Source organism: Kitasatospora sp. NPDC086791 (genome assembly GCF_040685975.1).
In the GTDB taxonomy this organism is placed as follows: Bacteria; Actinomycetota; Actinomycetes; order Streptomycetales; family Streptomycetaceae; genus Kitasatospora.
The window spans coordinates 56,342-137,848 of the sequence record NZ_JBFBOC010000017.1; the positions used below are offsets into that span (position 1 = coordinate 56,342).

Below are 81,507 nucleotides of genomic sequence, written 5' to 3' on the forward strand. Positions count from 1 at the left end.
CACGGGCGGCCACGGGGAGCAACGTGCGGCAATGTGCGGCAACAGCCGGAAACGGCCCGCAACACGGGGACGCGGGTGCGGGGCCATCGCCCGGGCGGCGGCCCCGCACCCGCGAGGGCCGGTCAGCAGCTGCGCAGCTCCGGGCTCTGGTTGCGGATCTGGTTGTGCAGCGAGGTGAACTCGCGGTACGCCTCGCTGTCCTCGGCGCCGGGCCGGAAGGCGCCCACGCGGTGGCAGTTGACGAAGGCGAGCTTCACGCCGAAGTGGTCCTCCAGGCTCCCCCGGATGGCGTTGCTGGCGAGCGCGCGCAGCAGCTGGGCCCGCTCCTCGTCGCTGGGGGTGGTGTTGTCGGTGGTGAACTCGTCCTCGCCGGCCGCGAGTTCGGTGCTGAGGCCGGCGACGACCTGGTAGGCGTAGGGGAGCGAGGCGCGGACGGTGTCGAGGAAGGCGGCCTCGTCGACCCGGCCCTCCTGGGCCTGGGCGAGCAGGGCGGGCGAGACGTCGAGCGACATGGGTGTCCTCTTTCGGGGGATCAAGGGATCAGGGGAGCAGGGGCGCCAACGGGCAGGACCCATCCGCACTGGTTATCGAAGATGAAAACCGTTGCGGATAAGACTCTCCCGCTCTTCCCGACGCCCTGTCAAGCACCGCCCCCCGAAGGACTGACGCCGGTCGCCGCGGGCAGTCGGCGGACCTTGATGACGAGCGTCGCGATGACGACCGCCATGGCGGCGAAGACCAGGCCCATCTGGAACGCGCTGGCGATGCCGTGCACCAGCACCTGCGAGGAATAGGGCTGCGGCAGCTGCCCGGTGGCCTTGAAGCGCAGCGCCTCCTGTGGGGTGGCCTGCCGGAGGAACGCCCCGACCTGCTGCTGCGCCTCGTTGCGGCTCGCGGTGCCGAAGACCGTGATCAGGATCGACAGGCCCAGCGAACCGCCGACCTGCTGGGTGGTGTTGAGCATGCCGGTGGCGGCGCCGGTCTCGTGCGGGGCGACGTGGGAGACGGCGGTGAGTATCGCCGGGACGAAGATGGAGCCCATGCCGAAGCCGAACAGCAGGGTCGGACCGAGGATGCCGCCGACGTAGGTGGTGTCGAGGTCGATCTGAGTGGCCCAGGCGACTCCGGCCAGCACCAGCACCGAGCCGGTGACCAGGAACGGCTTGGGGCCCCACCGCAGTTGGTTGCGGGCGGCGATCTGGGCGGCGGCGATGATGGCGACGCTGATCGGCAGGAAGGCGAAGCCGGCCCGCAGCGGGCTGAAACCGAGGATCTCCTGCACGAACAGGGTGATGAAGAAGAAGATGCTGAACATCGCCGCGGCCACGCAGAGCATCAGCCCGTACGCGCCGGAGCGGTTGCGGTCGCGGAACAGGTGCAGTGGCGTGATCGGCTGCGGCACGTGCCGCTCGTTGAGCAGGAAGGCGGTCAGCAGGACGACGGCGAGGCTGAACGCGGCCAGCGTCACCGGGTCCGTCCAGCCGTGCTCGGAGGCGCGGATGAAGCCGTACACCAGCGAGACCATGCCCACGGTGGAGGTGAAGGCGCCGGTGAGGTCGAAGCGGCCGGGGTGGCGCGCGGACTCGTTGATGTAGAGCGGCGCCAGCAGCGCGATCGCGATGCCGATCGGCACGTTGACGAAGAACACCCAGCGCCAGGAGAGCCAGGACGTCAGCATGCCGCCGAGCAGCAGCCCGATCGCGCCGCCCGCGCCCGCGACGGCGGAGAACACGCCGAAGGCCCGGTTGCGTTCCGGGCCCTCCTTGAAGTTGGTGGCGATCAGCGCGAGCGCGGTCGGCGAGGCGATGGCGGCGCCGAGGCCCTGCAGGGCGCGCGAGGCCAGCAGCCAGGCGGAGGAGGTGGCCAGCCCGCCGAGCAGCGAGGCCGTGCTGAACACCAGGACGCCCACCATGAACACCCGCCGGCGGCCGAGGATGTCGCCCGCCCGGCCGCCGAGCAGCAGCAGTCCGCCGAAGGTCAGCGTGTAGGCGTTGATGACCCAGGACAGGTCGGTGGTGTTGAACTTCAGCGCCTGCTGGATGTGCGGCAGCGCGATGTTCACGATCGTGATGTCCAGGACGACCATCAGCTGGGTGGCCGCGATGACGGTGAGGGCTATCCCTGGGTGCTGGCCCCGACGTGCGGTCGCGGGCGGAGCCGTGGCCAGGGCACGCGAGGTGGCCATGGCAGGTTCCCCAATGGCTCGGGAGCGAACGATGGGAGGGGAGCGGAATCGTCCACCTCCACCGACACTAGCTCCGGGAGATAGGGAACACAACCGTTCATTACGGACAAGCAGCGATTTCCGGACAATCCGCGATCAGGGGGTGTGCGGGGTCGACGCCGCGCGCCTGCGCCGCTCGGTGGCCCCCAGCCACGCCACCGCTGCGACGATGATCACGGCGAGGACCAGGCTGACCGGTCCGGTGCCGAGGTCCAGGCCGCCGCGGTCGCGGCTGACGCCGGCCCAGTCGGCGAAGCAGGCGCCGAGCGGGCGGGTGAGGACGTAGGCCCACCAGAAGGTGAGCACCGGCCCGAGGCCGACCAGACGGTGGGCCAGCGCGGGCAGCGTGATCAGGGCGGCGAACAGCAGGCCCGAGGGCAGGTAGCCCCAGCCCAGGGTGGCCGCGGTCAGGTCGCCGACGGCCGTGCCGAGCGCGAACGAGGCCATGACCGCGCACCAGTAGAAGACCTCGCGCTTGCCGCCCGCGACCGTCTCCACGGCGAGCGTCCCCGCCGACAGCCGCCAGAGCGCGAACACCAGGGCGAGGACCACGGCGAACGCGCCCGCCGAGGCGGCGTACGGCACCCCGAGGGCGACGTGCGCGACGTCGGCGGCCATGGTCCCGAACACGCTCACCATGACCACCGCCGCCCAGTACACCGCCGGGACGTAGCGCCGGGTCCGGGCCTGCGCGAACAGGGCGGCGGCGAGCAGCAGCCCGGCCGAGCCGACCGCCGGGACCGGCCCCAGGACCCGGGCGAGGTAGTCGGAGGTGGTCTCGCCCATGCCGGTGGTGAGGATCTTGACGACCCAGAACACCGCCGTCACCTGCGGGACCTTGCTCAGGACGGCCCGCGCGGGGACGGCACGGTCGCGGCTGCCCGCGTGGGGGGTTGTCATGGCGCCCACGTCGACGGGGCTCCCTTCTGTACGGCTCTGTACGGCTCTGTTCGGCCTTGTACGGCGCGGCCCGGCCGCGCCCGGTCGGTGGTCGGTGATCGGCTGCCGCGGTCAGCCGGTGTGGACGGAGCTCCCGCCGACGACGGTGTTGCCGGTGACCGTGCCGGTGGCCCCGTCCACGGTCACCGCGTGCCGCACCCCGTCCGGGCCGACCACCACGGCCCGCCAGGCCCGGCCGCCGCCCTGCTCGGCGACGGTCGCCAGCGACTCCACCCGGCCGCCGGCGACCGCCGAGGAGGCCTTGGCCACGGCGTCGGCGGCCTCGGTCGACGGCAGCGGCGCCGGCGCCCCCTGCCCGTTCGGCCCGCCGTCCTCGCCGTCGGCGCGGACCCCGTGCCCCCGGTGGCCGTCCCGGCTGTCGCGCTGCTGCGGGCCCTCGTGCCGCTGCCGGCCGTCGTGCCGGCTCTTGGCGTCGTACTGCTCCCGGTCGCCGGCCGCGGACGTCCGGCCGTCGCCGTGGCCCTCGTGCTCGTGGTGCACCGCCACCGCGGCCACGCCGCCGCCGAGCGCCACCGCCGCCGCACCGACCACGACCCAGCGCGCCGACCGGCCGCGCACCCAGCGCGCGGCGATCCCCAGGCCGGTGCGCGTCCGCCCCGGACGACCCGCGCCCGGCCGCTTCTGCGACCCCTGCGGCTCCTGCGACCCCTGCAGCTCCTCGGCCCCGAAAGCTCCGCTCACCACACACACCCCGATCCTGCGACGCCCCGGGCCGTCCCCGGGTGACTGCGCAAGGATGTCCGGGCGTAGCTGAAGATCGGCTGAAGACCTGAAGACCCCTTCAGTCGGCCGCTCCGGCGACCTGCGACCCTGGTGGGCATGCGCGTACTGGTGGTGGAGGACGAACGGCGGCTGGCGCTGGCCCTGCAGCACGGGCTGACCGCGGAGGGGTTCCGGGTCGACGTGGCCCACGACGGCCCGTCCGGCCTCGCCCGGGCCATGGACCACGCCTACGACGTCGTCCTGCTCGACATCATGCTTCCCGGCCTCAACGGCTACCGGGTGTGCTCGCGGCTACGGGCCTCCGGCAGCGACGTCGGGATCCTGATACTCACCGCCAAGGACGGCGAATGGGACGAGGCCGAGGCGCTGGACACCGGTGCCGACGACTACCTCTCCAAGCCGTTCTCGTTCGTGGTGCTGGTCGCCCGGCTCCGGGCCCTGGCCCGGCGCATCGGCAGCCGCGCGCCCCGGCGCACCGTCCTCGGCGACCTCGTGGTGGACTCCGCCGCCCGCACCTGCACCCGGGCCGGCGCCACCGTCCCGCTCACCCCGCGCGAGTTCGCCGTCCTCGACCACCTCGCCCGCCGGGCCGGCGAGGCCGTGTCCAAGCGGGAGATCCTCGACGCGGTCTGGGACAGCGGCCCCGACAGCGACCCGAACACCGTCGAGGTCCACGTCAGCGCCCTGCGGCGCAAGATCGACACCCCGTACGGGCGATCCGCGGTGCAGACCGTGCGGGGCACCGGGTACCGCCTGGCGGCCGACGGTGGCTGACCCGACCCCGACCCCGACACCGGCCCGCCGCCCGACCGGCGGGGCCCTACGCCGACGCCTCGCCCGCCCGTTCCGCCTCGCCCGCCCGTTCCGCCCCGCCCGCAACCCCCGGCTCGCCGCCTTGCTCGACCGCCTGACCCCGCGCTCGGTCCGGGCCCGCACCACCCTCGCCGCCTGCCTGAGCGTCGCCGTCGTGCTCGCCGTCGCCTCGGCCGCCGTCGTCCTGCTGCTGCGCGCCAACCTGGAACGCACCGTCGAGGCCGGCGCCCGCGAGCAGGCCGCGGCCGTCGCCCGCCTCGCCGAGGACGGGCGGCTGCCCGGTCAGCTCCCGCTCGACCACGGCACCGACTTCATCCAGGTCGTCGACGCGCACGGCACGGTGGTCGCCGCCAGCCAGAACCTGACCGGTCACCCGGCGGTCGCCCCCACCGGCCATCCGGACGGCCACAGCACCTTCAACCTCCGTGCCCTGGGCGACGAACACCACCAGCGCGTCACCACGGTCACCGCCACCACCCCGACCGGTCCCGTCACCGTCCACGTCGGCGCGGCGCTGCGCACGGTCGACGCCGCCGAGGACCTCACCTCGGCGGCGCTCGCCGGGCTGAGTACGGTCCTGCTGCTCACCGTCGGCGCCCTCACCTGGCGGGCCACCGGACGGGCCCTGCGCCCGGTCGAGGCGATCCGCGCCGAGGTCTCCGCCATCGGCGACCGCGACCTGGACCGCCGGGTGCCCGAACCCGGCAGCGAGGACGAGATCGCCCGGCTGGCCGGCACCATGAACGCCATGCTCGAACGGCTCGAAGCCGCGGGCGTCCGGCAGCGCCGCTTCATCGCCGACGCCTCCCACGAACTGCGCAGCCCGCTGACCGTCCTGCGCACCCAGCTCGAAGTCGCGCTCGCCCACCCCGATCCCGACGTGCGCACCGACCTGGTGGCCGGCGCGCTGGAGGACACCGAACGCCTCCAGTCCCTCGCCGCCGACCTCCTGCTGCTCGCCCGCCTGGACACCACCGACCACGGCTGGCCCGACGAACCGGTCGACCTGGCGGAGCTGGTGCACAGCACGGTCACGGCCCGCGGCCCCGGGCCAGTCCCGGTCACCGTGCACGCCCGGGTGCCGGTCACCGCCCCGGGCAACGTCCTGTGGCTGGGCCGCCTGCTGACCAACCTGCTCGACAACGCCCAGCGCCACGCCCGGCACCGGGTCACCGTCCGGCTCACCGCGGACCGGGCCTCCGGTGAGGCGGTCCTCGACGTGGCCAACGACGGACCCCCGATCGACTCCGCCGACCGCGAGAAGATCTTCGAACGCTTCGCCCGGCTCGACGACGCCCGCAGCCGGGACGACGGCGGCGCCGGCCTCGGCCTGCCGATCGCCCGCGACATCGCCGCCATCCACGGCGGCACCCTCACCGTCCACGACGCGCCCGGCGTGACCACCTTCCGCGCCCGCCTGCCCGTCACGGCCGCTCCGCCCACCCGCCGAACCCCGGGCTGACGGCCCCCGGCTGACGGCCCCCCCCGCCCGGCCCGGCGCCGCGTCCGGCGGCAGCGGCCGCACGCACGGCCGCCCCGGAAGTCGCCTTCCGGGGCGGCACGGTACGCGCGGGCCTCAGCCCGTGACGGGCCGCAGCGCGGCGGCCACCGTCGTGGCCATCCCGCCCGATCCGTTGTAGGAGCCGACGGTGGCGTCGTTGAGGGCGTTGACGATGTCGTCCCCGGCGACCTGGTTGTCGTCGCCGACGATCACGGTCCCGTCGTTGCCGCCGGTGGCCTGGGCGGCCGCCATGGCGGAGGAGGCCACCCCGGTCGTCCCAGTCGTCCCGCCCGATCCGTTGAAGGAGCCGACGGTGGCGTCGTGGCCCGCGTTGACGATGTCGTAGCCGGCGACCTGGTTGTCGTCGCCGACGATGACCGTCCCGTGGTTGCCGCCGGAGACGACCTCGGCGCTCGCGACGGTCGGCACGGCGGCGAGGCCGGCGGCGGCGAGCAGGACCAGCGTCCCGGTGATGCGACGGTTCATGGGGGGAATTCTCCGTTTCTGTCAGCTGATGTCCCTGTTCGGGCGAAGGCGACAGTAGGCGCCGCCCACCGGCGTGCCGGGCGATGGTCCACCGCCCGTGGCGTGTCGGCCCGGGTCGCCGGGGGCCGGTCGGATCAACACCAGGGGCAGCGGGGGCGGCGCGGCGGGTTCGCCCGTCCGGCTGGCCGACGGCGCGGCACGCCCGGGCCCGCCGGGGCCCGCGGGCTAGGGTCGGCGGGGCCGGTCCGCCCCACCACGGGAGAACGATGCCGAGGGTCCCCAGTCTCCGCACCCGATGGGCGAGCGCCGCCGCCGGGCTGGCCGTCGTCGCGTCCGCCCTGACGGGTTGCGGGAGCAGCGGGCAGAGCGGCCCGGTCACGCTCGACTGGTACAACTTCCCGGACGACTCGGGCGCCCTCCAGCAAGCCGCCGACCGCTGCGGGCAGCAGTCCGGCGGGCGCTACACGATCCGCTACGACAAACTGCCCCGGGGCGCGGACGGCCAGCGCCAGCAACTGGTGCGCCGGATGGCCGCGCACGACACCGCGGTGGACATCCTGGGCCTGGACGTCACCTGGCCCGCCGAGTTCGCCGAGGCCGGCTGGATCCGCGAGTGGACCGGGGCGATGCGCGAACAGGGCACCGCCGACACGCTCGACGCGGCCGTGCGCACCGCGACCTGGCACGGCCGACTGTACGCCGTGCCGTACAACTCCAACACCCAACTGCTCTGGTACCGCGACGACTTGGTCCAGACCCCGCCCAAGACCTGGGCCGCGATGCTGGCCGCGGCCCAGGAGCTGGCCCGGGCCGGCAAACCGCACTACGTGGAGATCCAGGGCGCCCAGTACGAGGGGCTCACGGTCTGGTTCAACACCCTGATCACCAGCGCGGGCGGCTCGATCCTCACCCCCGACGCGCAGGCGCCCTCGCTCGGCGCGCCCGCCGTCGCGGCCACCACGGTGATGCACGACCTGGCCACCTCCCCGGCCGCCGACCCCTCGCTGCCGAACCAGATGGAGGACCAGAACCGGCTCGCCATGGAGTCCGGCACCGCCGCCTTCGAACTCAACTACCCCTTCGTCTACCCCTCGATGAAGGCCAACCGGCCCGGGCTGTTCCCGCACTTCCGCTGGGCCCCGTACCCCGCGGTCCTCCCCGACCGCCCCGCGACCGTCACCATCGGCGGGATCGACCTCGCGGTGGGCGCCTACAGCCGGCACGCCGACCTCGCCTTCGAAGCCACCCTGTGCCTGCGCGACCGGGAGAACCAGCTCACCAACGCGCTGAAGGGCGGCCTCCCACCCTCCCTGCGCAGCCTCTACCAGGCGGCGGAACTCACCAGCAGCTACCCCTTCGCCGCCGACGTGCTCGCCGCCCTCGACACGGCGAGCATCCGGCCACAGACCCCCGCCTACCAGAACGTCTCGATCGCCATCTCGCACACCCTCTCCCCGCCCGCCGACATCCGCCCGGAGCAGGACGTGGCCGACCTGCACAGGCAGATCCAGGACGCCCTCGGTTCGAAGGGGCTGATCCCGTGACACCGCCCACCGCCTCCCGCACCACCGCCTCCCGCACCCCGGCAGGCCGCGCCCCGGCCGGGCCCTCCCGCGGCTCCCGCCAGGAACGCCGGCTGGGCCTGCTGCTCTGCGCCCCCGCGGTCGTCGTGATGCTCGCCGTCACCGCCTACCCGATCGGCTACGCCGTTTACCTCTCGCTGCAGCGCTACGACCTGCGCTTCCCCGAACAGGCGCACTGGGTCGGGCTCGCCAACTACGGCGCCGTGCTCAGCTCGCCGTACTGGTGGCAGGCACTCGGCGTCACCGTGCTGATCACCGTCGTCTCGGTCGCCGTCGAGCTGGTCCTCGGCCTCGCCCTCGCCCTGGTGATGCACCGTACGGTCTTCGGCCGCGGCACCGTCCGCACCGCGGTCCTGGTGCCGTACGGGATCGTGACCGTGGTCGCCGCCTACTCCTGGCAGTACGCCTGGACACCCGGCATCGGCTACCTGGCCGCCCTGCTGCCCGAGGGCAGCGCCCCGCTGACCGAACAGTGGCCCGCCATCGGCCTGATCATCCTCGCCGAGGTGTGGAAGACCACCCCGTTCATGGCCCTGCTGCTGCTCGCGGGCCTGGCCCTGGTGCCCGACGAGACCGTCCGGGCGGCGATGGTCGACGGCGCGAGCTTCGGGCAGCGGCTGCGCTTGGTCATCCTGCCGCTGATGAAGCCGGCCATCCTGGTCGCCCTGCTGTTCCGCACCCTGGACGCCTTCCGGATCTTCGACAACATCTACGTGCTGACCGGCGGCTCCAACGGGACCGCCTCGGTCTCGATCCTCGGCTACGACAACCTGTTCACCGCGCTCAACCTGGGCATCGGCTCGGCGATCTCGGTCCTGATCTTCGTCTGCGTCGCGCTCATCGCGCTGGTCTTCGTCAAGCTCTTCGGCGCGGCCGCCCCGGGCGCCGAACCGGAGCGCCGATGAGCACCCGTCGCGCCCGCACGCGCACCGGCTGGGGCATCGCCAACCTGGTCGTCGTGCTCTACGCGCTCTTCCCGGTCTGGTGGATCGTGGCGCTCTCCTTCAAGGCCCCGGCCACCCTCTCCGACGGCGACTTCGTGCCGCGCAGCTGGACCTGGGCCAACTACCGCGGCATCTTCCAGACCTCGGAGTTCACCCGGGCCCTGGTGAACTCGATCGGGATCGCGGTGATCGCCACCACCATCGCCGTCGTCCTCGGCACCATGGCCGCCTACGCGGTGGCCCGGCTGCGCTTCCCCGGCAAGCGGCTGCTGATCGGGATCTCCCTGCTGATCGCGATGTTCCCGCCGATCTCGCTGGTCTCGCCGCTGTTCGACATCGAGCGGGCGCTCGGCCTCTTCGACACCTGGGCCGGGCTGATCATCCCGTACATGACCTTCTCGCTGCCGCTGGCGATCTACACGCTGTCGGCGTTCTTCCGGGAGATCCCCTGGGACCTGGAGAAGGCCGCCAAGGTCGACGGCGCCACGCCCTGGCAGGCGTTCCGGCTGGTCATCGCCCCGCTGGCGGCGCCCGGTGTGTTCACCACCGGCATCCTGGTCTTCATCTTCTGCTGGAACGACTTCCTGTTCGCGATCTCGCTGACCTCCACCACCTCGGCCCGGACCGTACCGGCCGCCATCGCCTTCTTCACCGGAAGCTCCCAGTTCGAGCAGCCGACCGGCTCGATCGCGGCCGCCGCCGTGGTCATCACGATCCCGATCGTGGTCTTCGTGCTGCTCTTCCAACGCCGTATCGTCGCCGGGCTCACCGCCGGCGCAGTCAAAGGTTGAGACCGCCCCACCCGGCGGACCAGGAAGGCGGACCGTGGCCGAGATCGTCCTCGACGGCATCACCAAGCGCTACCCCGACGGCTCCCTCGCCGTCCACGACGTCAACCTCACCATCGCCGACGGCGAGTTCGTGATCCTGGTGGGCCCGTCCGGCTGCGGCAAGTCCACCACGCTCAACATGATCGCCGGGCTGGAGGACATCACCGAAGGCACCCTGAGCATCGCCGGACAGGTCGTCAACGACCGCGCGCCCAAGGACCGCGACATCGCGATGGTCTTCCAGAGCTACGCCCTCTACCCGCACATGAGCGTGCGCGACAACATGGGCTTCGCGCTGCGCCTGGCCAAGGTCGACCGGGCCACCATCACCGCCAAGGTCGAGGAGGCCGCCCGCATTCTCGACCTGACCGCGCACCTGGACCGCAAACCCGCCAACCTCTCCGGCGGGCAGCGCCAGCGGGTCGCGATGGGGCGGGCGATCGTCCGCGACCCCAAGGCCTTCCTGATGGACGAGCCGCTGTCCAACCTGGACGCCAAGCTCAGGGTCCAGATGCGCACCCAGATCGCCGCGCTCCAGCGCCGCCTGGGCACCACCACCGTCTACGTCACCCACGACCAGGTGGAGGCGATGACCCTCGGCGACCGGGTGGTCGTCCTGCGGGCCGGCGTCGTCCAGCAGGTCGGCTCGCCGCAACAGCTGTACGACGAGCCGGTCAACCTCTTCGTCGCCGGATTCATCGGCTCGCCCGGGATGAACTTCCTCGGCGCCGTGCTGGAGGAGAACGCGCTGCGCACCTCGCTGGGCGCGCTGCCGCTGGACGACCGCACCCGGCGTGCCCTGGAGCGCGCGGACGCGCCGCGCGAGCTGATCGTCGGCATCCGGCCCGAGGACTTCGAGGACGCCGCCCTGGCCGGGCACGTCGGCGGGGTCACCTGCACCGTCACCGTCGAGGTCCGCGAGTCCGTGGGATCGGACGTGTACGTCCACTTCGCGGAGGAGGGCGGGCCGGCGCCGACCGAGGAACTCGCCGAGCTCGCCGCGGACTCGGGCCGGGCCGACACCGGCATGCGGGAGCACCGGGTCGTCGCACGGCTGAGCACGGCGACCCGCGCCGTCGAGGGCGGCCCGCTGGAGCTGTGGGTCGACACCGCGCGGATCCACGTCTTCGACCCCCGCGGCGGAGCCACCCTGACCCACCCGGAACGCCTGGCGGGGTAGCCCGCGGCCCCGGGAGGGCCGGCCTACGGCGTACCGCCCTCCTGGCGGCCCATCCACTCCGCGATGGCCTGCTCGGTGCGGGCGAGGGCGTCGGTCGGGCTGAACTGCAGCAGCTCCGTCCCGGCGTCGACGTACGGCCGGTGCCCCGGCGGCTGGTAGAACGCGTCGCCGGCCTCGTACACCTCCTCGTGGTCCGCGAAGACGTAGCGCATGCGTCCGGCGATGACGTAGCCCCAGTGCGGACACTGGCAGAACCCGTCGGGCAGGGACTGCAGCGGCCCGTCGAGGTCGGCGTCGGCGCCGAAGGAGACGAACTCGACCGTGGAGCCGTTCATCTCCGCACGGCGGTCGGTCACCGGTCCGAACTCCTGGATCTGCGTCGCCGATTGCTTGGACACCTTCGGCATCGGTGGCTCCTCTCCGTGACGGCCCCGGGGACTTCCCCTCGTTCCGAGTCGACCACCGCGCGGGGCGGGGCGCATCCGGGGTGGAGGCCGGAGCGTGCGTCGCCGGAGCGCGCCCCGCCGGGCCGGGGGAGGTCCGGACCGGCGGCGCGCGCGGTGGGTGGGCGGTGTCGGGCCGCGGCCGGGGTGTCAGGCCCGGTGCAGGAGCGGGCGGAGCCCTCCGGTGCGCAGGCGGCCGACCGCCGGGGCGGCGAGGCGACGGGCCGTGGCGGTCGCCGCGAGCGAGACGAGGGCGCCGGTGACCAGGGCGACCGCGACGTCGTGCGGGTAGTGGGCGCCCACGTAGACGCGGGAGGCGGCCATCAGCAGCGCGGCGAGCGCGGCGACGGCGGCCAGCCGCCGGTCGACCAGCACGAGGGCGGCCGCGACGGCGGCGGCGACCGTGGTGTGGTTGGAGGGGAAGGCCCAGTCGTCCGGCGCGGGGCAGGCTTCGAGGAGGAAGTCGTGCGGCAGGGCCCGGCACGGGCGGGGCTCGGTGAACACGCTCTTGATGCCGTCGTTGACCAGGTAGGCGAGGACGGCGGCGACCGGAGCGGCGAGCGCGGCGGCCATCGTGGCATCGCTCCCGCGGCGGGCGGTCCACCAGCCGGCCAGCATGAACAGCGCGAACAGGCCGATGCCGTAGCTGGTGTAGGCGGTCACCGGGCCGTTCAGCCACGGGGTGTGGCGGGCGAAGTCGGTGACCGCGGTGTAGAGGCTGCCGTCGATGCCCGCGCCGTCGAGGGCGGCGAGCTGGGCGGGAGTGGTCATGGGTGCGCTGTTCTCCGAGGGTGCGGGCGGCCGGCGGGCCGCCGTGGTGAACGAGTGGGTCCCTGGACCAGTCGTCCGGATGACGGACGGATGTCCGGGACATGAACGTCTACAGCGGCGTAGACGCGCGAGGGGTGGGTGTGGTTGCCGGTCGGTCAGGGCTCTTCTCCGCCCCTACGAGGGGAACCGGCCGAGGTGCGCGGCGGCGGTTGCCGGAGTTCTCTGCCGTCAGCGGGGGGTTCGGGCCGCCGCGCGAACCGGCGGCGAGGGCCGGCGGCTCGCGTGACGGCCCCGGCGGGAACCCGCACGAGAGCAAGGGAGCGGTGACATGGCTGTGGTGATGTCGATGCGGTTGCCCGGGGTCACCCCCGGGCAGTACGACACCGTGCGGGACGCGGTCCGCTGGGAGGAACTCGCGCCCGCCGGGGCACACCTGCACGTCGCCTGGTTCGACGCGCAGGCCCTGTGCGTGACCGACGTGTGGGAGTCCCAGCAGGCCTTCGAGACCTTCTTCGCCGAACGGCTGGCAGCCGAGGTCCAGAAGGCCGGCATCGCCGGCGAGCCGGAGGTGGTGTTCAGCCCGCTGCACCGGCGCTGCGTCGCCCCGGGCGTCAGCGGCGCCGCGTAACCGGGCACAGCGGGACCGGACACCGCGTGACCGGACACCGGGGGAGCCGGGTACGGGTCGCCCGGGGTGGTCACGGCCGGGCCTCCAGCAGGAGGTTGGCCGGTGCGCTGTCCCGGGCGACGCGCCGGACGCGGGTGAGCCCGCCCGCCGTGAGGACCTCGCGCAGCCGGGCCTCGCCGGCCATCGCGCCGAGCGCGGCTCCGCCGGCCTGGGCGAGGGAGGACGGGGCGCACACAGGGTGGAGATCGCGTAGCCGATGCGGGCGAACGGGTTGGCGAAGCGGTCGGCGGCGAGCGGTTCCGCGACCAGGGCGGCGCCGTCCTCGGCGAGGGCGGCCCGGGCGTGCGCGGCGGCGGCGACCGGGTCGCCCATGTCGTGCAGCGAGTCGGTGAAGGTGATCAGGTCGTAGCCGTCGCCGGGGTAGCCGACGGCGTCCGCGACCTCGAACCGGGCCGGCCGTCCGAAACCCGGCCTCGGCGGCGGCCGCGTCGTCGCGCCCCCGTCGAGCGGCGGCAGCAGGACGTCCGGCACGCGCGGGTCGGGCCGGGTGGCGTGGACGGCCTCCAGCCCCCTCCGGGCCGTCCAGGCCGTCGGCGGTGGCCGTGGTGACCGGGCAGCCGTGGCGTTCCGGTGTCGTCGGGGTGGCCTTGCGGATCACCTCGTCGCGGAGCGCTGCGCCCGGGTCACTGCGCGTGGACGATGACCACCGGGCAACTGGCGTGCTGCGCGCAGCGGGTGCTGACCGAGCCGAGCAGGGCCCGGGTGAAGCCGCCGTGGCCGTGGCTGCCGACCACCAGGACCTCGGCGCCGCGGGACGCGTCCAGCAGGACGTCCGAGGCGTCGCCCATCACCAGCGACGGCCGGACCTCCACCGGGTGGTCGGTGCCGAGCACCGTCTGGAGCTCGTCGGTGAACCGCCGTTCGGCCACCTCCCGGTCCAGGGCCATGTCGACCACCGGTGCCGACCAGCCGAAGTGGCTCGGCGGCTCCCACGCGCCGACCGCTTCCACGACCCCGCCGAGCAGCGCGGCGTGCCGGATCGCCCAGCGCATCGCGGCGTGCGACGACGGAGAGCCGTCGACACCGACCACGACGCGGGGAACGGCGTCGTCGTTCGCGTCCATGAGTAACCGTCCTGTCGGTCGTCGCCCCCGCCACCACGGTGCGGGCCGCCCGGCGCCGCCGCCAGTACGGTCCGGCAGCCGGGTGACGGCGGCGGCACCCGGGCGGGCCGCTCAGCCGGCCAGGCCCGGCAGCACCTCGGCGCCCGGCAGCCGGGCCAGGGCCCAGCCGGGGAGGATCAGCTTGCCCCGGCGCCGGCCGCTGCCGACCAGGACGTACGGGGCCGCCGCCACCGCCTCGTCGATGAGCAGCGGCCAGTCGCCGGGCAGGCCGACCGGGGTGATGCCGCCGTACTCCATGCCGGTCAGCTCGACCGCGGTGTCCATCGGGGCGAAGGACGCCTTCCGCGCCCCCAGGTGGGTGCGGACCGTCCGGTTCACGTCCACCCGGGTCGTGGCCAGGGCCAGGCACCCGGCGTGGGTGGTCTCGCCGGCGCGCTTGGCGGCGACCACCACGCAGTTCGCGGAGAGCTCGGGCGGCGTGTCGTAGGCCGCGCAGAACACCGCGGTGTCCGCCTTCTCGGGGTCGGTGTCCACGTAGAGCACGGCGGCCGCCGCGTCCCGGGCGTCCCAGTTCTTCAGGGCGTCGGCCACGGGGGCGGCCAGGTCGTCGCAGACCTCCAGGGCCGGGAAGGCCGTCGGGAAGGTTCCGAAGGGAGGGGGTACGAGCTCGCTCATGCGAGGGACTGTAGCGCGGTCCCGCCGTCTCGCCGTCCCGCCGTCCCCTGGTCCCGCCGTTCCCCGGGCCTGCGGTCCGCCGCCGGGCCCGGCTAGCCCCAGTACCCGGCGTGCACCGCGGCGGCCTCCTCGAAGAGGTGCGGGCCCGACACATCCACGGGTTCGCCGCCGGCCTCGAAGACCCGGCGGCACGGCAGGTCGAGCACCGGCTCGTCCGGGTCGGCGCCCGCGATGGCGATCAGCTCGGTCGCGGAGAGCGCGTAGACGACCCGCCGGATGCCGCCCCAGTAGATCGCCCCGGCGCACATCGCGCACGGCTCGGTGCTGCTGTACAGGGTGGCCCCGGTCAGCTGCGCCGGGTCGAGGGTGCGCGAGGCCTGCCGGACCAGGTTGGTCTCCGCGTGGGCGGTGGCGTCGCGGTCGGTCAGCACGGTGTTCTCGGCGGTGAGCAGGACGTTCCCGGCGGGGTCGGTCAGCAGCGCGCCGAAGGGGTGGTTGCCGTGCGCGCGGGCGCGGTCCGCGAGTTCGAGGGCGGCGAGCAGGTGGGCGCGGGTGGGGTCGGCCATGGCGGGCTCCTCAGGGTGGACCGGGTGCTGTGGTCAAACCTATGCCGCCGGGCTTTCGACGGAAGCCCCCGGCAGCCGACGCGTGGGTGACAGGATGCCCGGGTGAAAGAGATCACGCGCGCCGCCGAGCGTCTGCTGTCCACCCGGCTGTCCGACCCCGTCGACCTGGGCGGGAGCGCCCGCAGCAGCGTGCTGCGCTACCGGACGGCGGACGGGCGGAGCGTCGTCGTCAAGGCCTACACCGGCGGGCCGGACGCCCTGCGCGGCTTCACGGCGGAGGCCGCCGGGCTGTCGCTCGGCCTGGCCGGTCCGGCGGTGCTCGGGGTGGACCGGGAGGTGCCGCTGCTGGTCCTGGAGGACCTCGGGGGCGCGCCGACGCTCGCCGACGTGCTGCTCGGCGACGACCCGAAGGCCGCCGAGGAGGGCCTGCTCGCCTGGGCGGGCGGGCTCGGCCGGCTGGCGGCCCGGTCGGTGGACCGGCGCGCCGAGCTCACCGGGCTGTGGGAGCGGTACGACCGGGGCCTGCCGACCTGGGCGGAGGACCCCTGGATCGAGCGGAACGCGGCGAACCTGCCCGGTGCGCTGGAGGCGGCCGGTGTCGCCGTACCGGCCGGGCTCCGCGAGGAACTCGCCCGGATCGGGACGGCGGGCGGGGAGGAGTACCCGGCGTTCACCCCGGGGGACACCTGCCCGGACAACAACCTGCTCACCCCGCAGGGGCTCCGGCTGCTGGACTTCGAGGCCGCCGACTACCGCTCGGTGTTCCTGACCGCGGCGTACTGCCGGATGCCGTTCGCCACCTGCTGGTGCGTCTTCGCCCTGCCGGACGGGCTCGCCCGGCGCATCGAGGCCGCGTACCGGGCCGAGGTCGTCCCGGTCTACCCGGCGCTGGTCGAGGACGCGGTGTGGGAGGACGGGATGCAGCGCGCCCTGGCGGTGTGGACGGCGCACCTGACCCTGCGCCTGCTGCCGCGCACGGCCGAGGACGCCCCGACGCACCGCACCCGGCGGCCGGTTCCCACCTGGCGCCAGGTGCTCCGGCACCGCTGGGAGACCGCGGCGGGGCTCGACCGGTTCCCCGCGTTCGCGGCGGCGATGCGGGGCCTGCTGCGGGAGGTCGCCGACGGATGGCGGGTGGACCCGCTGCCGGGGTACCCGTGCTTCGCGGGGCGCGGCGCCGGCCATGACGGCTGAAGCGCCCGGAAGCGTCGAGGAAGCGCCCGGAAGCGCCCCGGTCAGTCGTACGGGACGACGGCGACCGGGCAGTGGACGTGGTGGATCGCGGCGTGCGCGACCGGGCCGAGGTGGTGGTGCAGGCGCGGCATCCGGTGGCTGCGGCGCCCGACGACGAGCAGCCGGGCCGTCGCCGCCGCCTCGACGAGTTCGACGGCGGGCTTGCCCCGGACCAGGTCGGCGGTCACGGCCACCTCGGGGTGCCGGGCCCGCCAGGACTCCAGGGCCTCGGCGAGATCGGCCCGCTCACCGGCGGACACCTCGCCCTCCAGCCCGCCGATGGCGCCGTAGGACATGTGCTCGCTGCCGGGCGGCGTGGCCCAGACGTGGACGACGCGCAGCGGCGCCGAGCGGAGCTCGGCAGCCTCGAAGGCGAAGGCCAGCACGGGCTCGGCCGGGCGCGCCAGGTCGAGGCCGACCGTCACCGGGCCGTCGGTCTCCTCCCTGCCCGCCCGGACCAGCACCACCGGGCGGGCGGCCCGGCGCAGCACTTCCTGGCTGACCGAGCCGACCAGGAAGCCACGGACGGTGCTCAGCCCGCGCGAGCCGAGCACGAGCACGGCGGCGTTCCGCGCGGCGGCCTCCAGCGCCTCGGCGGGCTCGGTGGACACGGACGAGGAGGAGACCGTCACCCCGGGCACCAGCTCGCGCAACGCGGCCTGGCGGTCGGTGAGTTGCGACCGGAGGCGCTGGTAGCTCTGGTCGCTGCCGACGACGTCCCGCTTCGGCCAGGGCCAGGCCTGGAGGAGTTCGAGCGGCAGGCCTCGGCGCCGCGCCTCCCGGGCGGCCCACTCGCTGGCGGTCAGGCTCTCGGGCGAGCCGTCGAAGCCGACGACCACGGATCCGCTCATGGCGTCCTCCTCGGTTCCGCGCCGGATCGGGGCGGCCCGGCCGCCTGGGCGCGGTGAGCGGCGGCCCCGGGTGCGGTGGCCCGGCGGCCCCGGGCGCGGCCCCAGTATCGGCAGTGGGGGCGGTCGGCGCCTCCCGGGGCGCGGCCGACGGGCCCGGTCCCGCGCCCGCCGACCGCCCACCGACCGCCCGCTGACCACGGGAAACGCCCCGCCCGGAACTGGATATCCTGATCACATGAGCGACAACCTTCCCCCGTGCCCGCAGTGCGCCAGTGAGTACACCTATGAGATGGACGCCCTCATGGTCTGCCCGGAGTGCGGCCACGAGTGGGCGCCCGCCGACGCCCAGGCCGGCGAGCGGGTGATCAAGGACTCGGTCGGCAACGTGCTGAGCGACGGCGACACCGTGACCGTCATCAAGGCCCTCAAGGTCAAGGGCAGCGCCTCCGGCATCAAGGCGGGCACCAAGGTCCGCAACATCCGCCTGGTCGACGGCGTCGACGGGCACGACATCGACTGCCGCATCGAGGGCTTCGGAGCGATGCAGCTGAAGTCCAGCGTGGTCAAGAAGGCCTGACCCGCCGCCCCGGCCCGTGTAGCCCCCGGCCCGCCGCCCCCGGCCGTCCGCAGTCCTGCGGGAGGACGGCCGGGGGCGGACCTCAGACGCGGGTCCGGCGGAACACGACCAGCAGGATCACGGCGGTGAGCGCCAGCAGGATGCCGGCCTCGACGAGCTGGATCGGGACGAAGTGACCGGCCGGGTGGTACCGGAGCCAGTCGGCGGTGGCCCCGTCGCACCGGGAGAGCCGGCACGCGTCGTCGCCGACCCGGGTGCCGTCGGCCAGGACGGCGCCGCGGTCGACCAGCCAGGCGTTGGTGGGCTGCGCGATGAAGAACTGCCCGGTCTTCAGCGGTACCACCTCGTCCACGATCGGGTGGAAGTAGGGGCGGGCCAGGCGGAACAGGCCGTGGGCGCCCGCGACCAGCGCGCCGGTGACGAACATCGCGGGCAGCGTCCGGCGCAGCAGCCGGCCGACGAGGACGCCCAGCGCCAGCGCGAACAGCGACCAGGCGACCGGCGCGATCCCGATGGCCGGGTAGGTGAAGAACTGGAACGGCGGGTCGAAGGCGACCGGCCCGTGCACGATGTCCGTCCACCACACCCAGGTCATCAGCGAGGCGATCGCGCCGCTGAAGGCCAGCACGGCGAGGCCGGGCACCGCGAGCCGGACGGCCAGCCAGCGCACCGGGCTGACGGACTGCGCGCGGATCAGCCGGATCGTGCCGCGCTCGTACTCCTGGGCCAGCAGCGGCGCGCCGACGAAGACGCCGATCAGCAGCGGGGCGGCGGTGACCGCGGGCTGGAGGACGGAGACGTACCACCAGGTCGGCCGGTTGATCGGCGCGAGCAGGGTCCAGCACCGGGTGTCGGACCACGTCTCGGGGCTGTAGCAGTCGGTGCGCCGCAGGACGCCCACGGTGTGGCGGCAGACGAGGTGGATCCAGCCGAGGTCGGCCGCGGCCAGGACCAGCACCGCGGCCAGTGTCCAGAGCAGCGCGCGATTCTGACGGGCCGTCAGCCAGAGCATCCCGCGCAGCCGGGGGGAGGCGGGGCGCCGGGTCGCGGGGGCGGCGGCGCGGTCGGGCAGGACGTTCGTGCTCATGCGGCGGCCTCGTCGTTCGGGTGCTCGTCGTTCGCGGGGGCGGAGCCCGGCCGCGGTTCGGCCGGGTGGTCCGGGTGGTCCGGGCGGACCTGGCGGACCGGACCGGCCGGATCGCCCGGTGCGCGGAGGTAGCCGAGCAGCAGGTCCTCCAGGCTCGGCCGCTCGCTCTCCCACGGGCCGTCCAGCGGTTCCCCGGTGCGCACCAGTGCGGTGGTCCGGCGCCCGCTGACGCGCTGCTCGACCACCAGGCCGGCCGGGAGCGTGGCGGCCCCGGCGGGACCGGTGAGCAACCGGTGCCCGTCCAGGACCTCGTCCAGCTCGCCGGCCAGCCGGATCCCCCCGCGCTGGACGAGCAGCAGGTGGTCGATCACGCCGTCGAGCTCGGGGAGGATGTGCGAGGAGACCACGATGGTGGTGCCGCGTTCGGCGGCGGCCGACATCAGGGTGCCCATGAGCTGGTGCCGGGCGAGCGGGTCGAGGTCGGCCATCGGCTCGTCGAGCAGCAGCAGGTCGGGGAGCTTGCCGAGGGCGAGCGCCAGCGAGACCCGGGTGCGCTGGCCGCCGGAGAGCGAGCCGATCCGCGCCCTGGGCCGCAACTCGCCCTGGTCGATGACGCGCTGGGCCGTCTCCTGGTCCCAGGCCGGATTGAGCTCGCGGCCCATCCGGAGGGTCTCGGCGACGGTGAGGCCCGGGTACAGCGGCTTGTCCTGGGCGACGTAGGCGACCCGGGCGCGCTGCTCCGGGGTCCCGGTCGGTTCACCGAACACCCGCAACTCGCCCTCGGTGGGCGAGAGTTGGCGGGCGGCAAGGGAGAGCAGGGTGCTCTTGCCCGCGCCGTTGGGGCCCGCCACGCCGCAGATCCGCCCGGCCGGGACGGTGAACCCGCAGTCGCGCAGGGCCCAGCCGCCCCGGTACCGCCTGCCGAGGCCGGTGGCCTCCAGCGCAGGCGTCATGGTCGTCGGGTCGTCCACCCGGTCCCCCCACTGTTCTCAGTCTGTTCTCAGTTCGGTGTCGCCGGGGAGACCCCGGTGTCGAAACGCTGCTCCAGGACGGAGGCCATCAGCGCGGCGATGTCCTCGCGCTCCAGTCCGGCCTCCCGGGCCCGGTCCACCCAGCCGACCAGCTCCGCGCGCAGCGGACCGTCGGCCGCCGCCTCCGGCCGGGCGAGCGAACGCCGGACGAAGGTGCCGAGCCCCGGGCGGGGCTCGACCAGACCCTCGCGTTCGAGTTCGCGGTAGGCCTTGAGCACGGTGTTGGGGTTGATGGCGGTCAGCTCCACCACCTCGCGAGCGGTCGGCAGCTTGTCCCCGGGCTGCAGCAGTCCGAGCCGCAGGGCCTGCTTGGTCTGCTGCACGATCTGCTGGTAGGTGGAGACGCCGCTGCGCCGCTCGATGCGGTACTCGATCACCGGCGTTCCGACCTTTCACTAGTTCAATAGTGGAATGGTGGCGCACTGCGGCGCGGGGGTCAAGCCGGACGGGGGAGGGGCGGGCGTGGGAGGGCCGGCGGACCGCGTCCGGTCAGGGGCGCTTGAGCAGGAGCAGGCCGTCCCGGTCGACCAGCCGCCGGTAGCCGAGGCCCTGGTAGAGCGTCAGCACGCGGGCGGTGTCGGCGACGGCGCACGGGGCCTGCACGCTCGGATCGCGCAGGTCGACGACCACCCACTCCGGGCCCGGCCGGGCGGGCTCCCGGCACGCCAGGGTGACCTCCGCCCGGTCGGTGAGCTGGGCCGCCAGCCGGTTGGAGGCGGCCACCGTGGCGTCGTCCGGTATCAGGCGGAGCACCGCCCGGGTCTCGGTGAGCCGGGGCGAGGTGCTCCAGGCCTCGGGCATCACCACCTCGTGCAGCGGGTAGAGCGGCAGCGTCACGGCCGTCACCAGGGCGCTGACGGCGAGCGCCCGCCGGGCCCGGCGGGGGAGCGGGGCGCGGGCGGCGGAATCGTGGGGGGATCCGGAGGCCTGCGGAGACCGGGAGGCGTCCGGGAGTCCGGAGCCGTGCGGGAGCCGGGAGCCGTGCGGGGATCCGGGCGTGCCGCCGGAGCGGCGCAGGGCGTCGACCAGGGCGGCGAACGCGATCGGCATCAGCACCGCGCTGTAGTGGTAACTCACGCCCCAGTAGTGCGGGTTGGCCGAGAGCAGCCGCCAGGCCAGGGTGGGTGCGCAGAGCAGGACGAGCGGCGAGCGCAGGCCGAGGAAGCCGGTCGTGGCGGCGAGCAGGAACAGCAGCAGCCACTTGACCGGCGGCCAGCCGAGCCGCAGCGGCAGGGCCCAGGGTGAGGGCTGCCCGCCGCCGTCGAGCTGCTGCCAGTAGTCGAAGCCCCCGCTCGGGTTGAACGCGGGCAGCACCACGAGCACGGTCAGCGCGGTCGCGGCGACGCCGAGGCCGGCGAGGGCCAGCCCGGGCACCGGGGCGCGCCGGTCCTGCCGGGCCTGCCAGGCGATCAGCAGGCCGACGGCGGCCACCGTCAGCCCCAGGTCCTCCTTGACCAGCAACAGCGGCAGCGACCAGAGCGCGGCGGCCAGCGGCCGGCGCCGGCCGAGCGCGGTGGCGGCGAAGGCGAGCAACGGGACGGCGAACGCGATCTCGTGGAAGTCGTCGGCCGCGGCCCGGACGATCCCCCAGGAGGCCCCGGTGGCGCAGCCGACCAGCAGCGCCACCCGTGGCCCGGCCACCTCGTGGGCCCAGCGGGTGAGCGGGACGACGGCCAGGGCCATCAGCAGCGCCTGGGCGACCACCAGGGTGAGCGGGCTCGGGAAGGCCCGGTAGGCGGGGGCGAGGGTGGCGATCAGCGGGTGGAAGTGGTCCCCGAGCAGGTGGTAGCCGGGGCCCTTGAGCGGCACGATCGGCGCGCGCAGGTGCGCGTACGCCCGGATGGCCTGTTCGAAGATGCCCAGGTCGTAGGCCTTGGTGAGGCCGCGTCGGTGCCGGTTGGCGGCGACGCAGACGTAGAGCGCGGCGAAGCCCGCCGCCAGGGCCCAGGCCAGGGCGGCGGGGTGGCGGGGGCGCCGGACGGCGCGTCGGGTGGCGCGTCGGGTGGCGCGTCGGGGCGGGGCCGAGGGCGGCAGGGAGCGGGGCGGCCGCACGGGAGTGGGCACAGGGGCGGGCGCGGGGGCGGGTGCGGGTGTCGGCATGGGCAAAGTACCCTTTCACTATTCGATTAGTGGAAGGGTGGTGGAAGCCCGAGCGAGCGTCAAGTCCCGATCCGGCTCCCGCCCTGAGCGTCCGACGGGTGTCCCGCCGCCCGGCCGCCCGTCCGGGGCACCGCGCCCCGTCGGGGCCACCGCCTCATGTGCCCGGGACACCGGGTGCAGCACACTGCAGGCATCCGGTGGGTCGTCGGGTCGTCGGAGAGGAAGGGTGCTCATGGCCGTGGAGAGCGCGCGGAGAGCCTGGTGGCGGCCCCGGCCCGGCCCGGCGGAGCGACAACTGGCCATGGCGGGGCTGTGCGCCGTCGTCTGCCTGGTGGCCGGCGGCCTGTGGATCGGCTACGTCCTGAGCCACCAGGGCGCCGCGGGGGTCTCCCCGCCCGCCCACCACCTGGCGGTGCTGGGCTACGGCCTCGCCGCCGTCGCGGGCGGGGTGCTGCTGCACGCCCACCGCCCGGGCAACCAGCTCGGCTGGGTGCTGCTCGCCTACGGGACGGCGCTGATCCTCCCACTCGCCGCCCAGGCCCCGGTCTGGGTCGAGGTCGGCGACCCGCGGATCGTCGGGGCCGTCGTGGTCCTGGTGTCGGCCGGCTACACCGTCAGCGGCACCCTCTGGCACGCGCTGCCGCTGTGGCTGCCGGACGGGACCCTGCCCAGCCGCCGGTGGTGGTACGCGATCGGCGCCGTCGCGCTGTGGATGCTGCCCCAGGCCTGCTACTACGTCTACCAGCCCACGGTGTTCGGCCGGCCCAACCCGTTCGCCGGCAGCGCCGTCGCCGACTGGCTGCGGACCTTCAACGAGCGTCTGCACGTCGTTCAGCTCGTCGTGTTCGTGGTGCTGACCGTCCTGGTGGTCCTGGTCCCGCTCGCCCGGATCCGCCGGGCGTCCCGGCAGCGCCGGCGGAACGTGCTGATCGCCCTCGGCGTCTACCTGCTGTGGGGCGGCGCCGAACTCGGCTACTACTTCGACGGCCAGAGCACCCCTTCGTACCTCGCCTTCGCCGTCACCTCCGCGCTCTGGACCCTCACCCTGGCCGCCGTCGTGGTCCGCGACGGCTCCTGGCGGCTCGACCGGGCGGCCCGGCGGGTGCTGGTCGGCCTGCTGGTCGCCACCGGACTGGTCGTGGTGTTCGTGCTGGTGGCCTGCGTGCTCTCCACCATGCTGATGCCCGGGCGGCGCGGCGCGGGGGCGCTGCTGCTGGTGGCCCTCGTCTTCCTGCTCGCGGCCGGCCTGCCCCGGGGCGTGCGCCGGGCCTCCGGGGTCGTCGACCGTTGGTACTACGGCGCGCGCGCCCAGCCGTACCAGGTGCTGCGCAGCCTGGCCGGACGGGTCAGCCAGACCGTCGACCCGCAGGACGTACCGGCCGTGCTGTGCGCCACGGTCAGTGACGAACTCCGGCTCTCCGGCGTGGCGTTGACCGTCTCCACCCGGGGTGGCGAACGCCCGCTGGCCGCCGTCGGGGAGCGCTCCGGCTGCGGCGAGGGCTTCGCCCTGGTGCACCGCGGCGACGAGATCGGACGGCTCACCGTCACCCCGCGCCCCGGCCAGCGGACCCTGGACGACAGCGACCGCGACATCCTGCGCTCGCTCGCCGACCAGGCCGCGCCCGCCGTCGCCTCGCTGCAACTGATGGAGGACCTGCGGGCCAGCCGCGAGCAGATCGTCGCGGCCCGCGAGGAGGAACGCCGCCAGCTGCGCCGCGACATCCACGACGGGCTCGGCCCGATGCTGGCGGGCCTGCGGCTGCGGCTGCAGGGAGCGGCCGCGGTGGACGACCCGGAGCTGTTCTCCGGCGTGCTGGAGCGGGTCGCGGACGACCTCGCCACGGCGGTCCGGGAGGTGCGGCGGATCACCGACCGGCTCGGGCCGACCGCGCTGGGCGACTGCGGACTGTCCCGGGCGCTGAGCCGGCTCGCCGAGACCTTCAGCGGCGACGACCTCGCCGTCACGGCCAGGCTGGTGCCGGACCCGCTGCCGGAGCTGCCCGCGGCCGTGGAGGTCGCCGTCTACCGGATCACCGCGGAGGCGCTCAACAACGTGCTGCAGCACGCCCGGGCGAGCAGTGCCACGGTGTCCGTGCGGGTGGACGCCGGGGCGCTGGAACTCGTGGTCGAGGACGACGGGCGGGGGCCGGGCCGCGGCGGCCCGGAGCACCCGGGGGTGGGGTTGCGGTCGATGTCCGAGCGGGCCGCCGAGATCGGGGGCAGCTGCACCGTCGACGCCCTCAACCGCGGCACCCGGGTGCACGCACTGCTCCCGCGCCGGCCCACGGGCGACTGACCCCGGCGCCGCTGGCAGGGCCGCTGGGGAGGACCGGCCTGGTGCCGGCGGGTCGGCAGCGGAATCGAGCGGTGGCGGTACCGGGTGGCGGCGGTGTCAGGTGCAGTTCGGCGGGTTCGGGCAGTGGGAATGGGGTCCGCCGTGGCCCGGGCCGTGGTGGTGGTGCCGGTGCAGGTGCCGGCGCAGGTGCTTCGCGTGCGGATCGCCCTCGCCGCCGCCCTCGATCCGGCACCGGCAGGCCCGGCCCGCGGCAGCGACGCTCACGGCGGCGAACACCGCTGCGGCACCGGCCGCCAGCAGCGCGGTGGCGGCTGTTCGTTCGGTCATGGTGACCTCCACGCTGGGTTCCGCAGGCCGGCCGCTCCGGCCTGCTCCTCCGTGCCACCGCCGCTCGCGCCGCGTCCGCGGGGCGCGAAGGCCCCGTCCCGGTCCCGCTGGGCGAGAGCGCGGTCACGGTGCGTGAGGCGGGGTGGGCGGTGGCTGGTCTGCATCGGGGTGCGGGGTGGGAAGTGGGGAGTGAGCGGGGGTGCGCTGGGGGGCGAGTCGGCGGACGGCCGCGCCCGGGCACCGGAGAGCCTCTGTTCGAAGCGTATCGAGGCAGAAGTCGCACGCAACTCGGCCATTCGGCCGTACCGCGGCGTCCGGACGGCCCTAGGAGGGAACGGGTTCGTTCACTAACATCGACAGTAGCCCCGCGATACTGGTACACACATGCGCCCTGCGCGGCCGGCCGGGCCCCTGCACGGATCGGCGGGCCGGAGAACCACGGCGCGGGCGGAAGCGTGTAGCGATGGGATCGAGGAAGGGTGACCGGAGAGGGTGCGCAGTCATGACCGCTGAAACGGATACCGCGCGGGGACCGGTGACGGGCGCCCCGCTGCGGCGGCGCGGCGAGGCGCTGGAGAGCGCCATCTACGAGGCGGTCCTCCAGCAGCTCACCACCGACGGCTACGCCCGGCTGACCATGGAGGGCGTGGCCGCCGCGGCGCAGACCGGGAAGGCCGCGCTCTACCGCCGCTGGTCCTCCAAGGAGGAGCTGGTCATGGACGCGCTGCGGGCCAGCCTGCCGCCCGGCGGGGCGGCCCCCGACACCGGCAGCCTGCGCGGGGACCTGCTGGAAGTGGTGGCCAGGCTGCGCGCCGCGATGTTCAGCGAGCTCGGCGCCGCCGTGCGGGCGATCATGAGCGAGCTCGACCACCAGCGGGCGCACGCCTTCGTGGAGATCGTGTTCGAGCGGGTGGTCGAGCCGACGACCGCGCTGATCGCCGAGGTGCTGGCCCGCGGCACCGCGCGCGGCGAGGTCCGCCCGGGCGCGGTCACGCCGCTGGTGACCGACGTGGTGCCGGCGCTGATGCTGTACCGGATCAAGATGTGCGGCGGGGACGCGGTGCAGCTCGACCCGGCGGAGATCGTGGACGAGGTGCTGCTGCCGATCGTCCGCCCGTGACGGGCGCGGTGTGCCGGGCGCGGTGTGACGATCGGCGGCGGTGCGGCGATCGGCGGCGGGCCCCGCGGCGGAACCGCGCCCCTTCCGGCCGCTGTCCGTCCGGAAGGGGCCCGGGCCCCCTCACGCCCCGCTGTGGCGGAGCATCTCCTCGCGCTCGACGACCTTGACCCGCTCGCGGCCCTCGGCCTCGCCGAGCGCCCGCTCGTGGGCGTCGAGCAGCTGCCAGCCCTCCCAGGTGGTGTACCGGACGCCCTGGCCGCGCAGGTGCTCCTCGACCGCCGCCGGGTCCGGCTCGGCGGCGCCGGGCAGCCGGCCGGCCGCGTGGTCGTCCAGCAGGCAGGCGACGGTCTCGTTGGCGTCGCCCTTGGTGTGGCCGATCAGGCCGACCGGGCCGCGCTTGATCCAGCCGGTGACGTAGGTCGCGGTGCGGTGCGAGCCGTCGCCGTCCTCGACCCGCCCGGCGGTGTGCGGGACGGTGCCCGAGACCGGGTCGAAGGGCAGCTTGGGCAGTTCGTCGGAGTAGTAGCCGACGGCCCGGTAGACCGCCTGGACGTCCCAGTCGGTGAAGCGGCCGGTGCCGCGCACGTTGCCGGTGCCGTCCAGCTCGGTGCGCTCGGTGCGCAGCCCGACCACCCGGCCGTCCTCGCCGAGGACCTCGGTCGGGGACTCGAAGAAGTGCAGGTGGACCCGGTGCGGGCGGTCCCCGACGTCGCGGATCGCCCAGTTCTCCAGCGTCGCCGCGACCAGGTCGACGTGCTTGACCGCGCGGCGCTCGGCGATCGAGCCGGCGTCGTACTCGATGTCCTCGGGGTCGACGATCACCTCGATGGTGGGGGAGTGGTCCAGTTCGCGCAGCTCCATCGGGCTGAACTTGGCCTGGGCCGGGCCGCGGCGGCCGAAGACGTGCACCTCGCGGGCCCGGTTGCGCGTCAGGCCCGCGTGGACGTTCCCGGGGATCTCGGTCGGCAGCAGTTCGTCGGCGGTCTTGGCGAGGACCCGGGCGACGTCCAGCGCGACGTTGCCGACGCCGAGTACCGCGATCTTCTCGGCCTCCAGCGGCCAGTCGCGCGGCACGTCGGGGTGGCCGTCGTACCAGGAGACGAAGTCGGCGGCGCCGTAGGAGCCGTCCAGCTCGATGCCGGGCAGGTCCAGCGGGCGGTCGGCCGTCGCGCCGGTGGCGAAGACCACGGCGTCGTAGAACCGGTGCAGGTCGTCCAGGGCGAGGTCGGTGGGGTAGTCGACGTTGCCGAACAGGCGGACCTGCGGCTTGTCGAGCACCTGGTGCAGGGCCGTCACGATGCCCTTGATCCGCGGGTGGTCGGGGGCGACGCCGTAGCGGATCAGGCCGAACGGGGCGGGCATCCGCTCGAACAGGTCGATCGAGACGCCGGGCGCCCGGGCGGCGTCGGACTTCAGCAGGGCGTCGGCGGCGTAGATGCCGGCGGGGCCGGCTCCGACGATCGCGACTCTGATCGGGCGGGGCATGGAAGGGTCCTCCGGTCGGGCGCAGCGGGAGGTGGTCTGGACCCTTGCAGCCAACCCCGAGGTGGGGCGGTGGTGTAGTCGGTTCCGGTCTATGACGTCATAGAGACAAGCTATGGGCGGGCGGTCCGGTAGGCCGGTCCTGGCGGGTGCCCCGGACCGGCCGCCCGGCGCCGGTCAGCTCCCGTCGGCCGGGGGCTGCGCCGGGACGACGGGCCGGGCCGCCGCGCCGGTGGCGTCCGCCCCGTCGGCGATCCGGGCGGCGGAGGCCTCGAAGAAGCGCAGCAGCTCCACCGGGAACGGCAGCACCAGCGTCGAGTTCTTCTCCGCCGCGACCTCGACCACCGTCTGCAGCAGCCGCAGCTGCATCGCCGCCGGGGTCCGCGCCATCGTGGCGGCCGCCTCGGCGAGCTTGGCCGCGGCCTGGAACTCGCCGTCGGCGGTGATGATCCGGGCCCGGCGCTCGCGGTCGGCCTCGGCCTGGCGGGCCATCGAGCGCTTCATCGAGTCGGGCAGGCTGACGTCCTTGATCTCCACCCGGTCGATGTGCACGCCCCAGCCGGTGGCCGGGCTCTCCAGCATGATCTCCAGCCCCTGGTGCAGGTTCTCCCGGCCGGAGAGCAGGTCGTCCAGCTCGCTCTTGCCGATGACGGAGCGCAGCGAGGTCTGGGCGACCTGCAGCATGGCGAAGGCGTAGTTCTGCACGTCCACGGTGGCCTTGATCGGGTCGATCACGCGGAAGTACAGCACCGCGTCGACGCTGACCGAGACGTTGTCCTTGGTGATGCCCTCCTGCGCGGGCACCGGCATGGTGACGACCTGGACGTTGACCTTGCGCATCCGGTCCACCACCGGCATCAGCAGGGTGACGCCCGGCTCGCGGACCTGACCGCGCACCCGCCCGAGCCGGAACACCACCCCGCGCTCGTACTGCTGCACCACCCGCACGCCGGTCACCAGCCAGAGCAGGAGCACCACGGCGACGATCACGACGACTGCCACGATTCCGACCTCCCCCGTCGCGGCGCAGCCGGGCAGGGACCGGGTGTCCCTGTCGCACGGTGCGCGCCGCGCAGGACAGTATGCGCCCGCCGTGCCGGGCGGGACAGCCGTGTGCGCGGCGGTCCTGACGGAACGTCGGCGGGCGGCCCCCCGCGAAGGGGTTCCGGGCGGCTCCGGGGCGGTCGGTGGTGCGCAACGACACGCACGGGCCGGGCCGTTGCTCGACTTGCCGCAGGCCGGGCGCTTGGATGGATCCGCCCCGGCCCGACCGGACGGACCCGCACCGGTTCAGGCCCGCACGCGGCCCGGGCGAGGCCCCAACACCCCGGCAAGCCGAGGAGTCACCACCGTGCACGACACCCCCGACCCCGTCGCCGTGGCCCGCCGGATCGCCGAACGGAGCGGGCGACTGGGGATCAGCGAGGTGGAACTGGCCCGCCGGGCGGCGATGGCCCCCCGCTACCTCCGGCACCTCCTCGAAGCCGGACCCGGCTTCGACCCGGGGGGCTTCGTCCGGATCGCGGCCGCCCTCGACAGCAGCCGCGACGAGCTGGTGTCCGGCCGCGCCGACGCCCCGCCCGGGCACGGCGGCCCCGGGCCGCACCCCCGGCTGCAGAACCTCACCGAGGCCCAGTGCTGGGAGCTGGTCGGCACCCACGGCATCGGCCGGATCGGCCTGCCGGTCGAGCCGGGACCGGTGGTGCTGCCCGTCAACTACGTGGTCGACCGGGCCTCCTTCGCCTTCCGCACCGCGGAGCACAGCACCGCCGCCCCGGCCGACGGCGCCGCGGTCTCCTTCCAGGTCGACCACATCGACGAGTACCTGGGGCGTGGCTGGAGCGTGCTCGCCCTCGGCCCGGCCCACCAGGTGACCGACCCGGTCGAGCTGGAACGCCTGGCGGGCCTGCCCGGTGCCTCGCCGTGGGCGGGCGGCGACCGGCCGCGCTGGGTCCGGATCCGCCCGGAGGAGATCAGCGGCCGCCGGCTGATCGCCGGCTGATCGCCGGCTGATAACGGGGCGGGCCCGCGGACGCACCCCCGGTGGAGGCGGCGGCGACCCGCCGCCGCACCGTCGTGCGGCCCGACGTCGAACCGTCCGGACCGTCCGCCGTCATGGGGGCGGCGGTCGAGGCCGGCCACGCCTGCGGGGAGTGGGCCGACGCGAGGCCGTTCGCCGCCCGGCGCTCATGGGCGGTACTGCCGCCAGTCGTCGAACCAGCGGCCGGAGATCGGGGTGTGGGCCCGCTTCTCCGGCGAGTCCGGGCGCTCCGCGTGGGCGAGGTCGTCGACCAGCCACTCGGCGAAGGTCGCCGGGCGGTGGTCGTCGGTGAGCAGCGGGTTGAGACGGTCGCAGGTGCCCCGGCCGTCGAACCACATCGTGCCGCGCTGCGGGCCGCCGACCACGAGCAGGGTGGCGAAGCCGCAGCCGCCCGAGACGAGGAACACCGCGCCGGCGACCCGGGCGTCCTCGGCGGCCTCCGCCTCGGTGCGCCAGGCGGCCCGCGCGGCGTCGAACGCGGCGGGGTCGGCGTAGTCCTCCTCCTTCGGGGCGCGTGCCCAGACCTCGTCCTCGGCGGCGAGGGCGGTGTCGTGGTCGGGGAACGGCGTGGCGAGCAGCGGGAGGAGGGTCTGGTGGTCGTCCCGCCAGCGCCAGCCGTGCTCGGTGCGGTGCAGCTCGCGGACGCGGTGGTGTTCGCTGCCCGCGCCGACGTGCAGCAGGTACCCGCGGTAGTCGGCGGGGAGGGTGATGCCGAGCTGTTCCTCGGCCTCGCGGACCTGGTGTTCGGTCAGCGGCGGCGGGAGCGGCGGCAGCGGGCCGCCCCGTGCGGCCTCCTGCCCGGCCCGCAGGGCGAGCGTCCGTCGCCGGACCTCGCTCCAGTCCACCTCTGCTGATCCCATGATCGGATTGTGCCAGGAGCCGGTGAGCCGCCCCCCGGGCGGACCGGGTTTCCGGCACCTCGTCGGGGGAGCCCCTGCCGGCCCGGGCCACGGGCGCAGGGCCCGTGGACGCGGGTGCCGATGACTGGTATCCAGGCCACTGGGCAGCCGGGCGGTGCCGGCTGCCGGGCCGCGACGTACCAGCAGGGGAGCAGGGGCGATGCGCAGAATTCTGATCGTCGGCGCCGGGCAGGCCGGACTCCAACTGGCCCTGGGGCTGCAGTCCCACGACTACGACGTGACGGTGCTGACGGAGCGCACGGGCGAGGAGGTGCGGGCCGGGCGGGTGCTGTCCACCCAGTGCATGTTCGACTCCGCGCTGCGCACCGAGCGCGCCCTCGGCCTGGACCTGTGGGCCGACCGGGCACCCCGGATCGAGGGCGTCGGAGTGTCGGTGGCCGGGCCGGACGGCGCCCGGGCGGTCGACTGGGTCGGCCGGCTGGACGCCTGCGCGCAGTCCGTCGACCAGCGGCTGAAGACCTCCACCTGGCTGGAGCTGTTCGCGGAGCGCGGCGGCCGGGTGGAGCTGCGCAAGGTGACCGCCGCCGACCTGCAGCACCTGGCCGGCTCGTACGACCTGGTGCTGGTCGCCTCCGGGAAGAGCGGACTGGGCTCGCTGTTCGAGCGCGACCACCTGCACTCGCCGCACCAGCGGCCCCAGCGCGCGCTGGCCGCCGCCTACGTGCACGGGCTCGCGCCGCGCTCCGAGCACGACTTCCCCGCGATGCGCTGCAACCTGGTGCCCGGCGTCGGCGAACTGCTCGTGATTCCGGCCCTGACCAGATCGGGGCCCTGCGACATCCTGTTCTGGGAGGCCAGACCGGGCGGACCGGCGGACGCCTTCGACGGCCTCCGCGACCCGGCCGAACACCTGCGGGTGACGCTGGAGTTGATGAGAACCTTCACGCCCTGGGAGTACGACCGGGCCCGGTCCGGCGTCGAACTCACCGACGCCGGCGCCACCCTGGCCGGGCGCTTCACCCCGGTGGTCCGCCGGCCGGTCGGCGAACTGCCGGGCGGCGGCGCGGTGCTGGGCATGGCGGACGTGGTCGTCACCAACGACCCGATCACCGGCCAGGGGGCCAACAACGCGGCCAAGTGCGCGGCGGGCTACCTCGCGGCGATCCTCGCCCACGGCGGCAAGCCCTTCGACCGCGACTTCCAGCAGGCCGCCTTCGACGGCTTCTGGGCGACCGCCGGCCCGGTCACCACCTGGACCAACGCGATGCTCGCCCCGCCGCCCCCGCACGTCCTCGACCTGTTCGTCGCGGCGGGCCGGCACCGGGCCGTGGCCGACCGGTTCGCCAACGACTTCGACGACCCGACGGACGTGGCACGGTGGCTCCTCGGCCCGGCCGAGGCCGCCGCCTACCTGGCCTCGGTCACGGCCGGCGGCTGAAGGGTCAAGAGCTCGCCACATCGGGGACGGCCGCGCGCCGTCCGTGGTGGGTTCGGGTCGCCGCCTCGCCGCGGGGGCACCCGGCTCGGAGGACGAGCGGTACGGGCACCCGGACGACAGGAGACACGGGGCGGCGGTCGACGGGGGCAGCATGGCCCAGGCAGTGATCGACACGGCGTACAACCAGCGCAAGCGACTGCGCACCGACCGCCGCCGGACCACCGCCGGACCACCGCCGGACCACCGCCGGACCACCGCCGGACCACCGCCGGACCGCCGCCGGACCACCGCCCTCGCTACCGCGCCATCGTCGCCCTCGGCACCCCCGTCTGCTGCTTCGCCACGGTCCGCCGGAGCTGACGACCGCTCCGGCGCCACGGGAGCGGGCCCCAGGCCGGCGGGCCCCGTCCCGGAGCGGGCCCGAATAGGCCGCCCGGCTCCCGGCCACTACGCTCGGTCCCGATCGAACAACCGATGGGGTGAACCGATGGGCAGGTGGGAGCGGGCGCTGGACGCGGCCGGCGTGCACGATCCCGGGCTGCGGGCCGACTACGGGCGGCAGCGGCAGCAGGTCGCCCGGTACAAGCGGGAGGTCACGCTGGCGGCCGGCCTGCTGCTGCCGGACCGCACCGTCCCGCACCTGATCGCGGCGGCCGCCTTCATGCACCGCACCGACACCCTGCTGGACAGCGGCCCCCTCGCGCAGCGCCGGGCCGCGTCCGCCGACTGGCAGCGCGCGGTCGCCGACAGCCTCGACGCCGGCCGCACCGACGACCCCGAACTGCGCCCCCTGCTGAACAGCGTGGCCGCGCGCCCCGCCCTGCGCGACCGCGTCCTGGACTTCCTCGCCGCGACGGAAGCGGACCTCGACTTCACCGGCTTCGCCACCGAGGAGGAGTACCAGGCGTACGTGGACGGGTACTCGCTGCCCGGCTTCATGGTCGTCGCCGGACTGCTCGGACCGGACGGCGACCAGACGGCCTTCCGCGCCGCCTGCCGCACCTACATCGACGCCGCCCAGCGGCTCGACTTCGTCAACGACCTCGCGGAGGACCTGGCCGAGGGCCGGCTGACCATCCCCGAGCAGACCCTGCGGGAACACGGCGTCACCCGGGCCGACCTGGAACGGGCCCGCGACCTGCCCGCCGTCCGGACGCTGCTCGGTGCACTGCTCGACCGGGCCGACCGCACCCTCGCCGAGGGCCGGGCCGTGGTCGAGCTGGTGCCGCCCGCCCACCGGCCGATGGTCCGCTGCCTCCTCGGGGTGGACGAACTCGTCAGCGCCGCCGCCCGCGTCGACCCGGGCGCGCTGCTGCGCCGTTCCGCGAGCCCCGCCAAGGGGGCGGCGCTGCGCCTGCTCGCCCGTGAGTACCTCCGGGCCCGGCGCTTCCGCGGCTGACGGGGCGGGGCGGCTCGGTGGGTTGAGGGGTCGAGGGGCTGCGTGCCTGATGCGGTCGGCGGTTCGGGGGCCCGGGTTCCGTGCCTGACGGCCCGGCTCGGCCGCGCGCGCGAGTCATGACGTTCCGTCAAGGGCGCGTCCTGGCGCGGAAGTCGGCTCCGCGGGGTGCGTCGGGGGTGGGTCGCCGGTCCGGCGGGGCCGTGCTCGTGGACCCCTGATCCGACCTGCGGACTATACCCCAGCCGACACATCTTGAACGCACTCGCCTCAATGGTGACCGTGGGGCCCCAGGGGCGCCCGTTTCTTGAGGTGCCTCCGGCAAGCGCCTGGCCTGCATGCCACTTTCGTCACCGAGAGTTCTGTCCTGATTTCCCTGCGTGTCCATGACGCCGACATTTGGCCGTTCATGCGTTCAGGAAGATAACGAAAAGGCCGAGCATCGTCTCGCATTGGATTTACTTCTTGACTCCATCTGGCACATGCGGGTTGACTCCCTCCCACTCCGCCGCACCGTCGCGGCGACGTCAGGGAGGCACCCCCACATGAACGCAACGATGCGTCGCGCCGTCATCGCCACCGCAGCCGTCTCGATGGCCCTGTCCATGGCCGCCTGCGGCAAGGCCGGCGGCGACAAGAAGGACTCCGCCGCCGCCGGTGACACCAAGTCCATCGGCCTGCTGCTGCCCGAGAACGCGTCCTCGACCCGTTACGAGTCCTTCGACCGCCCGTTCATCGAGGCCAAGGTCAAGGCCCTGTGTGCGGACTGCAAGGTGCTCTACAACAACGCGGAGGGCAGCGCCTCCAAGCAGAAGCAGCAGTTCGACACCCTGATCGCCCAGGGCGTGAAGGTCATCGTGCTGGACGCGTTCGACGCCGCCTCCACCCAGTCCTGGGTCAAGGAGGCCGCCGCCAAGGGCGTCAAGGTCGTCGCCTACGACCGCCTGGCCACCGGCCCGGTCGCCGCCTACGCCTCCTTCGACAACGAGAAGGTCGGCGAACTCCAGGGTCAGGCCCTGGTCGACGCGCTCGGCGCGCAGGCCGCCGCCGCCAACATCGTCATGATCAACGGCGACGACGCCGACCCGAACGCCGGTCAGTTCAAGGCGGGCGCGCACAAGGTGCTCGACGGCAAGGTGAAGAAGGTCGTCTACGAGCAGTCGGGCGAGTGGAAGCCCACCGTCGCCGGTCAGAAGATCGGCGCCGCGATCACCCAGCTCGGCAAGGACGGCTTCCAGGCCGTCTACTCCGCCAACGACGGCATGGCGGGCGCCATCATCACCCAGCTCCAGGGCGCGGGCATCAAGGTCCCGGTCGGCGGTCAGGACGCCGGCCTCGACGCCATCCAGCGGATCGTCAACGGCGACCAGGCCTACACCATCTACAAGGCGTACAAGCCGCTCGCCGACAGCGCCGCCGAGCTGGCCGTCGACCTCCTGCAGGGCAAGGACGTCAAGTCCGTCGCCACCGCGAGCGTCGACAGCGCCACCGACAAGGGCATCCCGGCCAAGCTGCTCGACCCGAAGGTCGTCACCAAGGCCAACATCAACGACACCGTCATCGCCGACGGCCTCTACAAGGCCGCCGACATCTGCACCGCGGACTACGCCGCCGCCTGCGCCACCGCCGGCCTGAAGTAGCACCGCCCGGGCGGAGCTCCCCGTCTCCCCGGGGAGCGCCGCCCGCAGCCGCGGCGGCCCCAGGCCCGCCCCGACACCCCCTTTTCGACGCTCACCCGCCCGCCCCGCCCGGCGCGCGGGCCACCCCGGCCGCCGACCCACCCAGCACGGCGCGCGCGGGAAGAAGGAGATGGTTCACGTGACAGGCGCACCCGTACTGGCGTTGCGCGGGGTCTCCAAGCGCTTCGGCGCCGTCCAGGCACTGACGGACGTGCACCTGGAGGTACACGCAGGCGAGGTGGTGGCCCTGGTGGGCGACAACGGCGCCGGAAAGTCCACGCTGGTGAAGACCATCGCCGGCGTCCACCCGATCGACGAGGGAACGATCGAGTGGGAGGGACGGGCGGTGTCCATCGGCCGCCCGCACGACGCCCAGGCCCTCGGCGTCGCGACCGTCTACCAGGACCTCGCGCTCTGCGACAACCTCGACGTGGTCGGGAACCTCTTCCTCGGCCGCGAGCTGAAGCGCTTCGGCACGCTGGACGAGGTCGCCATGGAGAAGCGCGCCCGCGAACTCCTCGACACCCTCTCCATCCGCATCCCGAGCGTGCGCATCCCGATCGCCGCCCTCTCCGGCGGCCAGCGCCAGGTGGTCGCGATCGCCCGCGCCCTGGTCGGCGACCCCAAGATCGTCATCCTGGACGAGCCCACCGCCGCCCTCGGCGTCGAGCAGACCGCCCAGGTCCTCGACCTCGTCGAGCGCCTGCGCGACCGCGGCCTCGGCGTCATCCTGATCAGCCACAACATGGCCGACGTCAAGGCCGTCGCCGACACCGTCGCCGTCCTGCGCCTGGGCCGGAACAACGGCGTCTTCGAGGTGGCGACCACCTCGCACGAGGAGATCATCTCCGCCATCACCGGCGCCACCGAGAACGCCGTCACCCGTCGTCAGGCCCGACTCGCGGAGGAAGCGAAGTGAGCACCGAACAGACCACCCCCGCCCCGGCCGACGCCCCGGCCCCGGCCGCCACCCCCGCGGTGGACCCCCGGCTGCTCGTCCGCGAGGCCGGACTCACCGGCTACGTCACCGAGTTCAAGCGGAAGATGAAGAACGGCGACCTCGGCTCGGTGCCGGTCGTCCTCGGCCTGATCCTGATCGGCGCCATCTTCCAGGGCATCACCGGCGACTTCCTCAACGCCGACAACCTCACCAACATCACCAAGTGGGTCGCCGGCCCCGGCCTGATCGCCGTCGGCATCGTCTTCGTGCTCCTCCTCGGCGAGATCGACCTCTCGCTGGGGTCCGTCGCCGGCGTCTCCGCCGCGATCGCCTCCGTGCTGTCCGTGCGCTCCGGCTACAACGAGTGGGCCGCCTGCCTGATCGCGATCGGCGCCGCCGTCGCGATCGGCGCCCTGCACGGCTTCTTCTTCGCCAAGATCGGCGTCCCGGCCTTCGTCGTCACCCTCGCCGGCCTGCTCGCCTGGAGCGGCCTGCAGCAGTACGTGCTGGGCGACAAGGGCACCGTCAACGTCGTCAACGACGGCGTCCTGGCCAACCTGGACACCTACTTCCTCGGCGACGGCGACGTCGCCTACACCTGGGGCCTGGCCGTCCTCGGCGTCGCACTCTTCGCCGCCGGGCAGATCCTCGACGCCCGCCGCCGCGCCGCCGCCGGCCTCGCCGCGCGCCCGATGAGCGAGATCGCGCTGCGCACCGGGGTCCTCGCCGTCATCGCGCTGACCGCCGCCTCCATGCTCAACCAGGACCGCGGCCTGCCGCTGCCGCTGCTGGTGTTCCTGGCCGTCGTCGTCATCACCGACTTCGTCCTGCGCCGCACGAGCTACGGCCGGCAGATCTTCGCCGTCGGCGGTGGCGTGGAGGCCGCCCGCCGCGCGGGCATCAACGTCGCCTGGATCCGGATCTCGGTCTTCATGATCTCCGCCGGGATGGCGGCCCTGGGCGGCCTGTTCATCGCCTCCCAGCAGGGCTCCGCCGACAAGATCCTCGGTGGCGGCAACGTCCTGATGAACTCCATCGCCGCGGCCGTCATCGGCGGCACGAGCCTGTTCGGTGGGCGCGGCAAGACCTGGTCCGCCCTCCTCGGCATCCTGGTCATCCAGTCGATCATCACCGGGCTGGACCTGGTCCACGTCAACCAGGCCATCCAGTACATGATCACCGGCGCAGTGCTGCTGGCCGCCGTCGTCCTGGACTCCGTGTCCCGCCGCACCCGCAAGACCGCCGCGCGCTGACCCGGCGTCACGCGCACGGCTCGGGCCGGTCCGGTACCCACCCCCTCGGGTACCGGGCCGGCCCGTTGCGTCGTGGGGGTGGGGCGCGGGGTGTGAAGGTGAGCGCAGGAGGTGTCCACAAACGGAACCGTCCTTTGACGTAGGCCGGTTGCCGCCTCTGTCGCGGACCTGTCGTGCTCCGTCGGGCGTGGCTAGCATGAGGCAGCTCCACCACAGGTTCCAACGACAAGAACCACAGGGAGGACCCCCATGACTGCACTGATGACGGACGTCCGCGACGCCGGCCTGCTGGACATCGACGAGGACGCCATCTCCTTCGAGGACGCGTTCGACGCGGACCTCACGCCGGTCGCGTGTCTCGCCGACCCGTGGGTGACCTACGTCCCGACCCGCTTCCCCTGCGAAGACTTCTGATCCCAGCGGGCCGACCGGAACACAGCGGAACCGGGAGAGGGAACGGACCCTTGAGCGCACCACCCGACCCCGGCTCCGCCGACGCGCTGCGGCGCAGCGTCGAGGCGCTCGCCGCAGCCGCCGCCGACCCACGCGGACCGCTGCGCACCGACGGACAGTGGTGGTACCTCCGGGACCGCAGGCTGCCGGAACTCGCCCACGGATGGAAACTGCACCTGTCCGCCCGCCCCGGCGGACTCGCGGACCTGCTGGACGTGGTGGTCCCGATCCTCCTGCGCCACACCTGCGACGTGAAGTTCGCGCACAGCGCGGCCGTGCTGCAGGAGCTCAACAGCGGCCGGCACGGCGGCGCCGCCGTCGGGAAGGCCGTGACGGTCTACCCGCGGCCCGACGAGCTCCACGCCCTCGGGCAGGAGCTGGCGCAGGCACTGGCCGGCCGGGCCGGCCCCGACGTGGTCAGCGACCGCCGGATCCGGCCGGACTCCCCGGTGTACTACCGCTACGGTCCCTTCCGGGTCACGGAGGAGGAAGCGGAACGCGGCATGGTCGGCCCCGACGGCTCGCGGTTCCCGGGCCTGGCCGAGGCCCGTTACCGTCAACCACCCTGGGCCGACGACCCGTTCGGCGCCCGGCGCGCGCCCGCCCGGGCCGCGACCACCCGGGTCGGCGACGGCCGCTACCGCCTCACCGCGGGCATCTCCCGCGCGCCCAGCGGCCACGTCTACCGCGCGGTCGAACTCGCCACCGGGCGCGAGGTGGTGGTCAAACAGGCCCGGGCCTTCGTCGCCGAGGACGGCGCGGGCACCGACGCGCGCGGCCGGCTGCGGCACGAACGCCGGGTGCTCGCCGCACTCGCCGGGGTGCCCGGAGTGCCGCCCCTGGTCGACTACTTCCGGCACGGCACCGACGAGTACCTGGTCAGCGGCGCGCGCGGCGGGCGCGACCTGCGACGGGACGTCCTCACCGCCGGTCCGTACGGCGCCGGTCCGTGCGGTACCGGCCGGTGCGGCGCGGTCGCGGGGGACGACGCCCGCGACGGGTGGGCGCTGGCCCGCGAACTGCTGCGCATCCTGGACGCGGTGCACGCGCGCGGCGTCGTGGTGTGCGACCTCAAACCCGCGAACGTGGTGCTCGACCACGACGGCCGCGCCTCGATCGTCGACTTCGGGGTGAGCGCCCTCGCCGGCGAACGCCCACCGGGAGCCACCGCCGGCTACGGCCTGCCGGGCGGCACCGGCGACGACCCCACCGAGGACCACTACGCGCTGGGCACCACCCTGCACTACGCGCTGACCGGCCTCGACCCCGTCGTGATCGACCCCGACCCGGCGACCAACCGCGACCGCACCCTCGCCTGCCTGCGCGCGGCCCTCCCCGGCCCCGGGCACCCGGTCGCGGACCTGGTCGAGGGGCTGCTCTCCTTCGACCCGGCGCAGCGCGCCGAAGCCGCCTGCTGGCTCAGGGACTCCGGGCTCAGGGACTCCGGGCTCAGGGATGCCGGGCTCAGGGACTCCGGGCTCAAGGATGCCGGGCTCAGGGATGCCGAGCCGGTGCTCCCGGCCGCCCGACGGAGCCGGCCGGCCCGGCCCGGCCGGGCCGCGCTGGACGAGGCCCTCGACCACACCGTCACCAGCTGCGTGCGGATGGCCCGCGAGCTGGTCGCCGCCGGACCGGGCACCGAACGGCCCCGCGCCCTGCTCTCCCTCTACGACGGCGGAGCCGGGCTCGGCCTCGAACTGCTGCAGCACGCGGACCGCCGCCCGGACGCCCGCGCCGCCGCCGCCGACCTGGCCCGGTGGACCGCCGCCCACCCGGCCCTGCACGCCCTCGACGACTCCCTGTACCAGGGGCGCACGGGCGTCGAGCTGTTCCTCGCCGAGGCGGCGGCCGTCCTCGGGACGGGGCCGCTCCCGGTCGCCTTCCACGACGCGCCGCCCGGCCTGGGCACCGGCACCGACCAGATCGCCGGAGCCGCCGGGATCGGCACCGGGCACCTGCTGCTCGCGGCCCTCGGCCGGACGGGCGACGGGTTCACGGGCAGCGGGCTCACGGGCGACGGACGCCGCGCCGACCGGGAGCGCGCGGACCGGCACCGGGCGATGGTCGCCCGCTGCGCCGCCCGGCTGACCACCGGGCCGCTGGACGAACCCGAGGACGCACCCAACCCCGGCACCGCCGCCCTCGCGGAGGGCTTCGCCCACGGCCGCGCCGGTGTCGCCCACTTCCTGCTCGCCCTGCCCGACGGGCCGGCCCAGCGCACCGCCCGCCGGATCGTCGACGGCCTCGCGGCCGACCTACCCCGGATCGCGGACACCGCCCGCCGGCCGGGTGCGACCCGTCGCTACCTCTCGTGGTGCCGGGGACTGGCCGGTCTCGGCACGCTGCTGGTCCGGGCCGGCCTGCGGTACGGCGACGAGGACCTGCTCGCCCTGGCCGCCGACGCGGCCGACACCTGCCGGACGCTCGCTCCGCGGACCGCCCAGGTGTTCCGCTGCTGCGGCCTGGCCGGCGTCGGGGACCTCCTGGTCGACCTCGCGGAAGCCACCGGGGACGCCCGCCACTGGGCGGCCGCCGAAGACCTGGCCGGTCTCCTCCTCACCCGCGCCGGCGGCCCGCCGACCCGGCCGGTCCTCCCCGGGCGGCAACCCGACGCCGAGGCGCGCGCCTGGGCCGTCGGCACCCCCGGTGTCGCCACCTTCCTGCGCCGGCTGTCCCGGCACGGCGGCCCGGTGCCCGGGCTCCTGCCACTGCGCTGAGAAGCCCCCCGTCGAGCGGGTGCGGACGTCCGCACCCGCTCTTCGGCATGCCCCGAACGCCCAGGTCACCGTGCCGGTCCGGCCGTCGTGGGCGACGGAAGGTGGTGGGCCGGTGGCGGATCGCTCAAGTGCCTCTGAGGAAAGGGCGGTGATGCGCCGTCGTACACGGACAATCGGCCAATCTCCGGTTCCGCCATGTCCCCGGCAGTCGCCCGCGATCTAGACTCGCCCGTGGGCGGCGCGCCGCAGGGATCCGTGTCGGATCCGCGTCAGACGCACCCACGGGGGGCCCGGCATTCGCACAACACCCGCTTCGCAGACGCGTCCCGGACCGTCCGGAACGCCTGCCATCTCAAGGGAGTCTGCCATGTCCGACACCACTCTCGACCTCCAGGACCTCGACCTCAGCGAGCTGACCGTCACCTCGCTGCGTGACACCGTCGCGCTGCCCGAGAACGGTGCCTCCTGGGGTTCCTGCTCCTGCCAGGCGTCGTCCTCCTGTGCCCAGCCGCAGCCCATGGACACCACGATCGTCGGCTGACGTTCCGTCAGTTCATCGGCAGGGAAGACTCATTCGAGAATCCGGGAGACCGCATTGTCCGACCACGCTCAGGGCGGGCTCGCGCTCGCTGACGCCCTCGCCCTCGACGGCCTCGACCTCGGGGAGCTGACCGTCACCTCGCTGCGTGACACCGTCGCGCTGCCCGAGACCGGTGCCTCCGGCGGTGCCAGCTCCAGCTCCTGCGGATCGTCGTCCTGCGCCGTTCCGCACCCGCCGATCGTCGTTTCGTACTGACGTCGGCACCACCGCATGACCCGGTGCACCGGATGGCGGTGTGCCATCGCGTGACGGTGTGCCATCACGTGGCGGTGTGGCACCGCATGACGGTGAACCACCGCACCACCGCATGACCCCGCAGCACCCCGCACCACCAGCGCAGCAAGCCTGAACCCGGCGCGTTCGCGCGGACGCGCCGGGTTCAGGCCGTGGAGCGCCCGAGTCCCGTCGGAGGGAGCCGTCATGCCGAACCGAGTCCTGCCCGGCCCCCCGCTCCGAGGGGCCCCGGTCGCCGCGCCCGCGCCCGGGCCGGCTCCCACCGCGTCCACCGCGCGCCACGCCCTGGTGCGCGCCACCGTGCTCGCCCGGCCCGCGCAGTCCGCCCCCTCGGCGGCCGTCCGGAGCCTGCTGGCCGACCTCGCCGCCGTCGAGGCCGAGACCGCGGCCCAGCGCGGCGGGCTCTGCGACGACCTGTACGACAGCCGCGCCGGGCACGACGCGGAGTTCCACCGCCGGGTCGTCCTCCCGCTCCGCCGCGACCTGCACAACGGACGCCCGCCCCGCGCCGCGCTGCTCGACCGGCTCGCCGACCTGCCGCAGCGCGTCCCCCGGCTCGCCGCCTGGCTGGACCTGCGCCGGCGGCGCGCCCGGCTGCTGGCCGCGCTCGCCGAGGCCGTGCCGTCCGCGCTCGCCGCCGAACGCGCCGCGCTCGCCGACCTCTGCCGCACGCCCGCCCTCACCCGCGCCGTCGCCCTCACCAGCGCCGACCTGCTGCGCGCGGTCGCCAACACCGCGCGCGAGGCCGGGGCGGCGGGGGAGCGCTCGGCCCGGGCCCGCAAGGAGGAGGCCGCCGTGCTGCGCCACGCGCTGCGGGCCACCACCAAGACCAGCCCGCTGTCCTGGTTCACGGCGGTCGGCTGGTCCTCGGGGGAGGAGGCGTCGGACCGGTCCACGGGACCGGCGGAACCGCCGTACGCGGTGGTCCGGGAGAACCGGACGCTGGTCGCCGCGCTGGTCCAGGCCCTCCTGGACGACCCCCGGCGCAGCCGCACCCTGCCGCACCGGATGGCCGCCGCCGCCCGGGTCGCCGACGGCCGCGCCCACTACGCCCGCAGCGAGGTGGTGTTCGCCGGCGGGCGCTACCTGGTCACCCGCGAGGAGGAGGTCGAACTGGCCGCCCGGCCCGAACTCGCGCTCCTCGCCACGCTCATCGACACCGCCGACACCGCCGACACCGCCGACGTCCCGGATTCTCCGGACACCCCCGACCGGCTCGCCGGCCGCCTCGCCACCGTCCTCGGACGCCCGGGCGAGGACCCGGCCGTGCACCGCTTCGTCGGCCAACTGCTCGCCGCCCGGCTGCTGGTGCCCACCGACCCGGTCGACCCGCAGGACCCGCAGCCGCTGCGGAGCCTCGCCGACTGGCTACGGCCGTGGCCCGAGGACGCCGCGATCGTCGCGTTGATCGACCGACTGGCGCGGTCCACCGCCGAGGTGGCGCACGCCCCGGCCGAGCGCCGCCCGGCGCTGCTGGCCGCGCTCACCGACACCTGGCGCCGGGTGCTGGCCGCCGCCGGCCGGCCCGTCCCCGCCGACGCCGCACCGCTCACCGTCCTCAGCGAGGACGTCCACGCGCCCGCGCCGCCGCAGGCCCGGCCGAGCCCGGCCGACCGCACCGCGCTCGCCGAACTCACCGCGCTGGCCGAGCTGTTCGACCACGGCCACCTGATGCGGCGGGCGGCCCGCGACCGCTTCGTCGCCCGCTACGGGACCGGCGGGGTGTGCGCCACCCCGTGGGAGTTCGGCGCCGAGGCCGCGCAGGCCTGGGCCGACATGGCGGTACCGGCCGAACTGGCCGCGCTGCACACCGAGTTCGCCGCTCTGCCGGAGCGGGACGGCGAACTGGTGCTGCCCGCCGGACGGGTCCGCGCGCTGGCCGCCCGGCTGCCCGACTGGACCGCCGCCCGGCCGCTCAGCTACTCCTGGTTCGTCCAAGCCGACGCCACCGACGGCCTGTTGTGCGTCAACCACGTCTACGGCGGCTGGGGGCGCTTCACCAGCCGCTTCCTCGACGCCACCACGCCGCGGGCCGCCGCCGACGTCGCCCGGCAGATCCGCCGCGGCCTCGGCCCGGGCGCCCGGGCCGCCCAGATCCGGCCGGTCGGCGGCTTCAACGCCAACCTCCACCCCCTGCTGCTCGCCGACGAGATCGGCCCCGACCGGCGGTGGACCAACCTCGCCGAAGCCGACCTCGACCTCGTCCACGACCCCGCCACCGACCAGCTCCGCTTCCGCCTCCGGAGTACCGGCGAGCTGCTGGACGTGCTCTACCTCGGCTTCCTCGCACCGGTCATGCTGCCCCAGCGGATCGCCCCCCTGCTCGCCGACCACCCCAACGGCGTCGTCGACTTCCGCCCGCTGCTGCCCCGTACCGCCGTGGACGCACCCGGCGGCACCGTCACCCGCACGCCGCGCCTGCGCCACCGTCACGTCGTCCTCGCCCGCCGCCGCTGGCACCTGCCGCCCGCCGTCCTGGACGCCCTGCGGGCCGACCTCGCCGCCGACCTCTCCACCGCATCCGGCCCCGAGGGCGTCCCGGCCGCGGCGGTGGCCCGCTGGCGCGCCCTGCTCGACCTCCCCGAGCAGCTGTTCCTGCACCCCGCGCAGGCCACCGCCACGACCACCGGCACTCCCGCCGACGCCTTCGTCGCCCACCTGCGCGCCCCCAAACCCCAACCCGTGGACCTCGGCAACCCGCTGCACCTGTGCCACCTCGCCAAGTGGCTCACCCGCCACCCGCACGGCGCGGTGCTGGAGGAGGCGCTGCCCGCCGTCGCCGGCACGGCGGAGCCGGTCCGGGCGGTCGAGCTGGTGGTGGAGACCTACCGCCCCGGCCGGGCGGGCGCCACCGGGCCCGGCCCGTCCGACAGCGGGTCCGCCGGTCCCTCCGTCAGCGCGTCCGCCCCGTCGTCCGCCCCTTCGCCCGCCCTTCCTTCCGTCCCGCTCCGCCACGCCGAGGAGACGCCCGATGAGTGACCCGGCCGACGGCCCGGAGGCCGTGACCGCCCGCGATGTGGTCCTGACCTACTACCAGCCCGTCAAGGCCGGTGCGCTGCGCGAAGCCGTGCTGCCGCAGGCCCGACGGGCGGAGGCGGACGGGCTGGAGGCGCACGTCGAGCGGCACTGGCGGTTCGGGCCGCACCTGCGGCTGCGGCTGCGCGGTCCGGGCGCCCGGGTGGCCGTCGCGGCCGAGCGGGCGGCCGAGGAGCTGCGGGGGTGGACCGCGGCGCACCCGTCCGTCGCCGACCGCACCGACGAGCAACTGCTGGCCGAGGCCGCCGTCGCCGGCCGGGTCGAGCTGATCGCACCGCCGTACGGGCCGCTGGTGCCGGACAACACCGTCCGGGTGCTGCCCGTCGACCCGGCCGCCGAGGCGGCACTGCAGGCCCTGCTGGGCGCCGAATCCGCCGATCTGCGCGACGAGTTGCTGCGGCTCGGCCTGCCCGCCCTCGGCTCGGCGTGCGACTTCCTCGGTGCGCACGGCGACGTGTCCGAGGCCCGGGTCCAGCTGGTGGTGTCGGCGCTCGCGGCGCATGCCGCCGCGCACCCGGACGGGCTGATCGGCGGACACTACTCGATGCTGTCGCACCTGGAGGACTTCCTCGTCCACGAGGACCCGGACGGCAGCCTGCGGGCCGGCTTCGAACGGCGCTGGGAGCGCGCCGGCGGCGCGGTCACCGCACTGGTGGGCCGGATCACCGGCGGCGGGGCGCGCGGCTGGGAGCAGGACTGGGCGCAGTGGTCGAAGACCGCCTGGACGCTGGCGGAGCGGCGGCTGGCGGCCGGGGCCGACCTCGGCGGCAGCCGCGCGGAGTACCGCGACCGCGCCGCCGCCCTCGGCGATCCCGCCACCGCCGCCCGCTGGGACGGCGAACTGCGCACCCGCTACAGCCAGTTCCACCTGCTGCTGCACCGCTCGGACCCCACCGGCACGATGTGGACCCGCCCGGACTACCTGATCTACCGGGCCTGCACCAACGGCCTCTACCGGCTGCTCGCGATCTGCGACGTGCGGCCGGTGGAGCGCTACCTCGCCGCCCACCTGGTGGTCCGCAGCGTGCCCGAGCTGACCGGGCACCGGTGGCAGGACCGGGTGGACGAGGTCATCGCCGCCGTGGAGGGCGCCGCGTGACGGTCGCCGAGCGGGCCGCCGGAGAGCCGGCTCCCGGAGGGCAGGCCGTCGGGGCGGCCGAGGGGCCGTCGGAGGCCGAGCCGGGCGGAGGACCGGGCACAGAGCCCGGTGCCCTGCGGCCCCACCTGCGCCCGGGCGTGGCGGTGACCCCGCTCCGGGACGGCCTGCACCTGCGCGGGCGCGGCACCAGCCTCACCCTGGAGGGCAGCCGGGCGCTCCCGGCGCTGTGGAAGCTGCTCGCCGCCCGGCTCGCCCCCGGCGCGGACCCGGCGGCGGAGCCCGTCCCAGCACCGCAGGTGGCCGCCGCGCTGGCCACCGTCACCGCGCGGCTGCGCGAGCACGACCTGATCGTGGACCACCCGGACGGTGCCCGGCTGCCCGGCTGGACCGGCGCGGTGGCGGAGGAACCGGGCCGCGCGGCGGCGGCGCTCGCGGCGGCCCACCCGGTGGTGGCCGCCGCCGACCCGGACGGCCCCGTCGCCCGGGCGGTGGCCCGCGCCCTCGTCCGGGGCGGGACGGCCGTGCCCGTGGTGGTCGCCGAACCCGGGCTGCCCGTCGGGCGGGTGGTGGTCTCGGCGGGCGCACCGCCGGTGGCGGTCGCGGTCCAGTGCGGTGCCGAGGGCGGATTCGTCACCGCACCCGCCGACCCGGCCCGCACCCGGGCGGACGCCACCGCCCTCGCGGCCCGACTGGGCGCCGACACGGAAGCCGACGGGGGCGCGGAGGCGAGCGCCGGGCCCGCCCTGAACGCCTTCTCCGCGCTGCTCGCCGCCGCCGGTGCCCAGCGGCTGCTCTGCGCGGTCGCGGGCCTGCCGGACCCGGGCGCGCCGGACGACGACCCGCGCCTGCTCGCCGGCCGTCCCGCCGTGCTGCTCGCCGAGGCCCGCCCGCCGCGCGCCGAGCACCGCCCGTGGGCGGCGGGCGCGGGCGCCGCCGCCGCACCGCCCGAGGACCTCGCCGAGGCCCTGCGCCGGATCACCGCTCTCGGCGATGCCCGGCTGGGCGTGTTCGACGCGCCGTCCCCCGGCGGCCTTCCGCAGCTGCCCCTCGCCCTGGTCTCCTGCGGCACCCCGTCCGGCACCCTGGTGGCCGGCGCGGCCCGGACGGACCTCGCCCGGCTGGCGGCCGCCTGCCGGTCCGCCGAACTGCACCTGGCCGCCGTCGGCGGGGGAGCGGTGCCGGTGGTCGGCGTCGACCCGGACCACGCCCTCGGCCGGGCCCTGCGCCGGGCGGCCCTCGACCTCGCCGCGTCGAACGGACCGGGGCCGGCCGGATCCGCTCCGGCCGGATCGGCTCCCGGAGGACTCGGCCCGGACGGGCCCGACCTGCCGGAGTCGGCCTGGCGGGAGCACCCGCAGGCCGCGCACTGGTGGGAGGTGCTGGCCCGCCGCCTCGGGCGCCCACCCCTACTGACTATTCGTCAACTCCCTAGCTGCCGAGCTTATGTGGCCGAGGTCGAGGGCGGCGGCCGGGCAGTCGAGGCCACCCCCGCCGACGCGGTCGCGCACGCCGTCCTGGCCGCCCTCACCCGCCTCCACGCCCGGGACGGCGGCCCGGCAGCCGGCCACCACACCGCCTTCAGCGGCGCGGCCGCCCCGATCGCCGCCGCCGGCCGCCACCCGGCCGCCTGGACCGACGAGGGCTGGACCGACCGCTGGCTCGCCGAACTCGCCGATCGCGAAACGGACTTGCGCGTCGCACTGCACCGCCTGACCGGCCTGCGCACCGCCCCCTGGCAGCCCGCCACCCCCGCCGCCCGCCCGCTCGCCAACGCCCTGGACGGCTGCGGGTTCACGGCGCTGGTCCGGACCGGAGCCGGCCGATGACCGAACTCCCCGTCCTCACCCCGGCGCAGGCCCTGGCCACCACCGCCGGCACCGCCGTCGTCCACCTCGCCGAGTGGACCCTCGGCCTCGCCGCCGAGCTCAGCCGCCACGCCCTGGCCCACCCCGTCCGCCTGGTCCCGGTGCGCGAGGACGGCGCACTGACCCTGGTCGGCCCGGTGCTGCGCCCCGGCGCCCCGGCCTGCCTCGGCTGCACCGAGTACCAGCGGCTGGCGACCGCCGGCGGCCGGGTGCCCTGGCAGAGCCCGGACCTGGCGCTCGCGGGCACCGGCACCCCCGCCTTCGAGGAGGCGGTGGCCGCGCTCGCCGCCGACCTGGCCGCCGCCTCCGACGAGACCGAGGCCACCGTCCACCTCGTGAACGGTGCCCGGGCCGGCTGGTCCACCCACCGGGTCCGCCCGGTCGGCGGCTGCGCGGTCTGCCGTCCGCTGCCCGCCGACACCTCGGAGGCCGCCCGGCTGCCCGCGACGCCCCGCCCGCTGCCCGACCCGGCGGTGCTGCGCGGCCCCAACGACCGTACGGGGGCGGAGCAGTTGCGGGCCGAACTGCACGACGAGCGCTTCGGCCCGGTCCGCCGGCTGTTCCGCACCGAGGACTCGGCGTTCGCCCTCACCACCGCCTGGGTGACCGACGGCCGCGCGCTGGACGACGGCGGGTACGGGCGGGCGGCGGACTTCCGGTCCAGCGAGCGGGTCGCGCTGTTCGAGGCGGTGGAACGGTACGCGGGCATGCGCCCACTCGGCCGCCGGACCGTCCTGCGGGCCTCCTACGCCGACCTCGCCCGCACCGGCGAGGACGCCCCCGGCTCCGGCGCCGTCCTCGACCCCACCCGGCTCGGCCTGCCCGACGAGGCCCACCCCGGGCACCCCGCCGCCACCACCGTCCCGTACACCCCGGACCTGGTCCTCGACTGGGTCCACGGCTGGTCGCTCACCCACCGCCGCCCGGTCGCCGTGCCCGAGCACGTCGCCTACTGGGACGTGCCCGGCCGCGACCGCCCCCGGGTGGTCTACGAGTCCTCGAACGGCTGCGGGCTCGGCAACAACCCCCAGGAGGCCGCGCTCTACGGCCTGTTCGAGGTCGCCGAGCGCGACGCCTTCCTGATGGCCTGGTACGCGCGCACCCCGCTGCCCGCCATCGCCGTCCCCACCGAGGACCCGCAGATCGCCGACCTCGACGCCCGCGCCCGGCTGCTCGGCTACCGGCTCACCCTGCTCGACGCCACCAACGACCTCGGCATCCCGGCCGTGATCGCCCTCTGCCGCCACCGGGGCGGCCACCCGGACGCCCCGCGCACCCTCCTCGCGGCCGGCGCCCACCACGACCCGCTGACCGCGATCCGCTCCGCCGTCGCCGAGGTGGTCACCAACGTCCAGGAGGGCCCGCACCGCTCCACCGCCCCGGGCGGCCCGCGCGACCCGCAACGGCTGCGGCCGATGCTGGAGCGCCCCGACCTGGTCGTCGGCCTGGACGACCACGTCGGCCTCAACGCCCTGCCCGAGGCCCAGCCCCGGCTGGACTTCCTGTTCGCCGGGCCGCCCCCGGTGCCCTGGACCGAGCGCCTGCCCGGCGCCCCCGCGCCGGTCACCGACCTGACCGACCTGCTGGAGCGGACCGTCGCCCGGCTCGCCGGGGAGGGCCTGGAGGTCATCGTGGTCACCCAGGACGAGCCCGGCACCCGCGACCGGCTCGGCCTGCACTGCGCCAAGGTGATCGTCCCCGGCACGCTGCCGATGACCTTCGGCCACGTCAACCGCCGCACCCGTGGCCTGCCGCGCCTGCTGGAGGTCCCGCACCGGCTCGGCCGCACCCCGCAAGCGCTGCGGCACGACGAACTGCCGCTCCACCCGCACCCGTTCCCCTAGCCGTCCGGGAAGGGCGCGATGACCGTGAAGGAGACGCTCCGACCGTGAAGGACGCGACGACCGTGTACGACGTGACGACGGGGAACGACGCGACGACCGGGCAGCCCGTGTCGACGGGGCAGCCCGCGACGGCCGCGCCCCCGCTGCCGGCCGCCCCCGCCGGACCGGCACCCGGCTGGCACAGCCTGCACCTCGCGCTGCCGCTGCCCGCCCAGGAGACGGACGCCTTCCTCACCGCCGACCTCGCCCCGCTGCTGGACGGCCTCGCGGACACCGACTGGTTCTTCATCCGCTACGGCGAGGGCGGCCCCCACCTGCGGATCCGCCTGCGCCGGACCGGCCCGCCGCCCGCCTCCCTCGCCGCCGACCTCACCCGGCTCGCCACCCGCCGCGCCCCCCTCGACGGACCCTGGACGGCACGGCACGGCGAGGTCACCGAGGTCCCGTACCAGCCCGAGACCGAGCGCTACGGCGGCCCGGCCCTGCTGCCGATCGCCGAGGACCTGTTCACCCACTCCACCCGCACCGCCGTCCACGCCCTGCGCGCCCTGCACACGGCCCCGGACGCCCGCCTGCCGCTCGCCCTCGACCTCGCCCACACCACCGCGCACGCCCTCGGCCTCGACGAACTCGCCGCCTCCCGCTGGCTGCGCCGCCACGCCGCCTCCTGGCGCTGGGTCACCGAGTACCGGGCGCTGCCAGGCGCCGCCGTCCACACCCGGGTCAACACGGTGTTCGCCCGGCAGCGGCAGACCCTGGCCGGGCGCGCCCGGGCCCTGCGCACGGCGCTCGACGCGGGCACGGCCGCGCCCTGGCTGGCGGACTGGGCCGCCCGGGTCGCCGACGCCGACGCCCGGACGCGGGCCGTCGCGGCCCCGGACTCCGCCGAGCGCCTCTCCTGGGTCTGGGCCTCCCAGCTGCACATGCTGTTCAACCGGCTCGGCGTCGGCCCCGACGAGGAACGGGCGGTGTGCCGCCTCGCCGCCCGGACGCTGCTGGAGACCGACCAGCCGTTCACCTTCTTCCCCACCGACCACCACGCCCCGGACCACCAGTACCTGGAGCGCAGCAAGTTCCAGATCGGCCGCACCGAGGACACCACGCTGCGCGACCTGCCGCCCGCCCCGGCCCCGCAGCCCGCGCCCGGCGACGTCCCGCTGCCCGCCGCCCCCCTGCCGGCCGTCACCCTCGCCGAGGCCCTGCACACCCGCCGCTCCAGCCGGGGCCCGCTGACCGGCCCGCTCACCGCCGCCACCCTCGGCGGCATCCTGTGGCCGGCCTACGCCGAGAGCCCCGGCACCGGCCACCGCCCGTACCCCAGCGCGGGCGCCATGCACGCCGTCCGGCTGCGCCTGGTCGCCCTCGACGTCGAGGGCCTGCCCGCCGGCACTTACCAGTGCCTGCCGGAGCACCGCAGCCTGCGCCCGTTCGGCCCGCCGCCCGCCCTCGGGGACCTGAAGGCGTTGTCCTCCTACCTGTCCCGCCCGGCCGCCGACCCGGTGGCGATCGACATCGACCGGACCCCCGCCGTCCTCGCCGTCTACCTCGACCTCGGCCTGCTCCGCCGCCGCTACGGGCTCCGGGCGCTGCGCCTCGGCCTCCTGGAAGCCGGCCACCTCTCCCAGAACCTCCTCCTCACCGCCGCCGCCCACGGCCTCGGCACCACCCCGCTCGGCGGTGTCCAGGACGACCTCGCCCACGAACTCCTGGGCCTGGACGACCTGGAGGAACCGATCCAGTACCTCCTCCCGCTGGGGAGGCCGACGGTGCAGGGGCCGACGGTGCAGGGGGCGGCGGTGCAGCGATCGGCGGTAGAGGGATCGGCGGTGCCCGAACCGGGCGGTACCCGGACCGGCGGCCCCCGGGGAATCGTCAAGCCGCGCCCCGGTCGCCCGGCGGCCTGACGGACCGTCAACTACGAACCCCGGAAGGGGAGCCCGTAGAGTTCCCGGCATGTCGGATGACGAACTGCAGCGGATCAACGACTTCCTGGCCGGGTTCGCCCGCCGGAGAGCCGAGCGGACGGTCGAACTCCCGGGCGGGTTCGCCGTGTTCGACGACCGCTTCGCGGGCTCCTGGTCGAACAACCAGGTGTTCGTGGACCGCGTGGACGTGGAGCCGGCCGTCCTGCCAGGCCTGGTCGACGAGGTGATGGCCGAGCGGCCGTTCCGTGTGGCGGCCGTGCTGGACGGAGAGTTCGGGCAGGCCTGCGCCGAGCCCTTCCGGCGGGCCGGGTACCGGCACAGCACCTACCTGGTGATGCTGCACACCGGCCCGGTTCCCGCCGCCGAGGGCCGTACCGCCGAGGGCCGCACCGTCGAGGAGGTCGACCTGGAGGCGCTCCGCGAGCCGCTCGCGGCGAGCTGGCGCACGGCGCTGCCGGACGCGGGCGAGGAGGTGGTCCGGCTGCTGGTCGACCGGCGGGAGACGTGCCGACGGGGGGCCGAGCACGTCCGGTTCCTCGGCTCGCGGGCGGCGAACGGCGAGGTGGCCGCCTGGACGGACCTCTACCTCGAACCCGCCCTGGGGATCGCCCAGATCGAGGACCTGATGACCGCCGAGCCACACCGGCGGCGCGGCCACGCCGACGCCGTCCTCGCCGCCGCGCTGCGCCGTGCGGCGGAGGCCGGCTGCGGCACCCGCTTCCTGATCGCCGAGTCCGACGACTGGCCGCGGGAGTGGTACGCGCGCCGGGGCTTCGAGGTCATCGGGCGCATCCACGGCTTCGAGCGCACCTGATCCGGGCGCGCCCCCCGCCACCGGTGCCGACGGGTTCCGGTTCCGAGGGGGCCGGGCGCGGGGCACCGGCCGCCGTCGTCGCGGACCCGGCCGCCGGCGCGGGGTGTCAGTCCGCGAGGCCGAGCGGGTCGGGGGCGGTGTCCAGCAGCTCGGGGCCGTTGTTGCGGACGCTGTTGACGGTGGGGGAGACGGCGCGCACCCGCAGGTCGCCGTCGGCGGGGCGGCGCAGCAGGTGGTGGAGTTCGGCGGGGTCGGTGCGGGCGGGGGAGAGCCAGTCGGGGACGTCGTCGGGCGCGATGGTGAGCGGCATCCGGTCGTGGACGCGCCCGGCGCTGTCGGTGGCGTCGGTGGTGATGACGGTGGCGGTGGCGAGCCAGGCGAGCGGGTCGTCGTCGGGGCGGGTGCGGTCGCGCCAGAACTCGTAGAGCCCGGCCATCAGCAGCACGCCGCCGGTGCTGAGGAAGTACGGCTGCTTGTACGTCTTGCGGTCGGCGGTGGCGGGCACCTCGCGCCACTCGAAGTAGCCGTCGGCGGGGATGACGCAGCGGCGGGCGGTGAAGGCCTTGCGGAAGGCGGGCTTGGTGGCGACGGTCTCCGAGCGGGCGTTGATCATGCGGGCGCCGCCGGACGGGTCCTTGGACCAGGACGGGACCAGGCCCCAGCGCAGCGGGCGCAGTTGGCGCAGCACCTCGCCGGTGTCCCGGTCGACGCGTTCCAGGACGGCCGGGACGGGATCGGTGGGGGCGACGTTCCAACTGGGCGCGAAGGTCTCGGCCGGGTCCCAGCGGAGCTCTCCGAGCAGCGAGACGAGGTCCTGGGGCGTGGTGGTGGAGACGAAACGGCCGCACATGCTCCCCAGCCTGCCACCCGGGACCGACAATCGGCGTGTGGCCCGGTTCTCAGCGCGGCGCGTGGCCGCCCGGGGTGTGGCCGAAGGCGCGGCGGAAGACGTCGATGAAGGCGCTGGCGGAGGACCAGCCGCAGCGGTGCGCGACGGTGGTGACCGGCAGGCCCTCGGCGAGCAGCACCAGGGCCTGGTGCAGCCGCAGTTGGGTGCGCCACTGAGGGAAGGTCATGCCGAGGTCGGCCCGGAAGAGCCGGGAGAGGGTCCGTTCGCCGGCGCCGACGGCGCGGCCGAGCTCGGCGAGCGTGCGGCGGTCGGCGGGGTCGGCGTCCAGCAGGGCGCACACCGCGCGCAGCAGCGGCGCGGTGGGGGTGGGCAGGTGGAGCGGCTGCCGGGGTGAGGCGCGAAGCTGGTCGAGCAGGACGGCGCGCAGCCGGGCGCGTTCGGGGCCGCGGTCCGCGGGGGTGCGGGTGTAGGCGACGATCAGCTCGCGCAGCAGCGGGCCGACGGCGAGGACGGTCGGCCGGTCGAGGGCGAGCGGGTTGTCGGTGGCGGGCAGGCCGACGAGGTGGAGCTCGAGGGCGCCGTGGGCCCGGTGGGCGTGGACGGTGCCGGCCGGGATCCACACGGCGCGGTTGCCGGGGGCGACCCAGCAGCCGGCGTCGGTGGTGATGCTCAGGACGCCACGGGCGGCGTAGGCGATCTGGTGGTCGTCGTGCCGGTGCGCGTCGATCCCGCCGCCGGGCGGCAGGAGGCCGACGCGGGTCGGGGCGACGGGATCGTGGCGGATTTCCGGCATGACCCGGCAGATTATCGGAAGTCCGACCGGGGTCGTGGCCCCGAGCATGGCGGCATGTCGAAGCGAACGCACCACGGCAGGTCGATCCTGCTGCTCTCCGTCGGTCATGCCTGCGTGGACGTCTACCAGGGCGCGGTGGCGGCCCTGGTGCCGTTCTTCGTGGCCGAGCGACACTACGGCTACGCCGCCGTGTCCGGGGTGGTGCTCGCCGCCTCGCTGCTGTCCTCGGTGGCGCAGCCGCTGTTCGGGGCGCTCACCGACCGCCGTCCGCTGCCCTGGCTGCTGCCGGTCAGCACGTTGCTGGGCGGGGTGGGCATCGCGCTCAGCGGGGTGAGCGGTTCGTACGGGCTGACGCTCGCCTTCGTGGCGCTGTCCGGGGTCGGGGTGGCGGCCTACCACCCGGAGTCGGCCCGGGTGGCCAGGCTGGCGGCGCGGCGGGCGCCCGGCGGGCGGGGCGGCCACCGGGGGATGGCCTGGTTCTCGCTGGGCGGCAACCTGGGCTTCGCGGCGGCCCCGCTGCTGGTCGCCGCCGTGGTCGGGGCCGGTGGACTGCGGCTGACCCCGCTGCTGGTGCTGCCGGCGCTGGCGGGCACCGTGCTCTGCCTGCCGGTGCTGCGGGAACCTGAGCGGCGGCGCGCGGCCGGGGCGGAGCCGCCGCAGCCGTCGGCGGCGGACGACCGGGGCTCCTTCGTGAAGCTGTCGCTGGCGGTGGTGTGCCGCTCGATCACCTTCGTGGGGCTGAGCACCTTCCTCTCGCTCTTCGTCGCCCAACGCCTCGGCGGCGGGGCGGCAGCGGGCCCGGCGGGTGGTGCGGCGGGTGGTACGGCAGCGGGCACGGCGGCGCTGGTGGTGCTGTACGCGGGCGGCGCGGTGGGCTCGGTGCTGGGCGGTGCGCTGGCGGACCGCTGGGGGCGGGTCGCGGTGGCCGGCTGGTCGTACCTGGTGGCGGCGGTCGCGGTGGCCGGGGTGCTGCTGGTGCCGGGGCCGGCGCTGTACCTGTTCGTGGCGCTGACCTCGGCGGGGCTGTACGTGCCGTTCTCGCTGCAGGTCACGCTGGGGCAGGACTACCTGCCGTCCCGGATCGGCACGGCGAGCGGGATCACCCTCGGGCTGACGGTCAGCATCGGCGGCCTGGCGGGCCCGCTGATCGGCGCCCTCGCGGACGCGACCTCGCTGCGCACGGCGCTGCTGCCGCTGGTGCTGATGCCGGTGCTGAGCTGGGCGCTGTTCCGGGCCCTGCCGGAGCCGGTGGCGCCGGAGTCGGTGGCGTCGGAGTCCGTGGCGTCGGCGCGGCGCGGGGAGCCGGCGCAGCAGGGGGAGGCGGCGCAGGCCGGGGCGTAGACCTCACCGCTTTCGTTCGTTTCTGATACGGTCGTTTTCAGAACGATCGATCGATGGGTGGGCGATATGCGGATGTTCGGCAGACGTCGGTGGCTCTGGGGGTCGCTGCTGACCGTGGCGGTGCTGCTGGCGGGGGCGGTCGGGTGGGTCGGGTACCAGAACGCGTACGACCTCGACGAGGAGCGGGTCACCATCACCGGCGGCAAGCAGCCGCTGCAGGGCGTCCTCGCCCGCCCGACCGGCGGCCACGGCCCGTACGGGCTGGTCGTGTTCGTCCACGGGGACGGCCCGGTCGACGCCACCCACGACACCTTCTACCGGCCGGTCTGGGAGGCCATGGCCAAGGCCGGCTACGCGACGCTCTCCTGGGACAAGCCGGGCGTCAACGGCGCCCCCGGCAACTGGCTGGACCAGAGCATCCAGGACCGCGCCGACGAGACCCTCGCCGCGATCGCCTGGGCCAAGGGGCGGTCCGGCATCGACCCCGCCCGGATCGGCCTCTGGGGCGCCAGCCAGGCCGGTTGGGTGATGCCCAAGGCGGCCCGGCAGTCCCCGGACGTCTCGTTCGTGATCGCCGTCGCCCCCGCGATCAACTGGCTCCGGCAGGGCCGCTACAACCTCCTCGCCGAACTGCGGGCCCGCCACGCCTCGCCGGAGGAGACCGCGGCCGCCGTCGCCCGCAGCGACCGCAACCGCGCCGCCCTGCAGGCCTCGGGCACCTTCGAGCAGTACCGCGCCGCGGGCGGCGACGTCGACGGTCTCACCCCGGAGCGCTGGTCGTTCGACAAGCGCAACCACCTCGCCGACGCCACCGACGACCTCGCCGCCGTCCGGGTGCCGGTGCAGCTGATCCTCGGCGGCCGGGACGTCAACGTCGACAGCGACGACACCGAGGCCGGCTACCGCCGCATCCTCACCGCCCCCGGGCAGCTCCGGGTGCTCCGCTTCCCGGACGCCACCCACACCATGGTCTCCCAGGACGTCGAGGACTCCGAGCTCAGGAGCACCTTCCTCGCCGTCGCCGCACCGCGCTCGCTCTTCACCGCCGGATACCTCGACGGCATGCGGCAGTTCCTGACCTCGCTCCCGCTCGACCACCGGAAGGGATGACGACGATGAAGGTGCTCGCCCTCGGCGGAGCCGGCGCGATGGGCCGGGTCGCCGCCCGCGTCGCGGCCGCGCTGCCCGGCGTCCACGAACTGGTGATCGCCGACCGCGACCTGCCCGCCGCCCGCCGTACGGCCGCCGCACTCGCCGCCGCGACGGCCGTCCCGGTACGGGCCCTGCGGGTGGACGTCACCGACGCGGCGGAACTGCGCGCCGCCCTCGGGGAGGCCGACGCCGTGCTGAACACCGTCGGGCCCTACTACCGCTTCGGCCTCGACGTCCTGCGCGCCGCGATCCGCACCGGGACCCACTACCTGGACATCTGCGACGACTGGGAACCCACCCTCGCGATGCTGGACCTGGACGAGGAAGCCCGCGCCGCCGGGGTCCGCGCCGTGATCGGCATGGGCGCCAGCCCCGGGGTCAGCAACCTGCTCGCCGCCCGCGCCGCCGCGCGCCTCGACACCCTGACCGACGTGTACACCGCCTGGCCGGTCGACGTCGCGCCCCAGCCGGACGGCGCGCCGCCCGACACCTCGCTCCGCGACCCGAACGGCGCGGTGTCGGCGGCCGCAGTGCACTGGATGCAACAGATCAGCGGCACGGTCGCGGCGGTCGAGGGCGGCCGGATCGTGCGGTGCGCCCCGCTGCGTCCGGTCACCCTCGACCTGCCCGGCGGCCACCGGGGGACGGCGTACACCGTCGGCCACCCGGAGCCGGTCACCCTGCACCGCAGCCTGCGACCGGGCGGCCGGGCGGCGAACCTGATGGTGATCCGGGCCGGCACCGCCGCCTACCTGGACGTGCTGCGCGACGACCTCGACGCCGGCCGGCTCAGCAACGAGACCGCCGCCGCCGACCTCGACAGCCCCACCCTGCGCCGCACCCTGCGGGCCGCCGCCCGGGCTCCCCGCCTGCGCGGCCCGGGGACCCTCCCGCCGTTCTTCGCCGCCGCCGTGGGGACGCGTGACGGACGGCTGGCGGCTGCCCTGGTACACCTCAAGGGCGCGGAGCGGCTGCTGGCCGACATGGCGGAGTCGACCGGGGTCCCGGCGGGGCTGGGGCTCGGTCAACTGCTGGACGGGACGGTCGGAGCGGCGGGGGTGCACGCGCCGGAGGCGGTGATCGACGGGGAGCGGTTCTTCCGCGAGCTGGCGCGGGAGTGCCCGGGGGTCGAGGTGGTGGAGGAGTTGTAGGGGGGGTGCTCTGGCTGTACTGGTCCGGAGGCCGCTCCGCGGCCGGGCCCGGTCGGGTGACGCGGGGTGCCGGGGCCCGGCGGGAGGGGAGGCGTCGGGGGAGGGGCGGGTCAGGGGGCCGGGGTTTCCGGCTCGGGGGTGTCGTGCGGGGCGCGGATCGGGGCGGAGCGTGCGGGGTTGCGGGGTGCGGCGCGCTCCCCGGCGTTCCGGCAGGTGCCGCAGGTGTCCCAGTGCGGGTGGGCGGCCGCCCGGCCGGGGTCGGTCGGCCGGAGCGGGGCGAGGGTCATCTCGGAGGTGTCCAGTCCGCAGAGGGTGAAGGGCCCGCACAGGCCCGAGGCCTCGGCGGGCGCGGTGTGCGCGCGGCGCACCGGGAGATCGGGGCGGGCCGGGGCGAAGTCGGGGCCCAGCAGCCGGAGATTGGTCGGGGTGTCGGGTTCCAGCACGATGACGGTGTCCATCCCCCCAACGTCTCCCCGGGGTGGGCCGACTGCACCCGCACAGTGGCATCCGGACCAGCCGCACGGTGTCCGGACCATTCGCACGGCGGCCGGACCGGTCGTACGGTGTCCGGCCGCCGCCCGTCCGGAGCGTCGGGGCGCGGCGCCGGGCTCAGCGCCCGAGCGCCGCGAGCGTGTCGTCCAGCGTGGGGCCGCCGGGGCGCGGGCGGTTGTACGGGAGCCTGGCGAGCATCGAGCCCATCGTGCAGGTGTTGGTCAGCGCGGAGTGGGCCAGCCCGGCGCCGACGGCGGCGGAGAGCCAGCGGGCGCGCGGCCGGACGAGACCGACCAGCACCCCGGCCACGACGAGCGAGCCGGCCAGCAGCCGGACCTGCCGGTCCATCGCCCACACCGCGCGGGCGCCGGCGGTCCTGGCCAGCGGCTGCCCGGCGCCCGACCAGGCGTTGGTGCCGCCGGTCAGGGTGAGGGTCGGGATCCCGGCCGCGGCCAGCCGGCGACAGGCGTCGTCGGCGCGCGGCCCGGCGGCGCAGACCACGGCCAGCCGGTTCCGCTCGGCGGCGCCGCGCAGCGCGGGCAGGGCGCGGTCGAGCTGGTCGAGCGGGATGTTCAGTGCGCCGGGGATGTGGCCGGCGGCGTACTCGCCGGGGGAGCGGACGTCGATGAGGGTGAGCTGCCCGAGGCGGGGCCGGAGCTGCTCGACGGTCAGCGGCGTGGGCATGGGGGTCCTCTCGGAATGGTGGGGGGAGGTGGCCGGGGCGGCCGTTGGGGAGGGGGAAAGGGGGGCCGGCTGACCGGCCTCGGCGTGACGACCGGCTCGGCGTGACGACCGGTTCGGTGCGGTGATCGGCTCCGTGCGGTGGTCAGCTCAGCGCGGTGACCAGCATCAGCGCGGCGACGGCGAGCAGGGCGATGGCGAAGGCCTTCCGCAGGGTCTGCCCGCTGAGCTTGTCGGCGAGGCGTTTGCCGTCCCAGGCGCCGAGGATCGCGGCGCCGGTGAAGGGGGCGGCCACGGCCCAGTCGATCCCGCCGGTCGCGCCGAGCCGGGGCAGCAGGGCGGCGAGCGAGTTGGCGGTGATGACCAGCAGGCTGGTGCCGACCGCCTCGGCCATGGTGAAGGCGAGCACCGAGACCAGGGCGGGGACGGCGAGGAAGCCGCCGCCGACGCCGAGCAGTCCGGTGACGGCGCCGAGCCCGGCGCCCGCCGCCGTGGAACGTCCGGCGCCGGCGGCGGAACGCTCCTGCTTCGCGGCCTTGGGCGGCATCAGCATCCGCCAGGCCGCGAGCGCCGCCAGCACCGCGAAGGCACCGGTCAGCAAGGCGCCCGGCAGGTGCGCGGACAGGGCTCCGGCGGCCGCCGCCATGGGGAGTCCGGCGGCGGCGAACAACGCTCCGGTCCGCCACCGGACCCGGCCCGCCCGGGCGTGGGCGAGCAGCCCGGTCATCGAGGTGGCGGCGACGATCACCAGGCTGGCCGTGGTGGCCGTTGCCGGGCTGAAGCCGAGCAGGTAGACCAGGGCGGGCACGGCGAGCATGCTGCCGCCACCGCCGAGCCCGCCCAGCGCCAGCCCGACCACCGCACCGGCGGCGAGCGCCAGGAGCAGCGCGGTCATATCACGTGCCCGGACTCGCCACGAGGTGTGGTGACCGGCAGACCGGCCCGGGCCCAGGCCCCCATGCCGCCGGCCACGTTCAGCACCTCGACGCCGCGCTGGGCGAGCAACTCCGCCGCGCGCTGGGACCGGTGGCCGGAGCGACAGATCGCGAGCACGGTCCGTCCGACCGCTGCGGGCGGCAGCGGGACGCCCGCGGCCAGGGCGATGAGCGGCTGGTGCAGCGCGCCGGGGGCATGGCCGGCGGCGAACTCGCCGCCCTCCCGGACGTCGAGCAGGACGGCGGCGCCGGTGCGGGCGAGTTCCCGGGCCTGGGCGGGCGTGGTCTGCCCGGGGCCTCCCCGGTCGGGGAGGTTCCGGTCGGGGGAGTTCCGGTCGGGAGCGGACGGCAGCTGGGGCAAGGGACCCTCCAGTGGTGCGGGCCGGACGACGAGTGGTCCGGCGGATCGGGGGTGCCGCGGCCGCCGCCCGTACGGGCCGGACGGCCCGGTGCAACGGCGGCGCGGCGTGGGTGCAGCGGTGATGTCGGCGCTTCCCCGGCCCCGCGCGACCTTGGATCGGTGGCGGCGGCCGGTCCCTCTCGACGCCCACCATAGTACCCCCGGGGGTATTATCGAAATCGTTCGGCGATACCCCGGCCGGTATCGGCCCCTGCGGCCGCAGAGCGACTCATATACCAAGGGGGGTATCGAGACCGCGCCGCGGCGCCCGCCGCCGCCCGCCACCCAGGAGGGTTACCCGTGTACTTCGCCCAGTTCTACCTCGACTGCCTCTCCCAGGCGTCCTACCTGGTCGCCGACGAGCGCACCGGGCGCGCGGTCGTGGTCGACCCGCGCCGGGACGTCGACGAGTACGTCGCCGACGCCGAGGCGCGCGGGCTGACCGTCGTCGGGGTCATCAACACCCACTTCCACGCCGACTTCCTGGCCGGCCACCTCGAACTGGCCGACCGTACCGGCGCGTGGATCGGGTACGGGCAGCGGGCGGAGACCGAGTACCCGATCCGCAAGCTCGCCGACGGCGAACGGATCGAACTCGGCGAGGTCACCCTGCAGATCCTGGAGACCCCCGGCCACACCCCCGAGTCGATCAGCGTCCTGGTCTACGAGCAGCCCGACGACACCGTCCCGTACGGCGTGCTCACCGGCGACGCGCTGTTCATCGGCGACGTCGGCCGCCCCGACCTGCTCGCCTCCACCGGCGTCACCGCCGACGAGCTCGGCGCCATGCTCTACGACAGCGTGCACCGCAAGCTGATGGCCCTGCCCGACGAGACCCTGGTCTTCCCCGCCCACGGCGCCGGTTCCGCCTGCGGCAAGAACCTCTCCACCGAGAAGCGGTCCACCATCGGCGCGCAGCGCCGGACCAACTACGCCTGCCGGCCCATGGACCAGGACACCTTCGTCCGCATCGTCACCGCCGGCCAGTCCACCGCCCCCGCCTACTTCGGCCACGACGCCGCCCTCAACCGGCAGGACCACCCGCTGCTCGACCGCACCACCGCCGCCCGCCCCCTGTGCCCCGAAGGCTTCCAGGAAGCCCGCACCGCGGGCGCCGTCGTCCTCGACGCCCGCAGCCCCCAGGACTTCGGCGCCGGACACCTGCGCGGAGCCGTCAACGTCCCCCTCGACGGCCGCTTCGCCGAACAGGCCGGCACCGTCCTCACCCCCGACAGCACCCTCGCGATCATCGCCCCGCAGGACCGCGAGGACGAGGTCGTCACCCGCCTCGCCCGCATCGGCTTCGACCGCGTCGCCGGCTACCTGCGCAACCCCGGCACCGCCCTGCCCGCCCTCGCCGACGACCTCACCCCCGCCAACCGCCTCACCGCCGACCAGCTCCGCACCGCCCTCGCCGCCGAGCGGCCCCCCACCGTCCTGGACGTCCGCACCTGCGCCGAACGCGAAGCCGGCTCCATCGAAGGATCCCTCCACATCCCCCTGGCCGAACTCCCAGCCCGCCTCACCGAACTCCCCACCGACCGCCCCCTCGTCGTCCACTGCGCCGGCGGCCACCGCTCCTCCGTCGCCGCCAGCCTGCTCCGCCACCACGGCCACCCCGACGTCTCCGACCTCCTCGGCGGCTACACCGCCTGGCACACCCACACCCACACCCGCCCCGCCCGGGCCTGAACCCAGCCGTCCCTGCCCGCCCCCGTCCGGGTCGCGGCCGGGCGGCGCGGGGGTCACTACTCACAATGGCCCGAACGATGCAGAGGGCCGGGTCATGCTTGTCACGCTTACAGCGGTGCAGGTAGGCGGCTTCTTCGTTTCCGGGGTCGCGCTGTCGGCGATGTGGTTCCCGCGGACCTTCGACGCCATGGCGGAAGTCGGAGGGCGCACGATTGGTTGACAGGGCGGCGGCCGTGCGAAGCCGGCTGCGCCGAGGGCCTGTTCGGGGGAGAGGTGGCCCGGCGAGCCCAGTACGGATCCGGTGGCGGTCAGCGCGGCGCCCTCCGTCGCCCGCGCGATGCCGAAGTGGGTCCGGGAGTCGGTCCGGACGCGTTCGGCCAACCGTTCGGCGGTGTCCGGCAGTGCGGGCCCTCCTCATTGTGCTCCCGGGCCCTGCCGTCCGCCCGATGGCGCAGTCCCGACTCCCCGATCCGGTCGCGCTCCCGTTCGGGCCCGGGTCTGCGGGCCGACGCCGTCACCCTGACACGCCTTGCCGGGCGCCCAACACGGTCAGGAGTACCAGGAGGCCTCCGTCGGCCGCGCCCGCCGGGGCACCTCCCGGGCCGGCATGGGCCTGCGTTCGCCACCCTCGAGCAGGATGCTTACCGGCTCGCCACCGAAGGCACCCGGGAGCTCCACCTCGACCTCGACGTCGCGAGGCGGGTCGGTGGGCAGGACCGCGGTCATCACCGCGGTCCGGGCGCGACGGCCATGGACGCGGGCGGTGGCGACCTCCTTCCCGTCCACGAGGAGCTCCAGCTCTCGCGTTCCGCCCATCCGTACACCCACGGTGACCGAGCAGCCGGCGTGCTCGCAATGGAAGTGGTACTCGCGGCCCATGATCGCCTCCCTGCAGCACCTGGCGACAAAGCCCCTTCCCCTCCATCGTGGCACCGGGCGGCGGCTGCGTCAGCCCCGCATCCGCCGCCACAGTCGCCCACGTGTTCATGTCGGCGCGTTCCTCGGCGGCCTCTGGCTGCTTCGGCCAGAGCGCCTGAGGACTCATCGGTCAGGACCGTTCCAGGACAAGGACACTGACGGACAGTCATGTGATCATGGCTGCACGAAGACGTACACAGGACTGCCGACCGGTCGTGTCCGCGGAATCGGGTGACGCAGCGGCCTGAGCCCAGGCACTCCGTTCGGGAGCGCCTCCCGCAGGTCGGGCCCGACCATGGAGCGGTGCCCCCGGGCCCCGCCCTCGGCTGCGGGCGGGCGGCGCGGACGAGTCCACGGAGATCCCCGTCTGCCTCCTGACCACTGAGTTCGGCATTGACCTGGTAACGGTCGAAAGATGCGGCATCTGCCCTCTCCGGGCTGGGAGTTCGGCCAGGATGCGGGCCTCTGGCTACCGTGCGAGGCTGGCATCTGGAGCGCGTCGAGGTCCCACTCCGACCAGCGACGACCGATCCGGGTTCTTTCTCGGAAGGAGTCCGACCCTCCGGCCGCCTTCCACCCCTTCAGGGCCATCGTGACCGTCATTGCGGTCTCAAGACCTTCGGCCGACGAACAAGGCACTCGACCTCGAACGGTGCCGACACCGGTGCTCACCGAGAGAACGGAAGCTGAGACATGACATCACCTGACACCGATGAACTGGGACCGGTCGACTACCTCGTCGTCGAGTTCCCGCCGGCTACCTCACACTTCACCGGCGAGATGGCTGCAGAGCTCGACAAGCTGGTCACCGCGGGGACCATCCGGGTGCTGGACCTGGTCATCCTGACGAAGGGGGCGGACGGCGAGCTGGGCGTCATGGAGGTCGATGATCTCCAAGACGCCGGCGAACTGCGCGTCGCAGAGGCGCAGCTGGCCGGCCTGCTCGCCGAAGAGGACGTCGTCAATCTGGCTGCCGCCATGGAGCCCGGCACGACAGCCGGAGTGCTGGTCTGGGAGAACGTGTGGGCGGGGCCCTTCGCCGCCGCCGCGCGCCGCTCGGGAGGCCAGCTCATCGCGAACGGACGCATTCCGATCCAGGCCATCCTGGCCTCGATCGAAGCCGACGAGGAAGGAGAGTGAGATGCCTCTCGGACCCATGCGTAGAGGACGACGCGGCGTCATCGGCGCTCCCGTTGCTCGGACCGCGGCCGTCGTGGGCACAGCGGCCGTCGTCGCCCACGGCGTCGAGCGCCGCAGTGACCGGCGTGAGGACCGCCGGGACGACCGGGAGGACCGCCGGGAGGACCGCCGGGACCGGCGCTGACCTGGCCGGCCGGGAAACGACGGCAGCGGCCTCCACGGCCGCGCTGGGTTCCGGAAACGGTCCTGCGGACGTGGCCGTCACGTGCCGTCACGTCAGGTCAGGCTGGGCCCGGGCGGCCACGGCGTCGTCATCGGCCGCGACGCCGCCCTGGGAGCAGTGATCGAGCAATCCGAGCGCGCTCCTGCGGGTGCCGGAGCCCCGCTGAGCACATCGACCGGCGCGCGTGACCCCGGCGTCGGAGAGGGGATGCTCCGTGCCGGTCATCCGTCGGCGGGGCCCGCACAACGGAAGCCGATGTTGCCCTCGGCTGTCCACTCCCAGACGTTGCCGGTCATGTTGTGCAGGCCGTAGCCGTTCGGCGCGAAGGCGTCCACGGCGCAGGTGCCCAAGTAGCCGTCCTCGAGCGTGTTGCGGTCGGGGAAGGAGCCGTTCCACACGTTCATGCGGTGCCGGCCACCGGGGCGGAGTGCGTCGCCCCACGGGAAGGGCTGCTGGTCGAGCCCACCGCGGGCGGCGTATTCCCATGCGGCCTCGGTCGGCAGCCTTCGGCCCGCCCAGGTGCAGTAGGCGAGGGCGTCGTTCCAGGAGACGTGCACCACCGGGTGCCTCGCACGTCCGGCGGACGAGCCGGTAGCGGGAACGCACGGGCCGGATCACCAGCCGATCAGCCCACAAGCGGTACGTGGCCCGGGCTCTGCGGGTCGGGGTCTCAGCGGAGGCGCCGGCGCACCGGCCGGGCCCGGCCGGTCGGCTCCGGCGGGGCCAGCGCCTCGCGAAGATCGGGTGTGCGGGCTTTTGCGGCCTGGTACCAGGCTCCGTAGCGGGCGGCGAGGAACGGGGCCGACATGCCGTGGGCCAGCACGCTGAGGCCGATGGTGGCCGCCACGACCAGGCCGAGCTGGTGGACGCCCGGCACGTTCTCCTCCACCACCAGGAGTCCGAAGACCACGGAGGCCAGACCGCGCGGCCCGAACCAGCCGATGTAGGCCGCGGTGGGCCACCGAAAGCCGGCACCGGCCAGCGCGAGCGCCACCGGTACCATCCGAACGGCCGTCAGGCTGAGCACCGCGTACGTGACGATCCGCCAGTCCAGGTGTTCCAGTGCCGGACCGAGCAGCACCGCGCCGAAGACCAGAAAACTCAGCATCGCGAGCAGCCCTCCCAGGTACTCGGTCAGGTCGGCGGGCTGCCCGCCGGGGCCGTCCGCAGGGAGCGGTGGGGCCTGGCGCAGTCCGAGGGCGAAGGCGAACCCGGCCGTCCAGGCGGCGATGAACCCGCTGCCGTGCTCGGCTGTCGCCACGGTGTACGCGCCGCCGGCGACGGCCAGGACGAATACCTGCCGCCACTCGGCGGTCACCCAGCGTCTGGCCTGCGACCAGGGCAGCAGTCGCCCGCCTGCCCAGCCGACGGCCAGGCCCGTGGCCGTGCTGAGCAGCAGGGTCCGCCAGAAGACCCCGTCCACGCCCTCCTCGGAGGTGGCCGTGCCGGGGATCGCGGCCAGGAACAGGACGAAGAACGGCAGCACCAGCCCGTCGTTCAGGCCGCTCTCGACATTCAGCCCCTCACGAACGAGCGGCGGCACCCGGGGGCTGGTCATGGCTGCCTTGCCGAGCGCCGCGTCGGTGGGGGCCAGGATCGCAGCGAGCAGCGCGAGCTCCCAGCCGGTGAGGCCAGGCAGCAGGGGCCACGCCAGCAGCCAGCCGGCCCCGATCGTGACCGGCAGACCGAAGGCCAGCAGACGCAACGGCAGGAAGCCACCGGTGCGCAGGTCCCGACGACGTACGGTCATCGCGTCGGCGAAGAGGACCACGGCCAGCGCCGCCTCGACCAGCGTGCGCACCGGGCCGGCGTCGCGTTCCAGGTCGACGACGTCGAGGCCGGCGGGGCCGATGAGCACGCCGAGGCCGGTGAACAGCATCGGTGCCGACAGCGGCGTCGAGGCGAGCCGGCGTGAGAACAGTGCGTAGCCGCCGGTGAAGGTCGCCACGGCCGCCGCGGTCCAGGCACCGCTGCTGCTCATCCGAGCCGTCCTCTCTGCCAAGCCAGTGGCCGGCAGCGCCCGCAGCCGGGGGTGTGGTGGGTCGGATCGTCATTGTCGCGTGGCGGTGCGCGATGGTGCCGGGACATGCCGCCGGGGTGGTCCGTCCGGGGGCGTGTCCACGAGACGCGGCTGGTTCGCGATCGACCGGCCGTGAGGCGCCGACCTGCCCTCGTAGCGGTGCGAGGCTCGGCACTCGGCATCACACGAGCTGCGAGAGGCTCTGGCCCACCAACCAGAAGCCGATCACGAGTGAGAGCACGACGATCGCCTGCTCCTGGTGGTCGACGATCCACCGACGCAGTTGCTCCAGTCTCGTCTCGGCGGCGTCCGGCGCGAAGACGGTGTAGAACTCCATCGCCAGCTGGCTCGAGGTCGCGAGGACGCAGAAGGCGAACAAGGCGAACCAGGTGGCGGAGTCGGAGAGATCCGCCTGGGCCACCGAGGCGGCAGCGGCGGCCACCAGTCCCCACGGCTGGAGCAGTACCGCGATTCCGGCCGCTGACCAGGAGTTGGCCTGGTCGAGGTGTGCCTGCCATTTCGGGGTCTTGCGCCCGTGCGGTGCCTTGACTCGGCGCCGTTTGTGCTCGCCGTACGCGATCAGCCCGATGCCCACCACCAGCTTGACCACCACCGCAGCCGTCGACGGAGCCGAGTTCTTGGCCACCGGCTGACCGCCGGTCAACAAGAGCACTCCGGCGATCACCACGACCAGGCACGCCAGCCAGGAAAGGATGAAGGCGAGCCCCTTCCGGACACCCCGCTCGGCGGACAACAGCAGAACGAACGCGATGAGTGCGAGCGGTTCGAGCGTGATTCCCAGACCGATCACGATGAGTTCAAGGACCATCGTCAGCCACCTTCCTGACGTGCTGCCACGTGGATCAGCCGCCCCGGGGCGCTCCCACTGCGACGCTGCGGTGGTGACTCGACGGTCATCCGGACGGGCCGGGGTCATCGCTCGCCGGGTCACCCGGCCGGTCCGACGTGGGCCGGCCGGCATTCTGCTGCCGTCCCCCGGACTGCCCACGCCGGTCGAGGCCCCTGCGCACGGCCTCCAACATGACGTGTGCGACGACACCGACCAAGAACACGTCTGCGAGCATCTGCAGCACCGCCGTGCCCCTGGCCGCTCCCGACTTGGGGGCGATGTCACCGAAGCCCACGGTGGAGAAGACCGTGACCGTGAAGTACACGGCATCCGAGCGGGACAAGGACTCGGTGAAGGATTCCGGTTGGCTCCTCTCGAGGAGGAAGTAGCTCGTGGCGAAGAGCAGGATGAGCAGAGGAAAGACGGTCGCGAGTGCCGCAACGGCCCGCAGCCTCGGATACGGGGAACGACTGACCGACCGGGTCTGCCAGATGAGGAGGGCGGACACGGCGAGCAGGCCGAGGACGAGTGCGACCACTGTTCTGGCGCTGTAGGGCTCGTCCATCGGGAGCAGATAGTAAGCCGCCACCAGACCTGTGGCGGTCGCCAGCGGTCGTAGTAGTGCGCGCGCCAGGAGTCTGCGCCGCTTCCGCCGGGGAAGGTCCTCGTACTCCAGCTGCACCATCCCGCTGCCCATCGACTCAGGACCGCAACGACAACCGGTGAATCGCCATACCGGTCACGATGCAGGATGCGCGCGGATTCGGCGTCCCGAGTCCTCCCGGCGGGGTACGAATCTCCCGTTCGGCCCCATCCACCGCTGCCGACCGGAATGACTCCCCTGAGCTGCGGGAAAGACGTCGTCGTCGTTGCGCACCGTTGGGTCGCGCCGACGGCTCACGGCCTGCCGGGTCTCCCCGTCCGGAGTGCGACGAACGGACTCTGGACGGTTCCGCCGCGAACAGACCGCGCGACCACGAATCGAGCAGCCGGGGGTTGTGGCGGCGGCTCACCCCTTCGGAGGGATTTCGAATCGATGTGGTCTCCATGGGCCGGAATAGGTGCATCTATGCCGTTTACGAGGTTTTGCCAACCAGCAGCACACGCGGCTGCGGCCCGACGGGAGTGGCCATGACGGCGACAAAAAGGGGCGCGAACGACGGAAGACCTGATGCGAGAGCATCCACCCGCGGCACGGCGCCGACGGAGCCTTTGAGCCGGGCGGACCGAGTGGCGCTGGGGAAGGAAGCCCGCGGGGCAGCGCCACTGGAGGCGCACGGAGAATTCCGGTCGGGCGGATCGCGGGATCCGGTCGGGCTGCTGCTGGGCCAGGCGGCGTCGCGCGTGCCGGAACTGGTACCGGTACGGCACGGGCGCATGCTGGTGTCGCCGTTCACGTACTACCGCGGGGCCGCACTGCCGATGGCGGCGGACCTGGCCGGCACTCCTACCTCAGGTCTGCAGGTCCAGCTGTGCGGGGATGCGCATCTGTCCAATTTCGGCGCGTTCGCCTCGCCGGAGCGACGACTGGTCTTCGACGTCAACGACTTCGACGAGACTCTGCCCGGACCCTTCGAGTGGGATGTCAAGCGGCTCGCCGCGAGCCTGGCAGTGGCGGCGCGCGACAACGACTTCTCCGACAAGACCAGTCGCAAGATCGTCCTCGCGGCGGCCAAGGGCTACCGCAATGCGATGCGCCGCTTCGCGAAGCAGCCCTTCCTGGACGTCTGGTACGCGCACCTGGACATCGAGGAGGTCATGGGCGAGTTCAGGTCCCAGGTCAAGGCGAAGAGGTTCAAGGCGGCCGAGGCCATGCTGGCCAAGGCCCACACCCGCGACAGCACACAGGCGTTGGGCAAGCTCACTACCCTGGTCGACGGTCGGCGGCAGATCATCAGTGACCCCCCGACGGTCGTACCCGTCGAGGAGGTGTTCAGTGATGTGCAGGCCGACGCGATCTACGAGCTGATCCGCACGGTGCTGGGCAAGTACCGGCGCACCCTGCAGTCCGACCGGCGACACCTGCTCAACCAGTTCACACTGGTCCAGATGGCCCGCAAGGTCGTCGGGGTCGGCAGCGTGGGCACCCGCGCCTGGATCGCGCTGATGGACGCCGGAGACGGTATCGAACCTCTGTTCCTGCAGGCCAAGGAGGCCCAACCCTCCGTCCTGGCCGAGTACCTCGGGCGCAGCCAGTACAACAACCAGGGTGAGCGCGTCGTCGCCGGACAGCACCTCATGCAGGCCCAGAGCGACATCTTCCTCGGCTGGACCCGCGTCACCGGCCAGGACGGAGTGGACCGCGACTTCTACGTACGCCAGCTGCGTGACTGGAAGTTCTCCGCACCGATCGAGGAGATGATCCCCTCGGGCATGGCGGTGTACGGCCGGCTGTGCGGGTGGACCCTGGCCCGGGCCCACGCCCGATCCGGTGACCGGGTCGCGCTGGCCGCCTACCTCGGCGGCTCCGACCGGTTCGACCAAGCCATCGCGGATTTCGCCGAAGCCTACGCCGATCAGAACGAGAAGGACTTCGCCGCCCTGCAGATCGCCGTGAAAGAGGGCAGAGCCGAAGCCGTCACCGGGGTCTGACGTGTGCTTCGCCCCGTGCGTCCCCGGCTCCCGGCACCTCCCGCTCGCCGAACTCCCCGCCGACCGCCGCATCGTCCGGCACTGCGCCGGCGGCAGCCGGCCCCCCATCGCCGCCGGCCTGTTGCGCGGCCACGGCCACCCCGGTGTCCACGACCTCATCGGGGGCTACGCCGCGTGGTCCGCCACCCCGGACCAGTAGCGCGGGAACGGGTGCGCCGGGGCCCGCCCGGCGTACCCGTGGCGCAGGGAGGATCCATATGGACGGCCGCCCCGACGGGCCTGGGGAAGATAATTGAACATGTTCAGAATTCTGGGCTAGGCTGGGGCGCCACGAACAGGGGGGAACAGCATGAAGGTCGTCATTCCCGGTGGATCCGGAGCCCTCGGCACGCTGCTCGACCGCGGCCTGACCGCCGCCGGACACCAGGTGGTCACCCTGAGCCGCAGGCCCGCCGGCCCCCGGCAGGTCGGCTGGGACGGGCGCACGCTCGGCGCCTGGGCGGCGGAGATCGACGGCAGCGACGTCGTGCTCAACCTCGCCGGCCGCAGCGTCAACTGCCGCTACACGGAGGGGAACCGGCGCGAGATGATGGACTCCCGGGTCCGCTCCGCCCGGGTCGTCGGCCAGGCGATCGCGACCGCCCGGCGCCCGCCCGCCGTCTGGCTGCAGATGAGCACCGCCACCGTCTACGCCCACCGCCACGACGCCCCGAACGGCGAACCCGACGGCCTGATCGGCGGCGCCGAACCCGACACCCCGGCCTCCTGGCGGTACAGCGTCGACATCGCCCGGGCCTGGGAGGACGCCCAGACGGAAGCCGACACCCCGGCCACCCGCAAGGTCGCGCTGCGCACCGCCGTCGTCCTCGGCCCCGAGCGCGGCGGCGCCTTCGACTCGCTCTCCTGGCTGGCCCGCCTCGGCGTCGGCGGCCCGATCGCGGGCGGCGCGCAGTACGTCTCCTGGATCCACGAACGCGACTTCGCCCGCGCCGTCGACTTCCTCGTCGCCCACGAGGAGCTGACCGGCCCGGTCAACCTCGCCGCCCCGAACCCGCTGCCCCAGCGCGCGTTCATGCGCGACCTGCGCACGGCCTGGGGCATGCCGCTGGGCCTGCCCGCCACGCGCTGGATGGCCGAGCTCGGGGCCTTCGCCCTGCGCTCCGAGACCGAACTCCTGCTGAAGAGCCGCCGCGTCGTCCCTACCCGTCTGCTCGACGCGGGCTTCGGCTTCGAGCACCCGCGCTGGCCGGCCGCCGCGCGCGACCTCGTCCGGCGCCTGCGCGGCCGGTAGCGGAGGGCAGCGGGAGACAGGGGAGCGAAGGGGCGCAAGGGGAGTCGAGACTCGGGCGGCGGGTTCGTCACGGCGCCGTCACGGCTCCGGACCCGCACGGTTCCGCACCGCGTGCCCTCGCCGGACTGTTCGCCCTGTTCGGCCGGCCCGGCCTGCCCGTCGACCGGCCGGGGTTCGCGAACGCCGTGCTCTCCGGGCCCGGACTGCCGCTCCTCCCGCCCCGCCCGAACGGCGCGTGCCGATCGGACCGGTGCCCACGCCCGAGGAGGCCTCCGCGGACGCGCCCGGCCTCGCGGAGGACGACCGGTACGTCGACGCGTACCGGCCCGGGAGGCGGCGGCCGCCGGCCGCGCCGGGCGGCCGCTCAGGAGGCCGCCAGGGCCCGCTCGCACTCCCGGCAGCGGCGGTCGGCCAGCTCGGGCGGGTACCAGGGCTCACCGGGGCGGGCGGGGGAGTAGTGGCTGTGCTCCATGGAGCGGGTGTCGCGCCGGCACAGCGTGGTCGGCTGGGGGTCCTCGGGGACGTCGGGATCGGCGCCGGCGGCGTGGACGGCCAGCACTCCGGGCCCGACGCCCTCGGCGCCCAGGGCCTGCTCGGGCTCCAGCTCGAACAGCACGATGATCGAGGCCATGTCTCCGACGGTGCGCCGGGACGGGCCGCTCCGCACGCCGGACCGCTCACGCGTGGGACGGGCCGGGCGCGCGGGCTACGGCTCCAGCAGCCGGTCCAGCACCCGCCCGAAGACGACGCGGGCCACGGAGGCGACGACCGGATCGGCGAGTCGGGGCAGACCCGCGATCCACAGCTCCTCCGTCCAGACCGCCGCGCTGCCGCCGCCCACCGCCCGGACCCGCAGCACGGCTCCGCCGCGCACCGGGCGGCCGCGCTTGACCAGTCGGCAGAGCCCGTCGCGTCCGGGGGCGGGAGCGACCAGCTCGACGATCTCCATCGGGTCGTCGAACCGCAACGGCCCGAGGGCCGTCCGGGCCAGGACCAGGTCACCGACCTCCCGGCCGGTGCCCCGGGCAACGCCGACCCGGGTGAACGGCACCCGTTCCCCGTGCCGGGGCCAGGCGGTCAGCCGCTCCCAGCAGGCGGCCGGCGGCAGCGGTGAACGGCGGGTCAGGACGAAACGTGCCATGCGGCCCACCGTAGTGCCGCCGGGCCGCAGGGACTCCGCTCGCGGGGCCGCCGGTACCCCGCCCGCCGTTACGCCCGGTCGCCCAGCAGGGCCGCCACCGCCGACAGGTCGCCGTCCTCGCCGAGCAGCACCACCACCGGCGGGTGCGCCGGTGCGCCCAGCCGGGCGATCTCGAACGCGGCGGCACCGAGCCCCGGCGGGGCGACCAGGGCGACCGGCGCGCGGGACTCCGCCAGCGGCCCGAGCACCGGCCGGTAGGCGGCCGGGGGCCGGTCGTCCCCGCCGGGGCGCAGCACGCCGAGGGCCTGCGGGCCGGTCCAGTCGCGGGCGGCGCCGGGGTAGCCGGTGCCCGGGGCCCCGGGCGGGGGCAGCAGCAGGACCCAGCCCGCGCCCGGCCGGGCGGCCCGGCGCAGCACCTCCAACCGGACCGCCGGGCCGACGGCGTCGGGGAAGCCCGGGCAGTCGGTGGCGCCCCGGCAGTGCGCGGGGCCCGGGTCGTCCGGGGACTGCACCGGGTCGTCCGGGGACTGCGCGGTGCTGTCCGGGGATTGCCCGGTGTCGTCGCCCGGCTCGCCCAGCCGGGGCGCCGGCTGCCCGGCGAGGGTGGAGCGCAGCACCTCGGTGGTGCTCAGCCCGCTCGGCAGGTCCGGGAACGTGCGCAGCAAGTGGGCGCTCTGGCTGAGGAGTTCGACGGCGTCCTGGTCGGCGAGCAGGGCGCGGTCGTGGGTCGCGGTGAGGACCAGCCCGCCGGTGGCGTCGTAGTGGGCGGCGAGGGTGATCGGGTACGAGGTGAAGGTGCCGGCCGGTGCCGGGCTCTCGACGTGGATGCCGTGCGCGGCCAGGTCGCTCTCCAGCCGCGAGTGGTGGGCGGTGGTCGGCTGGTGTTCCAGGACGACCAGGCTGTTCGGCCGCGGTCCGCGCGCGCCGGGCGTCCAGCGGTGCGCCTGCCCCGGTGCGACCCACTCGTACGCGGCCAGGTCGAGCACCCCGTCGCGCAGCGCCGCGAGCAGCTGCGGCATGGTGGTGCCCGGGTGCAGCCGGACCGAGATCGGCAGCGGGTTGCGCAGCGCGCCGGGCAGCCGTTCGACGCCGTCCAGCGGGATGCCCCGGCCGGAGACGGTCACCGCGAAGCCGACCCGCACCGCCCGGGCCGGGCGGCGGGGTCGGCCGGACTGTGCGGCGCGGTACAGCAGCAGCGCCCAGGCGGCCTGCAGGGCGCTGCTCTCGCCCGCGCCCCAGGTGGCCGCCCAGCCGCGTAGCCGCACCGCCTCGTACGGGGTGAGCCGGCGCCGGGCCCGGCCGCTGCCGCGCCGGCGTGGGTCCTGGGCGAGCGGCAGGACGGCTGTGGCGCCGGGCCGGGTGGACCAGAACTGCCTTGCCGCGTCGGCTTCTTGGGCCTGAAGCCAGCGGGCGTGGTCGCGCACGTCGGGGCGGCGCTCGCCGCCGGGCAGGACGCCGTCGGCCAGGTAGGCGCGGTAGAAGGACTGCAGCAGCAGGCGCACGCTCCAGCTGTCGAGCATCGCGTGGTGGTAGCTGAGCAGCACCCGGGTGGCGGGGCCCTCGTCGGCGTCCGGCGCGGCGTCGAGCAGGGTGGCGCGCAGCAGGGCGGGGCGGCGCAGGTCGAAGCCGCGCCGGCGGTCGGCGGCGAGCAGGTCGTCCCAGTCGGCGGTGCCGTGCGGGTGCCGGGTGACCTCGGGGGCGGCGCGGTCGTGCAGCACCATCCACGGCTCGCCCCCGCCGCCGTTCTCGCCGTCCTCGTCCCAGTCGAAGGCCGCGCGCAGCACGGTCTCGCGGTCCATGACGGACTGCCAGGCGGCGGTGAAGCGCTCGGTGTCCAGCGGCCCGTGCCAGTTCCAGGACAGCTGCTCGACGTGCCGTCCGCCGTGGTCCGGCTGCCCGAGGACCTGGCGCAGCATCTCCCGCTGCAGCGCGCTGGTGGGTACGGTGACGGGTTCCGGCGGGTGTGCCAGCGCCTCGCGCAGCTCCTCCAGCAGCTCGGCGGCCTGCCCGGGCGGCCCGGGTGCGAGGCCAACGAAGAGCCGCTGCGGCCGGTCCTGCCCGTCCTCGACCAGGACGGCCCGCAGCGGCGGCCCGGCGGCCAGGCCGCGCCCCAGTTCGACGAGCACCCGGTCGAGGTCCTCCGGGCGGTCCGCCGTCCGCCGCCACAGCGGGTCCGGGCCGCCGGACGGTCCCGCGGCCCGCGGCTCGTCGGCCTCCGGTTCGCCGGTCTCCGGCGGGGCGGCGCGCAGAACGGCCCGCAGGGCGGTCCGCAGTGCGTCCGGCCGGTACGTCCGGTGCAGTTCGACCAGCAGGAACTCCTTCGCCCCGGCGGGCGGGGCGGCGTCCGGCCGGGGCCGGGGCCGGGCCGTCGTGCGGGCCGGTGCGGCGCTCACGGCCCCCGCGTCGGGCCGCCTCGGCGGGCGGGCGGCGGGCAGGCAGGGCTCGGGCGCGGGTGTCGGCGCGGCTGCGCCGGACACCAGCAAGGTGACGGGTGCGCTGGCGAACTGACGGTACGTCATCACTGATCAGCGGGCACCGGAGCCCGAGTCCTTCCCGTGGGCCGGCCAGGATCGCGCCGGGGTTACTGGGTGGCGAGCCCGCCGCAGACGTTGAGCGCCTGGGCGGTGATGCTGGCGGCGGTCGGGGTGGTGAGGTAGCCGGCCAGCGAGGCGACCTCCTCGGGCGTGGTGTAGCGGCCGAGCGGGATGTGCGTCTGGAAGTGCTGGTGGATGGTCTCCGGGGTGGTGTTGTAGGCGGTGGCGTACTCGTGGTGGATCCGGGTGGTGTGCGGGGTCTGGACGTAGCCGGGGCAGATGGCGTTGACGGTGGTGCCGGTGGGGGCCAGTTCCTTGGCCAGCGCCCGGGTGAAGCCGATCACGGCGTGCTTGCTCGCGGTGTACGGCGCGCCCAGGGTGACGGCCTGTTTCCCGGCCGTGGACGCGATGTTGATGATGCGCGGGTGCGTGGTGGTGGTGATGTGACCGTGCCGGAGCGTCTCCCGGGTGACCAGGAAGACGGCGTTCAGGTTGGTGTCGATGACGTCGTACCACAGGTCGTCGGTGGTGGTCGCGGTGGGCCCGCCGCCGGTGCGTCCGGCGTTGTTGACCAGCACGCTGATCGGGCCGTGGGTGGCGACCGCGTGCCGGATCAGCTTGGCGACCTGGTTGGGGTCGCGGACGTCGCAGGTGAGGCCGTCGGCCTGGTGGCCCTCCTCGCGCAGGGTGACCACCGCCTGGTCGATGTGCTGGGTGGTGCGGGCGCAGATGAAGACACGGTGGCCGCGGCTGCCGAGTTCGCGGGCGATGGCCAGGCCGATGCCGCGGGTACCGCCGGTGATCAGGGCGAGGGGTTGCTCGGGTGCGGTGGTCATGACGCGTCCTGTGGGTGAGGGCTGGGAGAGGTCGGCGGGACGGCCGTCCGGACGGGGCTCAGGCCGGGTACAGGTTGTAGGTGGTGGGGTGGGCGGTGGTGGGCGTGTTGAGGGTCGGGTCGAGGGTGAGGATCGCGTGCTGCAGGTGCTGCAGGTGCGGGGAGGGCTGGATGCCGAGTTCGCTGGTCAGCCGGTGCCGCAGGTGGTGGTAGGCGGTGAGGGCGCTGGTCTGCCGGCCGGCGCGGTAGAGCGCGACCATGGCCTGGGCGTGCAGGCCCTCGTGGTGCGGGTGCTGGTGGGTCAGGTGGGTGAGCTCGGGGATCAGTTCGTTGTGCCGGCCGAGCCTCAGGTCGGTGTCGATCCGCCGTTCCAGGGTGATCAGCCGGCTCTCCTCCAGGCGCATGATCTCGATGGTGAGGATCGGCCCGGGCCGGACGTCGACCAGGGCCGGTCCGTGCCAGAGCGCGAGGGCCTGGCGGAAGTGGGTGGCGGCCTGGTGGTCGTGGCCGTGGTTGAAGGCGTGCTGGCCCTGGGTGATCAGCAGGTTGTAGGTGTGGACGTCCAGGTTGTCCGGGTGCGTGGTGAGCTGGTAGCCGCCGTGACGGGTGGTGAGGATGTCCTTGGCGGTGGTGTGCGGGGTCGCCCCGAGGGCGTGGGTGATGCGGCGGCGCAGCTGCAGGATGTACGTCTGCATGGTGGTGAGCGCCTGTCTGGGCGGGTCGTCGCCCCAGATCTCCTCGATCAGGGTGGCCGTGGGCAGGATCCGGTTCGGGTAGAGCGACAGGAGGGCGAGGATCTGACGCTGTTTGGCGGCGGTGGGGACGACGGAGATGCCGTTGAGGTCGGCGGTGAGCGGGCCGAGGACTCCGAGCTGCATGGCGGTTCTCCTTTCGTGCGCGGGACGGTTGTCGGTGCGCGTGACGTGCGCTGGTGCGCGGGGTCGGTCGGCCGAGGGAGCCAGGGTGACCGAATCTGTCGGATGCATGTTCGAATTGAAGGAACGGTGGGGGCTGTGTCGCACCATAGCTGCGGCCGGGGGGCCGGGCCGGATTCCTCTAGTCCCCGTCGAGCACGGTTCCGGGTGCCCTGAGGTGGGATTCCGGATCCCGTGCGGAGGAGTGGATCTGATGGCCGGTCAGGCTCGGTCGGTCAAAAGCTTGGCAAAGTCCGGTCGCTCCTCTGGAAGTGCCATTGCACATGTCACATCATGCTCCCCATGAGAAAAGCCATCGCCCTGCTCGCGGCCGTCACGGCCGTCGCCGCCCTCGGCGGAACCTCCGCCTCCGCCGCCGGACCCGATGCCGCCGACCTGGCCGACACCGGCCAGGGCAAGCTCGTCTGGAGCTCCTGCAACGATGCCGCCACCCCCGCGCTGCAGTGCGCGATGCTCGACGTCCCGGTGGACTACGCCGACCCGCACGGACGGAAGGTCTCCGTCAAGCTGAACCGGCTCCCCGCGACCGCGCCCAAGGACAAGCAGCAGGGCCCGATCCTGCTCAACCCCGGCGGCCCCGGCGACTCCGGGCTCTGGATGCCGGTGTCCGTCTCCTCCGCGATCCCGGCGGACGTCGCCTCGACCTACGACTGGATCGGCTTCGACCCGCGCGGCACCAACGGCAGCGACCCCCACGTGGTCTGCGACGCCCACTACTTCGACGCCGAGCGCCCCGACTACCAGCTGAGCCAGGGCACCTCGAAGGCCTGGCTGAAGAAGGCGGCCGGCTACGCCGCCGACTGCGCGGCCGACTGGTCCTGGCTGCTGCCGCACATGACCACCGTCGACAACGCCCGCGACATGGACAGCATCCGCCGGGCACTGGGCGTCCCGAAGATCAATTTCTACGGCGGCTCCTGGGGCACCTCGCTGGGCTCCACCTACGGCCAGCTGTTCCCCTCGCACGTGCGCCGGATGGTGCTGGACAGCATCGTCGGACCGACCATCAGCTGGTACGACCACAACATCCTCCAGGACAAGGAACACCAGCGCCGCTTCGACGCCTTCGCGGCCTGGACCGCCAAGGCCGACTCCGTCTACCACCTGGGCACCGACGCCGCCGCCGTCGAGCAGGCCTACCACCAGGTCGAGGACGCGCTGCGGAAGGAGCCGGTGGACGCCACGCCCGCCCCCGGGAAGATCGGCCCGGCCGAGTTCGAGGACACCTTCTACGGCGGCGGCTACAACTTCCTGCGCTGGCCCCGGATGGCCACCGTGCTCTCCGCCTACCTCACCGGGCACGACACCCGCCCGCTGGCCATCGCGTACAACCGGTACGCGGCGCCGGGCCCCGATGACGGCACCTTCCCCGCGTACAACGCGGCGCAGTGCACCGAGAACGCCTGGCCGCGCGACTGGGAGGTCTGGAAGAAGGACCAGGCCAAGGTGAACGCGGTCGCGCCCTTCTACACCTATAACAACATGTGGTACAACGCCGCCTGCATGTTCTGGCCGTACCAGGGCAACCCGGCGGGCCGGCTGAAGATCACCGGCAAGGGCCTGCCCCCGGTCCTGCTCTTCCAGGCCACCGAGGACGCCGCCACCCCGTACGAGGGCGGGCTCGCCATGCACGACGCGCTGCCGGGTTCCAAGCTGGTGGTCCAGAACGGCGGCAGCTTCCACGAGATCCTCTTCCACGGCAACGCCTGCCTGGACGACACCTTCACCGCGTACCTGCGCGACGGCAGCCTGCCCGAGGGCAAGGGACGGATCGCCAAGACCTGTGCGCCCGAGGCCGATCCGGCGCCGGTGTACGTGACGCCGCCGCCGGCCGCCGCCCAGGCCGCGCCCATGGCCGCGCCCGCCGCCGGACTCGCGCCCACCGACCCGGAGGCCGTGCACGGCGTCCTGCGGTAGCGGACCGGACTCGGACTGCCGGGTGGCCCGCGAGGGCCGGGGGCTACCCGGCAGTCACCTCCACCGCTATGGTCTGTCCCCGTCAACCCCCGCCACCCTCACCCACCACCGGGATGACCATGAAGAGACTCGGAACGCGACTGCTGGCCCTGGCCGCGTGTCTGCCGGTACTCGCCGGGACGGCGGTCGGCACCGCCGCCGCGACCCCGACGGGCGCCACCGCCCCCACGGGCACCATCGCCGGGCAGTCGGTGGCGTCCTGGACCGGGCCGCTCAGCACCCGCGGCCGCTACATCGTGGACGCCAATGGCGACCGCTTCAAGCTGAAGGCCGCCAACTGGGCCGGGGCCCAGGGCACCTGGGAAGGCAGCGGCAACGTCGACGACCCCGCGAACAACCAGGCCGGACAGGTCTCGCACAACATCCCGCTGGGCCTGGACCGGGTGCCGATGGCCCGGCTCATGGCCGACTACCACGGGCTGGGCCTCAACAGCATCCGGCTGCCCTTCGCCGACGCGATGATCCACGACACCGCGCCGGTCCCGGACTCCGCCGTCGCCGCCAACCCGCAGCTGCGCGGCCGCACCCCGCTGCAGGTGTACGACGCCGTGGTGGCGGCGCTCACCGCCGACGGCTTCGCGGTCATCCTCAACAACCACACCACGAGCTACCGGTTCTGCTGCGGACTGGACGGCAACGAGCGCTGGAACAGCGGCCAGTCGACGCAGGCCTGGGAGGACGACTGGCTGTTCATGGTGAACCGCTACCGGGCGAACAAGCGGGTGGTCGGCGCCGACCTGCGCAACGAGGTCCGCCGCGACACCTGGGACGACCCCAACTGGGGCCTGGGCGACGCCCACGACGAGTACGCCGCCTTCGAGGAGGCGGGAAACCGGATCCTGCAGGCCGACCCGGACCTGCTCGTCATCATGGAGGGCATCAACTGGTACGGCATCCCGGCCGCGGGCTTCAGCCACGGCCGCCCGATGCTCACCCCGGTCCGCACCCTCTCCCACACCCTGCTCGACTCCGGCAAGCTGGTCTACTCGGCGCACTTCTACGCGTACACCGGCCCGGCCAACACCGGCGCGGGCAGCGGCCCGGGAGCGACCGGCGACCCCCGGTACGAGGACTTCACCCCCGAACAGCTCGCGCAGGTCGTCGACGACCAGGCGCTGTTCGTCACCCGGGCCGGGCAGCACTTCACCGCCCCGGTGTGGATCAGCGAGTTCGGCGCGGGCGGGCGCGGTTCCACCGACGTCAAGGAACAGGCCTGGCTGCACACCTTCACCGACCTGCTGGCCGCCCGCGACACCGACTTCGCGATCTGGCCGCTGGTCGGCTGGGCCGATCCCGCGGGCCGGCCGCTCGACACCTGGGCGCTGCTCTCCTACGACCCGGCCGGCCGGCGGACCGGCCTGACCGACCCGGGCGACTGGCGGGCCGCCGACTGGCACAAGCTGGTCGACGCCCCCGCGCTGACCGGCCCGGTGGCGCGGACGGACCACTGGAACCTGCTCGACCTCGACCACGGCGACCAGAACGTCTCGCGTCGGATGCTCGGCGTGGGGGACTGGAGCATCGGCAACCGCAAGGGCGACTGCCCGGACGGCCAACGGCTGGTCGGCCTCGGCCGCGGCGACAGCCGGGGCCTGTGCACCGATGCCGGCGAACCCGCGACGGGCACCGGGGACTGGGTCACCGTCACCGACGAACGGTACGTCACCGGCGGCGACTGGGCGCCGGGCTACACCAAGCTCCAGTGTCCGGACCGGACCTTCGCCGTCGGCTACAGCGTGCACGGCGACGCCATGTCCGCCCTGCTGTGCGCCCCCGCGGCCGGGCCGTTGCCGACCACCGGCCGCAACGTCTGGTTCGACCACGGCGACAACCGGCCCGCCACCGGTGGCTCGGCCGCCAGCGACTGGGCGCCCGGCCACTACAAGGGCCAGTGCGCGGACGACGAGTACCTCGCCGGCGTCGCCTACACCTGGAAGTGGCTGCACTACGGCGTCCCGGACGCCCTGCTCTGCCGCCCGCTCGCCTGAGCGCACGGCCTGCGGCCGGACAGGGTGTGGTCCGGCAGGTCCGGCAGGTCCCGGTCTGGTCGGGTCGGGTCAGCCGGCCGGAGGCGGCTCCTTCGGCCGGTCGGCGGTGGCGCGGGCACGCTCCCGCCACTGCCGCACCCCGGGCCCCTCCGGATCCCGGCGTCGGCCGAACTCCTCCAGGTGCCCGCACGAGGCGAGCATGGCGGCCCGCCGCCGCGGCCAGGGCGGGGCCGGGCCGCCGTAGGTGCGGAACAGTGGCCGAGGGCCCCGGCCCGGTCGGGACGGTGCGTGCGGACGATCCACTCGCACCCCGGGCAGGTGGCCGAGCGTGAGTGCGCCTGACTCCGCAGCGATCACCGGCGGCACCGGCAGCCGACCGCGGAGCCGTGCGGCATCGTCAGGGCTCACCCCCGCCGTTCCTCGGCCAGCAGCCCGAGCACCACCTGGTCCTCGAACCGCCCGCCCGCCCACGCCGAGCCGCGCAGCCGTCCCTCGACGGTGAAGCCGGCCGTGGCGGCGGTCCGGAGCATCGGCGTGTTGTCCGCGAGCGTCTCCAGCTGCAGCCGGTGCAGGCCGAGCACCGGGAAGGCGTAATGGCCGAGCACCCGCAGGACGTCGGCCGCGAGTCCGCGCCCCCGGTGGCCGGGCCGCAGGGCGACGCCCACGTGGGCACTGCGGTTGTGGGTGTCGATGCCCCACAGCAGGGCCTCCCCGGCCAGCTCCCCGGAGGCCGTCTCGACCACGGAGAAACAGGCGGCCTCCTCCGACTGCGCGCTGACCGCGTACGGCGACCGTGCCGACCCCGGCGGGAGGGGCCGCCATGGCCGGGAGTCGGACCGCGAGCGCGTCGCCACGTCGTCGTGGAGTTCGGCCTGGAGGACGGGGACGTCGGCCTCGTGCCGGGCCCGGAGGGTGATGTGGGTGCCATGTAGCATGTCACATGGTTAACACGGGGAACGCGGCCCTCGCCACCGGTTTTCCACCGCCGCCCGCGCGCCAGGGCGCCCTGCGGACCCAGCCCGGACGCCCGGCCCGGACGCCCGGCCCGGACGCCCGGCCCGGACGCCCGGCCCGTCGACCGCTCGCCCGTTCCATGGCGATTTCGCGTTGACGGCACCATCGCCTAGAGTGGTCCTACCGACGCGGGGTGGAGCAGCTCGGTAGCTCGCTGGGCTCATAACCCAGAGGTCGCAGGTTCAAATCCTGTCCCCGCTACTACCGCAAGCCGGGGTCGACGCCTGATGGGTGTCGACCCCGGCTTCGTCGTTGCCGGGTGTGCGCGGTCGCCGGACGCGTGCGCAGCCTCCGCGCCGACGCTCCCCGCCGGCGGATCGCGGTTCTTCCCCCGGACTCCTTCGGCCCGCCCGGGATTCCCGGTTCCCGCACGCGTGGCCGGCGTCACGAGCCCCCCGTCCCGGCCGTTCCGTTCGAATTCCGCGGCCATTTCCGGCGGAGGTCGAGGAGGGGTCGAGGGGTGCTGGAAAGGGCTTTCGGCCGTGGGTGGGGTGTGTTGTGGTGGGTGGCGGGGGCCGTGGCCGCGGGCGGGTCGGCAGCCGTGGGTGGGCGCAGCGCCGCTGGTGAGCGGTGTAGACGCTGACGCATGGAGCTGAGTGCGGTGGCTATGGTCCGCCCCGACCGGGGGGATTTGAATGGTGCCACGACGACGAACCGATCGGACGCGAGAGGCGCCACGGTACGTCGGACTCCTCTGATTCCTCCGTGTCTTCGAAATGAGGGTGATCGTGATGGCTGGTGTGGTGGATCTCGCGGTGGACGCGGGTGTGGTGCTGGTGGTGGGTGGTACGGGGAAGACGGGTCGGCGGGTG

73 protein-coding genes, 1 tRNA gene and 2 pseudogenes are annotated in these 81,507 nt (G+C 74.7%); 38 read left to right on the top strand and 38 right to left on the bottom strand.

The window, feature by feature from the left end:
• Positions 1-122: 122 nt before the first annotated feature.
• The 4 genes from AB0Q99_RS22150 to AB0Q99_RS22165 all read right to left on the bottom strand — a co-directional run bounded on the left by AB0Q99_RS22150 (position 123) and on the right by AB0Q99_RS22165 (position 3,865).
• Positions 123-512: an SCO5389 family protein gene (locus tag AB0Q99_RS22150; RefSeq protein ID WP_363574324.1), complete on the bottom strand. Its 390-nt coding sequence runs from the start codon at positions 510-512 to the stop codon at positions 123-125.
• Between the two features lie 128 nt (positions 513-640).
• Positions 641-2,185, bottom strand: coding sequence for an MFS transporter (locus tag AB0Q99_RS22155; protein WP_363574326.1), 1,545 nt, complete (start codon positions 2,183-2,185; stop codon positions 641-643).
• Positions 2,186-2,320: 135 nt separating this feature from the next.
• Positions 2,321-3,124 carry a hypothetical protein gene (locus tag AB0Q99_RS22160; RefSeq protein WP_363574328.1) on the bottom strand — a complete coding sequence of 268 codons (804 nt, stop codon included), beginning with the start codon at positions 3,122-3,124 and terminating at the stop codon, positions 2,321-2,323.
• A gap of 111 nt (positions 3,125-3,235) precedes the next feature.
• Positions 3,236-3,865 carry a hypothetical protein gene (locus AB0Q99_RS22165; protein WP_363574330.1) on the bottom strand — a complete coding sequence of 210 codons (630 nt, stop codon included), beginning with the start codon at positions 3,863-3,865 and terminating at the stop codon, positions 3,236-3,238.
• Positions 3,866-4,003: 138 nt separating this feature from the next.
• Here AB0Q99_RS22165 and AB0Q99_RS22170 point away from each other — a divergent pair, with 138 nt between their 5' ends.
• Positions 4,004-4,681 carry a response regulator transcription factor gene (locus AB0Q99_RS22170; RefSeq protein WP_363574332.1) on the top strand — a complete coding sequence of 226 codons (678 nt, stop codon included), beginning with the start codon at positions 4,004-4,006 and terminating at the stop codon, positions 4,679-4,681.
• Positions 4,674-6,182, top strand: a complete 1,509-nt coding sequence (locus AB0Q99_RS22175) for an ATP-binding protein (protein ID WP_363574334.1) — start codon at positions 4,674-4,676, stop codon at positions 6,180-6,182. The genes AB0Q99_RS22170 and AB0Q99_RS22175 overlap by 8 nt, the downstream gene beginning before the upstream one ends.
• 114 nt (positions 6,183-6,296) lie before the next feature.
• Here the strand turns inward: AB0Q99_RS22175 and AB0Q99_RS22180 are convergent, their stop codons facing one another.
• The gene (locus tag AB0Q99_RS22180) at positions 6,297-6,707 is read right to left on the bottom strand and encodes a hypothetical protein (RefSeq protein ID WP_363574336.1); all 411 of its coding nucleotides are present in this window, start codon (positions 6,705-6,707) and stop codon (positions 6,297-6,299) included.
• Positions 6,708-6,973: 266 nt separating this feature from the next.
• Here AB0Q99_RS22180 and AB0Q99_RS22185 point away from each other — a divergent pair, with 266 nt between their 5' ends.
• The 4 genes from AB0Q99_RS22185 (at position 6,974) to ugpC (ending at position 11,244) form a co-directional block, all read left to right on the top strand.
• Positions 6,974-8,251, top strand: a complete 1,278-nt coding sequence (locus AB0Q99_RS22185; RefSeq protein WP_363574338.1) for an ABC transporter substrate-binding protein — start codon at positions 6,974-6,976, stop codon at positions 8,249-8,251.
• 92 nt (positions 8,252-8,343) lie between these two features.
• Positions 8,344-9,195, top strand: a complete 852-nt coding sequence (locus AB0Q99_RS22190; protein ID WP_363574462.1) for a sugar ABC transporter permease — start codon at positions 8,344-8,346, stop codon at positions 9,193-9,195.
• Positions 9,192-10,025, top strand: a complete 834-nt coding sequence (locus AB0Q99_RS22195) for a carbohydrate ABC transporter permease (RefSeq protein WP_363574340.1) — start codon at positions 9,192-9,194, stop codon at positions 10,023-10,025. The genes AB0Q99_RS22190 and AB0Q99_RS22195 overlap by 4 nt, the downstream gene beginning before the upstream one ends.
• Positions 10,026-10,059: 34 nt before the next feature.
• The gene (gene ugpC, locus AB0Q99_RS22200; RefSeq protein WP_363574342.1) at positions 10,060-11,244 is read left to right on the top strand and encodes a sn-glycerol-3-phosphate ABC transporter ATP-binding protein UgpC; all 1,185 of its coding nucleotides are present in this window, start codon (positions 10,060-10,062) and stop codon (positions 11,242-11,244) included.
• A 23-nt stretch (positions 11,245-11,267) separates the two neighbouring features.
• Here the strand turns inward: ugpC and AB0Q99_RS22205 are convergent, their stop codons facing one another.
• Positions 11,268-11,651 carry a hypothetical protein gene (locus AB0Q99_RS22205; RefSeq protein WP_363574344.1) on the bottom strand — a complete coding sequence of 128 codons (384 nt, stop codon included), beginning with the start codon at positions 11,649-11,651 and terminating at the stop codon, positions 11,268-11,270.
• Between the two features lie 186 nt (positions 11,652-11,837).
• Complete coding sequence (locus tag AB0Q99_RS22210; RefSeq protein ID WP_363574346.1) at positions 11,838-12,458, bottom strand: phosphatase PAP2 family protein; 621 nt, start codon at positions 12,456-12,458, stop codon at positions 11,838-11,840.
• A 328-nt stretch (positions 12,459-12,786) separates the two neighbouring features.
• On the opposite strand from AB0Q99_RS22210, the gene AB0Q99_RS22215 reads away from it, so the two are divergent.
• Positions 12,787-13,086 (top strand): hypothetical protein, encoded by a 300-nt coding sequence (locus tag AB0Q99_RS22215; protein ID WP_363574348.1) that lies wholly within the window; start codon positions 12,787-12,789, stop codon positions 13,084-13,086.
• 70 nt (positions 13,087-13,156) lie between these two features.
• Here the strand turns inward: AB0Q99_RS22215 and AB0Q99_RS22220 are convergent, their stop codons facing one another.
• The 5 genes and pseudogenes from AB0Q99_RS22220 to AB0Q99_RS22240 form a co-directional block, all read right to left on the bottom strand.
• Positions 13,157-13,321, bottom strand: coding sequence for a hypothetical protein (locus tag AB0Q99_RS22220; RefSeq protein WP_363574350.1), 165 nt, complete (start codon positions 13,319-13,321; stop codon positions 13,157-13,159).
• A gap of 23 nt (positions 13,322-13,344) precedes the next feature.
• A pseudogene (locus AB0Q99_RS22225) lies at positions 13,345-13,617 on the bottom strand (methyltransferase domain-containing protein); the annotation flags it as partial.
• Between the two features lie 152 nt (positions 13,618-13,769).
• Complete coding sequence (locus tag AB0Q99_RS22230) at positions 13,770-14,210, bottom strand: universal stress protein (RefSeq protein ID WP_363574352.1); 441 nt, start codon at positions 14,208-14,210, stop codon at positions 13,770-13,772.
• Between the two features lie 111 nt (positions 14,211-14,321).
• Positions 14,322-14,885, bottom strand: a complete 564-nt coding sequence (locus AB0Q99_RS22235) for a YbaK/EbsC family protein (RefSeq protein ID WP_363574354.1) — start codon at positions 14,883-14,885, stop codon at positions 14,322-14,324.
• Between the two features lie 92 nt (positions 14,886-14,977).
• On the bottom strand, positions 14,978-15,451 hold the full coding sequence (locus AB0Q99_RS22240; protein WP_363574356.1) for a nucleoside deaminase: 474 nt from the start codon (positions 15,449-15,451) through the stop codon (positions 14,978-14,980).
• A 102-nt stretch (positions 15,452-15,553) separates the two neighbouring features.
• Between AB0Q99_RS22240 and AB0Q99_RS22245 the strand changes: the two genes are divergently transcribed.
• Entirely contained in the window at positions 15,554-16,645 is a 1,092-nt protein-coding gene (locus AB0Q99_RS22245) for a hypothetical protein (protein WP_363574358.1), read from the top strand.
• Positions 16,646-16,686: 41 nt separating this feature from the next.
• Here the strand turns inward: AB0Q99_RS22245 and AB0Q99_RS22250 are convergent, their stop codons facing one another.
• Positions 16,687-17,535: a universal stress protein gene (locus AB0Q99_RS22250; protein ID WP_363574360.1), complete on the bottom strand. Its 849-nt coding sequence runs from the start codon at positions 17,533-17,535 to the stop codon at positions 16,687-16,689.
• A gap of 235 nt (positions 17,536-17,770) precedes the next feature.
• Here AB0Q99_RS22250 and AB0Q99_RS22255 point away from each other — a divergent pair, with 235 nt between their 5' ends.
• Complete coding sequence (locus AB0Q99_RS22255; RefSeq protein ID WP_363574362.1) at positions 17,771-18,112, top strand: zinc ribbon domain-containing protein YjdM; 342 nt, start codon at positions 17,771-17,773, stop codon at positions 18,110-18,112.
• An 82-nt stretch (positions 18,113-18,194) separates the two neighbouring features.
• Here the strand turns inward: AB0Q99_RS22255 and AB0Q99_RS22260 are convergent, their stop codons facing one another.
• The 4 genes from AB0Q99_RS22260 to AB0Q99_RS22275 all read right to left on the bottom strand — a co-directional run bounded on the left by AB0Q99_RS22260 (position 18,195) and on the right by AB0Q99_RS22275 (position 22,330).
• Positions 18,195-19,199 (bottom strand): hypothetical protein, encoded by a 1,005-nt coding sequence (locus AB0Q99_RS22260; protein WP_363574364.1) that lies wholly within the window; start codon positions 19,197-19,199, stop codon positions 18,195-18,197.
• Positions 19,196-20,152 (bottom strand): ABC transporter ATP-binding protein, encoded by a 957-nt coding sequence (locus tag AB0Q99_RS22265; RefSeq protein ID WP_363574464.1) that lies wholly within the window; start codon positions 20,150-20,152, stop codon positions 19,196-19,198. Before AB0Q99_RS22265 ends, AB0Q99_RS22260 begins: the two co-directional genes overlap by 4 nt.
• 47 nt (positions 20,153-20,199) lie before the next feature.
• Positions 20,200-20,607 carry a GntR family transcriptional regulator gene (locus AB0Q99_RS22270; protein WP_363574366.1) on the bottom strand — a complete coding sequence of 136 codons (408 nt, stop codon included), beginning with the start codon at positions 20,605-20,607 and terminating at the stop codon, positions 20,200-20,202.
• Between the two features lie 112 nt (positions 20,608-20,719).
• Positions 20,720-22,330 carry a DUF2079 domain-containing protein gene (locus AB0Q99_RS22275; protein ID WP_363574368.1) on the bottom strand — a complete coding sequence of 537 codons (1,611 nt, stop codon included), beginning with the start codon at positions 22,328-22,330 and terminating at the stop codon, positions 20,720-20,722.
• Positions 22,331-22,562: 232 nt separating this feature from the next.
• On the opposite strand from AB0Q99_RS22275, the gene AB0Q99_RS22280 reads away from it, so the two are divergent.
• The gene (locus AB0Q99_RS22280; RefSeq protein WP_363574370.1) at positions 22,563-24,626 is read left to right on the top strand and encodes a histidine kinase; all 2,064 of its coding nucleotides are present in this window, start codon (positions 22,563-22,565) and stop codon (positions 24,624-24,626) included.
• 96 nt (positions 24,627-24,722) lie between these two features.
• Here the strand turns inward: AB0Q99_RS22280 and AB0Q99_RS22285 are convergent, their stop codons facing one another.
• Positions 24,723-24,953 (bottom strand): hypothetical protein, encoded by a 231-nt coding sequence (locus AB0Q99_RS22285; RefSeq protein ID WP_363574372.1) that lies wholly within the window; start codon positions 24,951-24,953, stop codon positions 24,723-24,725.
• A 502-nt stretch (positions 24,954-25,455) separates the two neighbouring features.
• On the opposite strand from AB0Q99_RS22285, the gene AB0Q99_RS22290 reads away from it, so the two are divergent.
• Entirely contained in the window at positions 25,456-26,073 is a 618-nt protein-coding gene (locus tag AB0Q99_RS22290; protein ID WP_363574374.1) for a TetR-like C-terminal domain-containing protein, read from the top strand.
• A gap of 120 nt (positions 26,074-26,193) precedes the next feature.
• Here AB0Q99_RS22290 and AB0Q99_RS22295 read toward each other — a convergent pair whose 3' ends face one another.
• Positions 26,194-27,558, bottom strand: coding sequence for an FAD-dependent oxidoreductase (locus tag AB0Q99_RS22295; protein WP_363574376.1), 1,365 nt, complete (start codon positions 27,556-27,558; stop codon positions 26,194-26,196).
• Between the two features lie 174 nt (positions 27,559-27,732).
• Positions 27,733-28,557, bottom strand: coding sequence for a slipin family protein (locus AB0Q99_RS22300; protein ID WP_363574378.1), 825 nt, complete (start codon positions 28,555-28,557; stop codon positions 27,733-27,735).
• 349 nt (positions 28,558-28,906) lie between these two features.
• Here AB0Q99_RS22300 and AB0Q99_RS22305 point away from each other — a divergent pair, with 349 nt between their 5' ends.
• On the top strand, positions 28,907-29,557 hold the full coding sequence (locus AB0Q99_RS22305) for a pyridoxamine 5'-phosphate oxidase family protein (RefSeq protein ID WP_363574380.1): 651 nt from the start codon (positions 28,907-28,909) through the stop codon (positions 29,555-29,557).
• A gap of 185 nt (positions 29,558-29,742) precedes the next feature.
• Here the strand turns inward: AB0Q99_RS22305 and AB0Q99_RS22310 are convergent, their stop codons facing one another.
• Complete coding sequence (locus AB0Q99_RS22310) at positions 29,743-30,456, bottom strand: SMI1/KNR4 family protein (protein ID WP_363574382.1); 714 nt, start codon at positions 30,454-30,456, stop codon at positions 29,743-29,745.
• 199 nt (positions 30,457-30,655) lie between these two features.
• Here AB0Q99_RS22310 and AB0Q99_RS22315 point away from each other — a divergent pair, with 199 nt between their 5' ends.
• From AB0Q99_RS22315 to AB0Q99_RS22385, 15 genes are all read left to right on the top strand, one after another.
• On the top strand, positions 30,656-31,894 hold the full coding sequence (locus tag AB0Q99_RS22315; RefSeq protein ID WP_363574384.1) for a styrene monooxygenase/indole monooxygenase family protein: 1,239 nt from the start codon (positions 30,656-30,658) through the stop codon (positions 31,892-31,894).
• Between the two features lie 487 nt (positions 31,895-32,381).
• Positions 32,382-33,293: a squalene/phytoene synthase family protein gene (locus tag AB0Q99_RS22320; protein WP_363574386.1), complete on the top strand. Its 912-nt coding sequence runs from the start codon at positions 32,382-32,384 to the stop codon at positions 33,291-33,293.
• 542 nt (positions 33,294-33,835) lie between these two features.
• Positions 33,836-34,930, top strand: a complete 1,095-nt coding sequence (locus tag AB0Q99_RS22325; protein WP_363574388.1) for a substrate-binding domain-containing protein — start codon at positions 33,836-33,838, stop codon at positions 34,928-34,930.
• 169 nt (positions 34,931-35,099) lie between these two features.
• Positions 35,100-35,888 (top strand): ATP-binding cassette domain-containing protein, encoded by a 789-nt coding sequence (locus AB0Q99_RS22330; RefSeq protein ID WP_363574390.1) that lies wholly within the window; start codon positions 35,100-35,102, stop codon positions 35,886-35,888.
• The gene (locus AB0Q99_RS22335; protein ID WP_363574392.1) at positions 35,885-37,162 is read left to right on the top strand and encodes a sugar ABC transporter permease; all 1,278 of its coding nucleotides are present in this window, start codon (positions 35,885-35,887) and stop codon (positions 37,160-37,162) included. Before AB0Q99_RS22330 ends, AB0Q99_RS22335 begins: the two co-directional genes overlap by 4 nt.
• Before the next feature lie 249 nt (positions 37,163-37,411).
• Positions 37,412-37,576: an SflA family class IV lanthipeptide gene (locus tag AB0Q99_RS22340; RefSeq protein WP_360259026.1), complete on the top strand. Its 165-nt coding sequence runs from the start codon at positions 37,412-37,414 to the stop codon at positions 37,574-37,576.
• A gap of 50 nt (positions 37,577-37,626) precedes the next feature.
• Entirely contained in the window at positions 37,627-40,332 is a 2,706-nt protein-coding gene (gene lanL, locus AB0Q99_RS22345; RefSeq protein ID WP_363574394.1) for a class IV lanthionine synthetase LanL, read from the top strand.
• A 367-nt stretch (positions 40,333-40,699) separates the two neighbouring features.
• The gene (locus AB0Q99_RS22350) at positions 40,700-40,873 is read left to right on the top strand and encodes a thiazolylpeptide-type bacteriocin (RefSeq protein ID WP_363574396.1); all 174 of its coding nucleotides are present in this window, start codon (positions 40,700-40,702) and stop codon (positions 40,871-40,873) included.
• 54 nt (positions 40,874-40,927) lie between these two features.
• The gene (locus tag AB0Q99_RS22355; protein ID WP_363574398.1) at positions 40,928-41,128 is read left to right on the top strand and encodes a thiazolylpeptide-type bacteriocin; all 201 of its coding nucleotides are present in this window, start codon (positions 40,928-40,930) and stop codon (positions 41,126-41,128) included.
• Positions 41,129-41,353: 225 nt separating this feature from the next.
• Positions 41,354-44,146 carry a lantibiotic dehydratase gene (locus AB0Q99_RS22360; RefSeq protein ID WP_363574400.1) on the top strand — a complete coding sequence of 931 codons (2,793 nt, stop codon included), beginning with the start codon at positions 41,354-41,356 and terminating at the stop codon, positions 44,144-44,146.
• A complete protein-coding gene (locus AB0Q99_RS22365) occupies positions 44,139-45,302 on the top strand; it encodes a hypothetical protein (protein WP_363574402.1) in 1,164 nt (387 codons plus the stop codon). The genes AB0Q99_RS22360 and AB0Q99_RS22365 overlap by 8 nt, the downstream gene beginning before the upstream one ends.
• Positions 45,299-47,128 (top strand): hypothetical protein, encoded by a 1,830-nt coding sequence (locus AB0Q99_RS22370; protein WP_363574404.1) that lies wholly within the window; start codon positions 45,299-45,301, stop codon positions 47,126-47,128. The genes AB0Q99_RS22365 and AB0Q99_RS22370 overlap by 4 nt, the downstream gene beginning before the upstream one ends.
• Entirely contained in the window at positions 47,125-49,011 is a 1,887-nt protein-coding gene (locus AB0Q99_RS22375) for a TOMM precursor leader peptide-binding protein (RefSeq protein WP_363574406.1), read from the top strand. Before AB0Q99_RS22370 ends, AB0Q99_RS22375 begins: the two co-directional genes overlap by 4 nt.
• A gap of 44 nt (positions 49,012-49,055) precedes the next feature.
• Positions 49,056-50,915, top strand: a complete 1,860-nt coding sequence (locus AB0Q99_RS22380) for a thiopeptide-type bacteriocin biosynthesis protein (RefSeq protein WP_363574408.1) — start codon at positions 49,056-49,058, stop codon at positions 50,913-50,915.
• A 49-nt stretch (positions 50,916-50,964) separates the two neighbouring features.
• A complete protein-coding gene (locus AB0Q99_RS22385) occupies positions 50,965-51,750 on the top strand; it encodes a GNAT family N-acetyltransferase (RefSeq protein ID WP_363574410.1) in 786 nt (261 codons plus the stop codon).
• 106 nt (positions 51,751-51,856) lie between these two features.
• On the opposite strand, the gene AB0Q99_RS22390 is transcribed toward AB0Q99_RS22385, so the two are convergent.
• Together AB0Q99_RS22390 and AB0Q99_RS22395 are read right to left on the bottom strand one after the other, a co-directional pair.
• Positions 51,857-52,600 (bottom strand): SOS response-associated peptidase, encoded by a 744-nt coding sequence (locus AB0Q99_RS22390; protein WP_363574412.1) that lies wholly within the window; start codon positions 52,598-52,600, stop codon positions 51,857-51,859.
• Between the two features lie 49 nt (positions 52,601-52,649).
• Complete coding sequence (locus AB0Q99_RS22395; protein WP_363574414.1) at positions 52,650-53,393, bottom strand: helix-turn-helix transcriptional regulator; 744 nt, start codon at positions 53,391-53,393, stop codon at positions 52,650-52,652.
• A gap of 54 nt (positions 53,394-53,447) precedes the next feature.
• Between AB0Q99_RS22395 and AB0Q99_RS22400 the strand changes: the two genes are divergently transcribed.
• The 3 genes from AB0Q99_RS22400 to AB0Q99_RS22410 all read left to right on the top strand — a co-directional run bounded on the left by AB0Q99_RS22400 (position 53,448) and on the right by AB0Q99_RS22410 (position 57,037).
• Positions 53,448-54,734, top strand: a complete 1,287-nt coding sequence (locus AB0Q99_RS22400) for an MFS transporter (protein ID WP_363574415.1) — start codon at positions 53,448-53,450, stop codon at positions 54,732-54,734.
• A 72-nt stretch (positions 54,735-54,806) separates the two neighbouring features.
• Positions 54,807-55,844 (top strand): alpha/beta hydrolase, encoded by a 1,038-nt coding sequence (locus AB0Q99_RS22405; protein ID WP_363574417.1) that lies wholly within the window; start codon positions 54,807-54,809, stop codon positions 55,842-55,844.
• Entirely contained in the window at positions 55,841-57,037 is a 1,197-nt protein-coding gene (locus AB0Q99_RS22410; RefSeq protein ID WP_363574419.1) for a saccharopine dehydrogenase NADP-binding domain-containing protein, read from the top strand. Before AB0Q99_RS22405 ends, AB0Q99_RS22410 begins: the two co-directional genes overlap by 4 nt.
• 110 nt (positions 57,038-57,147) lie before the next feature.
• Here AB0Q99_RS22410 and AB0Q99_RS22415 read toward each other — a convergent pair whose 3' ends face one another.
• The 4 genes from AB0Q99_RS22415 to AB0Q99_RS22430 all read right to left on the bottom strand — a co-directional run bounded on the left by AB0Q99_RS22415 (position 57,148) and on the right by AB0Q99_RS22430 (position 59,497).
• Positions 57,148-57,495, bottom strand: coding sequence for a hypothetical protein (locus AB0Q99_RS22415; protein ID WP_363574421.1), 348 nt, complete (start codon positions 57,493-57,495; stop codon positions 57,148-57,150).
• A 151-nt stretch (positions 57,496-57,646) separates the two neighbouring features.
• Positions 57,647-58,213, bottom strand: a complete 567-nt coding sequence (locus tag AB0Q99_RS22420) for a rhodanese-like domain-containing protein (RefSeq protein ID WP_363574423.1) — start codon at positions 58,211-58,213, stop codon at positions 57,647-57,649.
• Positions 58,214-58,355: 142 nt separating this feature from the next.
• Positions 58,356-59,105, bottom strand: coding sequence for a sulfite exporter TauE/SafE family protein (locus AB0Q99_RS22425; RefSeq protein WP_363574425.1), 750 nt, complete (start codon positions 59,103-59,105; stop codon positions 58,356-58,358).
• A complete protein-coding gene (locus AB0Q99_RS22430) occupies positions 59,102-59,497 on the bottom strand; it encodes a rhodanese-like domain-containing protein (RefSeq protein ID WP_363574466.1) in 396 nt (131 codons plus the stop codon). The genes AB0Q99_RS22425 and AB0Q99_RS22430 overlap by 4 nt, the downstream gene beginning before the upstream one ends.
• 348 nt (positions 59,498-59,845) lie before the next feature.
• Here AB0Q99_RS22430 and AB0Q99_RS22435 point away from each other — a divergent pair, with 348 nt between their 5' ends.
• Entirely contained in the window at positions 59,846-61,237 is a 1,392-nt protein-coding gene (locus AB0Q99_RS22435) for a rhodanese-like domain-containing protein (RefSeq protein ID WP_363574427.1), read from the top strand.
• A 549-nt stretch (positions 61,238-61,786) separates the two neighbouring features.
• Here AB0Q99_RS22435 and AB0Q99_RS22440 read toward each other — a convergent pair.
• A complete protein-coding gene (locus tag AB0Q99_RS22440) occupies positions 61,787-62,116 on the bottom strand; it encodes a hypothetical protein (protein WP_363574429.1) in 330 nt (109 codons plus the stop codon).
• 732 nt (positions 62,117-62,848) lie between these two features.
• On the opposite strand from AB0Q99_RS22440, the gene AB0Q99_RS22445 reads away from it, so the two are divergent.
• Positions 62,849-63,295 carry a DUF6325 family protein gene (locus AB0Q99_RS22445; protein ID WP_363574431.1) on the top strand — a complete coding sequence of 149 codons (447 nt, stop codon included), beginning with the start codon at positions 62,849-62,851 and terminating at the stop codon, positions 63,293-63,295.
• Positions 63,296-63,781: 486 nt separating this feature from the next.
• Here AB0Q99_RS22445 and AB0Q99_RS22450 read toward each other — a convergent pair.
• From AB0Q99_RS22450 to AB0Q99_RS22465, 4 genes and pseudogenes are all read right to left on the bottom strand, one after another.
• Positions 63,782-64,096, bottom strand: a pseudogene (locus tag AB0Q99_RS22450) (SUMF1/EgtB/PvdO family nonheme iron enzyme); the annotation flags it as partial.
• Between the two features lie 92 nt (positions 64,097-64,188).
• Positions 64,189-65,499: a cation:proton antiporter gene (locus tag AB0Q99_RS22455; RefSeq protein WP_363574433.1), complete on the bottom strand. Its 1,311-nt coding sequence runs from the start codon at positions 65,497-65,499 to the stop codon at positions 64,189-64,191.
• Between the two features lie 220 nt (positions 65,500-65,719).
• A complete protein-coding gene (locus AB0Q99_RS22460; protein WP_363574435.1) occupies positions 65,720-66,367 on the bottom strand; it encodes a GAP family protein in 648 nt (215 codons plus the stop codon).
• 85 nt (positions 66,368-66,452) lie between these two features.
• Positions 66,453-67,073 carry a potassium channel family protein gene (locus tag AB0Q99_RS22465; protein WP_363574437.1) on the bottom strand — a complete coding sequence of 207 codons (621 nt, stop codon included), beginning with the start codon at positions 67,071-67,073 and terminating at the stop codon, positions 66,453-66,455.
• Positions 67,074-67,618: 545 nt separating this feature from the next.
• Between AB0Q99_RS22465 and AB0Q99_RS22470 the strand changes: the two genes are divergently transcribed.
• The 3 genes from AB0Q99_RS22470 (at position 67,619) to AB0Q99_RS22480 (ending at position 70,271) form a co-directional block, all read left to right on the top strand.
• Complete coding sequence (locus tag AB0Q99_RS22470) at positions 67,619-68,980, top strand: DUF2252 domain-containing protein (protein WP_363574439.1); 1,362 nt, start codon at positions 67,619-67,621, stop codon at positions 68,978-68,980.
• Position 68,981: 1 nt separating this feature from the next.
• The gene (locus AB0Q99_RS22475; protein ID WP_363574441.1) at positions 68,982-69,179 is read left to right on the top strand and encodes a rhodanese-like domain-containing protein; all 198 of its coding nucleotides are present in this window, start codon (positions 68,982-68,984) and stop codon (positions 69,177-69,179) included.
• Positions 69,180-69,329: 150 nt separating this feature from the next.
• A complete protein-coding gene (locus AB0Q99_RS22480; protein WP_363574442.1) occupies positions 69,330-70,271 on the top strand; it encodes a TIGR01777 family oxidoreductase in 942 nt (313 codons plus the stop codon).
• A gap of 364 nt (positions 70,272-70,635) precedes the next feature.
• On the opposite strand, the gene AB0Q99_RS22485 is transcribed toward AB0Q99_RS22480, so the two are convergent.
• From AB0Q99_RS22485 to AB0Q99_RS22505, 5 genes are all read right to left on the bottom strand, one after another.
• Positions 70,636-70,902 (bottom strand): hypothetical protein, encoded by a 267-nt coding sequence (locus AB0Q99_RS22485; RefSeq protein ID WP_363574444.1) that lies wholly within the window; start codon positions 70,900-70,902, stop codon positions 70,636-70,638.
• Between the two features lie 75 nt (positions 70,903-70,977).
• Positions 70,978-71,412 carry an SRPBCC family protein gene (locus AB0Q99_RS22490; RefSeq protein ID WP_363574446.1) on the bottom strand — a complete coding sequence of 145 codons (435 nt, stop codon included), beginning with the start codon at positions 71,410-71,412 and terminating at the stop codon, positions 70,978-70,980.
• A gap of 68 nt (positions 71,413-71,480) precedes the next feature.
• Positions 71,481-73,931 (bottom strand): condensation domain-containing protein, encoded by a 2,451-nt coding sequence (locus AB0Q99_RS22495; RefSeq protein ID WP_363574448.1) that lies wholly within the window; start codon positions 73,929-73,931, stop codon positions 71,481-71,483.
• Between the two features lie 62 nt (positions 73,932-73,993).
• On the bottom strand, positions 73,994-74,782 hold the full coding sequence (locus tag AB0Q99_RS22500; protein WP_363574450.1) for an SDR family NAD(P)-dependent oxidoreductase: 789 nt from the start codon (positions 74,780-74,782) through the stop codon (positions 73,994-73,996).
• A gap of 58 nt (positions 74,783-74,840) precedes the next feature.
• Entirely contained in the window at positions 74,841-75,659 is an 819-nt protein-coding gene (locus AB0Q99_RS22505) for an AfsR/SARP family transcriptional regulator (protein WP_363574452.1), read from the bottom strand.
• 339 nt (positions 75,660-75,998) lie between these two features.
• Here AB0Q99_RS22505 and AB0Q99_RS22510 point away from each other — a divergent pair, with 339 nt between their 5' ends.
• Both AB0Q99_RS22510 and AB0Q99_RS22515 read left to right on the top strand, forming a co-directional pair.
• Complete coding sequence (locus tag AB0Q99_RS22510; protein WP_363574454.1) at positions 75,999-77,633, top strand: alpha/beta hydrolase; 1,635 nt, start codon at positions 75,999-76,001, stop codon at positions 77,631-77,633.
• 113 nt (positions 77,634-77,746) lie between these two features.
• Positions 77,747-79,681 carry a cellulase family glycosylhydrolase gene (locus tag AB0Q99_RS22515; RefSeq protein WP_363574456.1) on the top strand — a complete coding sequence of 645 codons (1,935 nt, stop codon included), beginning with the start codon at positions 77,747-77,749 and terminating at the stop codon, positions 79,679-79,681.
• Between the two features lie 404 nt (positions 79,682-80,085).
• Here the strand turns inward: AB0Q99_RS22515 and AB0Q99_RS22520 are convergent, their stop codons facing one another.
• Complete coding sequence (locus tag AB0Q99_RS22520) at positions 80,086-80,616, bottom strand: GNAT family protein (protein WP_363574458.1); 531 nt, start codon at positions 80,614-80,616, stop codon at positions 80,086-80,088.
• Positions 80,617-80,822: 206 nt separating this feature from the next.
• On the opposite strand from AB0Q99_RS22520, the gene AB0Q99_RS22525 reads away from it, so the two are divergent.
• Positions 80,823-80,896, top strand: a tRNA-Met gene (locus AB0Q99_RS22525).
• The last annotated feature ends 611 nt before the right edge of the window (positions 80,897-81,507 follow it).

What these genes read in the sequence shown, in the direction of transcription:
- AB0Q99_RS22265 (WP_363574464.1), bottom strand. Translation starts at nt 20,152, where the DNA reads ATGACGCCTGCGCTGGAGGCCACCGGCCTCGGCAGGCGGTACCGGGGC.
- AB0Q99_RS22275 (WP_363574368.1), bottom strand. Translation starts at nt 22,330, where the DNA reads ATGCCGACACCCGCACCCGCCCCCGCGCCCGCCCCTGTGCCCACTCCC.
- AB0Q99_RS22205 (WP_363574344.1), bottom strand. Translation starts at nt 11,651, where the DNA reads ATGCCGAAGGTGTCCAAGCAATCGGCGACGCAGATCCAGGAGTTCGGA.
- AB0Q99_RS22505 (WP_363574452.1), bottom strand. Translation starts at nt 75,659, where the DNA reads ATGCAGCTCGGAGTCCTCGGCCCGCTCACCGCCGACCTCAACGGCATC.
- AB0Q99_RS22405 (WP_363574417.1), top strand. Translation starts at nt 54,807, where the DNA reads ATGTTCGGCAGACGTCGGTGGCTCTGGGGGTCGCTGCTGACCGTGGCG.
- AB0Q99_RS22500 (WP_363574450.1), bottom strand. Translation starts at nt 74,782, where the DNA reads ATGACCACCGCACCCGAGCAACCCCTCGCCCTGATCACCGGCGGTACC.
- AB0Q99_RS22415 (WP_363574421.1), bottom strand. Translation starts at nt 57,495, where the DNA reads ATGGACACCGTCATCGTGCTGGAACCCGACACCCCGACCAATCTCCGG.
- AB0Q99_RS22320 (WP_363574386.1), top strand. Translation starts at nt 32,382, where the DNA reads ATGGGCAGGTGGGAGCGGGCGCTGGACGCGGCCGGCGTGCACGATCCC.
- AB0Q99_RS22410 (WP_363574419.1), top strand. Translation starts at nt 55,841, where the DNA reads ATGACGACGATGAAGGTGCTCGCCCTCGGCGGAGCCGGCGCGATGGGC.
- AB0Q99_RS22510 (WP_363574454.1), top strand. Translation starts at nt 75,999, where the DNA reads ATGAGAAAAGCCATCGCCCTGCTCGCGGCCGTCACGGCCGTCGCCGCC.
- AB0Q99_RS22210 (WP_363574346.1), bottom strand. Translation starts at nt 12,458, where the DNA reads ATGACCACTCCCGCCCAGCTCGCCGCCCTCGACGGCGCGGGCATCGAC.
- AB0Q99_RS22460 (WP_363574435.1), bottom strand. Translation starts at nt 66,367, where the DNA reads ATGGTCCTTGAACTCATCGTGATCGGTCTGGGAATCACGCTCGAACCG.
- AB0Q99_RS22480 (WP_363574442.1), top strand. Translation starts at nt 69,330, where the DNA reads ATGAAGGTCGTCATTCCCGGTGGATCCGGAGCCCTCGGCACGCTGCTC.
- AB0Q99_RS22235 (WP_363574354.1), bottom strand. Translation starts at nt 14,885, where the DNA reads ATGAGCGAGCTCGTACCCCCTCCCTTCGGAACCTTCCCGACGGCCTTC.
- AB0Q99_RS22375 (WP_363574406.1), top strand. Translation starts at nt 47,125, where the DNA reads ATGACCGAACTCCCCGTCCTCACCCCGGCGCAGGCCCTGGCCACCACC.
- AB0Q99_RS22485 (WP_363574444.1), bottom strand. Translation starts at nt 70,902, where the DNA reads ATGGCCTCGATCATCGTGCTGTTCGAGCTGGAGCCCGAGCAGGCCCTG.
- AB0Q99_RS22515 (WP_363574456.1), top strand. Translation starts at nt 77,747, where the DNA reads ATGACCATGAAGAGACTCGGAACGCGACTGCTGGCCCTGGCCGCGTGT.
- AB0Q99_RS22465 (WP_363574437.1), bottom strand. Translation starts at nt 67,073, where the DNA reads ATGGTGCAGCTGGAGTACGAGGACCTTCCCCGGCGGAAGCGGCGCAGA.
- AB0Q99_RS22185 (WP_363574338.1), top strand. Translation starts at nt 6,974, where the DNA reads ATGCCGAGGGTCCCCAGTCTCCGCACCCGATGGGCGAGCGCCGCCGCC.
- AB0Q99_RS22260 (WP_363574364.1), bottom strand. Translation starts at nt 19,199, where the DNA reads ATGAGCACGAACGTCCTGCCCGACCGCGCCGCCGCCCCCGCGACCCGG.
- AB0Q99_RS22455 (WP_363574433.1), bottom strand. Translation starts at nt 65,499, where the DNA reads ATGAGCAGCAGCGGTGCCTGGACCGCGGCGGCCGTGGCGACCTTCACC.
- AB0Q99_RS22395 (WP_363574414.1), bottom strand. Translation starts at nt 53,393, where the DNA reads ATGCCGGAAATCCGCCACGATCCCGTCGCCCCGACCCGCGTCGGCCTC.
- AB0Q99_RS22440 (WP_363574429.1), bottom strand. Translation starts at nt 62,116, where the DNA reads ATGGGCCGCGAGTACCACTTCCATTGCGAGCACGCCGGCTGCTCGGTC.
- AB0Q99_RS22390 (WP_363574412.1), bottom strand. Translation starts at nt 52,600, where the DNA reads ATGTGCGGCCGTTTCGTCTCCACCACCACGCCCCAGGACCTCGTCTCG.
- AB0Q99_RS22385 (WP_363574410.1), top strand. Translation starts at nt 50,965, where the DNA reads ATGTCGGATGACGAACTGCAGCGGATCAACGACTTCCTGGCCGGGTTC.
- AB0Q99_RS22315 (WP_363574384.1), top strand. Translation starts at nt 30,656, where the DNA reads ATGCGCAGAATTCTGATCGTCGGCGCCGGGCAGGCCGGACTCCAACTG.
- AB0Q99_RS22250 (WP_363574360.1), bottom strand. Translation starts at nt 17,535, where the DNA reads ATGAGCGGATCCGTGGTCGTCGGCTTCGACGGCTCGCCCGAGAGCCTG.
- AB0Q99_RS22325 (WP_363574388.1), top strand. Translation starts at nt 33,836, where the DNA reads ATGAACGCAACGATGCGTCGCGCCGTCATCGCCACCGCAGCCGTCTCG.
- AB0Q99_RS22155 (WP_363574326.1), bottom strand. Translation starts at nt 2,185, where the DNA reads ATGGCCACCTCGCGTGCCCTGGCCACGGCTCCGCCCGCGACCGCACGT.
- AB0Q99_RS22180 (WP_363574336.1), bottom strand. Translation starts at nt 6,707, where the DNA reads ATGAACCGTCGCATCACCGGGACGCTGGTCCTGCTCGCCGCCGCCGGC.
- AB0Q99_RS22230 (WP_363574352.1), bottom strand. Translation starts at nt 14,210, where the DNA reads ATGGACGCGAACGACGACGCCGTTCCCCGCGTCGTGGTCGGTGTCGAC.
- AB0Q99_RS22445 (WP_363574431.1), top strand. Translation starts at nt 62,849, where the DNA reads ATGACATCACCTGACACCGATGAACTGGGACCGGTCGACTACCTCGTC.
- AB0Q99_RS22495 (WP_363574448.1), bottom strand. Translation starts at nt 73,931, where the DNA reads ATGACGTACCGTCAGTTCGCCAGCGCACCCGTCACCTTGCTGGTGTCC.
- AB0Q99_RS22340 (WP_360259026.1), top strand. Translation starts at nt 37,412, where the DNA reads ATGACTGCACTGATGACGGACGTCCGCGACGCCGGCCTGCTGGACATC.
- AB0Q99_RS22290 (WP_363574374.1), top strand. Translation starts at nt 25,456, where the DNA reads ATGACCGCTGAAACGGATACCGCGCGGGGACCGGTGACGGGCGCCCCG.
- AB0Q99_RS22255 (WP_363574362.1), top strand. Translation starts at nt 17,771, where the DNA reads ATGAGCGACAACCTTCCCCCGTGCCCGCAGTGCGCCAGTGAGTACACC.
- AB0Q99_RS22285 (WP_363574372.1), bottom strand. Translation starts at nt 24,953, where the DNA reads ATGACCGAACGAACAGCCGCCACCGCGCTGCTGGCGGCCGGTGCCGCA.
- AB0Q99_RS22215 (WP_363574348.1), top strand. Translation starts at nt 12,787, where the DNA reads ATGGCTGTGGTGATGTCGATGCGGTTGCCCGGGGTCACCCCCGGGCAG.
- AB0Q99_RS22490 (WP_363574446.1), bottom strand. Translation starts at nt 71,412, where the DNA reads ATGGCACGTTTCGTCCTGACCCGCCGTTCACCGCTGCCGCCGGCCGCC.
- AB0Q99_RS22425 (WP_363574425.1), bottom strand. Translation starts at nt 59,105, where the DNA reads ATGACCGCGCTGCTCCTGGCGCTCGCCGCCGGTGCGGTGGTCGGGCTG.
- AB0Q99_RS22520 (WP_363574458.1), bottom strand. Translation starts at nt 80,616, where the DNA reads ATGCTACATGGCACCCACATCACCCTCCGGGCCCGGCACGAGGCCGAC.
- AB0Q99_RS22150 (WP_363574324.1), bottom strand. Translation starts at nt 512, where the DNA reads ATGTCGCTCGACGTCTCGCCCGCCCTGCTCGCCCAGGCCCAGGAGGGC.
- AB0Q99_RS22310 (WP_363574382.1), bottom strand. Translation starts at nt 30,456, where the DNA reads ATGGGATCAGCAGAGGTGGACTGGAGCGAGGTCCGGCGACGGACGCTC.
- AB0Q99_RS22360 (WP_363574400.1), top strand. Translation starts at nt 41,354, where the DNA reads ATGCCGAACCGAGTCCTGCCCGGCCCCCCGCTCCGAGGGGCCCCGGTC.
- AB0Q99_RS22420 (WP_363574423.1), bottom strand. Translation starts at nt 58,213, where the DNA reads ATGCCCACGCCGCTGACCGTCGAGCAGCTCCGGCCCCGCCTCGGGCAG.
- AB0Q99_RS22350 (WP_363574396.1), top strand. Translation starts at nt 40,700, where the DNA reads ATGTCCGACACCACTCTCGACCTCCAGGACCTCGACCTCAGCGAGCTG.
- AB0Q99_RS22195 (WP_363574340.1), top strand. Translation starts at nt 9,192, where the DNA reads ATGAGCACCCGTCGCGCCCGCACGCGCACCGGCTGGGGCATCGCCAAC.
- AB0Q99_RS22280 (WP_363574370.1), top strand. Translation starts at nt 22,563, where the DNA reads ATGGCCGTGGAGAGCGCGCGGAGAGCCTGGTGGCGGCCCCGGCCCGGC.
- AB0Q99_RS22170 (WP_363574332.1), top strand. Translation starts at nt 4,004, where the DNA reads ATGCGCGTACTGGTGGTGGAGGACGAACGGCGGCTGGCGCTGGCCCTG.
- AB0Q99_RS22295 (WP_363574376.1), bottom strand. Translation starts at nt 27,558, where the DNA reads ATGCCCCGCCCGATCAGAGTCGCGATCGTCGGAGCCGGCCCCGCCGGC.
- AB0Q99_RS22160 (WP_363574328.1), bottom strand. Translation starts at nt 3,124, where the DNA reads ATGACAACCCCCCACGCGGGCAGCCGCGACCGTGCCGTCCCCGCGCGG.
- AB0Q99_RS22240 (WP_363574356.1), bottom strand. Translation starts at nt 15,451, where the DNA reads ATGGCCGACCCCACCCGCGCCCACCTGCTCGCCGCCCTCGAACTCGCG.
- AB0Q99_RS22330 (WP_363574390.1), top strand. Translation starts at nt 35,100, where the DNA reads ATGGTTCACGTGACAGGCGCACCCGTACTGGCGTTGCGCGGGGTCTCC.
- AB0Q99_RS22365 (WP_363574402.1), top strand. Translation starts at nt 44,139, where the DNA reads ATGAGTGACCCGGCCGACGGCCCGGAGGCCGTGACCGCCCGCGATGTG.
- AB0Q99_RS22400 (WP_363574415.1), top strand. Translation starts at nt 53,448, where the DNA reads ATGTCGAAGCGAACGCACCACGGCAGGTCGATCCTGCTGCTCTCCGTC.